Annotated in this window: 107 protein-coding genes, 1 pseudogene and 1 riboswitch; of the genes and pseudogenes, 54 read left to right on the top strand and 54 right to left on the bottom strand. The window is 74.1% G+C overall.

The window, feature by feature from the left end:
• Window positions 1-37: 37 nt before the first annotated feature.
• The 5 genes from ACIOGZ_RS22905 to ACIOGZ_RS22885 form a co-directional block, all read right to left on the bottom strand.
• Complete coding sequence (locus tag ACIOGZ_RS22905) at window positions 38-631, bottom strand: acyl-CoA thioesterase (protein WP_400803125.1); 594 nt, start codon at window positions 629-631, stop codon at window positions 38-40.
• On the bottom strand, window positions 628-927 hold the full coding sequence (locus ACIOGZ_RS22900; protein ID WP_350880739.1) for a hypothetical protein: 300 nt from the start codon (window positions 925-927) through the stop codon (window positions 628-630). Before ACIOGZ_RS22900 ends, ACIOGZ_RS22905 begins: the two co-directional genes overlap by 4 nt.
• Window positions 928-1,215: 288 nt before the next feature.
• Complete coding sequence (locus ACIOGZ_RS22895) at window positions 1,216-2,184, bottom strand: DUF6528 family protein (protein WP_400803129.1); 969 nt, start codon at window positions 2,182-2,184, stop codon at window positions 1,216-1,218.
• 193 nt (window positions 2,185-2,377) lie between these two features.
• Window positions 2,378-3,766 carry an NAD(P)/FAD-dependent oxidoreductase gene (locus tag ACIOGZ_RS22890; protein ID WP_400987068.1) on the bottom strand — a complete coding sequence of 463 codons (1,389 nt, stop codon included), beginning with the start codon at window positions 3,764-3,766 and terminating at the stop codon, window positions 2,378-2,380.
• Window positions 3,767-3,869: 103 nt separating this feature from the next.
• Entirely contained in the window at window positions 3,870-4,346 is a 477-nt protein-coding gene (locus ACIOGZ_RS22885; protein ID WP_400986989.1) for a flavoprotein, read from the bottom strand.
• A gap of 355 nt (window positions 4,347-4,701) precedes the next feature.
• On the opposite strand from ACIOGZ_RS22885, the gene ACIOGZ_RS22880 reads away from it, so the two are divergent.
• From ACIOGZ_RS22880 to ACIOGZ_RS22870, 3 genes and pseudogenes are all read left to right on the top strand, one after another.
• Window positions 4,702-5,058 (top strand): hypothetical protein, encoded by a 357-nt coding sequence (locus ACIOGZ_RS22880; RefSeq protein WP_363581790.1) that lies wholly within the window; start codon window positions 4,702-4,704, stop codon window positions 5,056-5,058.
• A gap of 156 nt (window positions 5,059-5,214) precedes the next feature.
• Window positions 5,215-5,931, top strand: a pseudogene (locus ACIOGZ_RS22875) (serine hydrolase domain-containing protein); the annotation flags it as partial.
• A complete protein-coding gene (locus ACIOGZ_RS22870; RefSeq protein ID WP_400987066.1) occupies window positions 5,847-6,422 on the top strand; it encodes a serine hydrolase in 576 nt (191 codons plus the stop codon). The pseudogene ACIOGZ_RS22875 and the gene ACIOGZ_RS22870, both read left to right, overlap by 85 nt.
• Window positions 6,423-6,523: 101 nt before the next feature.
• Here the strand turns inward: ACIOGZ_RS22870 and ACIOGZ_RS22865 are convergent, their stop codons facing one another.
• Complete coding sequence (locus ACIOGZ_RS22865) at window positions 6,524-7,009, bottom strand: cysteine/serine endopeptidase inhibitor (RefSeq protein ID WP_363581786.1); 486 nt, start codon at window positions 7,007-7,009, stop codon at window positions 6,524-6,526.
• Window positions 7,010-7,270: 261 nt separating this feature from the next.
• On the opposite strand from ACIOGZ_RS22865, the gene ACIOGZ_RS22860 reads away from it, so the two are divergent.
• Window positions 7,271-7,480 carry a hypothetical protein gene (locus ACIOGZ_RS22860; RefSeq protein ID WP_363581784.1) on the top strand — a complete coding sequence of 70 codons (210 nt, stop codon included), beginning with the start codon at window positions 7,271-7,273 and terminating at the stop codon, window positions 7,478-7,480.
• Between the two features lie 57 nt (window positions 7,481-7,537).
• Here ACIOGZ_RS22860 and ACIOGZ_RS22855 read toward each other — a convergent pair whose 3' ends face one another.
• Window positions 7,538-8,347 carry an SMP-30/gluconolactonase/LRE family protein gene (locus ACIOGZ_RS22855; protein WP_363581782.1) on the bottom strand — a complete coding sequence of 270 codons (810 nt, stop codon included), beginning with the start codon at window positions 8,345-8,347 and terminating at the stop codon, window positions 7,538-7,540.
• A gap of 25 nt (window positions 8,348-8,372) precedes the next feature.
• Window positions 8,373-8,687 carry an SDR family oxidoreductase gene (locus ACIOGZ_RS22850; RefSeq protein ID WP_363628359.1) on the bottom strand — a complete coding sequence of 105 codons (315 nt, stop codon included), beginning with the start codon at window positions 8,685-8,687 and terminating at the stop codon, window positions 8,373-8,375.
• 585 nt (window positions 8,688-9,272) lie between these two features.
• On the opposite strand from ACIOGZ_RS22850, the gene ACIOGZ_RS22845 reads away from it, so the two are divergent.
• The 4 genes from ACIOGZ_RS22845 to ACIOGZ_RS22830 all read left to right on the top strand — a co-directional run bounded on the left by ACIOGZ_RS22845 (window position 9,273) and on the right by ACIOGZ_RS22830 (window position 13,327).
• Window positions 9,273-10,223, top strand: a complete 951-nt coding sequence (locus tag ACIOGZ_RS22845; RefSeq protein WP_400986987.1) for a TauD/TfdA dioxygenase family protein — start codon at window positions 9,273-9,275, stop codon at window positions 10,221-10,223.
• Between the two features lie 115 nt (window positions 10,224-10,338).
• A complete protein-coding gene (locus ACIOGZ_RS22840) occupies window positions 10,339-11,634 on the top strand; it encodes an ROK family protein (protein WP_400986985.1) in 1,296 nt (431 codons plus the stop codon).
• A 614-nt stretch (window positions 11,635-12,248) separates the two neighbouring features.
• On the top strand, window positions 12,249-12,902 hold the full coding sequence (locus ACIOGZ_RS22835; protein WP_363581774.1) for a 4'-phosphopantetheinyl transferase superfamily protein: 654 nt from the start codon (window positions 12,249-12,251) through the stop codon (window positions 12,900-12,902).
• A gap of 41 nt (window positions 12,903-12,943) precedes the next feature.
• Window positions 12,944-13,327: a barstar family protein gene (locus ACIOGZ_RS22830; RefSeq protein ID WP_063346419.1), complete on the top strand. Its 384-nt coding sequence runs from the start codon at window positions 12,944-12,946 to the stop codon at window positions 13,325-13,327.
• 49 nt (window positions 13,328-13,376) lie between these two features.
• Here the strand turns inward: ACIOGZ_RS22830 and ACIOGZ_RS22825 are convergent, their stop codons facing one another.
• Window positions 13,377-14,318 (bottom strand): polysaccharide deacetylase family protein, encoded by a 942-nt coding sequence (locus tag ACIOGZ_RS22825; RefSeq protein WP_400986983.1) that lies wholly within the window; start codon window positions 14,316-14,318, stop codon window positions 13,377-13,379.
• A 200-nt stretch (window positions 14,319-14,518) separates the two neighbouring features.
• Here ACIOGZ_RS22825 and ACIOGZ_RS22820 point away from each other — a divergent pair, with 200 nt between their 5' ends.
• Window positions 14,519-16,105 (top strand): CehA/McbA family metallohydrolase, encoded by a 1,587-nt coding sequence (locus ACIOGZ_RS22820; RefSeq protein ID WP_400986981.1) that lies wholly within the window; start codon window positions 14,519-14,521, stop codon window positions 16,103-16,105.
• Between the two features lie 183 nt (window positions 16,106-16,288).
• On the top strand, window positions 16,289-16,783 hold the full coding sequence (locus ACIOGZ_RS22815) for a hypothetical protein (protein ID WP_400986979.1): 495 nt from the start codon (window positions 16,289-16,291) through the stop codon (window positions 16,781-16,783).
• Between the two features lie 44 nt (window positions 16,784-16,827).
• Here ACIOGZ_RS22815 and ACIOGZ_RS22810 read toward each other — a convergent pair whose 3' ends face one another.
• On the bottom strand, window positions 16,828-18,879 hold the full coding sequence (locus ACIOGZ_RS22810; RefSeq protein ID WP_363628263.1) for a hypothetical protein: 2,052 nt from the start codon (window positions 18,877-18,879) through the stop codon (window positions 16,828-16,830).
• Between the two features lie 378 nt (window positions 18,880-19,257).
• Here ACIOGZ_RS22810 and ACIOGZ_RS22805 point away from each other — a divergent pair, with 378 nt between their 5' ends.
• Window positions 19,258-20,100: a methyltransferase domain-containing protein gene (locus ACIOGZ_RS22805; RefSeq protein ID WP_363581766.1), complete on the top strand. Its 843-nt coding sequence runs from the start codon at window positions 19,258-19,260 to the stop codon at window positions 20,098-20,100.
• A 132-nt stretch (window positions 20,101-20,232) separates the two neighbouring features.
• Here ACIOGZ_RS22805 and ACIOGZ_RS22800 read toward each other — a convergent pair whose 3' ends face one another.
• Window positions 20,233-21,507 (bottom strand): MFS transporter, encoded by a 1,275-nt coding sequence (locus ACIOGZ_RS22800; protein ID WP_363581764.1) that lies wholly within the window; start codon window positions 21,505-21,507, stop codon window positions 20,233-20,235.
• Between the two features lie 238 nt (window positions 21,508-21,745).
• Between ACIOGZ_RS22800 and ACIOGZ_RS22795 the strand changes: the two genes are divergently transcribed.
• The 3 genes from ACIOGZ_RS22795 to ACIOGZ_RS22785 all read left to right on the top strand — a co-directional run bounded on the left by ACIOGZ_RS22795 (window position 21,746) and on the right by ACIOGZ_RS22785 (window position 25,169).
• Entirely contained in the window at window positions 21,746-23,098 is a 1,353-nt protein-coding gene (locus ACIOGZ_RS22795; RefSeq protein ID WP_400986977.1) for a condensation domain-containing protein, read from the top strand.
• 93 nt (window positions 23,099-23,191) lie between these two features.
• Complete coding sequence (locus ACIOGZ_RS22790; RefSeq protein ID WP_363581760.1) at window positions 23,192-24,166, top strand: NAD-dependent epimerase/dehydratase family protein; 975 nt, start codon at window positions 23,192-23,194, stop codon at window positions 24,164-24,166.
• Between the two features lie 142 nt (window positions 24,167-24,308).
• Entirely contained in the window at window positions 24,309-25,169 is an 861-nt protein-coding gene (locus tag ACIOGZ_RS22785) for an aminoglycoside N(3)-acetyltransferase (RefSeq protein WP_400986975.1), read from the top strand.
• Window positions 25,170-25,270: 101 nt separating this feature from the next.
• Here ACIOGZ_RS22785 and ACIOGZ_RS22780 read toward each other — a convergent pair whose 3' ends face one another.
• The 4 genes from ACIOGZ_RS22780 to ACIOGZ_RS22765 form a co-directional block, all read right to left on the bottom strand.
• Window positions 25,271-26,797 (bottom strand): M1 family metallopeptidase, encoded by a 1,527-nt coding sequence (locus ACIOGZ_RS22780; RefSeq protein ID WP_400986973.1) that lies wholly within the window; start codon window positions 26,795-26,797, stop codon window positions 25,271-25,273.
• A gap of 241 nt (window positions 26,798-27,038) precedes the next feature.
• Entirely contained in the window at window positions 27,039-27,911 is an 873-nt protein-coding gene (locus tag ACIOGZ_RS22775) for a sulfurtransferase (RefSeq protein ID WP_363581754.1), read from the bottom strand.
• A 139-nt stretch (window positions 27,912-28,050) separates the two neighbouring features.
• On the bottom strand, window positions 28,051-28,377 hold the full coding sequence (locus tag ACIOGZ_RS22770) for a hypothetical protein (RefSeq protein ID WP_363581752.1): 327 nt from the start codon (window positions 28,375-28,377) through the stop codon (window positions 28,051-28,053).
• 178 nt (window positions 28,378-28,555) lie between these two features.
• Window positions 28,556-29,416: a polysaccharide deacetylase family protein gene (locus ACIOGZ_RS22765; protein ID WP_363581750.1), complete on the bottom strand. Its 861-nt coding sequence runs from the start codon at window positions 29,414-29,416 to the stop codon at window positions 28,556-28,558.
• Between the two features lie 228 nt (window positions 29,417-29,644).
• Between ACIOGZ_RS22765 and ACIOGZ_RS22760 the strand changes: the two genes are divergently transcribed.
• Window positions 29,645-30,505 (top strand): SAM-dependent methyltransferase, encoded by an 861-nt coding sequence (locus tag ACIOGZ_RS22760; RefSeq protein WP_079135406.1) that lies wholly within the window; start codon window positions 29,645-29,647, stop codon window positions 30,503-30,505.
• Between the two features lie 87 nt (window positions 30,506-30,592).
• Here ACIOGZ_RS22760 and ACIOGZ_RS22755 read toward each other — a convergent pair whose 3' ends face one another.
• The gene (locus ACIOGZ_RS22755) at window positions 30,593-31,462 is read right to left on the bottom strand and encodes a DNA-formamidopyrimidine glycosylase family protein (protein WP_363628257.1); all 870 of its coding nucleotides are present in this window, start codon (window positions 31,460-31,462) and stop codon (window positions 30,593-30,595) included.
• A gap of 135 nt (window positions 31,463-31,597) precedes the next feature.
• Here ACIOGZ_RS22755 and ACIOGZ_RS22750 point away from each other — a divergent pair, with 135 nt between their 5' ends.
• From ACIOGZ_RS22750 to ACIOGZ_RS22735, 4 genes are all read left to right on the top strand, one after another.
• Window positions 31,598-32,050: an SRPBCC family protein gene (locus tag ACIOGZ_RS22750; protein WP_363581746.1), complete on the top strand. Its 453-nt coding sequence runs from the start codon at window positions 31,598-31,600 to the stop codon at window positions 32,048-32,050.
• A 166-nt stretch (window positions 32,051-32,216) separates the two neighbouring features.
• The gene (locus ACIOGZ_RS22745) at window positions 32,217-32,876 is read left to right on the top strand and encodes a hypothetical protein (protein ID WP_363628255.1); all 660 of its coding nucleotides are present in this window, start codon (window positions 32,217-32,219) and stop codon (window positions 32,874-32,876) included.
• 98 nt (window positions 32,877-32,974) lie between these two features.
• Window positions 32,975-33,772 carry a DsbA family protein gene (locus ACIOGZ_RS22740; protein WP_400986970.1) on the top strand — a complete coding sequence of 266 codons (798 nt, stop codon included), beginning with the start codon at window positions 32,975-32,977 and terminating at the stop codon, window positions 33,770-33,772.
• A complete protein-coding gene (locus ACIOGZ_RS22735; RefSeq protein WP_363581740.1) occupies window positions 33,769-34,386 on the top strand; it encodes a vitamin K epoxide reductase family protein in 618 nt (205 codons plus the stop codon). Before ACIOGZ_RS22740 ends, ACIOGZ_RS22735 begins: the two co-directional genes overlap by 4 nt.
• Window positions 34,387-34,461: 75 nt before the next feature.
• Here ACIOGZ_RS22735 and ACIOGZ_RS22730 read toward each other — a convergent pair whose 3' ends face one another.
• A complete protein-coding gene (locus ACIOGZ_RS22730) occupies window positions 34,462-35,445 on the bottom strand; it encodes an adenosine deaminase (protein WP_363369635.1) in 984 nt (327 codons plus the stop codon).
• A 173-nt stretch (window positions 35,446-35,618) separates the two neighbouring features.
• On the opposite strand from ACIOGZ_RS22730, the gene ACIOGZ_RS22725 reads away from it, so the two are divergent.
• Window positions 35,619-35,900, top strand: a complete 282-nt coding sequence (locus ACIOGZ_RS22725; protein ID WP_350883625.1) for a DUF6158 family protein — start codon at window positions 35,619-35,621, stop codon at window positions 35,898-35,900.
• Window positions 35,901-36,023: 123 nt separating this feature from the next.
• Window positions 36,024-37,412, top strand: a complete 1,389-nt coding sequence (locus ACIOGZ_RS22720; protein WP_363581736.1) for an NADP-dependent succinic semialdehyde dehydrogenase — start codon at window positions 36,024-36,026, stop codon at window positions 37,410-37,412.
• A 57-nt stretch (window positions 37,413-37,469) separates the two neighbouring features.
• Here ACIOGZ_RS22720 and ACIOGZ_RS22715 read toward each other — a convergent pair whose 3' ends face one another.
• The gene (locus ACIOGZ_RS22715) at window positions 37,470-37,760 is read right to left on the bottom strand and encodes a hypothetical protein (protein WP_363581734.1); all 291 of its coding nucleotides are present in this window, start codon (window positions 37,758-37,760) and stop codon (window positions 37,470-37,472) included.
• Between the two features lie 44 nt (window positions 37,761-37,804).
• The gene (locus ACIOGZ_RS22710) at window positions 37,805-38,812 is read right to left on the bottom strand and encodes a Ku protein (RefSeq protein WP_400986969.1); all 1,008 of its coding nucleotides are present in this window, start codon (window positions 38,810-38,812) and stop codon (window positions 37,805-37,807) included.
• A gap of 162 nt (window positions 38,813-38,974) precedes the next feature.
• On the opposite strand from ACIOGZ_RS22710, the gene ACIOGZ_RS22705 reads away from it, so the two are divergent.
• The 3 genes from ACIOGZ_RS22705 to ACIOGZ_RS22695 all read left to right on the top strand — a co-directional run bounded on the left by ACIOGZ_RS22705 (window position 38,975) and on the right by ACIOGZ_RS22695 (window position 42,243).
• On the top strand, window positions 38,975-39,202 hold the full coding sequence (locus tag ACIOGZ_RS22705) for a hypothetical protein (RefSeq protein WP_363581730.1): 228 nt from the start codon (window positions 38,975-38,977) through the stop codon (window positions 39,200-39,202).
• 245 nt (window positions 39,203-39,447) lie between these two features.
• Window positions 39,448-40,887 carry an amino acid permease gene (locus tag ACIOGZ_RS22700; protein WP_350883615.1) on the top strand — a complete coding sequence of 480 codons (1,440 nt, stop codon included), beginning with the start codon at window positions 39,448-39,450 and terminating at the stop codon, window positions 40,885-40,887.
• A 165-nt stretch (window positions 40,888-41,052) separates the two neighbouring features.
• Window positions 41,053-42,243, top strand: coding sequence for a helix-turn-helix transcriptional regulator (locus ACIOGZ_RS22695; protein WP_363628246.1), 1,191 nt, complete (start codon window positions 41,053-41,055; stop codon window positions 42,241-42,243).
• 124 nt (window positions 42,244-42,367) lie between these two features.
• On the opposite strand, the gene ACIOGZ_RS22690 is transcribed toward ACIOGZ_RS22695, so the two are convergent.
• Window positions 42,368-43,165 carry a serine protease gene (locus ACIOGZ_RS22690; protein ID WP_400803174.1) on the bottom strand — a complete coding sequence of 266 codons (798 nt, stop codon included), beginning with the start codon at window positions 43,163-43,165 and terminating at the stop codon, window positions 42,368-42,370.
• A 143-nt stretch (window positions 43,166-43,308) separates the two neighbouring features.
• Here ACIOGZ_RS22690 and ACIOGZ_RS22685 point away from each other — a divergent pair, with 143 nt between their 5' ends.
• From ACIOGZ_RS22685 to ACIOGZ_RS22670, 4 genes are all read left to right on the top strand, one after another.
• Complete coding sequence (locus ACIOGZ_RS22685) at window positions 43,309-44,142, top strand: EI24 domain-containing protein (protein WP_400986967.1); 834 nt, start codon at window positions 43,309-43,311, stop codon at window positions 44,140-44,142.
• 539 nt (window positions 44,143-44,681) lie between these two features.
• The gene (locus tag ACIOGZ_RS22680; protein WP_363628242.1) at window positions 44,682-45,344 is read left to right on the top strand and encodes a lytic transglycosylase domain-containing protein; all 663 of its coding nucleotides are present in this window, start codon (window positions 44,682-44,684) and stop codon (window positions 45,342-45,344) included.
• A 200-nt stretch (window positions 45,345-45,544) separates the two neighbouring features.
• Window positions 45,545-46,549: a glycosyltransferase family 2 protein gene (locus ACIOGZ_RS22675; protein ID WP_363623655.1), complete on the top strand. Its 1,005-nt coding sequence runs from the start codon at window positions 45,545-45,547 to the stop codon at window positions 46,547-46,549.
• Between the two features lie 174 nt (window positions 46,550-46,723).
• A complete protein-coding gene (locus ACIOGZ_RS22670; RefSeq protein WP_400986965.1) occupies window positions 46,724-49,645 on the top strand; it encodes an FAD-binding and (Fe-S)-binding domain-containing protein in 2,922 nt (973 codons plus the stop codon).
• Here the strand turns inward: ACIOGZ_RS22670 and ACIOGZ_RS22665 are convergent.
• Window positions 49,642-50,148: a hypothetical protein gene (locus ACIOGZ_RS22665; RefSeq protein ID WP_400986964.1), complete on the bottom strand. Its 507-nt coding sequence runs from the start codon at window positions 50,146-50,148 to the stop codon at window positions 49,642-49,644. The genes ACIOGZ_RS22670 and ACIOGZ_RS22665 overlap by 4 nt on opposite strands.
• Before the next feature lie 233 nt (window positions 50,149-50,381).
• Between ACIOGZ_RS22665 and ACIOGZ_RS22660 the strand changes: the two genes are divergently transcribed.
• Window positions 50,382-50,825 carry a TetR family transcriptional regulator C-terminal domain-containing protein gene (locus tag ACIOGZ_RS22660; RefSeq protein ID WP_400986963.1) on the top strand — a complete coding sequence of 148 codons (444 nt, stop codon included), beginning with the start codon at window positions 50,382-50,384 and terminating at the stop codon, window positions 50,823-50,825.
• A 92-nt stretch (window positions 50,826-50,917) separates the two neighbouring features.
• Here ACIOGZ_RS22660 and ACIOGZ_RS22655 read toward each other — a convergent pair whose 3' ends face one another.
• Together ACIOGZ_RS22655 and ACIOGZ_RS22650 are read right to left on the bottom strand one after the other, a co-directional pair.
• Complete coding sequence (locus ACIOGZ_RS22655; RefSeq protein ID WP_363369659.1) at window positions 50,918-51,376, bottom strand: CBS domain-containing protein; 459 nt, start codon at window positions 51,374-51,376, stop codon at window positions 50,918-50,920.
• 77 nt (window positions 51,377-51,453) lie between these two features.
• Window positions 51,454-52,425, bottom strand: coding sequence for an SPFH domain-containing protein (locus tag ACIOGZ_RS22650; protein WP_400986961.1), 972 nt, complete (start codon window positions 52,423-52,425; stop codon window positions 51,454-51,456).
• A 171-nt stretch (window positions 52,426-52,596) separates the two neighbouring features.
• Here ACIOGZ_RS22650 and ACIOGZ_RS22645 point away from each other — a divergent pair, with 171 nt between their 5' ends.
• Window positions 52,597-53,376: a uracil-DNA glycosylase gene (locus tag ACIOGZ_RS22645; protein ID WP_363581712.1), complete on the top strand. Its 780-nt coding sequence runs from the start codon at window positions 52,597-52,599 to the stop codon at window positions 53,374-53,376.
• 82 nt (window positions 53,377-53,458) lie between these two features.
• On the opposite strand, the gene ACIOGZ_RS22640 is transcribed toward ACIOGZ_RS22645, so the two are convergent.
• Entirely contained in the window at window positions 53,459-54,232 is a 774-nt protein-coding gene (locus tag ACIOGZ_RS22640) for an SDR family NAD(P)-dependent oxidoreductase (RefSeq protein ID WP_400986959.1), read from the bottom strand.
• 147 nt (window positions 54,233-54,379) lie between these two features.
• Here ACIOGZ_RS22640 and ACIOGZ_RS22635 point away from each other — a divergent pair, with 147 nt between their 5' ends.
• Entirely contained in the window at window positions 54,380-55,231 is an 852-nt protein-coding gene (locus tag ACIOGZ_RS22635; RefSeq protein ID WP_363581708.1) for a helix-turn-helix transcriptional regulator, read from the top strand.
• Between the two features lie 7 nt (window positions 55,232-55,238).
• Here ACIOGZ_RS22635 and ACIOGZ_RS22630 read toward each other — a convergent pair whose 3' ends face one another.
• Window positions 55,239-56,126, bottom strand: coding sequence for a CHAD domain-containing protein (locus ACIOGZ_RS22630; RefSeq protein ID WP_363581706.1), 888 nt, complete (start codon window positions 56,124-56,126; stop codon window positions 55,239-55,241).
• Between the two features lie 284 nt (window positions 56,127-56,410).
• On the opposite strand from ACIOGZ_RS22630, the gene ACIOGZ_RS22625 reads away from it, so the two are divergent.
• From ACIOGZ_RS22625 to ACIOGZ_RS22615, 3 genes are all read left to right on the top strand, one after another.
• The gene (locus ACIOGZ_RS22625) at window positions 56,411-57,085 is read left to right on the top strand and encodes a hypothetical protein (RefSeq protein ID WP_400986957.1); all 675 of its coding nucleotides are present in this window, start codon (window positions 56,411-56,413) and stop codon (window positions 57,083-57,085) included.
• A 149-nt stretch (window positions 57,086-57,234) separates the two neighbouring features.
• Window positions 57,235-58,056: a thioredoxin domain-containing protein gene (locus tag ACIOGZ_RS22620; protein ID WP_363581704.1), complete on the top strand. Its 822-nt coding sequence runs from the start codon at window positions 57,235-57,237 to the stop codon at window positions 58,054-58,056.
• A 68-nt stretch (window positions 58,057-58,124) separates the two neighbouring features.
• Window positions 58,125-58,775, top strand: a complete 651-nt coding sequence (locus tag ACIOGZ_RS22615; RefSeq protein WP_400986955.1) for a vitamin K epoxide reductase family protein — start codon at window positions 58,125-58,127, stop codon at window positions 58,773-58,775.
• Between the two features lie 33 nt (window positions 58,776-58,808).
• Here the strand turns inward: ACIOGZ_RS22615 and ACIOGZ_RS22610 are convergent, their stop codons facing one another.
• The 4 genes from ACIOGZ_RS22610 to ACIOGZ_RS22595 all read right to left on the bottom strand — a co-directional run bounded on the left by ACIOGZ_RS22610 (window position 58,809) and on the right by ACIOGZ_RS22595 (window position 61,558).
• Window positions 58,809-59,306 (bottom strand): NUDIX domain-containing protein, encoded by a 498-nt coding sequence (locus ACIOGZ_RS22610; protein WP_400986954.1) that lies wholly within the window; start codon window positions 59,304-59,306, stop codon window positions 58,809-58,811.
• Window positions 59,307-59,476: 170 nt separating this feature from the next.
• Window positions 59,477-60,550, bottom strand: a complete 1,074-nt coding sequence (locus ACIOGZ_RS22605; protein ID WP_400986952.1) for a serine hydrolase domain-containing protein — start codon at window positions 60,548-60,550, stop codon at window positions 59,477-59,479.
• 46 nt (window positions 60,551-60,596) lie between these two features.
• On the bottom strand, window positions 60,597-61,109 hold the full coding sequence (locus ACIOGZ_RS22600; RefSeq protein ID WP_363581696.1) for a GNAT family N-acetyltransferase: 513 nt from the start codon (window positions 61,107-61,109) through the stop codon (window positions 60,597-60,599).
• Between the two features lie 23 nt (window positions 61,110-61,132).
• On the bottom strand, window positions 61,133-61,558 hold the full coding sequence (locus ACIOGZ_RS22595; RefSeq protein ID WP_363581694.1) for an ankyrin repeat domain-containing protein: 426 nt from the start codon (window positions 61,556-61,558) through the stop codon (window positions 61,133-61,135).
• A gap of 448 nt (window positions 61,559-62,006) precedes the next feature.
• Between ACIOGZ_RS22595 and ACIOGZ_RS22590 the strand changes: the two genes are divergently transcribed.
• From ACIOGZ_RS22590 to ACIOGZ_RS22580, 3 genes are all read left to right on the top strand, one after another.
• A complete protein-coding gene (locus ACIOGZ_RS22590) occupies window positions 62,007-62,201 on the top strand; it encodes a hypothetical protein (protein ID WP_063346460.1) in 195 nt (64 codons plus the stop codon).
• A gap of 127 nt (window positions 62,202-62,328) precedes the next feature.
• Window positions 62,329-63,945, top strand: coding sequence for a hypothetical protein (locus ACIOGZ_RS22585; protein ID WP_400986950.1), 1,617 nt, complete (start codon window positions 62,329-62,331; stop codon window positions 63,943-63,945).
• A gap of 275 nt (window positions 63,946-64,220) precedes the next feature.
• Window positions 64,221-64,595, top strand: coding sequence for an RNA polymerase-binding protein RbpA (locus ACIOGZ_RS22580; RefSeq protein WP_030306127.1), 375 nt, complete (start codon window positions 64,221-64,223; stop codon window positions 64,593-64,595).
• 136 nt (window positions 64,596-64,731) lie between these two features.
• Here ACIOGZ_RS22580 and fxsA read toward each other — a convergent pair whose 3' ends face one another.
• The 4 genes from fxsA to ACIOGZ_RS22560 form a co-directional block, all read right to left on the bottom strand.
• Window positions 64,732-65,307 carry an FxsA family membrane protein gene (gene fxsA / locus ACIOGZ_RS22575; RefSeq protein ID WP_363581690.1) on the bottom strand — a complete coding sequence of 192 codons (576 nt, stop codon included), beginning with the start codon at window positions 65,305-65,307 and terminating at the stop codon, window positions 64,732-64,734.
• Window positions 65,308-65,362: 55 nt separating this feature from the next.
• Window positions 65,363-67,003, bottom strand: coding sequence for an apolipoprotein N-acyltransferase (gene lnt / locus ACIOGZ_RS22570; RefSeq protein ID WP_400986948.1), 1,641 nt, complete (start codon window positions 67,001-67,003; stop codon window positions 65,363-65,365).
• Window positions 67,004-67,326: 323 nt separating this feature from the next.
• On the bottom strand, window positions 67,327-68,940 hold the full coding sequence (locus ACIOGZ_RS22565) for an amidohydrolase (RefSeq protein ID WP_363581686.1): 1,614 nt from the start codon (window positions 68,938-68,940) through the stop codon (window positions 67,327-67,329).
• A 31-nt stretch (window positions 68,941-68,971) separates the two neighbouring features.
• The gene (locus tag ACIOGZ_RS22560) at window positions 68,972-69,412 is read right to left on the bottom strand and encodes an Lrp/AsnC family transcriptional regulator (protein WP_350883567.1); all 441 of its coding nucleotides are present in this window, start codon (window positions 69,410-69,412) and stop codon (window positions 68,972-68,974) included.
• Window positions 69,413-69,641: 229 nt separating this feature from the next.
• On the opposite strand from ACIOGZ_RS22560, the gene ACIOGZ_RS22555 reads away from it, so the two are divergent.
• Window positions 69,642-70,112 (top strand): hypothetical protein, encoded by a 471-nt coding sequence (locus ACIOGZ_RS22555; protein WP_363581684.1) that lies wholly within the window; start codon window positions 69,642-69,644, stop codon window positions 70,110-70,112.
• A gap of 127 nt (window positions 70,113-70,239) precedes the next feature.
• On the opposite strand, the gene ACIOGZ_RS22550 is transcribed toward ACIOGZ_RS22555, so the two are convergent.
• Complete coding sequence (locus ACIOGZ_RS22550; RefSeq protein WP_363628226.1) at window positions 70,240-71,403, bottom strand: acyl-CoA dehydrogenase family protein; 1,164 nt, start codon at window positions 71,401-71,403, stop codon at window positions 70,240-70,242.
• Window positions 71,404-71,612: 209 nt separating this feature from the next.
• On the opposite strand from ACIOGZ_RS22550, the gene ACIOGZ_RS22545 reads away from it, so the two are divergent.
• Both ACIOGZ_RS22545 and ACIOGZ_RS22540 read left to right on the top strand, forming a co-directional pair.
• Entirely contained in the window at window positions 71,613-72,245 is a 633-nt protein-coding gene (locus tag ACIOGZ_RS22545; protein ID WP_400803215.1) for a uridine kinase, read from the top strand.
• A 407-nt stretch (window positions 72,246-72,652) separates the two neighbouring features.
• Complete coding sequence (locus tag ACIOGZ_RS22540; protein WP_400987064.1) at window positions 72,653-74,602, top strand: AAA family ATPase; 1,950 nt, start codon at window positions 72,653-72,655, stop codon at window positions 74,600-74,602.
• A gap of 27 nt (window positions 74,603-74,629) precedes the next feature.
• On the opposite strand, the gene ACIOGZ_RS22535 is transcribed toward ACIOGZ_RS22540, so the two are convergent.
• The 11 genes from ACIOGZ_RS22535 to ACIOGZ_RS22485 form a co-directional block, all read right to left on the bottom strand.
• Window positions 74,630-75,616: an NAD-dependent epimerase/dehydratase family protein gene (locus tag ACIOGZ_RS22535; protein ID WP_400986946.1), complete on the bottom strand. Its 987-nt coding sequence runs from the start codon at window positions 75,614-75,616 to the stop codon at window positions 74,630-74,632.
• A 98-nt stretch (window positions 75,617-75,714) separates the two neighbouring features.
• Window positions 75,715-76,761, bottom strand: a complete 1,047-nt coding sequence (locus ACIOGZ_RS22530; RefSeq protein WP_363581678.1) for a hemolysin family protein — start codon at window positions 76,759-76,761, stop codon at window positions 75,715-75,717.
• Window positions 76,758-78,101: a hemolysin family protein gene (locus ACIOGZ_RS22525; RefSeq protein WP_363581676.1), complete on the bottom strand. Its 1,344-nt coding sequence runs from the start codon at window positions 78,099-78,101 to the stop codon at window positions 76,758-76,760. Before ACIOGZ_RS22525 ends, ACIOGZ_RS22530 begins: the two co-directional genes overlap by 4 nt.
• Before the next feature lie 281 nt (window positions 78,102-78,382).
• The gene (locus ACIOGZ_RS22520; protein WP_350883553.1) at window positions 78,383-78,823 is read right to left on the bottom strand and encodes a PH domain-containing protein; all 441 of its coding nucleotides are present in this window, start codon (window positions 78,821-78,823) and stop codon (window positions 78,383-78,385) included.
• A gap of 164 nt (window positions 78,824-78,987) precedes the next feature.
• Entirely contained in the window at window positions 78,988-79,836 is an 849-nt protein-coding gene (hisG, locus tag ACIOGZ_RS22515) for an ATP phosphoribosyltransferase (protein WP_350883551.1), read from the bottom strand.
• Between the two features lie 45 nt (window positions 79,837-79,881).
• Entirely contained in the window at window positions 79,882-80,154 is a 273-nt protein-coding gene (locus tag ACIOGZ_RS22510) for a phosphoribosyl-ATP diphosphatase (RefSeq protein ID WP_363581674.1), read from the bottom strand.
• Window positions 80,155-80,254: 100 nt separating this feature from the next.
• On the bottom strand, window positions 80,255-80,728 hold the full coding sequence (gene ribH / locus ACIOGZ_RS22505; protein WP_363581672.1) for a 6,7-dimethyl-8-ribityllumazine synthase: 474 nt from the start codon (window positions 80,726-80,728) through the stop codon (window positions 80,255-80,257).
• 60 nt (window positions 80,729-80,788) lie between these two features.
• Window positions 80,789-82,066, bottom strand: a complete 1,278-nt coding sequence (locus tag ACIOGZ_RS22500; RefSeq protein ID WP_363623617.1) for a bifunctional 3,4-dihydroxy-2-butanone-4-phosphate synthase/GTP cyclohydrolase II — start codon at window positions 82,064-82,066, stop codon at window positions 80,789-80,791.
• A complete protein-coding gene (locus ACIOGZ_RS22495; protein WP_363628420.1) occupies window positions 82,063-82,650 on the bottom strand; it encodes a nicotinamide mononucleotide transporter family protein in 588 nt (195 codons plus the stop codon). The genes ACIOGZ_RS22500 and ACIOGZ_RS22495 overlap by 4 nt, the downstream gene beginning before the upstream one ends.
• A gap of 56 nt (window positions 82,651-82,706) precedes the next feature.
• Window positions 82,707-83,369 (bottom strand): riboflavin synthase, encoded by a 663-nt coding sequence (locus tag ACIOGZ_RS22490; protein WP_063346476.1) that lies wholly within the window; start codon window positions 83,367-83,369, stop codon window positions 82,707-82,709.
• Window positions 83,370-83,577: 208 nt separating this feature from the next.
• A riboswitch (FMN riboswitch) is annotated at window positions 83,578-83,705 on the bottom strand.
• A gap of 177 nt (window positions 83,706-83,882) precedes the next feature.
• Window positions 83,883-84,197, bottom strand: a complete 315-nt coding sequence (locus tag ACIOGZ_RS22485) for an antibiotic biosynthesis monooxygenase (RefSeq protein ID WP_159398348.1) — start codon at window positions 84,195-84,197, stop codon at window positions 83,883-83,885.
• Between the two features lie 165 nt (window positions 84,198-84,362).
• Here ACIOGZ_RS22485 and ACIOGZ_RS22480 point away from each other — a divergent pair, with 165 nt between their 5' ends.
• Entirely contained in the window at window positions 84,363-85,034 is a 672-nt protein-coding gene (locus tag ACIOGZ_RS22480) for an MSMEG_1061 family FMN-dependent PPOX-type flavoprotein (protein ID WP_363628220.1), read from the top strand.
• A gap of 138 nt (window positions 85,035-85,172) precedes the next feature.
• On the opposite strand, the gene ACIOGZ_RS22475 is transcribed toward ACIOGZ_RS22480, so the two are convergent.
• On the bottom strand, window positions 85,173-85,361 hold the full coding sequence (locus ACIOGZ_RS22475) for a DUF1508 domain-containing protein (RefSeq protein ID WP_063346479.1): 189 nt from the start codon (window positions 85,359-85,361) through the stop codon (window positions 85,173-85,175).
• A gap of 166 nt (window positions 85,362-85,527) precedes the next feature.
• Between ACIOGZ_RS22475 and ACIOGZ_RS22470 the strand changes: the two genes are divergently transcribed.
• From ACIOGZ_RS22470 to ACIOGZ_RS22450, 5 genes are all read left to right on the top strand, one after another.
• Window positions 85,528-85,941, top strand: coding sequence for an HIT family protein (locus tag ACIOGZ_RS22470; RefSeq protein ID WP_363581666.1), 414 nt, complete (start codon window positions 85,528-85,530; stop codon window positions 85,939-85,941).
• 277 nt (window positions 85,942-86,218) lie between these two features.
• Window positions 86,219-87,286: a glycoside hydrolase family 19 protein gene (locus ACIOGZ_RS22465; protein ID WP_363628419.1), complete on the top strand. Its 1,068-nt coding sequence runs from the start codon at window positions 86,219-86,221 to the stop codon at window positions 87,284-87,286.
• 194 nt (window positions 87,287-87,480) lie between these two features.
• On the top strand, window positions 87,481-88,569 hold the full coding sequence (locus tag ACIOGZ_RS22460) for a serine hydrolase domain-containing protein (RefSeq protein WP_400986944.1): 1,089 nt from the start codon (window positions 87,481-87,483) through the stop codon (window positions 88,567-88,569).
• Between the two features lie 225 nt (window positions 88,570-88,794).
• On the top strand, window positions 88,795-89,541 hold the full coding sequence (locus ACIOGZ_RS22455) for a hypothetical protein (protein WP_400843305.1): 747 nt from the start codon (window positions 88,795-88,797) through the stop codon (window positions 89,539-89,541).
• A 250-nt stretch (window positions 89,542-89,791) separates the two neighbouring features.
• Window positions 89,792-90,973 carry an alpha/beta hydrolase family protein gene (locus ACIOGZ_RS22450; RefSeq protein WP_400986942.1) on the top strand — a complete coding sequence of 394 codons (1,182 nt, stop codon included), beginning with the start codon at window positions 89,792-89,794 and terminating at the stop codon, window positions 90,971-90,973.
• A gap of 70 nt (window positions 90,974-91,043) precedes the next feature.
• Here the strand turns inward: ACIOGZ_RS22450 and ACIOGZ_RS22445 are convergent, their stop codons facing one another.
• Window positions 91,044-91,586, bottom strand: coding sequence for a helix-turn-helix domain-containing protein (locus tag ACIOGZ_RS22445; protein WP_363628215.1), 543 nt, complete (start codon window positions 91,584-91,586; stop codon window positions 91,044-91,046).
• Between the two features lie 120 nt (window positions 91,587-91,706).
• On the opposite strand from ACIOGZ_RS22445, the gene ACIOGZ_RS22440 reads away from it, so the two are divergent.
• Together ACIOGZ_RS22440 and ACIOGZ_RS22435 are read left to right on the top strand one after the other, a co-directional pair.
• On the top strand, window positions 91,707-93,173 hold the full coding sequence (locus tag ACIOGZ_RS22440; protein WP_400803237.1) for an MFS transporter: 1,467 nt from the start codon (window positions 91,707-91,709) through the stop codon (window positions 93,171-93,173).
• 194 nt (window positions 93,174-93,367) lie between these two features.
• Window positions 93,368-97,048, top strand: coding sequence for a SpoIIE family protein phosphatase (locus ACIOGZ_RS22435; RefSeq protein ID WP_363581654.1), 3,681 nt, complete (start codon window positions 93,368-93,370; stop codon window positions 97,046-97,048).
• 54 nt (window positions 97,049-97,102) lie between these two features.
• Here ACIOGZ_RS22435 and ACIOGZ_RS22430 read toward each other — a convergent pair whose 3' ends face one another.
• The 3 genes from ACIOGZ_RS22430 to ACIOGZ_RS22420 form a co-directional block, all read right to left on the bottom strand.
• A complete protein-coding gene (locus ACIOGZ_RS22430) occupies window positions 97,103-98,170 on the bottom strand; it encodes an S-adenosylmethionine:tRNA ribosyltransferase-isomerase (protein ID WP_400986940.1) in 1,068 nt (355 codons plus the stop codon).
• A complete protein-coding gene (locus tag ACIOGZ_RS22425) occupies window positions 98,167-98,916 on the bottom strand; it encodes an SDR family NAD(P)-dependent oxidoreductase (protein WP_363581650.1) in 750 nt (249 codons plus the stop codon). Before ACIOGZ_RS22425 ends, ACIOGZ_RS22430 begins: the two co-directional genes overlap by 4 nt.
• Window positions 98,917-98,988: 72 nt before the next feature.
• Entirely contained in the window at window positions 98,989-99,957 is a 969-nt protein-coding gene (locus ACIOGZ_RS22420) for a pseudouridine synthase (protein WP_363581648.1), read from the bottom strand.
• 145 nt (window positions 99,958-100,102) lie between these two features.
• Here ACIOGZ_RS22420 and ACIOGZ_RS22415 point away from each other — a divergent pair, with 145 nt between their 5' ends.
• The 3 genes from ACIOGZ_RS22415 (at window position 100,103) to ACIOGZ_RS22405 (ending at window position 102,899) form a co-directional block, all read left to right on the top strand.
• Window positions 100,103-101,191: a PP2C family protein-serine/threonine phosphatase gene (locus tag ACIOGZ_RS22415; protein ID WP_363628211.1), complete on the top strand. Its 1,089-nt coding sequence runs from the start codon at window positions 100,103-100,105 to the stop codon at window positions 101,189-101,191.
• 165 nt (window positions 101,192-101,356) lie between these two features.
• Window positions 101,357-101,746, top strand: a complete 390-nt coding sequence (locus ACIOGZ_RS22410) for a DUF3224 domain-containing protein (protein ID WP_363581644.1) — start codon at window positions 101,357-101,359, stop codon at window positions 101,744-101,746.
• A gap of 103 nt (window positions 101,747-101,849) precedes the next feature.
• Window positions 101,850-102,899, top strand: coding sequence for a DUF5995 family protein (locus ACIOGZ_RS22405; protein ID WP_400986938.1), 1,050 nt, complete (start codon window positions 101,850-101,852; stop codon window positions 102,897-102,899).
• On the opposite strand, the gene ACIOGZ_RS22400 is transcribed toward ACIOGZ_RS22405, so the two are convergent.
• Window positions 102,860-104,299, bottom strand: a complete 1,440-nt coding sequence (locus ACIOGZ_RS22400; protein ID WP_363628208.1) for a GuaB1 family IMP dehydrogenase-related protein — start codon at window positions 104,297-104,299, stop codon at window positions 102,860-102,862. The genes ACIOGZ_RS22405 and ACIOGZ_RS22400 overlap by 40 nt on opposite strands.
• Window positions 104,300-104,578: 279 nt before the next feature.
• Here ACIOGZ_RS22400 and ACIOGZ_RS22395 point away from each other — a divergent pair, with 279 nt between their 5' ends.
• Both ACIOGZ_RS22395 and ACIOGZ_RS22390 read left to right on the top strand, forming a co-directional pair.
• Window positions 104,579-106,087 (top strand): SDR family NAD(P)-dependent oxidoreductase, encoded by a 1,509-nt coding sequence (locus ACIOGZ_RS22395; RefSeq protein WP_400986936.1) that lies wholly within the window; start codon window positions 104,579-104,581, stop codon window positions 106,085-106,087.
• A 41-nt stretch (window positions 106,088-106,128) separates the two neighbouring features.
• A complete protein-coding gene (locus tag ACIOGZ_RS22390) occupies window positions 106,129-106,581 on the top strand; it encodes an NUDIX hydrolase (RefSeq protein ID WP_400986934.1) in 453 nt (150 codons plus the stop codon).
• Window positions 106,582-106,723: 142 nt separating this feature from the next.
• Here ACIOGZ_RS22390 and ACIOGZ_RS22385 read toward each other — a convergent pair whose 3' ends face one another.
• On the bottom strand, window positions 106,724-107,167 hold the full coding sequence (locus ACIOGZ_RS22385) for a hypothetical protein (protein ID WP_400986932.1): 444 nt from the start codon (window positions 107,165-107,167) through the stop codon (window positions 106,724-106,726).
• A 450-nt stretch (window positions 107,168-107,617) separates the two neighbouring features.
• Here ACIOGZ_RS22385 and ACIOGZ_RS22380 point away from each other — a divergent pair, with 450 nt between their 5' ends.
• Window positions 107,618-108,286 carry a hypothetical protein gene (locus tag ACIOGZ_RS22380; RefSeq protein ID WP_363581636.1) on the top strand — a complete coding sequence of 223 codons (669 nt, stop codon included), beginning with the start codon at window positions 107,618-107,620 and terminating at the stop codon, window positions 108,284-108,286.
• A 42-nt stretch (window positions 108,287-108,328) separates the two neighbouring features.
• Here ACIOGZ_RS22380 and ACIOGZ_RS22375 read toward each other — a convergent pair whose 3' ends face one another.
• Together ACIOGZ_RS22375 and ACIOGZ_RS22370 are read right to left on the bottom strand one after the other, a co-directional pair.
• Window positions 108,329-109,006: a YoaK family protein gene (locus ACIOGZ_RS22375; protein WP_400986930.1), complete on the bottom strand. Its 678-nt coding sequence runs from the start codon at window positions 109,004-109,006 to the stop codon at window positions 108,329-108,331.
• 59 nt (window positions 109,007-109,065) lie between these two features.
• Window positions 109,066-109,800, bottom strand: coding sequence for an MgtC/SapB family protein (locus ACIOGZ_RS22370; protein WP_063346501.1), 735 nt, complete (start codon window positions 109,798-109,800; stop codon window positions 109,066-109,068).
• Between the last annotated feature and the right edge of the window lie 219 nt (window positions 109,801-110,019).

Here is a 110,019-nt window from a genome sequence, read left to right as displayed (position 1 = left end):
CGCCCTGCCCGGCGCGGGGCCACCAGGGGACCGGGTGTCAGGCCACCGACGCCCGACACCGTCTGCGGGTGCGGTGCGGCAGAGCGGCGCCCGAGCGGGCCGCCACGCGCTGCGGCGGAGGCGCCGTGACCGGCACGGCCGGTGCGGCGGGCACAGCGGGCACGGTGGACACAGCCGGCGCGGCCGGCGGGACCGCGACGGCCTGCACGGCATCCGGCATAAACGCCTCGAGAAAACGCCGCTCGTTCGAACTGAGTTTGCGCGAGCGGCCGGATTCACGGTCCCGCGCGACCACCACGGTCCTGGCCCGCATAAAGGTGAGCGGGTCACGGCAGACATTCACCACGACATGCGTGGAACTCCGCCCGATCCGTTCAACCGTCAACTGCACCGACAAGGGCTCGGGCCGGTGGTACAACTGCTCCAGGAAATCGATCTCGTGCCGCGCGATAATGAATCCGGACGGGAACAGGGCGTCCCGGACGGCGGTCTCGTGGTGGCAGAACATGTCGTAAATCCCCTCCTGGACGTAGCCGACCAGCCGGGCGTTGTTGATGTGCCCGTTCTCGTCGACGTCGCTCCACCGGGTGGGGCAGGACAGCACGTGCACGCCCGGGTGCAGCGCGCTCACTGCTGCGTCAGCCCGGCGCCGGTCGCGGCGGGGAGCAGTGCCCGGCGCAACCTCGCGTAGTAACCGGACTGTTCCGCCGCCATCCGGGCCGCCGTCCAACCCTCCTCGGCCGCTTCCGCGGCGACCTGGACGACCAGGCTGTCGAGCACCGCGTCGACCGACCGGCAGAGTTCGGCGACCGCCGCGAGGCGCTCGGTGACATCGGCGCCGACGGCCGCGCCCCGGGCCGGGAAAGCGGCCAGCGATTCCGCCGCGAGTTGCAGGTCGTCGACGGTGTCCGGCATTTTCTCCGGCATGTTTTCCGGCATCAAATTCGACACGTTTTTCTCCATGACTCATTCCGGCCATTACGGCCCGGTAACTAGTGTTCGAATACACCGAATCGGTGTCGGCCCCCCGACGCCTTCGACGCTATCCCAGCCGACACGGTCGACGGATGGTTTACGGACGGCGACGGGAAACTCACTCCTATTGGAGTAGTTTGGCGGGGTACACAATATGCCCCATCATCCGAATGCCGTCGGCAGAACGGGTGGCATCGCCGACCCGAACCCCGAAACCGACACCTGCACGTCGCGGATCTGCTACCAGCCTCCCCACCACCTCGCCTTGTAGAGATGCGTCCCGCGCAGCATCCGCGTCCCGTCCGGCCGGTGCAGGGTGATCACCGAGGTGCACCAGGAACACGGCCCGCTGTGGTCGGGGGCCACGGTCAGCAGCCGTCCGGTGCCGGGCTCGTCCCCGACGCTCTTCACGTCCCGGACGGCTGCGGGGTCGCCCAGCCGCACGGCGGTGAAGCGGTCGGCCGCCGGGTCGTACCGCCACAGGCCGGTCAGCGTGCTCACCCAGAACCGTCCGGGCTCGGCCAGCACCGGCGCGAGGTCGTGCCCGCCGTGGTCGGGCAGCGGCGTCGAGCGGACGGCGGTCAGGGTGGGCGCCGCCGGGGTGCCGCCCACCCGCAGCGCGGTCAGCACGTCGTCGCCGAGCACCCAGAGCAGGCCCGTCCGGCCGTCCCAGTGCACGCCGTGCGCGCCCGGGAGCGGGTAGCCTGCGTGGGCGGTGGCGCGCGGCCCCTGCGAGGCCGCGTACAGCCGCACCCACCCGCCGCCGCTCGCCGCGACCGCGACGTTGCCGTCCGGCAGCAGCTCGATGCTGTGCGGATTGGCCGCCCCGCCCAGGTCCGCCGCCCAGCGGGTCGCGCCGGTGGTGGTGTCCACGACGGCGGCCAGGCCGCCGGAGGCGGTGGTCAGCAGGTAGCGCCGGCCCTGCCGCACCCGGCTCTTCGCCTCGTCCGGATTCGTCCAGCTCCGCGCGGGCGTCAGGTCCGCGAGCCCGGCCGCCCGGTCGGCGCTCCAGCCCCACACGACCGGCAGCCGCCCCGGGCCCCGGTAGGCCATCAGCTCCTCGGCGCTCTGCAGCACCAGGACGCTACGGGACTCCTGGTCCACCACCACGACCGCCCACCCGGGCGACCTGGCCTGCGCGCCGGTCGCCGGCACGCAGAACAGCAGGACGCACAGAGCGCACAGGGCCACCAGCGTTCTCCTCAGCACGCCCCCACCGTGCTTGCTCCCGGGCCGCTTTGCACGGCGGAGCGTCCGAACGGCCGTGGCGAGCGCGGTGGCGGATCCGGGGTGGCGAATCCGCCACCGTGTTCGCCACCGTCCGGATCCGCCACCGTGCTCGCCACCGTCCGGATCCGCGCGGGCGCCCTCCCTCACGCCCGGACCCGCGCAGCCGCGTTCGCTACCTCCCGGAGACGACGTCCGCGACGCGGGCGATCGGCGAGGTGGTGGCCCGTCCGCCCGCCTCCTGGCGGTCCGCCGCGTGGTAGGCCGCGTACATCGCGTGCACCCCGATCCAGCGCAGCGGCTCGGGCTCCCAGCGGCGCACGGTGTGGCCCACCCAGGGCAGCCCGGTCAGCCCGGTGTCCCGCCCGAGGACCAGGTCGCGCAGGGTCCGGCCCGCCAGGTTCGTCGTGGTCACCCCGCTGCCGACGTACCCGCCCGCCCAGCCGAGGCCACTCGCACGGTCCAGCTCCACGGTGGCGCACCAGTCCCGGGGGACGCCGAGCACGCCCGCCCAGGCGTGGTCGATCCGGGCGCTCGCGGCCGCCGGGAAGAAGCGGTTCAGGATCTGCCGGAGCTGGCGCACGGTCTCCACCTGGGTGCCGCCGTCCGCATCCGTCCGCGAGCCGAACCGGTACGGCACGCCCCGGCCGCCCAGCGCGATCCGGTCGTCCACGGTGCGCTGCGCGTACATGTAGGCGTGCGCGAAGTCGCCCAGCACCTCGCGGCCCTGCCAGCCCGCGTCCGCCCAGAAGGCGGGCGGCAGCGGCTCGGTGGCGATCATCGCCGAGTTCATCGGCAGCCAGGTCCGCCGCTCGCCGCGCAGGCCGGCCGTGAACCCCTCGGTGGCGCGCAGCACGTACTCGGCGGTCACCGTGCCCTGCGGCGTCACCGCGCGCGGCCGGGCGAACGCGGTGCCCGGCAGGATCGCCGTCACCGCCGTCCCCTCGTGCACCGCCACCCCGAGGTCCCGCACCACCCGCGCCAACCCGCGTACCAGCTCGGCCGGTTGGATCCGCGCACCGTACGGCGTCCAGGTGCCGCCGAGGGCGCCCGCGACGGCGATCCGGTCGGCGGCCTCCTTGGCGCCCAGCAGCTCGACGCGGCCCTCGCCGTACGCCCGCTCGGCGGCGGCGAAAGCCTTGAGCCTCTCCAACTGGGCTCTGTTCCTGGCCACTTCGAGCACCCCGCCACGCACGATGTGCGCGTCGATCCGCTCGGCGGCGGCGACGTCCACGACCTCCCCGACCGCCTCGTCCATCGCCCGCTGCATCGCCGCCGCCGCACCCGGGCTGTACCGCTTCGCGAACGCGCCCCGGCCCGCGAAACCGTTGTACAGCCACCCGCCGTTGCGGCCCGAGGCGCCGTAGCCGCAGAACCGGCGTTCCAGCACCGCGATCCGCAGCGACGGCTCCGCCTTCTTCAGGTAGTACGCCGTCCACAGCCCGGTGTACCCGCCGCCGACGATGCACACGTCCACATCCGCGCTCCCGGGCAACGCCGGCCCCGGCTCCGGCAACCCGCTCGCCGCGTACCAGAACGACACCTCGCCGTTGACCGCCACCAGAACCTCCCACACCCGTCGCCGACCTGCCCGGACGCTACGCCGCACCGGTCACGCCGGAACACCCCCACACTGCCAAGATCCCCCCGCCCGGCCAGCCACCCTGTCAGACCGCCAGCAGCTCCAGCACCCGCGTCCAGCTGTACGCCCCCGGTGTGAACTCCGCGATCCGCACACCCATGCTCCGCAGCCTGGCCAGGCTCTCCCCGTACGCCGGATGCGCCGCCTGCGCCGCGCTCAGACAGGGCTGCACCGCCACCGGGACGCCCCACCCGTACGACTCGCAGAGGATGCCGAGCGCCAGGGTGTCCGAGATCCCCGCCGCCCACTTGTTGATCGTGTTGAACGTCGCCGGGGCGACCACGACCGCATCCGGATCCGGCAACGGCCGCGGATCCCCCGGCTTCCGCCAGGCCGAACGGATCGGATACCCCGTCCGCGCCACCAGCTCCTCCTCGTCGATGAACCCCATCGCCTGCGGAGTCGCCACCACGCCCACCTCCCACCCCCGCCCCTGCGCGGCGGATACCAACTCCCCCACCCCACCCGCGACTCCGGCCGCACACACCACGACGTAGAGCATCAATTTCGTCTCCCCGCTGTTCCTGTCACTGGCACATCACCGTCCCCCAGAGCGCGATCAGCATCATCACCCCGGCCACGGAGACCCCACACGCTAGCCACACCCGCACCGGGTCGGCGATCCCACTCTCACCCCTCACGGCCGCCCCACTACCAGGTCCGCATGCACGACCTTCCCGCACGGCTCGACCACGGCTCCCCGACGCCCCTTCGTCAGCTTGTGCACCAACGCCAGCCGCCGGTGGCACTCCTCGTCCTCCCCCGCAGCCATCAGTACCGGCAACGACAACCGGATCGCGGAGTTGCACGACCACATTACGGCGCTCCAGCGCGCCGCATGAGGAAAGGAACAGCTCATGACCGAGGACGGCAGGATCTTCCGGGAGGCGTGGATCGCCGGAGTGAAGCGGCACTTCCCCGGAGAGCCGAAGCCCGGCTGCATCGCCTCCTGGGAGGAGACCCCCGACTGGGAACGACCCTGCGCCGCAGCCGTGTTCGGGCAGGTTCGGGACTTCGTGGCCGTGAGCGGCGGGACGACCGTCAAGCTCTCCCGCGAGCAGAAGGGGCGCTTCGTCTCGCTCTGCTGGATCGCCCAGATCCACAAGCACATCGAGAGCCCCAAGCCCGGCTACGTCGCGGATTGGAACGACCTGCCCAAGTGGCAGCAGGAGACCGACGCCGACATCTTCGAGGCGATCGAGCGACTGGTTTAGGTAAGCCCCGGGTGTCCGCCCCTGCGGCGCGCAGGGGCGGACGCCATCACACAGCGCCGGCCGGATCGCCGTTCATACCCCGCAGGTCGTAGACCGTCAGGACCACGGCTCCGACCTGCCCTCCTCCTGCGCGCGGACGACCGCCGCCGGTGCCGCGTGGTGCCCTGGTGGTCCCGGGCGCGCCGGCCCGACGAGAGGAGACGCTCCGTGAACCCGTCCACCCCGTACAGGAATCGACCACTCCGGCTCAGCGCGGCGGCCGTCGCCGCGGGCGCCCTGCTGTTCGGCGTGACCGCCGCGCCGGCAGCCCAGGCGGCAGGCCCCCGAGCCGACCTCGTCCAACAGCGGCTCGACGCGCTGGTCCGGCAAGACGGTGTGCCCGGCGCGCTGGCCACCGTGCGGGACCGGAACGGGCGCACCCGCACCTACACGGCCGGGGTGGGCGATCTCGCCACTGGCGCGGCGGTGCCCGTGGACGGGCAGGTCCGGGCGGGCAGCAACACCAAGTCCTTCACGGCCGTCGTCGTCCTGCAACTCGTCGCCGAGGGCAAGGTCGATCTGGAGGCCTCCCTCGACACCTACCTGCCGGGCCTCGTCCGCGGCACCGGCGCCGACGGCAGCCGCATCGACGGGCGGAAGATCACCGTCCGCCAGATCCTCCAGCACACCAGCGGCCTGCCCGACTACACCCACTTCCTGCCCGACCAGAGCCTCTCCCAGTACCACGAGCCCCGCGACCTGCTCGACCTCGCGCTCGCCCAGAAGCCCGACTTCGAGCCCGGCAAGGGCTGGAAGTACTGCAACACGGGCTACCTGATCGCCGGTCTGATCATCCAGAAGGTCACCGGGCGGCCCGCCGGCGAGGAGATCACCCGGCGGGTCATCGACCGCATCGGCCTGCGCCACACGTACTTCCCCGCCCAGGGCGACATGACGGTGCACGAGCGCCACCCGCACGGCTACTTCACCGAGGAGCCCGGCGACCAACCGCTGGACGTCACCGAGCAGGACATGTCCTGGGCCTGGACGGCCGCGCCCTGGTGTCCACGAACAGCGACCTCAACCGCTTCTTCCGCGCCCTGCTCGGCGGCGAGCTGCTGGCCCCGGCCCAGCTCGCCCAGATGCAGGTCACCGTCCCCGCCGAGTACATGGGCCCCGGCGGCCGCTACGGGCTGGGCCTCGCCAGCCGCCCGCTGTCCTGCGGCGGTGTGTACTGGGGCCACGGCGGCACGCTCCCGGGCTACGTGACGCGCGGTGGTGTCACCGAGGACGGTCGCGCCGCCGACATCGCCGTCACCACCCTGCCCTCCGCCGACGTCAAGCAGCGCGTCGCCGACGCCGTGGACGCCGCGCTCTGCCGCTGAGGCGCTGAAACGCTGAAACACCCAGGCCCGGAAGCGGACCCCGGGCGACGGCCGTGCCCGCCCACGTGTCACGGGGCGGGCACGGCCGCTCATCCGCAGTCTCAGCCGATGGTGGAGCCGGTGACGGGCTCGGAGAGTTCGACGGTCCTGCCGTTCAGGCCGGCCTTGACGAACTGCCAGGTGAGGCCGTTGATGACGCCCTGGCCGAGCGGGGCCAGCTGGGCGAACGCGGGCTGGCTGAGGTCGAGGTGGCCGGCGTCACAGGAGGGGCACTTGTCCCGGACGGGGACGGTGACGGTCTTGCCCTGGTAGCTGACCTTGACCGAAATTCCTTGACACAGGGGGTCGTTGTTGGGGTTGGCGCTGGTCCACCAGGTGTGGGAGACCGCGACGAGCATCTGGTTGGAGGCGTTGATCTGGGTGCCGCAGGCGCCGTAGCCGGCGTCGTTGTAGTAGGTGGCCTTGCCGGCCATGGGCGTGTTGATCGGTATCGCCGCGCTGGCGGTGCCGGCGGTGAGGGCGATGAGGGCGGCGGCCGCGAGCGGGGCGCCCGCGAGGATCCTGAGGTTCTTGCTGATGGCGCGCATGGTTCCCTCCGGTTCTCTAGCCATGGGCATGACAGGTAGAAGTCGCCGAAGCCGCAAGGGGGTTCAGCGAGATCGCCCGATGCCCGTCCGAGTGAAGAGAACGTATGCGCCCGACGGCGGTATGGTCCAGACCGCCGCCATGTTGACATGAACACAAGGCAGGAATCTTTACCAATACGGCCGAAGGGGCGAAGATACGTGACCGCACCGCGCCGCAGGGTGTTGACAGGTCACCACGCCCACCCCCGGAGGCCCCGCCCCATGCGCACCGCACTCGCAGCCCTGCTCCTCGGCGCCGCCCTGATCCCGGCCGCCGCCGCACCCGCCAACGCCGTGTCCGCCAACGGCGCGCCCGCGCCCCGCGCGGTGAACCAGGGCTACAGCATCCCCGTCGGCGCCGTCACCGACCTCGGCGCGCTGCCGGTGCTCGGCAGCCTCGGGCTGGACTTCGCCCGCCTGCTCGGGCAGTAGGGTCGCGCCCCCTCGAACCCGGCGCCGCCAGACCCGGACCCCTCGCACCCGGACCCCTCACACCCGGACGCTGAACAGGCCGCCGGACAGCGCGTGTTGGTCGGACCGGGCGGACGTGATGTAGAGCGTCCGCCCGTCCGGCCCGCCGAAGGCGCAACTGGTGACGCGCGGCACCGGCAGCTCGACCGACGCCAGCACCTCGCCCTCGGGCGAGAGGCAGTGCACCGCCCAGCCGTCCCAGAACGCCACCCACAGGTTGCCGTCGGCGTCGAGCGTCATGCCGTCCGGGTGACCCGGCAGGTGGGAGACGTCGAGCGTGCGGATCCGCTCACCGAGGGGGCCGTGCTCGGGGTAGGGGTAGAGGGCGATGCGGCGCGTGGTGGTGTCGATGTGCCAGAGCCGGTCGGGCTCCGGCCAGGCGAGGCCGTTGGGGATGTCGAGCCCGCCGAGGATCGCCCGGACACCGCCGTCGCGCTCCAGCCGGTACAGCGATCCGGGCTCGCGCGGCTCCCCCCGCCCCATCGAGCCGGCGACCGGTCGGCCGTACGGGTCGGTCTTGCCGTCGTTCATCCGGCGGTCCGGGCGGTCGGCCTCGACGGCGGCGACCAGCGTGGTGCGGCCAGTGGCCGGATCGAACCGTTCGAAGCCGCGCTCGGTGGCGAGCATCAGCCCGCCGTCGCCGTACGGCATCAAGGTGCCGGGGGTGGCGTCGAGTTCGACCGAGCCGATCGCGCCCGAGGCCGGGTCCAGGGTGAGCACCCGCCGGTCGGGGATGCCGATCCAGCGCAGCAGCTGCGCGGACTGGTCCCACAGCGGGCCCTCGCCCAGCTCCAGGTACGGTGTGTCGGCGACCGGTTCGGCACGCACAGCGGGGCCCTCCTCGAACAAGGTGTCAGCGCAGCGGGGCTTCGGGCAGCATCGCGGTCGTTCCTCCGTCCACGGCGAGGCGGACACCACTGACGACCGAGGATTCCTCGGCCGCCAGGAAGCCGACCACCCGCGCGACCTCGGCCGCACTGCCGAACCGCCCCAGTGGGGACGACCGTAGCATCGCGGCGCTCGGCTGCGGATCCGCCCACACGCGCCGGTTGCGCTCCACCGGGACGAAGCCGGGAGCGACCGCCGCCCTGGCCCGCCCGGCGCCCGGGCCGGCCTCGGAGCACTCGCCCAGTCCGTACGCTCCGTCACCACCGGACAGTCGCGCCACCCGTCACGTGGTCCGCGCCGACGCGCGGGCGTGCAGCAGTTCCAGCACGGGCGCCGACCTCCCCTTCGCCAGGGCCCGAGGGCGCGCCCTCGGCCCGCTCCGAACTTACTTCCGCTCCGCAAGTTAGTAACCGCCGCGAGCCCGTCACAAGGTCGAACTCCCGCCCGCAGCACACCCGCCACCCCCGCGACATCCGCCGCAACACACCGCAACGCGGCGGCAACACCCGTTCCCAGAAGCCAAGTTGACGATTGACAGCGAGCCCCGCCCTTCAGCACGATGAGCGCCGAGCCCACTCGCGGCGAGCCGGAAGGAGGGCCGATGCACACCGCTGTCCGTTGCGCCCCGCGCCCGGCCACCGCCTGCTGCCCGCGCCGCTGTTGTCGCGGCGCGCTCGCCCTCTGACCGTCCGTCCCGCCGGACCGGCCTCCCTCCCGCACGCCCTGCCCCGCCGCTCGGCCTTGCCCCGCCTCGCCGCTCAGCCCCGCCTCGCCGCTCAGCCCTGCCCGGCCACCGGCACGCGGAGCGGCCCGGTGCCGCCATGCGTCACCCACCGTCACCATCTTCCCGTGAAGGGGAACCGTCATGACCACCGCCCTGACCGAACTCCGCCTCACCCCCGCCGCCGGCCGGATCGGCGCGATCGTGCACGACGTCCGCCTCGGCGGCGACCTGCCGGCTGAGACCGTGGCCGCCGTCGAGGCCGCCCTCCACCAGCACAAGGTGCTGTTCTTCCGCGGCCAGCAGCACCTGGACGACGCCGGACACGAGGCGTTCGCCCGCCTGTTGGGACAGCCGGTCGGCCACCCGACCGTCCCCAGCGCGGACGGCCGCTACATCTTCGAGCTGGACGCGACCAAGGGCGTGCGGGCCAACAACTGGCACACCGACGTCACCTTCGTGCCGTCCTACCCCAAGGCCTCGATCCTGCGCTCGCTGGAGCTGCCCCCGGCCGGTGGCAGCACGGTCTGGGCCAACACCGCGGCCGCCTACCAGGACCTGCCCGCACCGCTGAAAGCCCTGGCCGAGAGCCTGCGGGCCGTCCACACCAACGACTACGACTACGCCGCCCGGCTGGCCCTGCGCCCGGAGCTGGCGGACAACGCCGAGATCGCCCGGCTGTTCCGCGACGTCTTCGTCTCTACCGCCTTCAAGACCGAACACCCCGTCGTCCGGGTGCACCCGGTCACCGGGGAGAAGTCGCTGCTCCTGGGCGCGTTCGCGCAGCGCATCCAGGGCGTGTCGGGCGCCGACAGCCGGGCGCTGATCGACCTGTTCCAGCGCTACGTCGAACGGCTGGAGAACACCGTCCGCTGGGACTGGCAGATCGGCGACGTCGCGATCTGGGACAACCGGGCCACCCAGCACTACGCGGTCAACGACTACGGCGACGAGCCGCGCCTGGTCCGCCGGATCACCCTGGACGGCGACCTGCCGCTCGGCGTGGACGGCGCTCCGAGCCGTCTGCTGGAGCCGGCCGACCCGCCGCGGGTGGCCGGCCTGGTGCCCGCCGAGGAGCTCGAAACGGCCAACTGACTCGGCCGGGGCACGCGTTACCGCCGATCGTCCCGACCGGAGGAACGCGATACGACCGACCCGGCCGGGGAGGACCCGGCCGTCAACCGACCCAGAGGACCCGGGTACCGCCACCATGACCACCACCCTCGCCCGGCCGCCCGTCCGCACCGGGGACGACCGCCGGGACGCCAACGCCTCCGCCGTGCTGCGCACGGTGCTCGACCACGGGCCGATCGCCCGCAGCAGGGTCGCCGCTCTGACCGGGCTGAGCGCGTCGGCGGTCTCCCGGCAGGTGGTGGACCTGGTGCGGCTCGGACTGCTGCGCGAGCGCCGGGAGTTGGTGGGCGGGCGCGGCACCGGGGCGCTGGGCCGCCCGCAGCTGCCGGTGGACGTGGACACCGACCGGCTTGCCGTGGCCGGACTGCACATCGGCGTCCCGTACACCACCTTCGCACTGCTCGACCTGCGCGGGCAGGTGCTGTACCGGCAGGAGATCTCCAACCGGGGCCGGACCGGATTCGCCGTGCTGAAGCCGCTGCTGGAACGGCTGCCCCGGCTGATCGCCGCCCTGCGCGGCGGCCGGACGGTGGTCGGCCTGGGCGCCGTCACCGGCGGCGCCGTCGACCCGGAGCGTGGGCTGATGCTCCGTCACGGACCGTTGGGCTGGCTGGACATGCCGCTGCGGGAGCTGCTGGAGGACGCCACCGGCATGCCCGTCCAGGTGGACAACCACGCCCGGGCGCTCACCCAGGCGGAGATCCTGTTCGGCCACCCGGCCGCCCGGCGGAGCATGGTGCAGCTGTTCGTCGGTCATGTGGTGGACGCGGCGCTGGCGGTCGCGGGCACGGTCCATCAGGGCCCACCCTCGGCCACCGGCGACCTCGGCCACCTGCCGATCGCGGACCGGCTCGCGGACGGACAAGCGGACCAGCAAGTGGACCAACAAGCGGACGAGAGAGCGGACGAAGACGCGGACGACGCCGCACTCTGTCACTGCGGCCGCCGGGGCTGCCTCTCGGTCGCAGCCTCCGACACCACCCTGTTCGAAGCGGCTGCCGCCGAGGGGATCACCGCCAAGCCGGACCGCGCCCAGCTGATCGCCGCCGTCCAGCAGGGCGACCCCCGGGCGGACCGGCTGGTCCGCGAGCGGGCCCGGACCATCGGCCGCGCCCTCGCCCTGCTCGCGGACGTGGTCAACCCCGATCTGCTGGTGCTCACCGAGACCTTCGCCGTCCTCGACCCCGCCTATCTCGACGTCGTACGGGCCGAGTTCACCCTCCGCTCACACCTGCACCGGGACGCCGACCTGCTGATCGCCCAGCAGCGGGGCCCCGACGCGCTAGCCGTCGCCGCCGGCGCCCCGGTGCTCGGCGAGCTGTACGCCCGGCCCGTCCGGGCCCTCGCCGCGACGCCTGCCCGGCACCGCTAGCCCCCTCCCCAAAAGCCCTCGAAAGCCCCCCGCAGACCACCCCGCACACCGACCGGCCCGTCGACCCGCCCACCGACCCGCCGGCCGACCCCCGCCGCCGCGCCCCCTGCGCCGCCGACGACCGCGCCAACTGACCGCTGCAGCAGGCCTTCGACCAGTACTACGGCGTCCTGGAAGGCCTGACCGGCCTCTTCCCCCTGCCCGTCACCGGGGCCGCCACGACGGCGGCTGGGACGAACTGCGCCGCAGCCGCTTCGCCCGCCAACTCGCCGCCGGCCACTTCCCCGAGGGCACCCGCAGCTACTTCAGCCGCTTCCTCCACCACCCGAACCTGCCCGACGACTGGAACCCGGACGTCGAGCGCGAGATCGCGCTCATCGGCGGCCCGCAGAGCCTGGTGCGCTACCCGCGCAGCTGGGGCCTGGCCTCGGCCGGCCGCTGCGGTCGCTGGACGGCGCCGAGCAGTACCGCGAGTTGGCCTCAGTGGTCCCGGTGCTCCCGATGCTCCGGGTGGTCCCGGTGGATCTTCCCCGGAAGGCCCGCCGGGACCACCCCCACCCGGGTTAGGCTCGATCCGCGCGGCGGCCGTCCGCGCACCGACCGAGGGGGAGCGTGTGATCGGGGACCTGCTGCCGGACGCCGTCGTGACCGAGGTGTCCTACGACGACCCGCCGGAGGCCCGGCTGGAACCGGCCGAGGAGGCCGCCGTCGTCCAGGCGGTGGCCAAGCGCCGCCGAGAGTTCACCACCGTCCGCCACTGCGCCCGCACCGCCCTCACCCGCCTCGGCATCCCCTACCGCCCGCTGGTCCCCGGCCTGCGCGGCGCCCCGAGCTGGCCCGACGGCGTCGTCGGCAGCCTCACCCACTGCGAGGGCTTCCGAGCGGCGGCCGTCGCCCACTCCGGCGACCTCGCCTCGGTCGGCATCGACGCCGAGCCCGCCCTGCCGCTTCCGGACGACGTCCTGGACGTCATCGCGCTGCCCGAGGAGGGGAAGCGGATCGTCGAACTGCTCGCCGAACACCCCGGCACCCCGTGGGACCGCATCCTGTTCAGCGCCAAGGAATCCGTGTACAAGGCGTGGTTCCCGCTCACCGAGCAGTTCCTGGACTTCAGCGAGGCCGACCTGGTCCTCTCCCCCGACGGCTCCTTCACCGCCCGGCTGCTGGTCCCCGGCCCGAACGTCAACGGCCGCCGCATCGAGGGCTTCGAGGGCCGCTGGGCCGTCGGTGACGGCCTGCTCGCCACCGCCATCGCGGTCGCCCGGTAGTCCGGCGCACCGACGACCGCACTCGGCATATCCTCGACCCCGTGACCGTGACCTATGTGATAGCTGGCACCCGGATCCACACGCTGGACGACTTCTGGGACGTGGTCGGTGAGACCATCGGCAGCGACGGCTACTTCGGCCGGAACCTCGACGCCTTCGCCGACTGCCTGCGCGGCGGCTACGGCACCCCCGAGGACGGCGACTACCTGATCGAGTGGCGCGACCACGCGGTCTCCCGGCGCAACCTCGGCTACCCCGAGACGGTCCGCCAGCTGGAACTGCGGCTGGCCCACTGCCACCCCGCCAACCGCGAGCACGTCCGCGCCGACCTCGCCGCCGCCAGGGCCGGCAAGGGGCCGACGGTGTTCGACTGGCTGGTCCGGATCATCGAGGAGGAGCACCCGGGAGGCCTCCGACTGGCCTAACGCCGCAACGCGGTCCGCGCACGTCGCCGCAGCGCGGCACGCCCGCGCCTCACCGCATCACGTCCGACAGCCGGACGAAGCGCCGCCCCGCCGCCAGCAGCCCCGGCACCGCCGCCACCACCCCGGGGGCGGTACCGCCGCCCGGGTGGTTCATGTGGCAGATCACGATCGCCCCGGGCGGGGCCGCCGCGATCTCCTGCCGCACCTCGACGGCGCTGAGCGTCGCCCCGCCGTCGCCGTTCACGGTGAAGCCCGCGGCGCGTTCCCCCAGGTCGGCGACCACCCGGGCGGCGACGTCGTCGTAGTGCGCGGTGCCGGAGCGGAAGAAGCGCACCGGGCGGCCGAGCAGCCCGGCGAGCTTGTGCGCGTTGCCCGCGACCTCGTCGTACACCTCGCCGACGCCACCGGTGCCGGCGATGCCGTAGGCGGAGCGGCCGGTGACCGAGAGCGGGCGGTGGACGGTGCCGTGGTTGCCGATCTCGAAGAGCGGGTCGGCGGCGAGCTGCTCGAACACGTCCGGGTTGGCGTCGATCCAGCGGGCGTTCAGGAAGAGCGTGGCGGGGACGGAACGTTTCCGCAGGAAGTCGATCAGGTCGGCGTCGTACCCGTTCCCGCCGGGGCCGCCACAGGCGTCGAAGGTGAGCGCCATCGCGATCTCGCCGGCGGGCAGCTCGGTGATCACCCCGGTGACCTCCATCCCCCACTGCTTCGGCTCGGCGCCGCCGTACCGGGCGACCAGCTCGGCCCGGGTCGGCTCCGGGCGCCCGGGCGCAGCGGTCGGGGTGGTCGGGGTGGTCGGGGCGGGCGTCGGGGGCTCCGACGGCGTCGCCGCCGATATCGCCGAGGCCTCGGAGGCCTCGGCGGCCTCGGAAACCGAAGCGGAAGCCACCGAGGCCGCCGGGGCCGCCGCCCCGCCGCCCGCCGAGGGCCCGCACCCCGCCAGCGTGCTCCCGGCCACCGCCGCCAGCAGCGCCCGCCGACTCAGTGCCACACCCGTCTCCTCCGCGATGATCCGATCCGCTCGCTATGAATATGAACGGACTATTCGTCACCGCCCGCAACTCGCCGACCCGGCCGACGGCGACCCCCTTCACCGAGCCGCCCCCCGCCCGTGGGCCCCGGCTCACCCCTGATTCACCGCCACGGGTAAGGAGCCGAACGGACCCCGCCCGCCCTGCCCCGGAGGACCCGATGCCCGCCGACCACGACACCCCACGTCCCGCCCGTCGCGACCTCCTCCGCACCGGCCTCACCACCGGAGCCGCCGCCGCCCTCGGCCTGGCCGCGACCACCCCCGCCGCCGCCTCCGCACCCGACACACCCGGCGCACCCGGCACCCCCGGCACCGAGCGGACCCTCACCCTCACCGGCCACCTCCCCACCGGCTCCCCCGACTTCGTCCACCTCCCCGTCGAAGTCCCCGCCGGTGTCCGCGAGATCGCCGTCAGCTACGGCTACGACAAGCCCCCGGTCCCGGCCGGCACCCCCGGCAACTCCTGCGACATCGGCATCTTCGACGAACGCGGCACCGACCTCGGCGGCCCCGGGTTCCGCGGCTGGTCCGGCGGTTTCCGTACCGAGTTCAGCCTCGCCCGCGACACAGCGACCCCCGGCTACCTCCCCGGCCCGATCAACCCGGGCACCTGGCACCTCGCCCTCGGCCCCTACCAGATCGCGCCGCAGGGGCTGGACTACCACGTCCAGGTCACCCTCCGGTTCGGCGCCCCCGGGCCGGCGTTCACCCCGCACTACCCGTCCGAGCGGGCCCGCGGCCGCGGCCGCGCCTGGTACCGGGGCGACTGCCACCTGCACACCGTGCACTCCGACGGACGGCGCCTCCCGGAGGAGGTGGCCGCCGGAGCCCGCGCGGCCGGCCTCGACTTCATCGTCTCCACCGACCACAACACCAGTTCCTCGCACGCGGTCTGGGGCCCGCTGGCCGGCCCCGACCTGCTGATCATCCCGGGCGAGGAGATCACCACCCGCAACGGCCACTGGCTGGCCCTCGGCCTCGAAGCGGGCCAGTTCGTCGACTGGCGCTACCGCTCCCGCGACGAGGAGTACCCGCGCTTCGTCCGTCAGGTCCACCGCTCCGGCGGCCTGGTGGTGCCCGCGCACCCGTACTGCCCGTACGTCGCCTGCCAGTGGAAGTTCGGCTACGAGCAGGCCGACGGCGTCGAGGTGTGGAACGGGCCCTGGACGTACGACGACGAGTCCGCGGTCGACACCTGGGACGGCCGGCTCGCCGTCGCCCTGCGCGAGGGCCGTTCCTGGCTGCCCGCCCTGGGCAACAGCGACGCGCACAGCGCCCCGCAGGTCATCGGCTCCCCGCACAACGTCGTCCTGGCCGAGGACCTCACCCGGGACGCGATCCTCGACGGGCTGCGCGACGGGCGCAGCTGGCTCGCCGAATCCGCCTCCGTCCAGCTGGAGTTCACCGTCACCGGGCACGGCCGCCGGGCCGGCATCGGCGAGGAGCTGGCCGTCCCGGCGGACGCCCCGCTGGACGTCCGGCTCGCCGTCTCCGGCGTGCCCGGCGGGACGGTCCGCCTCCTCACCGACGAGGGCCAGCTGCACCAGGAGTCACTGCCCGCCGACGGCTCCGGCACGGTGGTCTGGCGCACGACGGCCTCGCTCGCCGCCTACGTCCGGGCCGAGGTCCGCCACCCGAAGCCGGACGGGTCGCCCGGCAAGGGCAACGCGATGGGCCCGGACCTCCCCTGGGGCCCGATGGCGGCCCTCACCAACCCGATCGTGCTGCGCGTCGAGGACCGCTGAGCGCCCCGGTGCAGGAGTGGGGACGACTCGGGGCACCGGCGTGGACTAGGTTGATCCCCGAAAGCACCAGTCGTAGGGACGAGGCGGTCGGCTGTCCGTATCCGGGCCGGCCGGCCCGTCCGCACTCCGACCGCCTCGCCCCGGCTACCCGTCCGTCCCCGGCCCGCGAAGGGATCAGCAGCTGTGAACCGTACGACCGTAGGTGGGCCGGAGCTCGGGGGCGGCCGGGGCGCCGGCGGCGTCCTCGTCCTCGTCGACCCGGCCGGGGCCGGCCAGAGCCCGGTCGCGAGCCGGCTCGCGGAGGAGCTGCACCCGAGCGTCCACCTGCGTGCGCACGACTTCCTGCGGGTCATCCGGCGCGGCCAGCTCCCGCCGCACCTCCCCGAGGCCGAGCGGCAGAACACCACCGCCCTCGCCGCAGCCGCGCAGGCCGCCTTCGCCTACGCGACCGGCGGCTACCAGGTCATCGTCGAGTGCCCGGCCGCCCCGCCCACCCTCGACACCTTCCGCCGCGAGAGCCGCACCACCGGCGCCGCCCTCCACCTCGTCGTCCTCCAGCCCACCCCGGGCGCCGTCCCCGGCCCGCACACCCTGGACACCAGCTCCCTCACCCCCGCCGGCGCCGCCGAGTCCATCCTCGCCGCCCTCACCCACCGCACCCACCTGCTCGGCTGGTGACCCCGCCGGGTGCCCGAGGCCCCGGCCCCGGGCACCCGGCCCCGCTACAGGACCGGCGCGGCGCCCCGCGTCAGGTCCTCGAAGACGTCCAACAGGTACCCGCTCACCAGGGAGCCGTCCAGGGCCAGCTTCGGGTTGACGACCAGGTTCGTGCCCCGCGTCATCGCCAGCCGGACGAAGCGGTCGAACTGCTCGTCGCTCAGGATCCCGGCCACCGTGAACTCGGGCAGCTCGACGCCGCTGCGCGCCCAGTTCCGCACGTAGGAGTCCAGCTCCAGCGGATCGGTGAGCAGTGTGATCACCCCGTCCACGACCACGGGGTCCCCGGTCTCCGCGTCCACCAGGTACGCCAGTGGCGCGTAGTACCGCCGGCAGTCCGAGTAGGCCTCCCCGATGGCCCGGGTGTACCGCACCGCCTTGGCCCGGACGCACGGGATCGGCTCCTCCCCTTGGCGGAGCAGCCTCGAGTAGGGGGCGAATCCGGAGCCGTCGGGCGTGTAGCACCAAGGATCCCCCGACCTCCGCGCGGCGGCGAAGTCCGCGTTCATCCGCTCGGCGCCCTCCGCCGCCCTCCGCTCCGAGCGCCGGGCCACCCGACCGCGGTCGGTGACGTAGTTCGCGCCGCCGTCCTCCAACGAGATCCGGACACACCAGCCGCCCCGGGAGAAGTCGTCGTACTCCGACTTCCAGGCGATGCGGGCGACCGGCAGCTGCGCCCTCGCGATCCCGCCGAACATCCACTGGCCGCCCTGGAGGGCGGCGATCCAGCCCGCGTAGTCGAAGTTGCGCAACCGCGGATTCTCCCGGAGGAGTTCGCCGTCCACCCCGCCGAGCACCCGGTCCGTCGGCCGCAGGCACTCCTCGTGCACCAGGCCGATGTCCTCGGGGCGGCCCTCCTCGTCGACCTCGATCAGCGGTGCGCCCGCCTCGGACACGGCGTCGCCGCAGTGCCGGCAGCCGAAGGCGTCCTCGACGCGTTCGGCGAGGTTCGCGCAGTGCTCCGCGTGCGCGCGGGCCGCCGGTGCGTCACTCGGGTCGTCCGTGAACGTGGCGGGGATCATGAGCACCCGCCGGTCCCGGTACTCCTCCGCACGGTTTTCGAGGTGCCTTTCCAGTCCCGCCCAGGTGGCCCACCGTCCGACGACCCTCCACCGCTCCCCCGGCGCCCACTCGACGTGCCCGTCCGCGAAGGTGACGCGCTTCGCCCCGGCCTCGTCGAACCTGCGGAAGTCCGCGATGACGAGTTCGTACCCCTCGAAGGAGGCCTCCGCGAGCACCACCTCCCGGCCGAACGCCAGCCCGGCCACCGTCTCCCGGTTCAGCAGCCCGCTCGCGCCGGGCCCCGGCGGCTCCGGGTGGTCCCGGACGTACTTGCCCATCCGCGCCCGCAGACCCTCGGCATCGATCGCGAGCCTGTCCCGTGCCAGCGACACCGCCAACGCGATCAGGCCGCCCCAGAGCAGCCGCGGTCCGATCGCCGACCGGACGCTGAGCATCAGCAGCGCGGCCGACTCCAGCGAACCGCCCTCCCGCACGTCCAGCGAGCTGACCCTGATCCGGGCCAGGATCTCCCGCAGCTCCACCGCCGTGATCGCGCGCCCGGTCGCCGTCTGGTAGTGCGCCCGGACAAGCCCCTCGGTCTTCTCCAGGACGTCCCGCTCGGCCCCGTTGAGCGGGAGCTCCGCGCTGCTCGACCGGCTCAGCCGCGCGGCCTCCGTCAACTTGCGCAGTTCCCTGCGCACCCGGGCGGACGCCTCGGTCGAGGTCGCCAGCAGATAGACGTCCCCGGGCCGGCTGTCCGTCACGTACTGCCGCACGAACTGGCCCAGCACCGACCCGAAGTCCGAGGTCGGCGCGGCCGACACGCTGATCGTGTTCTTGGCCTGGACGAAGTACCGCACCCCGGGCCCGACCAGCACGAGGTCGTCGATCTCGTCCTCCGTCTCGAACCGCAACTCCTCGACCCGGCCCGTGCCGTCGAGCCCCAGCAGGCTCAGATCGGCGAGGTCGCACAGCATGTGGCACATGGCGAGCGCCGCCACGCGCTGCTGGAAGTCGATGCCGGAATGCGCCGCGGCACCTCCGCTGTTCCCCAAGGAATCCCCTCTCCTGTTCAGACGTCCCGGTAACGGGCCGGTCGGCCCGCACGACACGCCCTGCGCCCCGGCGCCCCGTCGGCCGCCTCCCGCAGGAAGTCCGCGCGCCCGGTAGCCGCCCAGGGTAGTGCGGCGGTGTTCTGAGCCCCCCGGGCCACCTCCGCGCCCCTTTCCCGCCCCGGACCGGGGTCCATCACGTACCGTGTTCGGATCACCACCGGTTTGGGTACGTACCTCGGCGCGCCCGACGGGCGCCGAACACCGCGGAGCCGGTCACAGCGCCGCCACACCGTCACACTGCGCGTTCAGCGCCCCCGGTCCGGGGTCGTCACTCCACCGCCGAGACCGGGTACATCACACACCGGGAGACCGACCATCATGAGCCACGACCACATCCCCGCCCCCGTACGCCGGACCTACGGTGCCGGCGATCTGTCCCGGGCCGCGAGCTTCGCCGGTGGATTCATCAACTTCGGCTACTGGCAGGACATGGACCTCACCGCCCCGACGACCGAGGACCGGGTCCACAGCCAGGAGCAGCTCTACCGCCGGGTCCTGCGGGAGTTCGCGGAGCCACGTGAGCGGCTGCGGCTGGCCGAGGTCGGCTGCGGGCGCGGGCTCGGCGCGGCGCTCGCCCTGCGCGAGTTCCGGTTCGGGGGCGTGACCGGGGTCGACATCCACCCGGACCAGATCGAGCGCGCCCGCGCCGTCAACGCCAAAGCCCTGGCCACCTACCCCGATCGGCTGGCCTACACCTTCGGATCGGCCAACCAACTCCCCTTCGCCGACGCCTCCCTGGACGGCGTCTACTCCGTCGAGGCCGCCCAGCACTTCCGCGAACTCACCGGCTTCGCCCGCGAGACCGCCCGCGTCCTACGCCCGGGCGGCCGACTCGTCGTGACCACCTTCTTCGCCGCCGCCGGACCGGACATCACCGAGCGCCTGAGCATCCTCCTCGCCAGCTTCGCCGACGGCCTCGACGTCCCCCATCCCCTCGCCGCCTTCACCAGCGACCTCACCGCGGCCGGCTTCACCACCATCACCACCGAGTCCATCGGCGACGCCGTCTGGCCCGGCCTCGACCGCTATCTCACCGACGCCGTCCCTCCCGGTCACTGGAGCCGCAACTTCCTCCCCGCCTGGCGCAGCGGCCTCCTCGACTACCACGTCGTCACCGCCACCCGGCCCGGACCGGCGGAAATGGCCCGCCAGCCGATCTGACGAGCCGCCCCGCGGTAGTGCGGCCGACCGTCCCCCCGCAGGTCACGAGGCCCTGACGCCCCCTCCGCCGTCCGTCCCGGCCCGCCGGCGGCACCGGGCCCGGCGGGCGCCCGGCGGCCGCGACGCGCCGGATCAGCCGACCGCCGCGCCCACCCGCGGCGACGGCTCGGCCGCCGGGCCGGCCAGCGCCGCCAGCCGGCGCAGGCTGGCCCGGCGCTGGAGCGCGCCGAGGCCGACGGTCGCCGCGCCGAGGGCCAGCCAGCCGGCCGGACCGGCCGTCATCACCACGCCGGTGAGCAGCAGCGGGCCCACCGACTTCTGCACCGACTGGGCCATCCCGGCCACCCCCAGGTAGGAGGCCTGGGCCCCCGGGGGCGCCAGGACGACCGCCAGCTCCCAGGAGCTCACCGAGCGCATCAGCTCCGCCAGTGTGACCAGCATCGCCGCGGCGAGCAGCGCGAGCGAGGCCGTCCACGGCCCGCCGCCGGTGGCGAGCGCGGTCAGCAGGCAGCAGCCGAGCAGCGTCAGGCCGTACCAGCCCACCGCCGCGGCCGCCCCGCGCGGGCCCTCCGCCCGCGCCGAGACGCGCAGTTGCAGGAGCACCACGAGCACCGTGTTGAGGATCAGGAAGGCCGGGACGACGGCGTGCGGCGCGCCGGTGTGGTGGACGAGCCAGAGCGGCAGGCCGACGTTGAGGATCGAGTCGTCGAGGTTCAGCGGCATGTCCAGCGCGACGAACAGCAGGTAGCCCCGGTCGCGCCAGGGGCTCGGCACGGCCGCCGGGGCGGCGGCGGGTTCCTCCCCGGAGGCCGCCGCGACCAGGCCGCGCCCGGCCGGCTCCCGGGTGCGCCAGACCAGGACGGCAGCGAGGACGAAGGAGAGCGCGTTGGCCACGATCAGCGCGCGGTAGGCGGTCGTGGTGCCCATCGCCAGGCCGATCGCCGCGATGCCCGCGCCGAGCGCGTACCCGGCGTTGGCCACGCTGCGGAACAGCGCCTGGTACGTGCCGCGCCGCTCGCCCGCGATCCGGGTGGCGAACAGCATCTCCAGGGTCTTGGCCGCCCGTTCGGCCAGGCAGGTCAGGGCGACGGCGGGGAGCAGCGTGGCGAAGTCGTCGACGACCAGCAGCAGGCCCATCGTCCCGATCCGCAGCAGGTGGCACCCGATCAGCAGCCACCGCACCGGCAGCCGTTCGGCCGCCCGCCCGGCGAGCGGGGACCCGGCGATCCCCGCCGCCGCGCCCACGCCCAGCAGCACGCCGAGCTGTCGGGCGTCCATTGCGCACACGTAGGTGAAGTACAGCACCGAGGCCGCCGCCCACACCCCGCTCCCGGTCCGGTCGACGCACTGCGCCAGCAGCATGATCCGCGCGTCCCGCCCGCCCGGCGGCTTCCGCAGCTGCGCCATCAGTCCGTTCCCCCGCATGGCAGGCCCCCGTTGCATGATCGGCATCAATCTCGACATCAAGATACTTCACGTCGAGATAGATGCGGAAGCCCCGGCCGCGCGCCCGCCCGAGCCCCGGCCCCCGGGCTCCGGGCCTCGACGGCGGGCAGGCGGTGCGCCACACTCTCCCCAGCAGCATCCGCGCTCCCAACGCACCGGCACGACGTCACGATCCACCGCCACATCGGAGAGCCACACGGTGACCACTCGTCAACTGCTGCACATCGCCTTCTCGTCCGGCCGGGCCGGGTCCGGTCCCGCCACCTGGGGCCAACAGGCCATCCGGGACGCCGTGAGCCGGCTCGCCCCGGCCGACGCGCCGCGCTACAACATCGCCGCGGCTGCGCCGCTCGACCCCGGGCTGCCGCTGCCCGTCCTGCTCGCCGGCCTGGAGCGACTGCTCCATCTGCACGACTCGCTGCACACCCGCCTGGTGCCGGGCGAGGCCGGCCGCTTGCGCCAAGTAGTCGACCCCGAGGGCCGGTTGGAGGTGGAGGTACGGCACTGCGCGGAGCCGGCCGATCCGGTCGAGGCGGGCGCGCGGCTGCACGAGGAGCTGGCGGCGCTGCCGTTCGACACCGCCGCCCAGTGGCCGATCCGGGTCGGCGTCGTGGAGACGGGCGGGTCGGCCCGGTACGTGAGCCTGGTGCTCTCGCACACCGCGGTCGACGGCACGGGGATGAGCCGCCTGGTGGCCGACCTGACCGCGCTCTGCCAGGGCACCTCGCCGGACGAGCTGGCCAAGATCCGCGAGCCCGCCCAGCAACCGCTGGAGGAGGCGGAGTTCCAGGCCTCGGAGCGCGGTCGGCGGCGGGACGAGGGCGCCCGCAAGCAGTTCCTGCGCAAGCTGCGGCTGGCCCCGGCCCGGCTGTTCCCCCCGCCCGGTGAGCCGGCCACGCCGGCCACCGGGTTCCCGAACGCCGTCCTGCGCTCGCCCGCGCTGCCCCGCGCGGTGGACCGGGTGGCGGCCGCCCACCGGGTGACCTCCTCCTCGGTGCTGCTGGCGGCGACGGCGGCGATGACGGCCCGGCTGTCGGGTTCGACGGACGCGGTGCTGAACGTCGTGGTGAGCAACCGCTTCCTGCCCGAGCTGACCAACGCGGTGAGCGTGGTCGCGGGCGACGGGCTGTTCCACCTCCCGGACGCCACCGCCGAGTTCGGGGACGTCGTCCGACGCACCAACGCCGCCGCGATCGGCGCCTACCGCCACGCCTACTACGACAAGCTCCGGTTGGAGGCCGAGATCGGGCGGCTCGCCGCCGAGGGCGTCCCGCTCGCGGACCGGTCCTGCATCTTCAACGACACCCGCGAGCTGGTCACCGCATCCCCCGACACCGGGACAGGCGAGGACGTGACCACCCTGACCTGGCCGGTGGAGTTCGAGCCCCGCCCCGGCCTGACCTACGCCCTGGACGCGCTGCAGTCCCCGGGCGCACTGAGCCTGACCATGACGGCCGACCCGGCGGTGCTCCCGCGCCCGGCGATGGAGCGCTTCCTTTACGGGATCGAGGAGTTGATCCTCACCGAGGCCCGCGCTCTCGAAGCAGCCTAGGCCCTTGTCCGGAGGGCACCGCGTGATGCGCGGTGCCCTCCGGCGCCCCCTCACCATCCGTTGTTCCCCCGGCCCCGCCGCTACGCTGGGCCCATGCGGATCCTCCTCCTCGGCGGCACCTCCTTCGTCGGCCGCGCGATCGCCGACGACGCCCTGCGCAGTGGCGCCGAGGTCGCCCTGTTCACCCGCGGCCGGACCAACCCCGGCCTCTTCCCCGCCGCCGCCCACCTGATCGGCGACCGCGACACCGGCGACTACACCGCCCTGCGCGGCGGCCGCTGGGACGCGGTGGTGGACGTCAGCGGCTACCGCCCCCGCCAGGTCGGCCAGGCCATGGACGCGCTCGGCGACCGGGTCGGCCGCTACCTGTTCATCTCCAGCCACGCGGTGTACGAGCGCGCCGGTCTCACCCCCGGCTCGGACGAGTCCGTCCCGCGCCGCGCACCGCTGCGCGACGCCGAGCAGCTCACCGAGGAGACGTACGGCCGGCTCAAGGTCGCCTGCGAGGACGACGTCACCGCCCGCTACGGGGACGGGGCGACGATCGTGCGCCCCGGAAAGGTGGCCGGCCCCCACGACGAGCAGCGCGGGCTCACCTACTGGGCGCGCCGGGCCGCCCGGGGCGGGCGGATCGCGCTGCCGGGGCGGCCGGAGCAGCCCGTCCAGGTGGTCGACGTGCGCGACCTGGCCCGGCTGGTGGTCCGGCTGCTCCAGGACGGCCGGGCGGGTGCCTTCCACGCCGTCGGCCCGGCCGAACCGACCACACTGGGCGGGCTGATCGCCACCTGCGCCGAGGTCGCGGGCACCGAGGTGGAGGTCGTCCCGGTGCCGCCGGAGAGCGCGCCGCCGCCGTTCTTCCCGCTGGTCCGGGCCGCGCCGCTCTGGCCCGGACAGCAGCGCAGCGCCGCCCGGGCCAGGGCGGCCGGGATGCCGGCGACCCCGCTCGCGGTCACCGCCGCCGACGTGCTCGCCTGGGACCGCGAGCGCGGCGAACCGCCCCTCGGCCACGGCTTCACGCCCGAGCAGGAGGCCCGGGTGCTGGCCGAAGCGACGGGGTCGAGGCCCTGAACGGCCTCCGACCTTGCACCGCACGACCGGTCAGGACGGACTGCCGGACCGCCACCCCGTCCTGACCGGTTGTCAGTGTCACGCGCTATGGTCGGCCCCGAACGATCCCACCAGCACCTGCACAGCACCGCCAGGGGGCACCATGACCGCGCACCGCACCACCGCGCACAGCGCCGGCCCGCGCACCACCCCGCTCGACGCACCGCTCGAAGCGCCGCTCAGCACCGCCGATCTCGTCGAGGGCTGGCGGCGGGTGGGCGTCCGCGAGGGCATGGCGATGATCGTGCACTCCTCGCTCTCCAGCCTCGGCCGGGTCGACGGCGGTGCCGCGTCCGTGGTGGCCAGCCTGCGCGAGGCGGTCGGGCCCGGCGGCACGGTCGCGGTGCCCACCTTCACCACCGCCGTCGTCCGGGACCCGGCACCGGAGCACACCGGCCTGCCGAGCCCCGAGGTCGCCGAACGGCGCGCCGCCGTCCCGCTGTTCCACCCCGGGCTCCCCTCACTGATGGGCGCCGTACCGGAGGCGCTGCGCGCGCTGCCGGAGAGCCTGCGCAGCACGCATCCGCAGGCCTCGGTCGCCGCGGTCGGGGCGCACGCCCGCGAGGTCACCGCCCGCCGCTCGCTGGGCTTCGCGGTCGGCCGCGAGTCGCCCTTCGGCGCGCTGCACGACCTCGGCGGGTACGTGCTGCTGATCGGTGTCGGGCACAACCGCAACACCTTCCTGCACTACGCAGAGACCTTCGCGCCCAACCGCCGCCTCAAGCTCCGGCGCTTCCCGATGGCGATCCAGGGCGAGCGGGTCTGGATCGAGGCACCCGACGTGGGCGACGACAACGACACCCACTTCCCGGCCGTGGGAAAGGAGTTCGAGGAGCGGGCGGGCATCCGCGAGGTGCTGGTCGGCAACGCGCCCTGTCGGCTGATCCCGGTCCGGGAGCTCATACCCTTCACCGTCCGCCGCCTCACCGAGCTGCTGGCGGCGGACGGCCCCGGAGCGGCGTAGCCCGATCGACCGCCCGCTTCCTCAAGCGGCCGACCGGACCACGCCCGTCACCAGGTCACCAGGTCACCAGGTCACATCCGGGGGCTCAACGGACCCAGGAATCAACGCTCCTCGTCGTGCAGCGAGTTGGTCTCCTGGATCTTCTTCCAGGACTTCGGCTCCGCCGGCAGCCGCCCGGCGTCCTGTCCCGCGCCGGCACCCGGCGCGAGCGAGGCCGCCGCTGCGGCCGGCGCCGGCCCGGCGGCCGGCTTCGAGGCGGTGAACAGCCAGGTGGCGAAGAGGTCCCCGAGCTTCTTCCCGGAGACCTTCTCCGCGTACGCCTGGAACTCCGGGACGGAGGCGTTGCCGTAGCGGCGCTCGGTGGGCCAGCCCTTCAGGATCCGGAAGAACTTGTCGTCCCCGACGGCGTTGCGCAGCGCCTGGATGGCCACCGCGCCCCGGTCGTAGACGGCGTTCGCGAACTGGTTGGCGGCGCCCGGGTCGCCCGGCTTGACGGTCCAGAAGGGGTCGTCGGCCGGGTGCGAGGCGTAGACGTAGTCGGCGAGTTCCTGCGCCGTGCCCTCGTCCTCGTGCTCGGACCAGAGGAACTGCGAGTACCGGGCGAAGCCCTCGTTCAGCCAGATGTCACTCCAGTGCGAGACCGAGACGCTGTCGCCGTACCACTGGTGGGCCAGCTCGTGGACAACGACGGAGGTGTTGGAGCCGCGCGCGAACTGCCGGGGGCTGTAGAAGACCCGGGTCTGGGTCTCCAGGGCGAAGCCGGTCTTGACGTTGGGCACGTAGCCGCCGACCGAGCTGAACGGGTAGTCGCCGAAGTAGCCGCTCAGCCAGTCGACGATCTCGCCGGTGCGCTCGACGCTGGCCTTGGCCGCGTCGGTGTCCTCGCCGAGGTCCTTGCTGTACGCGTTGTAGACGGGCAGCCCGCTCGGCGTGGTGTCGGTCGTGACGTCGAACTTGCCGACCGCGAGGGTGGCCAGGTAGGTCGCCTGCGGCTTGTTCTCGCGCCAGCTGTAGCGGGTCCAGCCGGCCTGGGAGACGGCACTGGTCAGGATGCCGTTGCTGATCACCTGGTTGCCGTCCGGCACCTGGACCGAGACGTCGAAGGTGGCCTTGTCGCTCGGGTGGTCGTTGCTCGGGAACCACCACCACGCCGACTCGGGCTCGCCGGCGGCCACCGCGCCGTCCGGCGTGCGCAGCCAGGCGGTGAAGCCGTACTTCTTCACGGTGGACGGGACGCCCTTGTAGCGGACCACCACGGTCGCCTGGATGCCCTTGGCGAGCGGCCGGGCGGGCGTGACCTCCAGCTCCTGCTCGCCGCTGGTGGCGAAGGTCGCCGGACGTCCGTTGACCCGGACCTCCTGGACGTTCAGCGCGAAGTCGAGGTTGAAGCGGGAGAGGTTCTCGGTCGCCGTGGCGAGGATGGTGGTGGTGCCCTCCAGCTCGTCGGTGGCGGGCTGGTATTTCAGCCGGATGTCGTAGTGCGAGACGCGGTACCCGCCGTTCCCGTAGGTCGGGTAGTACGGGTCTCCGATGCCGGCCGCGCCGGATTGGAAGTCGGCCGCCGAGGCGGGGACGGCCAGGAACAGGCTCAGGGCGCTGGCAGCAGAGACGATCAGCCTCTTGCGCACGTGGTCCTCCAGGGTCACTGGGACGATGGGTCGGATCGATCCATGTCCCGGTGGCTCCCGCTCCACTCCCCAATTGTGAGATGTTCATGAAAAGAAACAGGCCGACACGGCACCGCCGCGGCACCGTCACACACCCCGCCGGCCCCCCGCGCCCCACCCGTCCCTCACGCCCCGACCCCTCACCCCCCGGCCCACTCACTCCTGACCCCCTTCACCCGCCGCCCCTTCACCCGCCGCCCCCTCACCCGCCGAGCGTCACCGGCGCCCGCACCAGCGAGCCGTACTCCGTCCACGAGCCGTCGTAGTTCTTCACGTGCGGGTACCCCAGCAGCTCGGTGAGCGCGAACCAGGTGTGCGCCGACCGTTCGCCGATCCGGCAGTACGCGATCACCTCGCGCTCCGGTTCCACGCCCTTCCCCGCGTACAGCGCCCGCAGTTCCTCCGCCGAGCGGAACGACCCGTCGTCGTTGGCCGCCTGCGACCAGGGGACGTTCACCGCGCCGGGAATGTGCCCGGGCACCTGCGCCTGCTCCTGCGGCAGGTGCGGCGGGGCGATCAGCTCGCCCCGGTACTCGGCGGGCGAGCGGACGTCGACCAGCACCGCGTCCGAACCGGGCTTGGCGAACAGCTCGGCCTTGCCGAGCACTTCGTCCCGCAGCGCCCGCAGCTCCGGGCGCTCGGGCCCGGTCAGCCGGTAGGCGGTGTGCTGGTAGTCCATCACCTCTTCGGTGAGCCCGCGCCCCTCCAGCTCCCACTTCTTGCGCCCGCCGTCCAGCAGCCGCACGGGCCCGAAGCCGCGCAACCGCAGCAGCCAGTAGGCGTACGCGGCGAACCAGTTGTTGTTGCCGCCGTAGAGCACCACGGTGGTGTCGTCCTCCACGCCGGCCGCCCGCAGCAGGTGCTGGACGCCCTCCCGGTCGGCGTAGTCGCGGCCGACCCGGCTGTGCAGGTCGGTGGTCCAGTTCCAGCCGATCGCGCCGGGGATGTGGTCCCGGTCGTAGGCGGTGGTGTCCTCGTCCACCTCGACGACCCGGATCGTCCCGTCGTCCAGGTGGCGGGCCAGCCACTCGGTGCGGACCAGCGCCTCGGGGTGTGCATAGCCGTTGCCGGTCATCCCAGGCCCTCCTTCGCTCTGCCCAGGCTTGGGGCGCCCGACCACGGGCACAGCGAGCCGCGCACGGGCACGGCGGGGCGCCGGCGACCGGGCCGGACAGTTCGACGCTACGCCGACCGTCCGGCCCGGGCCACCCCACTCAGGAGAAGACCACGGAGCGCAGCTTCAGCCGGTCGCCGAGCTTCTTGCCGGGGTTCATGACGTAGAAGACGTCGCCCTTGCAGTCGAAGTCCAGGAAGACCGTGGCCGTCGAGGTGGTGAAGTTCTCCGGCGCGAAGGCCGGGTCCTTCTCGGTGGCCCCGAACAGGTTGATGCACTGGCCGCTCTCCGGGTCGGCGAGCCCGGCCGGCACACCGGGGCCGACCTTGTAGAGGAAGTCGCCGGTGGCGGCGCCGGCGGAGGTCGGAACCGCGAGGACGAGGGCGACGGCGCTGGCGACGGCGAGTGCGGTGTTGCGGAGACGCATGATTGATGGCCTTTCAGGAGGTACCTGGTGGTACCTGATGCATTGATGCGAGATCACCCTAGAGGCCCAAAATCAGCAGAAACGGTTCTCCCAAGCCACTCTTTCGGGTGGTTTAAGCGGTAAAGCCGCGACCTTCATCGGGAAACCGCCACCCGCACCCGCCGCCCCGCGCCCCCGCTCAGTTCGACGGGGCCGAGAAGGAGTACCCCTGGTCGACCAGCACCGGCAGGTACGCCTTCAGCGCCGCCACCGTCTGTGAGCGGTCACCGCCACCGTCGTGGTTGAGCACGATCGACCCCGGCCGGACGTTCTTGAGGATCCGCTCGGTGATCACCGAGGTCCCGGGCGTGGCCCAGTCCTCCGGGTCCACCGTCCAGCCCATCGGCCGCATCCCGAGCTCGGTGGTCACCCTGAGCGCGACCGGCGACCAGTCCCCGCCGGGCGCGCGGAACCAGGACGGCTGGCGCCCGGTGGTCCGGTACAGCAGGTCGGAGGTGCGCTCCAGTTCGTCCCGCACCGCCTCGTCGGACATGTGCCGCAGGTCGGGGTGGGTCCAGGTGTGGTTGCCGATGTGGTGGCCGCGGTCCGCGATCTCCCGGACCAGCCCGGTGTTCTCGACGGCGCACTCGCCGACCAGGAAGAACGTCGCCCGGATCCCGTACTGCTGGAGCAGCGCCAGGACGGTCGGCGTGTACCGGGGATCCGGCCCGTCGTCGATGGTGAGCCCCACCACCCGCTGGCCCGGGTCGAGTTGGTTGACCGGCTTGGCCTCCTCCTCCGTGAGCCGCCGGCGGGCGGGCATCGGCGGGGCGGCGGCGGGCGGCGGCGCAGCCGTGGGGGCGGGCGGGGGCGCCGCGGAGGGGGCGGCCTGGGCCGCCTCCGGCCCGGAGCCCGGTCCGGAGGCCTCCGGCGCGGCACCCGGCGGCCGCGCCGTGGCGCCCGCCCCGGCGTCGTCCGCGTCGCTCCAGGGGCTGCCGCAGCCGGCCGCCCCGAGCAGGGACATCCCGGCCGCGACCAGTAGCAGTCGCCGCGAGGGCATTCGTGAGTAAATCTGATGATCTGACAGCATTCTGAATGCTTCCCCCGTGTAGCGCCGCCGCTCCCCGATGGCGCCTCAGACGGGCCCGATCACCACTCCGACGGCGCAAGCGCACCCCGCCCGCCCCCGGCTTCCCCGCGACTTCCCCGACCGGACGCTCGGCCTCCCCTCCCGACCGCTACGCTGTGCCTTCCCCAGTGTGATGATCTGCCATCAGAGGACGTGGCCATGACGACAAGTCAGGACATCCCGGACCAGGGCCGGCCCGACGACGACCCCGCCGAGCTGAGCCAGTGGGAACGGTTCGGCGTCGACACCACCGCCCCGCACTCGGCGCGCGTGTACGACTACTGGCTGGGCGGCAAGACCAACTTCCCGCCGGACCGTGCCATGGGGCAGGCCATCGAGGAGGCCGTGCCGAGCGTCAAGCAGATGGCCAAGGCGAACCGCGCCTTCCAGGGCCGGGCCGTCCGCCACCTCGCCCGGGAACACGGCATCCGCCAGTTCCTCGACCTCGGCACCGGCATCCCCACCTCGCCCAACACCCACGAGATCGCCGAGGCGGTCAGCCCCGGCACCCGGGTGGTCTACGTCGACAACGACCCGATCGTGCTCGCCCACGCCCGCGCCCTGATGGTGTCCAGCCCCGCCAGCCGGACCACCTACATCCACGCCGACCTGCGCAAGCCCGAGGAACTGTTCACCGACCCGGCGCTCACCGCCACGCTGGACCTCACCCAGCCGGTCGGCCTGCTGATGATCGCCGTGCTGATGCTCATCGCCGACGAGGACGACCCGTGGGGACGGGTCGCCGCCCTGCGCGACGCCCTGCCCGCCGGCAGCTGCATCGCCCTCACCACCCCCACCCAGGACTTCGACCCGGAGGCGGTCGGCAAGGTCACCGAGGCCGCCCGGGCCGGCGGCATGACCCTCGTCCCGCGCACCCACGACGACGTCCTGCGCTTCTTCGACGGCTGGGACCTGGTCGAGCCGGGCCTCTCCCCCGTCCTCGCCTGGCGCCCGGACGGCGAGCCGCCGGCCGACCCGAAGGCCGCGTACTACTGGGGCGGCGTCGCCGTCAAGCGCTGAACCCGCGCCGGGCCCGCCCCCACCGGAGCCCCACGGAAACCCACCCCGGGTGGGGCGGGCCGCACCGGGCCCGCCCCGCCCGTGCCCTCACTTCAGCAGCCGCGACAGCCGCCGGTCCGCCAGCGGCTTCCCCCCGGTCTGGCAGGTCGGGCAGTACTGCAGCGAGGAGTCCGCGAAGGACACCTCGCGCACGGTGTCCCCGCAGACCGGGCAGGGCAGGCCGGTCCGGCCGTGCACCCGCAGCCCCAGCTTCTTCTCCGCCTTGAGCTCCCCCGCCGCCAGCCCCCGCGAGCGCTCCACCGCGTCCCGCAGCGTGGCGCCGAGCGCCTCGTAGAGCCGCGCCGCCTCCTCCTCGGTCAGGCTGGACGCCAGCTTGTACGGGGACATCCGGGCCGCGTGCAGCACCTCGTCCGAGTAGGCGTTGCCCACCCCGGCCAGCACGCCCTGGTCGCGCAGCACGCCCTTGAGCCGGCGCCGGTCGCCGCTCAGCAGGGCGGCGAAGTCCGCCAGGGTGAACGCCGGGTCCAGCGGGTCGGGGCCGAGTCGGGCCACCCCGGGCACCTCGGCCGGATCCTTCACCACGTAGACCGCGAGGCCCTTCTTCGTCCCCGCCTCGGTCAGGTCGAAGCCGTCGCCGGCCTCCCCGGCCAGGCGCAGCCGCAGCGCCAGCGGGTTCCTCGGGCTCGGGCGCGGCGGTTCGGCGGGCAGGCCGTCCTTCCAGCGCAGCCAGCCGGCCCGGGCCAGGTGGACCACCAGGTGCAGCCCGCCGGCCTCGATGTCCAGGAACTTGCCGCGCCGGGTCACCGGGCCGACCGTCCGCCCCTCCAGCGCGGTGACCGGCGGGTCGTACGTCTTCAGCGCGCTGATCGCGACCGGCTGCACCCGGGCGATGACGCGCCCGGTCAGCCGCTCGGACAGGAAGTCGCTCAGCGCCTCGACCTCGGGCAGCTCCGGCATGCGCCCAGTCTCCCGCAGCCCCGCGCCGGCCGCCCGCCCGGGGGCGTGCCTTTGCCCGACCCCCGCGCGGGGCGCAGGCTGGAACTACGCGCCGTACCCCGCGACCCCCATGCGCCCCCGCCACGGAGCACCGTGATGAGCATCCTTGAGGAACAGATCGACCTCGCCGTCCCCGTCCTCGCCGCCTGGGAGCAGCTGCACCGGGTGCACGAGTACCCGCAGTTCGTCGACGGCGTCCGCAGCGCCCACCCGCACGGGCGGAACCTGGCGCACCTCGGGGTGGAGGTCGACGGCGCCGAGCGGGCGGTGGACACCGAGATCACCGACCGCGGCCGGGGCCGGGTGATGTCCTGGCGGACGCTCGACGAACCGCGGCTGCACGGCGCGTTCGCGCTGCTGCCGCTGGACGCCCGGCACACCCGGTTGCAGATCCGGGTGGAGTACGACCCGGAGGCGATGCACGAGGCGTTCGGCGGGCCGCGCGGCTTCGCCCTGGCCGGGGCGATCGAGCGGACCGTGCGGGGCGACCTGGAGCACTTCCGGGAACTGGTCGAGGAGCGGGTCGGCGCGGCGGGCAGACGCGGCTGAGCGCAGCCGGCAGGCCCGGGCGAGCGCGGCGGGCAGCCCCGGTGAGCACGGCGGCCCAACCCGCGTAAGGGCCGCATAAGCCCAGCTCAGCGCCGGTGGTGAGGCTCTTCACAGCGGACCTCCGGCCCGACTGTTTCGCTTTCAACCTGTGGCAGACTCGGATGCCATGGACATCGGCCCGGTCACCAGGACGCTCCGCGCGGCGGTCTTCGCCGCGCTGGTCGTGCTGCTCGCCGGGCTCGGCCAGGTGCTGGTCACCGGCCGCGCGCTGCCGGCCGGCCCGATGGCCCTGGCCTGCGTCGCCGTGTTCGCGGTGGCGTACGCGCCGGCCGGCCGCGAGCGCGGCTACCCGGCGGTCGCGGCGGTGTTCCTGCCGCTGGAGCTGGGCGTCAGCGCGCTGTTCGACTTCGCCCAGACCACCTGCCCGTCCTTGCCGCCCGGCTCCGCGCGCGGCTTCCAGCCGCTGCTGTGCGGCGGCGGTTCGCTGGGCGGGTTCCTGCTCGGCCACGGCGTCTCCCAGCAGACCGGCGTCCTGCTGCTCCTGCTGCTGCACGCCGCGATCGCGCTGGCCGGCGCGTTCTGGCTGCGCCGCGCGGACGCCGCGCTGGCCGGCCTCGCCCGCACCGCCCGGATGCTGGGCGACTTCCTGCACCGGCACCTGCCGGCCGCCGCCCGCTGGCTGCGGCTGCTCGCCGCGCCCGTCCCGGCCCGCCCGGTGGCGCGGGTGCCGTTCCCCCGGGCCAGCCGGACCCTGGTCCCGGCCGAGGACGTCGTCGTCCGCCCGACCGTCCGGCGCGGTCCGCCGGCGCTCGCCCTGGCCTGCTGACAGGCGCGCGCCGCTCGGCGCCGCTCCCGGCCGGTCCTCTCGCCGCGCGCCCCGCGCGCCCGCACCCCCGCACGCCCGAGAGCACAGGACGACACCTCATGAGCAACACCCGCAAGGCCGCCGCCAAGACCAGCGCCACCGACCGCATGCACGCCGCCCGCGCCCAGGCCGAGCGCTCCGACCGGATCCGCCGCCGGGTCGTGGTCGGCGGCGCCTCCGCCGCCGTGCTCGCCCTCGTGGCGGGTGTGGCCTTCGCCGTCGGCGGCTCCTCCGGCTCCGGTTCCGCCGACGCGGCCGCGAGCGGCCCGCTGGTCGTCCCCGCCAACACGGGCGGCCAGGACGGCACCGTGATCACCTACGGCAGGGCCGACGCCCCGCACACCCTGGAGATCTACGAGGACTTCCGCTGCCCGTACTGCGAGCAGTTGGAGACCACCACCGGCAAGGCCGTCCAGCAGCTCGCCGACGACGGCACGTACAAGATCGAGTACCACCTGGCGACGTTCCTGGACAAGAACCTCGGCGGCAAGGGCTCGCGCACCGCGCTGGCCGCCGCCGGCGCCGCGCTCAACGAGGGCGTGGACAAGTTCAAGCAGTTCCACGACGTGCTCTACGCCAACCAGCCCGACGAGCGCACCGACGGCTTCGGCGACGTCAACCACCTCCTCGACCTGGCCGGCCAGGTGCCCGGGCTGAAGACCGACGGCTTCGTCAAGGCCGTCCAGGACGGTACCTACGCGCCGTGGGCGGCCAAGGTCAACGAGGAGTTCGACAAGAGCGACGTCACCGGCACCCCGACCGTCAAGCTGGACGGCAAGAAGCTGGACGTCCTCACCGGCGGCAAGGCCGCCACGCCCGAGCAGTTCACCGCGATGGTCAAGCAGGTGACCGGATGACGGCCGCCGCCCCCGCCGCGCGGACGTACGGCGCGAGCCGCCCGTTCGCCTGGCTGCTGCTGATCGGCGGCGCGGTCGGCCTGTTCGCCTCCTCGGTCCTCACCCTGGACAAGATCCGGCTGCTGAAGGACCCGTCGTACGTCCCCTCCTGCAACATCAACCCGATCATCAGCTGCGGCTCGATCATGCGCAGCGACCAGGCCGAGGCCTTCGGCTTCCCCAACTCGCTGCTCGGCCTGGTCGGCTTCGGGGTCGTCATCGCGATCGGCGCCGGGCTGCTCTCCGGGGCGACGTACCGGCGCTGGTTCTGGCTCGGCCTCCAGGCCGGGACGGTCTTCGGCGTCGGCTTCGTGACCTGGCTGATGTACCAGGCGCTCTACCGGATCAGCGCGCTCTGCCCGTACTGCATGGTGGTCTGGGCCTCGATGATCCCGCTGTTCTGGTACACCACCCTGCACAACCTGCGCTCCGGGATCATCCCCACCGGCCGCGCCCTGCGCCCGGTCGTCCGCGAGGCGGCGCGCTACCACTGGGTCGTCCCGGCGCTCTGGTACGCGGTGATCGCCCTGCTGGTCCTCAACCGGTTCTGGTACTACTGGAGCACCCTGCTCTGACCTCGTCCGCCCGGCCCCGGGCCCTACGCTCCGGGGCCGGGCGGCCGGTCCGTCAGCCGCCGTTCAGGACAGTTCCTAGAAGCGGAACTCCTCGACCTCGGCCAGCAGTTCGGCCCGGCGCTCGTCGTCGATGAAGGAGGCCCGGAAGGAGTTGGCGGCGAGCCGACGCAGGGTCTCCTCGTCGAGCGCGAGGGCCTGCTGCACGGCCCGGAAGTTGTCGTCGACGTAGCCGCCGAAGTACGCCGGATCGTCCGAGTTGACGGTGACCAGCAGACCGGCCTCCAGCATCTCGCGCAGCGGGTGGTCGGCGAGGGTGTCGATGCACCGCAGGCGGACGTTGGAGAGCGGGCAGAGCGTCAGCGGGACCTGCTCGCGGACCAGCCGCGCGACCAGCTCGCCGTCCTCCAGGCAGCGCAGGCCGTGGTCGATCCGCTCGACGCCGAGCACGTCCAGCGCCTCGGTGATGTAGGACGCCGGGCCCTCCTCGCCCGCGTGCGCGACGCGGCGCAGCCCGGCCTCGGCGGCACGCCGGTAGACCTCGCGGAACTTGGCCGGCGGGTGGCCGACCTCGGCCGAGTCGAGGCCGATGCCCGCGATCCGGTCGAAGTACGGGCGGGCGGCCTCGAAGGTCTCCAGCGCGGATTCGGCGGACTCGTCCCGCAGGAAGCACATGATCAGCCGGGTGCTGATCCCGTGCCGCTCCTCGCTGCGCGCCAGCGCCCGGGTCAGGCCGTCGACCACCACGCCGAGCGGCACGCCGCGCGCGGTGTGCGCCTGCGGATCGAAGAAGATCTCCGCGTGCCGCACCCCCGCCTCGGCCGCCCGGGTGAGGTAGGCGTCGGCGAGGTCGGCGAAGTCCTCCTCGGTGCGCAGCACGGCCATCAGGGCGTAGTACAGGTCCAGGAAGGACTGCAGGTCGCTGAAGGAGTACGCCTTCCGCAGCGCCTCGGTGTCGGCGTAGGGCAGCGTGACCGCGTTGCGGGCGGCGAGGGCGAAGGCGAGTTCGGGCTCCAGGGTGCCTTCGATGTGCAGGTGGAGTTCGGCCTTGGGGAGCGGCATGGGGGATCTGTCCGAGCTGTAGGGGGCGGGAGCGAAGAGTCCAGAAGCATTCATCCTACGATCCGTTCGATCACGATCGGCCTGACGGGCGCGCCCCCGGCCACCCGAACTGGTGCACCGGCCGGGGGCAGCGGGCACCCTGGAGGAGGGGGCTTCCGCCGAGGAGGTACCAGATGCGGCACGTCGAGGATCCGCACATCCGGCCTGCGGGCGTCTCCCCGCACGCCCTGGGCAACGACACGCTCCTGCACGAGCTGGAACAGCTGCACCGCACGCGCCACGAGACCTTCCTGTACGGCTCGGAGGAGGCCCTCAAGCGGCACACCCTGCGCACCGGGCAGCTGGAGGCCGAGTACCTGCACCGCTTTCCCAGCCGGCTGGTGACGGCCGGGCGGACCAGGGCCGGCGCCCGGGCCCGCGAGGCGGCGGCCCGGGTGGAGTCGCTGCCCGAGTAGACGTGCCCGCGCCACCACCGCCCGGCGGGACACGCCGGGCGGTGGTGGCGTGCCCCCGGGCGGGCCGTCGGAGAGGGTGAGAGGCGCAGACGCACCGGACCCCGACCCCCCTGGGAGCCCCGCATGCCCATCGCCAGCGTCAACCCCGCGACCGGCGAGATCCTGGAGACCTTCGAACCGCTCGACGCGGCCGGCATCGAACAGCGGCTGGCCCGCGCCGAGGCCGCGTTCCACGGCTACCGCACCACCCCCTTCGCCGCCCGCGCCGACCTGCTGCGCCGGGCCGCCGACCTGCTGGACCAGGACCGGGAGGCGATCGCCCGCACGATGACCGAGGAGATGGGCAAGCCGCTCGCCGCCTCCCGGGCCGAGGCCGCCAAGTGCGCCACGGCGATGCGCTGGTACGCCGACCGCGCCGAGGAACTGCTCGCCGACGAGCACCCGGCCCCGGCCGACGTCGCCGACTCCGGCGCCGCCCGCGCCTACGTCCGCTACCGCCCGCTCGGGGCGGTGCTGGCCGTGATGCCGTGGAACTTCCCGTTCTGGCAGGTGGTCCGGTTCGCCGCGCCGGCCCTGATGGCGGGCAACGTCGGCCTGCTCAAGCACGCCTCCAACGTGCCCCGGACGGCGCTGGCGCTGGAGGAGCTGTTCCGGCGGGCCGGCTTCCCGGAGGGCTGCTTCCAGACCCTGCTGATCGGCTCGGGCGCGGTCGAGGGCGTGATCCGGGACCGCCGGGTGGCCGCGGTGACGCTCACCGGCAGCGAGCCCGCCGGGCGGGCGGTCGCCGCCACCGCCGCCGACGAGGTGAAGAAGGCCGTCCTGGAACTGGGCGGCAGCGACCCCTTCGTGGTGCTGCCCAGCGCCGACCTGGACGCGGCGGTGCGCACCGCCGTCCGGGCCCGGGCGCAGAACAACGGGCAGTCCTGCATCGCCGCCAAGCGCTTCATCGTGCACACCGACGTGTACGACCGCTTCACCGCCGCCTTCACCGAGGCGATGCGGGCGCTGCGCGTCGGCGACCCGATGGACGAGGCGACCGACGTCGGCCCGCTGGCCAGCCGCCAGGGCCGGGACGACCTGGAGGAACTGGTCGAGGACGCCCGCACCCACGGCGCCCGGGTCGAGTGCGGCGGCGGGCGCCCGGAGGGCTGGGACACCGGCTACTTCTACGAGCCGACGGTGCTGACCGGCATCACCCCGGCCATGCGGATCCACCAGGAGGAGACCTTCGGCCCGGTCGCCACGGTCTACCGGGTCGCCGACCTGGACGAGGCGGTGGCGCACGCCAACGACACGCCGTTCGGGCTCAGTTCCAACGTCTGGACCCGGGACGAGGGCGAGCAGGAGCGCTTCGTCCGCGACATCCAGGCCGGCGGGGTGTTCTTCAACGGGATGACCGCCTCCCACCCGGCGCTGCCGTTCGGCGGCGTCAAGCGCTCCGGGTTCGGCCGGGAGCTGTCCGGGCACGGGATCCGGGAGTTCTGCAACATCACCACGGTGTGGATCGGCTGAGCACCCCCGGACCGCCGGGCACGAGCCGGGCACGAGCCGGACGCGGACGCGGCCGGGTCAGGGCGCCACGCGGTGCCTGCCCCGGCCGGGCGTCATCCAGCGGGCGACCACGCCGACCAGGGCGAGGACGGTCGCTCCCCAGACGATGGCCATCAGCACCAGCATCGGCAGCCAGCTCACCTGGGCGCCGACCATGCCCAGGCCGAGCGAGAGCGCGACCATGAACACCACGGCGGTCGGGTTGAGGCCGAGCAGCCAGTGCCAGGCCCGCTGCGCCGGGCTCCGGTGCGGCGGCGGGGCCTCGGGGTCGGTTTCGGTGTCGAGTTCCTTGTACGTCAGCAGGTCCATCGGGATCGCCTCCGGTTCTCGGGGGGCTGCCGGATCCGCGGGGCTCAGGAGGCCTTGCGCGGAGCCGTGGACTTTCCGGTCGCGGTCTTTCCCGCCGCGACCTTCGCGGTCGTGGACTTCGCGGTCGCGGACTTCGCGGTCGCGGTCTTCTTCGCCGGGGCGGCCTTCCCGGCGGCGGCCGCCGATCCGGCGGGCTTCTTCACCGGGGCGCGCCTGCGGGACGCGGGCTGCTCCTCCTCCGGCTGGTCCTCGTCGGGCCCGGCGGCGTGCCCCCGCCCGCCCTTGGCCCGCTTGAGGCTGCTGCGCAGCGCCTCCATCAGGTCGATCACGTTGTCGGGCGCCTCGCCCGGCTCCTCCTCGTGCGGGAGCTCGACGCCCTCCAACCGGGCCGTGATCACCTGCTGGAGCGCCCGCTGGTAGTCGTCGTGCAACTGGGCGAGGTCGAAGTCCTCGGAGAGCGTGTCCATCAGCGACCGCGCCATCTTGAGCTCCTGCGGCCGGACGGTGACGTCCTCTTCGGGCGCGATGCCGGCCGCGGGGCGGACCTCGTCGGGCCAGATGCAGGTCTGCAGCACCAGTGTGCCGTCGTGCACCCGCAGCACCGCCGGGGATTCCCGGGTGCGCAGCGCGATCTTGGTGACGGCGATCTGCCCGGACGCGGTGAGCGCGTCGCGCAGCAGGGCGTACGGCTTGGCGGCGGCCTGGTCGGCGACGCCCACGTAGTAGGCCTTGGAGAACATCAGCGGGTCGATCTCGTCGGCGTCCACGAAGGCCAGCACATCGATGATCTTCTTGCTGGGCAGCGGCAGGTCGGCGAGGTCCTCGTCGGTGAGCGTGACGGTCCGGCCGTCGGGGGACTCGTAGCCCTTGGCGATCTCCGCGTACGGGACTTCCTTCTCCTCCCGCTCGCAGTACCGCTTCATCCGCACCCGCCCGCCGTCCTTGGCGTGCACCTGGTGCAGCGGGACGTCGTGTTCCTGGGTGGCCGAGTAGAGGTGGACGGGGATGCTGACCAGCCCGAAGCTGATCGTCCCCTTCCAGGTGGTCTGCATGGGGGTCGCTCCTTCCCGGAGTTTCCCGTTGCCGGAGGTTCCCGCCCGGCCCGGCGTCCTCGCGCCGAGGACGTGCCGAGGACGTGCCGAGAATCCCACTGTGCCCGGGTTTGCCCCGATCGGCCACACCGGGCCGACAATGGGCCGAGGAGGTCGATGCCGATGACCGTCCGGAGCCGTGCGCAGGGCGCACCGCCGCCGCCACCGGAGCGGACCGTGTACCGGGTGGTGTACGCGGTGCGGGGCGAGGCCGGCGTGCGGCGGGCGGAGGTCGAGGTGGTGCCCGGATACTCGCAGGAGGGCGACATCCCCCGGATCCTGGCGGCGCGGCTGACCGGCCGGCCCGCGGACGCGGCACGGATCACCGTGCTGGACCTGCGCGGGTCGTGAGCCGCGACGGGGGTCCGAGCGCCTCCGACGCATTGGCGGTGCGTCAGATTTGAGCTTTTCGCACCGCATTTCCACCCGCTCTGACCTGGCTTTTTGCGTCCGGTTACCGAACATTTACGGATGCTCTGTTCCGATACGCGGCCGTAGAAGTTAGGTTGCACCGCAATGCGCGGGTCCGTCCCCCACCCTCCGGCGCAACGAGCCGAGGGTCGCGCCGCGCGCGGGAAAGGCACAGGGCTCATCTGATGAGTGCGGACACCACCAGGCCTGCGGCAGCCGCCCAGGTCCCCCAGCAGGCCGGGCCGCCCGGGCACGGCGGCGAGGGCCACCTGAAGGCGGGGCTCAAGAACCGCCACCTGTCGATGATCGCCATCGGCGGGGTGATCGGCGCCGGCCTGTTCGTCGGCTCCGGCGCGGGCATCGCCACCACCGGGCCGGGCATCCTGCTCTCCTACACGCTGGCCGGTGTGCTGGTCGTGCTGGTGATGCGGATGCTCGGCGAGATGGCGGCGGCCGACCCGCAGAGCGGCTCGTTCTCGGCGTACGCGGACCGCGCGCTCGGCCGCTGGGCCGGGTTCACCATCGGCTGGCTGTACTGGTTCTTCTGGGTCGTGGTGCTCGCGGTGGAGGCGACCGCCGGCGCGAAGATCCTCAACGCCTGGATGCCCGGCGTGCCGCAGTGGGCGTTCGCGCTGCTCGTGATGGCGGTGCTGACCGCCACCAACCTGTTCTCGGTGGCCTCCTACGGCGAGTTCGAGTTCTGGTTCGCCGGGATCAAGGTGGTGGCGATCGCCGCGTTCCTGGTGATCGCCACGCTCGCCGTCTTCGGCCTGCTGCCCGGCACCCACGCGGTCGGCACCAGCAATCTGACCGGCCACGGCGGCTTCCTGCCGCACGGCGTGGGCGCGGTGTTCACCGGCATGCTCACGGTGGTCTTCGCCTTCATGGGCAGCGAGATCGTCACCCTGGCCGCGGGCGAGTCGGAGGACCCGGAGCGCGCGGTCAGCAAGGCCACCAACAGCGTGATCTGGCGCATCGGGATCTTCTACCTGGGCTCGATCCTGCTCGTGGTCACCCTGCTGCCGTGGGACTCGGACGCCGTCAAGGGCAGCCCGTACGTGGCGGTGCTGGAGCACGTGGGCATCCCGGGCGCCGGCCAGGTGATGAACGTGATCGTGCTGACGGCCGTGCTGTCCTGCCTCAACTCCGGGATGTACACGGCCTCCCGGATGGCCTTCTCGCTCGGCCAGCGCGGGGACGCGCCGAAGGCCTTCGCGACCGTGACCAAGCGGGGCGTGCCGCGGGTGGCCATCCTGTCCTCGGTGGTCTTCGGCTTCGTCGCGGTGTTCTTCAACTACACCTCGCCGGACACGGTGTTCGCTTTCCTGCTCAACTCCTCCGGCGCGGTTGCGCTGTTCGTCTGGCTGGTGATCTGCTTCTCCCAGCTGCGGATGCGCCGGATCATCGAGCGGGAGACTCCCGAGCGGCTGACCGTCCGCATGTGGCTGTACCCCTATCTGACCTGGACGGCCATCGGCATGATCGGGTTCGTGGTGGCGTACATGTTCACCGACGCCGACGGGCGCAAGCAGATGTACCTGTCGCTGGTCGCCGCGGCGATCGTGCTCGCGGCCTCGGCCGTGGTGGGCCGACGGCGGCGGGCCGCGGTGGCGGCGGAGTCCTGACCCGTCCGCGCCGCGCGACGGTGCCGGGCCGGGGAGCCGTTGCGGAGGCTCCCGGGCCCGGTGCCGTTCGAGGGATGCGACCCACAGTTTGACAATGGCACGTCAAAGGGGATACCTGGGCATGGCGCTCCCCCACGAGCGCTCCCCCACCCCCCGGGAGACCCCTTGCCACCCCTCCCCGCCCCCGCGTCCGCGCGCCTGCGCTTCGGCCACCGGCTGCGCCACTGGCGCGAGGCCCGCGGACTCAGCCAGGCCGAACTCGGCCGCCTGCTCGGCTACCACAACTCACTGATCAGCCGAGTGGAGAACGCCCGCCGCTGGCCACCGCCGGGACTCCCCGCCCGGGCCGACGAACTCCTGCTCACCGGAGGCGAGTTGGCCGCCCTCTGGCAACCCGTCCGGCAGGAGCGGGAGCACCTCGGCGAACTCGCCGCCCCCGCCCTGCCACCCCTCGGCGAGAGCGGCACAGGGCCCCCGACGGGCCGACCGGACGCCGCCACCTTCGCCGTGCTCGGCCACCTGCTCGACGTCTACCGCGCGGCCGCCACCCACACCGGCGGCGAACAGCTGGCCACCGTCCTCGAACACCACGCCCGCACCCTGGCCGCCTGGCAGCACGCCGCCCCGCGCGAAACCGCCCCCGCCGTCCGCTCGCTCGCCGCCCGCTACGCCGAACTCGCAGGCTGGGCCCACTTCGAGGGGGACCGCCGCACCCGCGCGCTCGGCTGGTACGCGGCCGGGCTGGAGTGGGCCCGCGCCGCCGACGACCAGCCGACCGCGGCCGCCCTGCTCGCCCGGCAGAGCACCCTGCACTGGTGGAGCGGCGACCCGGCCACCGCCCTCGCCCTGGCCGAGGCCGCCCACGCCACCGCCCGCACCCTGCCCGGCCTTCGCGCCTGGGCCGCCCTCGCCCAGGCGCACGCCCACGCACTGGCCGGCGCGGCGCCCGAGACGTGGCGGGCCCTGGCGGACGCCGAACGGCTGACCGAGGCCGCCCTGCGGGCCGGCGAGCCGGCGCCCGGGGCCGCCCGGGCCGCCCTGGTGCTGGGCGTCGCCCACGGCACCTGCCACCGGGACCTCGCCGTCCGCACCGGCCACACCGCCCACGCGCACGCGGCGGTGGCCCACCTGGGCGCCGCCCTGGGGCGCCTGGACCAGGCCGCCCACCCGCACGACCACGCACTGGTCGCCGGCCGCCTCGCCGGGGCGTACGCCCGGGCCGGGCGCCACGAGGCCGCGGCCGCCGTCCTCTCCCGGTTACCGCCGGACGCCACCGGCCGGATCGCCTACGAGCGGCGCCGGGCCCGGGCCTGGCTGGGCGGTTCGACGGCGCACCGGCCCCCGGCGGACGGCTGACCACGGACGGCTGACCACGGACCGCTGACGGCGGACGCGCCGGAGCGCCCGGTGGGGATCCCCCGGGCGCTCCGGTTCTCCGGTTCTCCGGTTCTCCGGTTCTTCGGCTCTCCGGCGGTCGGCGTCAGAGCCCGGCCGCCGCCGTGGCGATGTCGGCCGCGTAGGTGCTGACCTTGGTGTAGACGCCCGGGTAGCCGGGCCGGGCGCAGCCGCTGCCCCAGCTGACGATGCCGACCTGGACCCAGCGGCCGGCCGCGTCCCGGTGGACCATCGGCCCGCCGGAGTCGCCCTGGCAGGTGTCGACGCCTCCCTGGTCGACGTAGCCCGCGCAGAGTGAGGCCGCGCTGTTCAGGCCCGGGTAGGCGTTGGCGCAGGCGGCGTCGTCGACGAACGGCACGGTGGCCTTGAGCAGGTAGCGTTGCTGCGCGCCGCCCTCGGTCGCGGCGCCCCAGCCCATGATGGTGAAGGTGCCGCTGTCGTAGGCGGTGGAGTCGGTGGTCGGCAGCGTGCTCACCTGGCTGCCGCCGACCGGCGAGGCCAGCTTGATCAGCGCCCAGTCGTCGCCGCTCTCCGCCCCGGAGAAGCCGGGCGCCTGGTACACGTACGACGAGCGGACCTTGACCGCGCTGCCGCTGCGCAGGTCGACCGCGCCGGCGGTCGCGGTGATGCTGGTGTCGGCGCCGGTGCCGTTGACGCAGTGGGCGGCGGTGAGCACGATCTGCGGGGTGTAGAGCGCGCCGCCGCAGCCCATCGAGAGCCGCACCACGAACGGGAACTCGCCCTGCGCCGCCCGCGTGCCGCCGACCACGCCCGGCGAGGGCGCCGAGGGTGCGGGCGAGGCGGCGGCGGGCAGCACGAGCGCGCCGGCGCCGAGCACCAGGGTGGCCAACAGCACGATGAATCTTCCGAATTGACGCTTCATCAGGCTCCTCCATCGACAGGTCGGGGAGCACCGAGGGTGGCCCCGCAGGCGTCACGACAGGAGGGGCCCGGCCCTGCCGGTCGAAACTGGCAGGAACACGGCAATGCGGGGTTCCGGAGGAGGAACCCCTAAGGTGATCGCCCATGCGAGATCTTGTGGCGGGGATGAAGTACCTGGTCGGGGGCCAGAAGTGGGTGGGCCGGCACGGCCGCTGGTGGGGCTTCGGCATGCTGCCCGCGCTGCTCACCCTGGCCGGCTACGCCGTCGCGCTCGTCTTCCTCGGCGGCTGGTCGAAGGACCTCGCCGACTGGGCCACCCCGTTCGCCGACCGCTGGAGCTCGCCCTGGCAGGGCCTGCTGCGCGACGCGCTCGCCGCGATCGCCTTCGGCGGCGGCCTGCTGCTCTCGCTGCTCACCTTCACCGCCGTCACCCTGCTGGTCGGCCAGCCCTTCTACGAGGCGCTGTCCGCGAAGGTCGACGAGACCGAGGGCGGTGCGCCCGCCCCGCCGGAGTCGTCACTGTGGCGCGAACTGGTGATCGCGGTACGGGACAGCGCCTATGTCCTGGTGCGGGTGGCCGCGTTCGGCGTGGTGCTGTTCGCCTGCGGCTTCATCCCGGTGATCGGGCAGACGGTGGTGCCGGCTCTGGGTTTCCTGGTGTCCGGCTTCTTCCTGACCGTCGAGCTCGCCGCCGTCGCCCTCCAGCGGCGCGGGGTGCCGCAGCGCGAGCGGATCCGGCTGCTGCGCGCCCGGCTCGGGCTGGCGCTGGGCTTCGGCACGCCGCTGATCCTGGCGTTCCTGGTTCCGCTGGTGACGGTGCTCGCCATGCCGGGGGCCGTCGCGGGCGCCACCCTGCTGGCCCGGGACCTGGCCCGCGACCTCGCCCTCGACCCGGTCCACGACGCGGCCCCGGCGGACGAGCAGGAGCCGGAGCCGGCCTCCCGGCCCGCCGCCGGAAGCCCGCACGCGACCTCCTGAGGCGGTGACCGGCCGGTCACCCTGCGCCGATCCCGGCCGTCCGGACATGTGAGGCCGCCCACACGGGGTTCGCCGTCTACGGCCCCCGATAGTGGATGGCTGCGGCCAGGGCGTTGGCCGACCATCCGGCACGGGCTCCCGTCCCGCGTCGGGCCGCCCGGAACACCTCGAAGAACGCAGGCCACCACACCTCGCACCCGCACATTCCGCCCGCGCCACCAGCCTCCGACCTACAAATACGCAAGTCGGACAAATTCCCCCAAAATCATCACCGCGTCTCGCCACGCCCACCCTGCGGCTACTACCCGCCGTAGTGGCAACTGCCTTTGCCACCCGTCCCCGGCCCTGCCAAGAATGGCCCGTCGCCAGGCAGCGCAGCCGGCCCCGTCCGCCGCGCAGCCGACCCGCCCCGCCACTTCCGCCGGGGCACCACGGCCGTCCCGGACGGCCGCGCGGGCCCCGCTCACCCGGACGCCCGTGCGATGCCCCGCACCCGGTGCCACCGGCACGGCCCCCGACGGAAAAGGATTGTCCGCTTCATGCAGCTCAGCCATGCCCGCCGCAACTCCCTGATCACCGGCATCGCCACCCTCGTCGTCGCGAGCGCCGCCACCGCCGCCCTCGCCCTCCCGCAGACCGGGAGCACCACCGAGGCCGCCGCCCCCGCGGCCGCCGTCACGGTGGACGACAAGGCGGCCGCCGACCAGGCCCAGGCTGACACCGCTGCCGCTGCCGCCGCCGACCAGGCCGCCCAGGAAGCCCAGGCGCAGGCCCAGGCCGAGGCGGAGTCCGCCGCCCAGGCCCAGGCCGAGGCCGACGCGAAGGCCCAGGCGGACGCCAAGGCCAAGGCCGACGCGGACGCCGCCGCCTCCCGCTCCCAGGCGCGCCAGAACCTCACCAGCGCCCCGGCCCTCACCGGCAGCCCGCAGCAGATCGCCGCACAGCTCGTCCCGGCCGGCCAGCTCCAGTGCTTCAGCAACATCGTGTCCCGCGAGAGCAGCTGGAACCACCTCGCCGTCAACGCCTCCTCCGGCGCGTACGGCCTGGTGCAGGCGCTGCCCGGCAGCAAGATGGCCTCGGCCGGCTCCGACTGGCGCACCAACCCGGCCACCCAGATCAAGTGGGGCCTGGACTACATGAACTCCCGCTACGGCAGCCCCTGCGCCGCCTGGTCGTTCTGGCAGAACCACCACTGGTACTGAATCGAGGCTGCCAAGCCTCGACCCCCGGGCCCGCGACGCACCACGCGTCGCGGGCCCCGGCGCGTTCCGGCTGTCGTGGACGCGTCCGGCAGGCCGCGTGAAGATATGGCGTACGGTCGTACGATTTGGCGGGGATTGATCGGTATTACGCACCGTCAGGGCTTTGCCACGGTCAGCGCGTCCTCTTACGCTCCGGCGTCATGCCCTCACCCCTCATCAGCGTCGTGCTCCCCGCCTACGACCAGCACGAACAGCTCGCGGACTGCCTGGACTCGCTGCTCGCGCAGTCCCTCCAGGACGTCGAGGTGATCGTGGTCGCCGACCGCTCCCCCGACGCCGCGGGCGAGCTCGTCGACGCGTACGCGGCCCGGCACCCGCGGCTGTCGGTCCTGCACCTCAACGCGGCGGTCGGGGTCGGGGTGAGCCGGAACGCGGGGGCGGCGCGGGCGGCCGGCGAGTACCTGCTGTTCCTGGACGCCGACCACCAACTGCCCCAGGACGCGCTGCGGACCCTCGCCGACCGGCTCGGGCAGACCGGCCCGGTGGACCTGCTGCTGTTCGGCCACTCCCGCCGGCACAACGACCGGGACTGGCCGGGCGGGGCGGAGTCGCTGCTCGCCGAAACCGGCCCCGAGGTGTTCGAGCCCTTCGACCAGCCCGCGCTGTTCGGCGCGCCGCCGCTGGTCTGGGACCGGCTGATCCGCCGCGGCCACTGGGAGGAGCTGCGGCTGGCCTTCCCCGACGGCCGGTACGAGGAGATCCCGGTGGTGCACGCGGCGCTGCTCGGCGCCCGCCGCGTCGCCGTGCTGGCGCGCGAGTGCGTGCAGCTGCGCCGCCGGGAGACCGTCCACCCCACCGGCTCCCCGGGCAGCGGCGTGTTCGACCTCTTCGACCAGTACGAGCGCAGCTTCGCGCTGCTGGAGGACCAGCCGCACCTGTACGCGGTGCGGGACGCGCTGTTCGTCCGGATGATCCGGCACTACCTGTTCGTCTTCGACCTGGCCGGGTGCGTCACCCGCGCCGAGCGGCCGCAGTTCTTCCACCGGGCCGCCGAGCACCACCGGCGCTTCCAGCCGCCCGGCCACCGGCGGCCGGGCGGCCGCGAGGGGATCAAGTTCTCGCTGCTGGCCGGCGGCGCCTACCCGGCGTTCGAGATGGCCAAGCTCTCCCACATCGCCCGCGGCACGCTCACCGGGCGGCGGTGACCGGACTCCGGACGTGTGCGGCCCCGCCTCCGCAGGCGGCGGGGCCTAGGCCCTAGCCGGGCGGCCGCCCGCCGACACCCCATCGGCGGTACCCCGGCCGTGGCCGGTACCCCTGCGGGCGCGCGGCTGCCATGATCGGCCGGAGCCGTCGCCGCACCCGCCCGGAGGTCCCTGGTGAGCCGTCCGTCCGCAGCCCCCAGGGCCGAGCTGGCCCGCGAACTGGCCGCCGTGCTGCGCGGGGAGGTCCGCTTCGGCACCGCCGAGCGGACCGTCTACAGCCACGACGCGTCCAACTACCGGCAGCTGCCGCTCGGCGTGGTCAAACCCGCGGACCTCGACGACGTCCGCACCGCCCTCGCGCTCTGCCGCCGGTACGGCGTGCCGGTGGTGCCGCGCGGGGCGGGCACCAGCATCGGCGGGCAGGCGATCGGCCCGGGCGCGGTGGTGCTGGACTTCCGCCGCCACCTCGGCGCCGTCCTGGACGTCGACCCGCAGGCCCGCACCGCCCGGGTCCAGCCGGGCACCGTGCTGGACGACCTCCAGCGCGCCGCCCGGCCGTACGGGCTGCGCTTCGGCCCCGACCCGTCCACGCACAGCCGCTGCACCCTCGGCGGCATGATCGGCAACGACTCCTGCGGCTCGCACTCGCTCGCCTGGGGGCGCACCTCGGACAACGTCGAGCGGCTGGACCTGCTGCTCGCGGACGGCACCGAGCTGACCGTGGGCGGCCGGCTCACCCCGCAGGAGCGCGCCGCGCTCCGCACCCTGCCCGGGCGGCCCGGTGAACTCCACCGGCAGCTCCAGGAGTTCACCGACCGCAACCTCGCCACCATCCGCCAGGGCCTGCCCGCGCTGCCCCGCCGCACCTCCGGCTACCCGCTGGACGCCCTGCTGCCCGAGCACGGCCACGACCTGGCCCGCGCGCTCACCGGCACCGAGGGCACCTGCGCGCTGCTGCTCGGCGCGACCGTCCGGCTGGTCGAGGAGCCGCCCGCGCGCGCCCTGGTGGTGGCCGGCTACCCCGACGAGGGCGCCGCCGCCGACGCCGTCCCCGCGCTGCTGCCGCTCGGGCCGCTCACCGCCGAGGGCATGTCCGCCGACCTGATCGCCGCACTGCTCGCCGCCGGCCCCCGCCCGCCCGCACTGGACCGGCTGCCCGCGGGCGAGTGCTGGCTCTTCCTGGAGACCGGCGGCGCCACCCCGGTCGAGGCCTACCAGGCCGCCCGCCGGCTCGCCGACGCGGTGCGCCGCGAGCGCTCCGCCTCCGTCGCCCTCGTCACCGACCCGGCCGAACAGCGCCAGCTCTGGGCCGTCCGGGAGGCGGGCGCCGGCATCGTCACCCGGCTGCCCGGCGGCGGCGAGGCCTGGCCCGGCTGGGAGGACTCCGCCGTCCCGCCCGAGCGCCTCGGCGACTACCTGCGGGACCTGCGCGCCCTGCTGCGCCGGCACAGCCTGCGCGGCGTGCCGTACGGGCACTTCGGCGACGGCTGCGTGCACCTGCGGATCGACTTCCCGCTGGACGAGCCCGCCGGGGTACTGGTCTTCCGGGAGTTCCTGGAGCAGGCCGCCGACCTGGTGGTCTCCTACGGCGGTTCGCTCTCCGGCGAGCACGGCGACGGGCAGGCCCGCGGCGAACTGCTGCCCCGGATGTACCCGCCCGACGTGATCGCCCTGTTCGGCGAGTTCAAACGGATCTGGGATCCCGAGCACCTGCTCAACCCGGGGACCATGGTCGACCCGCGCCCGCTCGACGCCGACCTGCGCTTCGTCACCGCCCCGCGCCGCCCGCTGCCGCTCGCCCTCCCGTACGAGCAGGACGGCGGCAGCCTGGCCAAGGCCGTGCACCGCTGCGTCGGCGTCGCCAAGTGCGTGGACCCGAACACCGGGGTGATGTGCCCCAGCTACATGGCCACCGGCGAGGAGCGGCACTCCACCCGGGGCCGGGCCCGGCTACTGGCCGAGATGCTGCGCGGCATGGCAGCACCTCCCGGCCGCCAGGGCGGCGCGGCGATCGCCGACGGCTGGCGCTCGACGGAGGTCCGGGAGGCCCTGGACCTCTGCCTGAGCTGCAAGGGCTGCGCGAGCGACTGCCCGGTCCATGTCGACATGGCGACCTACAAGGCCGAGTTCCTGCACCAGCACTACCGGCACCGCCCGCGCCCGCTCGCCCACTACTCGATGGGCTGGCTGCCGCTCTGGCTGCGGGCCGCCGCCCTCGCCCCCGGCGCCGCCAACACCCTCGCCCGCTCCCCGGCCGCCGGGCTGCTCAAGCGGCTCGGCGGGATCGACCGGCGCCGGGTGCTGCCGGTCCTCCCGCCGGAGACCTTCACCCGCTGGTACCGCCGCCACCGCGCCGCGCACCCGGCCCCGGCGGGGGCACGGCCGGTGCTGCTGTGGCCGGACACCTTCTCCGACCACCTCCAGCCGAACGTGCTGCGCTCCGCCGTCGAGGTGCTGGAGCACCTGGGCTTCGACGTACGGCTGCCCGCCGGCCCGGTCTGCTGCGGCCTGACCTGGTACTCCACCGGCCAACTCGGCACCGCCCGACGGGTGCTGCGGCGCAGCCTGCGGACGCTGGCCGGCGCCGGGCTGCCCGCCGACACCCCGGTGGTCGGGATGGACCCGAGCTGCACCGCCGCCCTGCGCGAGGACCTGCCCCGGCTGCTCGGCCCGGACGGCCGCCCGCTCGCCGAACGCACCCGCACCTTCGCCGAGTTCCTCGACCAGTACGCCCCCGACACCCCGCTCCCCCAGGTCCCGCTGGACACCGTCACCCAGACCCACTGCCACCAGCACGCCGTCCTCGGCAGCGCCGCCGACCGCCGGATCGAGGACCGACTCGGCCTGCACAACCGGGTGCTGGACTCCGGCTGCTGCGGCCTGGCCGGCAACTTCGGCTTCGAGCGGGGCCACTTCGAGGTGTCCGAGGCGATCGCCGAGCGCGTCCTGCTCCCCGAAGTCCGGGCCGCCGCCCCCGACACGGTGGTCCTGGCCGACGGCTTCAGCTGCCGCACCCAGATCGCCCAACTCGCCCAGGGCCGCCAGGCCCTGCACCTGGCGGAACTGATCGCCCGGGCGCTTCGGGAGCGCGATTAGGGCGCGGCGTGCTCGCCGAGGAAGGCCCCGGCGCGGGCCGCGGCCTCCTCCTTCGTCGGGTAGCCGCGGTCGGCCGCGCCGCGCACACCGTCGGCGCCGACGCCCACCCAGCGCCAGCCGCCGGATTCCGCATCCTGCTCCAACTCGGCGGTGCCGCCGAACAGTTCGAGCCCGCCCGGCGGCGCCGCCGGGCGGGCCTCCGGCCACTTCTTCCGGGCGCCCTGCCGGGTGATGCCCCAGGCCGCGCCCAGTTGCTCGTAGCTCGCGCCGTAGGAACCCGCGGTCGCCGCCGCGATCGCGGTCAGCCGCTTGACCTCCGCGTCCACCACCTTCCAGGCGGCGAGGACGGTGAGCGCGACCTCGGCCGGGTCCGCGTTCCACATCCGGTCCCCGGGCAGCCCGGTCTCGCGCGAGCGCACGGCCGTGGCGAGGGGGTTCAGGGCGTCACCGAGCGCCCTGGCCAGTTCGGACCGCTCCTCGGGGGTGATCTCGATCGATGTCATTCGACAACCATAGTTAACGAACCATCACACGACAACAAAAGTTACCGCCTGATTCGATCCACACCGAGCGAGGGGCGCGAACCCCGCCGCTCGGGCGCGAAGGGAAGACCCGCGACGAGCACCCGGCAGCCGACCGCCAGGGCCTCGCCGAGGAAGCCCACACCGATCGACAGCTGGACCGGCCGGGCGTCCGGCACTACTTCGCCGGCAGCTCCGAACTGATGATCTTCGCGATGCAGGAGCTGGCCCACCGCATCGACAGCCGGATCCGCACCCGCGCCCGCATCCTGCTCGACCCGGAGGGCGGCACCGACCGCCGCGCACAGGTCGAGGAACTCCTCGCCGAAACCCTCCCCCTGGACGCCGAGCGCCGGGAGGAGTCCGCGCTCTGGCTGTCCTTCGTCACCGCCGCCCGAACCCGCCCCGAACTCCGCTCCCGCGCCGCCGAGTTGCAGGCCGGACTGGACGAGCTGATCCACCGCGTCCTGGCGGAGGCCGAGCGCGCCGGCGCCCTGGCGCCCGGCCTCGACCTCGCCGTCGAGACCCGCCGCCTCTCCGCCCTGCTCGACGGCCTCACCCTCCAGGCCGTCCAGCACCCCGACCTGGTCGGCCCGGGCGAACTGCGCTCCGTGCTGCGCCGCCACCTCGACACACTGGCCGGACGATGCCCTGACTGATCGCAACGGCCCTGATCCGCCATAGCCCTGATCCACCACGGCCGGTACCGCCCCCCGGCCCGATCCGCCGCCGCCGTCAGACCCCGGCGCCGTCAGGCCCCGGCCTTGGCCGCCTCCTCCGTGGGCGCCTCCTCTGCGCAGACCGCCGACACGAACTCCGCGACCCGGGCCTGCGGCAGCCCGCGCGCGATGTCCGCCTCGCTGATCATCCCGACCAGCTTGTGCTCCGGGTGGTTGATCACCGGCAGCCGGCGCACCCGGTACTGCTCCATCACCCGTAGGACCTGCTCCGCGTCCTCGTCCGCCTCCACCGTCATCGGCCGGCCCAGGGCCAGCTCGCCCGCCGTCACCCCGGCCGGGTCCCGGCCCTCGGCGACACAGCGCAGCACGATGTCGCGGTCGGTCACGATGCCCAGCAGTTTGTCGTCCTCCCCGCAGATGGGCAGCGCGCCGACGTGCCGTTCCCGCATGATCCGGGCGGCGGCGGCGAGCGTCTCGTGCTCGCGGATGCACTCCGCGCCCGGGTGCATGATGTCGCTGGCTCTGGTCATGGTCCCGCCTCCTGGCCTGGCTTCCGCCCCCCTGTCCATCCTGGTCCGGGCCCGCGGAGGCCGCCACCGGGCACCGTTCAGGCCGCCTGGTCCGGCTCCGCGCGCCCGCCCGGCGCGTCCGCGCCCGGAAGCGGCGACTGGTCCAACAATTCCTCCGGTGGCGGGAGTTCGTGCTGCGACCGGTCCTGCTCGACCTCCGCGTTCGCCGCCTCCTCCCGCTCCACGGCGGCCCGTTCGGCGGCCTTCGCCGCTGCCGCCGCGGCATTCACCGCGGCCCGCTGCTGGTTGTCCGTCGCGCTGTCCAGGAAGCGCAGCAGCTCCACCGGGAAGGGCAGCACCAGCGTCGAGTTCTTCTCCGCCGCCACCTCCACCACCGTCTGGAGCAGCCGCAGTTGGAGCGCCGCCGGGGTCGCGCTCATCACCGCCGCCGCCTCCGACAACCGGGCCGAGGCCTGGTACTCACCGTCCGCCGTGATGATCCGCGCCCGCCGCTCCCGCTCGGCCTCCGCCTGCCGCGCGATCGAGCGCTTCATCGACTCCGGCAGCGCGACGTCCTTGATCTCCACCCGGTCGATCTGGATGCCCCAGCCCAGCGCCGGGCTGTCGATCATCAACTCCAGCCCCTGGTTGATCGGTTCGCGGTTGGCCAGCAGGTCGTCCAGCTCGCTCTTGCCGATGATCGAGCGCAGCGAGGTCTGCGCCACCTGGGAGATCGCGAACTGGTAGTCCTGCACGTTGACGGTCGCCCTCACCGGGTCCTCGACCCGGAAGTACACCACCGCGTCCACCCGGACGGTCACGTTGTCCCGGGTGATGCCCTCCTGCGCCGGGATCGGCATCGTCACGATCTGCACGTTCACCTTGCGCAACTTGTCCGCGATCGGCAGCAGCGCCACCAGCCCGGGCTCGCGCACCTCCCTGCGCACCCGGCCGAAGCGGAACACCACTCCTTTCTGGAACTGCTGGACGACCCGGACGCTCAGGCCCGCCCAGATCGCCCCCAGCCCGACCAGCCCCCCGATGGCACCCAGCACCGCATCGACGATCATCGCGGCCTCCTTGCGGCCTCGGCGAGGCCTCCTCGCGCACCAGCCAGCCCCGGCCGTCGCCGACCCGGCCCAGCCGGGGGCCGCCGGAGCAGCTGATTCCACGCTACGCCTGCCCGGGCAGGCCGGCGCAGGGCCGATGCGGGGCCAGAGACGGACCGTAGGATCGTGGCCATGCCGCAGTCCGCCGCCGACGACCCCGGCCACCCCCGCCACCCCGCCGAGGCCGCCGCCCGCGCCACCTCGCTCACCGCACTGGACCGCGTCGTCACCGACTGCCGGGCCTGCCCTCGCCTGGTCCAGTGGCGCGAGGAGACCGCCCGCACCAAGCGCCGCGCCTACCTGGACTGGGACTACTGGGCCCGCCCGATCCCCGGCTTCGGCCCGCCCGACGCCCCGCTCGTCCTGGTCGGCCTCGCCCCCGCCGCCCACGGCGCCAACCGCACCGGCCGGATCTTCACCGGCGACCCCTCCGGCGACCTGCTCTACGCGGCGCTCCACGACCTCGGACTCGCCAACCGCCCCGAGTCCGTCCGGTACGGCGACGGCCTGCGCCTGCACGGCGTCCGCATCACCGACCCGGTCCGCTGCGCCCCGCCCGACAACAAGCCCAGCACCGCCGAACGCGACACCTGCCGCCCCTGGATCACCCGCGAACTCCAGTTGCTGCGCCCCACCGTACGAACCGTCGTCGCCCTCGGCGGCTTCGCCTGGCAGGCCCTCCTGCCCGCCCTCGCGCAGGCCGGCTGGCAGGTCCCCCGGCCCCGACCCGCCTTCGGTCACGGCGCCCTGGCCGTCCTTCCCGCCACCGACGGCGGCCCCGCCCTCCAGCTGTACGGCTGCTACCACGTGAGCCCGCGCAACACCAACACCGGCCGCCTCACCACCCCCATGCTCCGCGCCCTGCTCCGCACCGCCGCCCGGTCGGCCGGGCTGGAACCGGCGCCGGAGTAGGCCCGGCGGCACCGACCCCCGTACGGTGCCGCCGGGCCCGCCCCGACCGACCGGGTCTTCCCCGAACCGGCCGGGCCCGCACTCAGTCGAACCGCCGGGTCGCGGTGATCCCGCCGTCCACCGGCAGGGTCACCCCGGCCACGTACGACGCCCGGTCGCTCAGCAGCCAGGCCGCCGCCTCCGCGATCTCGGTGTCCGAGCCCGCCCGGCCCAGCGGGGTCGAGCGGACCACCAGGGCGTCGAACTCCGGGCCGGACGCGAAGAACTGCTCCGTCGAGGGCGTCCGCACCACGCCGGGCGCGACGGCGTTGACCCGGATGCCGTGTCGGGCGTAGTCGGCGGTGGCCGCCTTCACCAGGCCGGTCAGGCCGTGCTTGGCAGCCTGCTGGACGCCGTCCCCGAAGCCGCCGACCAGCGCGCCCACCCCGGAGTTGAGCACCACGGCGCCGCCCCGACCGCCCGCCGCCATCGCCCGCAGCTGGGCCCGCAGGCAGAGCCAGCTGCCGCGCAGGTTGAGCGCGTGGGTGTCGTCCCACTCGGCCTCGGTGCGCTCGGCGAGCGGGGCCGGCGACAGGCCGGAGCCCGCGTTGTCGAAGGCCGCGTCCAGCCGGCCGTACGTCGTGAGCGCCGCCTCGACCGTCCGCTCGGCGCCCTCCGCGGCGGTCAGGTCGGCGACGACGGCCACCGCCCGGGCCCCGCCGGCCCGCAGCTCGGCGGCCAGCGCCTCCACCTCGGCGCCGGAGCGGGCGGCCAGCACCAGCAGCGCGCCCTCCCGGGCGAACAGCCGGGCGGCGGCCGCGCCGATGCCGCGCCCGGCGCCGGTGACGATCGTGACCTTGTCGTCGAGAAGTCCCATGCGGCGAGCCTCCCGGAGCCCCGCCCGGACCACCAGCGGCCAGCCCTTCCCGGGGACGGGCCGACCAGGGACCGGCCGACCGGGGACGGGCCGACCAGGGACGGCCAGGTCCTGGCTAACCCCGCCCGGCTGTGGCAGCGTGACCGCATGCCCGAGACCCCGCTGGGCGCGTTCCTGCGCGCCCGCCGCGCCCGCCTCGCGCCCGCCGAGGCGGGCCTGCCCCCGGCCGGGCGCCGCCGGACGCCCGGGCTGCGCCGCGAGGAGGTGGCGGCCCGTGCGGGCATCTCCGCCGACTACTACGCCCGGCTGGAGCAGGGCCGCCAGCGGGTGCCCACCGGCCCGGTCCTCGACGGCATCGCCGAGGCCCTGCAACTGGCCGGGGCGGAGCGCGCCTACCTGCACCGGCTGGCCGCCCGGCACCGCGCACCGGCCGGGGCACCGCCCGAGCCGCCGGCCGTCTCCGCCACCACCCTGGCGCTGCTGGACACCCTGGACGCCGCGCCCGCCTTCGTCACCGGCCCGACCTTCGAACTCCTCGCCTGGAACCGCCCGGCCGGCCTGCTGATGGCCTGGCCGGAACGGCGCCCGCCCCACGAGCGCAACCTGCTCTGGCAGGTGTTCTGCTGCCCGTACGGGGACCGCTCACAGGGCAACTTCGCGGCCACCGGCTCGATCGGCGCGGACCTCGTCGCCTCGCTGCGCGCCCACCACGCGGACCGCCCGGGGGACCGCGGGCTCACCCGCCTGGTCCGCCGGATGTCCTCGGACAGCCCGGCCTTCGCCGCGCTGTGGGATCGCCACCGGGCCGGCCCGCCCGGCCCCGGCCGGCTCCACATCCGCCACCCGGCACTGGACACCGACGTCCTGGACTACACGGTGCTCGCCCTGCCCGAGGAGGGCCGGTACGTCTTCGTCTGCCTCGCCCCACCCGGCAGCCGCGCCCGCCACGCCTTCGTCGCCGCCCACGACGCGGCCCCGGCCCACGCGGCGCCGACCTAGGTTCGCCCTAGCCGAACCGCGGCAGCTTGCGCCCCGCCGCCCGGTCCCACACCTGGGGCAGCCTGGCCCGGGCCGTCTCGGCGGCGGTGAGCTGGCGGGCGTAGAGCGCCCCGAGGCCGAAGGGCTCGCCGCTGTCGGCGGCCTGCCCGGCGAGGGTGTCGGCGGCGATCACCGCGTCCTGGTGCTCGCCCAGCAGTTCCTGGACGGCCTTCATCCGGTCCGTGTACCGCTCGGCGGCCGCGCCGACCGCCGGGGCGGCGGTCTCGCCGGCGTAGCGGGCGCGTTTGGCGGCCTTGCGGGCCTCGTGCAGGGCGCGGTCGCGCTGCTCGGCGGGCCCGGCCCCGGCGTCGAGGGCCGCCCGGACGCGCTCGCCGGTGCGGTGCTGCTCGCGCTCGGCGATCCGGGCCAGCTCGGGGACGGCGTCACGGCCGGCCCGGCGGCGCAGCGGGGGGTCGGCGAGGAGGGTGGCGAGGGCGTCGGCGAGGGCGCGGCGGCGCGGGCTGTCGAGGGCCGCGAGCACCTCGGGCCAGGCCTGCCGGTACTCGGCCCGCCCCCACCGCTCCAGCTCCGCCGCGACCCGCTCCGGCCGGCAGACGGCGGGCAGTGCCCGGGCCTGGGCGGCCAGCCGCTCGGCGAGCACCTCGCCGTCCCGGGCGCGGCCGAGGGCGGCTGCGAGCCAGCGCAGTTCGGCGACCAGGTGGTCGGTGGCCCCGGGGGCGAACAGCCGCCGGAAGGTCCGCAGGGCGCTGCGCAGCCGCCGGCAGGCGACCCGCATCCGGTGCACCGCGTCCGGTTCGTCCGCCCGGACGGCGTCGTCGAGGCCGGCCAGCACCGCCGCCTGGGCGCCGAGGCGGTCCAGCAGCACCTGCCCCACCGTGGTGGCGGGTCGCGCCATGAGCGCTCACCCCCTCATCGGGGTCACCGGGAACGCATTCCAGGCTACGGGCCCCGGGGCCCCATGACGACCAGGACCGCGATGGGGACGAGCAGGCCCGGGCGGGGACGAGCAGGCCCGGGACGACCGCGCGGCGCACAGGACGCCGACCCGCACGAACAGCGAAGCGATCCCGGCTGAGCGCGCGTCAGGCGGGTGAACGAACGGCCTCCGGCGGACAACGCTTCCACTCCCCGGGTACGCGCCCTCGTGCCGGATGTAAGCGTCGTGGCATACTCCGGGACGTGACGACCTCCACCCATGCGATCAGGGCCCTGCGGGCCGCGGTGTTCACCGCGCTCGCCGTGCCGCTGTCCGCGCTGGGCCAGGTGGTCATCACGGGTCGCCCGCTGCCGCTCTCGCTGGTGGCGACCGCGACCGCCGTCGTCTTCCTGGTCGCGGCCGCGCTGGCCGGCGGGGAGCGGCGGCTGCTGCACATCTCCGGTGTGCTGGTGCCGGTCGAGCTGCTGCTCAACACGACGTTCAACCTGGGGCAGGCCGGCTGTGGGCCGATCCTGTCCGAGCACGTGCCCGCGCGCGGCGTGAACCTGCTGGTGTGTGGCGGCGGTTCGGTGGACGGGTCGCTGCTGGCCGGTCCGCTGGGCCACGTGGGGCCGCTGGCCCCGGCGGCGACCCAGGTGCTGCTCCTGCTGGTGCACCTGGTGATCGCACTGGCCGCCGCTGCCTGGCTGCGGCTGGGCGACGCGGCCCTGTCGGGCCTGGCCCGGTCGCTGCGCGCGCTGCGCCAGTCGCTGGCCCGCCCGTTGCGCGCCCTGGTCCTGCTGCTGCTCCCGGCTCCGGTTCGGCCGGTGCTGCGGGTGCCGCTGCCGGTGTCGGACCGCGTGCGGCCGCGCCGCGAGGACGTGGTGCTGAGCCCGGCTCCCCGGCGTGGTCCGCCGGTTCTCGCGCCTGCCTGCTGACCCGCCCGAGGCCTTCCCGAGGCCTTTTGGGGCCGCCGCGCACGTTCGTCCGCAGGCAGCGCGCACAACTCCCGCGTTCACTCGATCCCGCCGCACCCGGTGCGGTTTCCCGCGCGCATCCGCGCGCCGCGTACAGGAGTTGACCTTCCATGGCTCAGACCCCCAGCAAGCAGCAGGCCAAGCGCATCAGTGCCCGTGAGCGGATCCAGGAGGCGCAGCGCATCGAGCAGGCGGCCTCGAAGCGCCGTCAGCGGATCGTCGTGGTGGTGTCCGCCGTCGCGGTGCTCGCCCTCGCGGGCGGAGCGGCGGTCGCGATCAACTCGGCGTCCGGCAAGAAGGACTCGAAGGCGGCCGCCGATGCGGCCGCGCCGACGGAGCTGGTCGTCCCGGCGAACGCCTCCGGCCCGGACGGCACGGTGATCACCTACGGCAAGGCCGACGCCCCGCACACCATGGAGGTGTACGAGGACTTCCGCTGCCCGGTCTGCAAGCACTTCGAGGCGGCGAACGGCGAGGCGGTCAAGAAGCTGACCGAGGACGGCTCGGTCAAGGTGGAGTTCCACCTGGCGGCGTTCCTGGACAACGCCCTCGGCGGCAAGGGCTCGCGCACCGCGCTGGCCGCCGCGGGGGCCGCGCTGAACGAGGGCGTGGACAAGTTCAAGCAGTTCCACGACGTGCTGTACGCCAACCAGCCCGACGAGCGGAAGGACGACTTCGGCAACGTCAACCACATCCTCGACCTGGCCGGCCAGGTGCCCGGGCTGAAGACGGACGCCTTCGTGAAGGCCGTCACCGACAAGACGTACGCGCCGTGGGCGGCGAAGGTCGCGGACGCGTTCAACGGCAGCGGGGTGACGGGCACCCCGACGGTCAAGGTGGACGGCAAGCCGATCACGCTGTTCAGCGGCCAGTCCACGGTGACGCCGGAGCAGTTCACCGCCCAGGTGAAGCAGGCCGCCGGCCTGAAGTAAGCACGGCACCACCGGCCCGGCCGAACCCCGGCCGGGCCGGCTCCTCCCAGCCACCGGAGTGTGCTGCCATGTCCGCCGCTACCTCTGTGCACCCCTCCCCTCCCGCCCCCGGCGCCCCCGGCCGTGCGCCGGTCGGCGCGGGCCGGACGTTCTCACTGCTGCTGTTCCTCGGCGGGCTGATCGGGCTGGCCGCCTCGGCCGTCCTGACCTTCGACAAGCTCCGCATCCTGGAGAACCCGTCCTACGTCCCCAGTTGCAACCTCAATCCGGTGATCAGCTGCGGTTCGGTGATGCGCACCGAGCAGGCGGAGGTCTTCGGTTTCCCGAACCCGCTGCTCGGGCTGGCCGCCTTCGGCGCGCTGGCGGCGGTTGGGGCGGGGCTGCTGGCCGGTGCCGCGTACCGGCGCTGGTTCTGGCTGGGCCTGCACGCGGGCACCCTGCTGGGGGTGGTGTTCGTGCACTGGCTGATCGACGAGGCGCTGTACCGGATCGGCGCGCTGTGCCCGTACTGCATGGTGGTGTGGGCGACGGTGGTGGTGCTGTTCTGGTACACGACGCTGCACAACCTCCGGACGGGGGTGATCCCGGTGGGCCCGCGGCTGCGGCCGGTCGTGCGGGAGGCGGCGCGCTACCACTGGGCGGTGCCGGTGCTGTGGGCGGCGGTGATCGCGCTGCTGATCCTCAATCGGTTCTGGTACTACTGGAGCACGCTGGCCTGACGGGTCTGACGGACTGGCATATTTGACGGATCGTCAGCCTACGTATCCCGTGGAGTGCAGCAGCGCGGTGGCGCCGGTGCGCCGGGCCGCCAGGGCCCGGGTGAGCCGGCGCGCCGCGCAGGGGTGCAGCAGTGCGGCCGCCCGGGCGGGGGTGAAGTACCCGCACTCGGCGATCTCCTCGGCCTGCACCCGGATGGTCGCGCCGGCCGGGACCGTTCCGCCGTCGAACATGAACTGCACGGCGGGGTGGGCGTGTTCGCCCTGGCCGGGGATCGGATCGCGCCACTCGACGACGAGCAGCCGCAGCTCGCCGACCACCAGCCCGGTCTCCTCGCGCAGTTCGCGGGCGGCGCATTCGGCGGGGCCCTCGCCCGGGTCCATCCCACCGCCGGGGAACTGCCACTGGGCGCGGTAACTGGCCTTCAGCAGCAGGACGTCGCCGCCTTCGCCGGTGAGCAGCACGCTGCAGCCGACGTAGGCGCGCAGCAGTCCGGCCAGCCAGTCCTGTTCCGAGAGCCAGGTGTCCGTCATCGCGCCTCCTCCGCCGGTGCCCCGTCCCGGTGGCCACTCTGCCGCAACCCCCGTGCCGGATCCGGCGGTTCGTGCCCTAATCCACCCGATCGGGTACTCGACGCAGGAACGGACCCAGGGGCTCTCTTTCGGATCACGCCGCGCGCCCGGCGCGATCCGGAAGAGAGCCCCTAACCGAAGACCGCCCGCCGGTAGGCGTTGCGCAGGTCGGTGAGCGGCTGGATGCCGCGGTCGTAGTGGACCTTGTTGGTGAGCAGCAGCGCCCAGCGGCCGAGCCGCCGGGAGATCCAGATGCCGGTGCCGGTGAAGCCGTAGTGGACGAAGACGCCCTCGGCGGGGTCGGTGCCGGGGGCGTACAGCCAGGACAGGCCGCGGGCGGGGGCGAGGCCGCCGGTCTGTTCGCGCAGCGACTCGGCGATCCAGGCCTCGCCCCAAGGCAGTTGGGGCGGCGGGGCGAGCAGCGCGGTGAGGAAGCGGGCGAGGTCGCGGGCGGTGGAGAAGGCCCCGGCGTTGCCGGAGACGCCGCCGAGCAGCCGGGCCGAGGGGTCGTGGACGACGCCGCACAGGTGGATCCCGGCCCGCGGGTCGTACTCGGTGGGCGCGGTGCGGGCGGTGTCGGCGGGGCCGAGCGGCCCGTACCGGGTGTCGGCCATGGCGAGCGGCCGCCAGATCCAGCGGGTGGCGAGCTCGTCCAGCGGCGCGCCGCCGAGGTCCTCGACGAGGTAGCCGAGCAGGACGGCGGCGCGGTCGGTGTACTCGACGGCCGCACCGGGGGCGCGGTGCAGCGGGGCGGCGATCACCCCGGCCCGGATCGCCGCGAGGTCGGGCCCGTAGAGCTGCTCGAATCCGGTGCGAGGGAGCATTCCGGCGGTGTGTGCGAGGAGTTGACGGACCGTCACCGCACCGGCGGGGTGCCCGGAGGCGGGCGGCCACCAGTGGCCGAGCGGTGCGTCGAGCGGGAGCCGCCCGGCCTGCCGGAGCACTCCGGCGCAGGGCCAGAGGGCGATGATCTTGGTGAGGCTGGCGAGGTCGTACCGGGTGTCCGGCCCGGGGGCGAGCCGGGCGTACGGGCCCTGCCCGAGCACGCCGTGCGCGCCGCCGCCGAGCGTCCCCCAGGCCTCGCCGACGGCCCAGACGGCGCCGGCCCCGACGGTGCGCACGCCGCCCCGGACCAGCCGGTCCAGCTCCCCACCGGGCGCGGCCAGGGCGGGGAGCCGGTCGGCTCCTGGCGGTTGCTGGCTCATCGTCCCCCCTCAGAGGTGTCGTGAGCCTACCCGGCGGGCGGGCCGGTCAGGCCGCCGCGGGAAGTTCCTTGCCGAGGCAGATGCTCTGCGGGTGGTCGCGGTAGATGCCGAACTTCCGGATCGCCGCGTACCCCTCGGACCCGTACAGCGCCACGGCCTCGGGCTGCTCGGTGCCGGTCTCCAGGATGACGCGGGTGCGTCCGGCCTCGGCGGCGGTCTGCTCCAGGCGGCGCAGCACCGCCCGGGCCAGGCCACGGCCGCGGGCGGCGGGGACCACGAACATCCGCTTCAGCTCGACGTCGCCGTCACGCAGCCCGTCCGGCCCGGCCTGCTTGGCCCGCCAGCCCCCGCAGGCGACCGGTCGGCCGTCGAGGTAGGCGACCAGGAACAGACCGGCCGGCGAGTCGAAGTCATCGAGGTGCAGCACGGTCTCGTCGGGGTCGCCGTAGCGGCGGACGTACTCCTGCTGCACCTCCGCCGACAGGGCCTGGGCGTCGGGGTGGGCGTAGCCGGTGACGCGGAACTCGACGGTTCCGGCCTCCATGGTGGTGCTCTTCATGAGGGAAGAGCCTACGACCTGGATCAGCGGGCCTCGAAACGGGCGACCAGCTCGTTCTTGCCGAACATCCGTGCGGTGTCGACGGCGTTCGGGGTGCCGGCGGCGGGGTCGGCGCCGCCGTCCAGCAGGACGGTCAGCACGTCCTCGGCGCCCTTGAAGACGGCGCCGGCGAGCGGGGTCTGGCCGCGGTCGTTGGCGCGGTTCGGGTCGGCGCCTCGCGCCAGCAGGGCTTCGACGGTGGCGGCGTGGCCGTGGTAGGCGGCGAGCATGAGCAGGGTGTCGCCGCGGTCGTTGGTGAGGTCGGCGGGCGCGCCGGCGTCCACGTAGGCGGCCAGGGTGTCGGTCTCGCCGGCCCGGGCGGCGTCGAAGAGCTTTCCGGCCAGGGCGATCACCTCGGCGTCGGGGGCGCCGGGGGCGTCGGCGGGCTGCTGGCTGGCGGCGTCGGTCATGGCGGGCGGCCTTTCCGGTCTGCGGGCTCTGCGGGTCCTACGGGTTCTGCGGGTTCTACGGGTTCCGCAGGCGGCAGAGCCACGGTGGAGGAGTGTCGCTGGCGGAGTGCGGCTGGAGGAGCCGCGCGTACCGCACCGTAGCGGCCGGGTGCCGGGCCGGGCCAGCGCGCGTCCGGATGGCGGATGGCAGCCCTTGAACGGCGGCCATCCGGGCGAACTTCCCCGACCCCCCGGAAACCTCCCGCCCACCCGGCGGGAATGCCTCGCCGCACTGGAACTGCGCGGGACACGGCCCCACCCCGGCCGGTCCGCCCGCCTTCGCCCGAACTCCAGGGCGACGTTGAACGGGAAACCACCCATTTGCACCGTTCCATCATCTATTACTTTTTGTCACGATTAGCGCACTTTCCGTAACACGGTCCCCGTCCCCCTCCCCGAGGAGCAGAACGTGATCCTCTCGATTTCCGGCATCGTCCTGTTCGGCACCATCGCCTTTCTGTTCTTCCGCAGGGACGGGCTGAAGGTCTCCCACGCCGTCGTCTGCGCCCTCTTCGGCTTCTACGTCGCCGGTTCCTCGATCGCCCCGAGCATCACCGCCGGCGGCGCCAGCCTGGCGAGCCTGCTCGGCGGCCTCAAGTTCTAGCGGTCCACGTTCCAGGCGCTGCCACTCCCCCGCACGGGCCCGGGCGCGGATCCCACCGCCCCGGGTCCCGTCGTACCGGCTCCGCCCCCGCCACCCGACCCGTCCCACTCGCCCGGGGAGTCAAGGAATGCCGCTCCAACGCCATCTCAGCAAGGGCCGCGAGATCGCCCGAACCGCCGGGGACCACGCCTCCGACATGTTCGCCCCGCTCTCCGTGATCGGCCGCGGACTGCGCCACCACGCGGGCTGGGCCAAGGACCGCTGGAACGCCACCCCGAAGGAGCGCCGCGGCCCGACGCTGTTCCTCTCCGCCGCGATGCTGGTCGGCGTCTACCTGCTGCCGCACGGCCTGCTGTTCGCCCTGATCGCCCTGATGGCCAGCTCCGCCTGGGCCGGCCGGGCCCCCAAGCCCGCACCCGCCCCGCCCGCCCCGGACGTCGCCGACATCAAGCTCGGCGCGCTCTACGCGGCGCTCACGCCGTACCTGTGCGGCCCCGAGGACGCCAACCCGCTGTACCACTACGAGGGCCACTACAAGAACGCCTTCGACTCCTGGGAGTTCGACGACGAGGGCCGGCTCTCCCGGCTGGAACTCGGCTACCCGGCGTACTTCACCGACACCGAGCCGACCGCGCGGGCCCGGATCGAGCAGGTCGTCCAGGGCAAGGCCGGCCGGGCCCGGGAGTACCGCTTCGACTGGGACGAGGAGTCCAACCGGCTGCGGATCGCCGCGCTCACCCCGCTGCCCGCCGACATCGTCGCCCAGCGCTTCGTGGCCGCCCCCGGCGAGATCGTGCTCGGCTTCACCGACGAGGACGGCACCGCCCGGACCATCCCGGTCACCCAGGGCGGCGCGATCGCCCAGCAGCCGCCGGTCGTCTGGCGCACCGGCCCCCGCTCGGCCGAGCCGCACCTGCTGGCGCTCGGCGTCACCGGCTACGGCACCTCCAGCCTGATCCGCTCGATCGCGCTCCAGGCGCTCCCGTACGGGGACCTGGTGGTGGTCGACGGCGCGGGCACCGGGGAGCACGCCTGCCTGGTCAACCGGCCCGGCGTGCACACCGTGGAGACCAGCCTGCACGGCGCGCTGGCCGCGCTGGAGTGGGCCGCGCAGGAGACCGAGCGCCGGCTCGCCGCGCTGAACGCCGCCCGGCACGCCGGCACCGCGCCCCCCGAGGACGCCACCCGCCCGCTCTGGCTGCTCCTGGACCACCCGACCGAGCTGAGCGAGCTCGCCCACGCCGAGGGCCGCCCGGACCCGCAGGACCTGCTGGAGCTGCCACTGCGGCACGGCCGCGCCGCCCGCGTCACCGTGGTGATCGCCGACGACGTCGAGGCCAGGGGCCGGATCACCTCGACCGTGCGCTCCACCACCCGGGCCCGGGTCGTACTCGGCCCCGCCGGCCCCGAGGAGGGCCACGCCGTGCTCGGCGCGCCGCTGGACATCGTGCCCGCCGCGCACGCCCCCGCCGGCCGCGGCTACGCCCGGATCGGCAACGGCACCCCCGTCCGGCTCCAGGTGCCCGCCACCGTCGACCCGCTGGACGAGGAGGCCCCGGCCCAGCTGCGGGACGCGGTGATCGCCCTGCTGCCGCACCGCGACACCCGCACCGAGGCCGCCGCCGACCTGCCGCCCCGGCCGGAGCGCCCGCCGGTGGTCCTGCCCGCCGATCCGGCCCCCCGGGCCCACCCGGTCGACCTCGCCAAGGGCGAGCCGATGATCCGTTCCCGCCCGATCTCCTGACCACGTCGGGCGGGGGCGGCGGCGGTCGTCGAATCCCGCCCCGGTAGGCTCGTCCCGGAAAGGCCGACCGATCACCAGATGTGAAATAGGTGACACCTAGGGTGATATCCACGGCCAGATGTGACAAATCGGGCGCCGATGGGTACAAACAGGGGCGGCACGACAGACGACGCATGTCCCCGGACGGGAATCTTCGTCGGAAGCCGAGCGTTGACCGAACGACGAAGAACAGCGACCACTAGTCCTGTGGGCCATAAGCCCGGGAGGCACGATTCATGAGCGAGCGAGCTCTCCGCGGCACGCGACTCGGGGCCACTAGCTACGAGACCGACCGCGGTATCGATCTGGCTCCCCGCCAGACCGTCGAGTATGCATGTCAGAACGGACACCGATTCGAGGTTCCTTTCTCGGTCGAGGCGGAGATCCCCCAGGCCTGGGAATGCCGCTTCTGTGGCCAGGAGGCGGTACTTCTCGACGGCGACGAGCCGGAAGAGAAGAAGGTCAAGCCGACGCGTACCCATTGGGACATGCTGATGGAGCGCCGGACCCGTGAGGAACTGGAGGAGGTACTGGCCGAGCGACTGGCCGTGCTCCGCTCCGGCGGAATGAACCTCGCGGTACACCCGCGGGACACCCGCAAGAGCGCCTGACCTCGCTCCCGCCACGGCGGGAGGACGCGAAAAGGGACCCTGGTCACCAGGGTCCCTTTCGCGTTCCCGCCTCGCGTTCCCGCGCGCTCCCGGGAAGGCGAGGCGAGGCCGGCTCTCGCGTTCCCGGGAGGGGCGGTCAGCCCGAGATCGGCGGGCGGTAGGTGGTGTCCGGGCCCTGCGGACCGCGCGGGCCATCACCGGGCTCCACCACCTCGCCCTGGATCACCTTGCCGTCCGGGCGGTGGATGCGCAGCTGTTCCTGCAGCCGCATCGCGTCCGCGAACGGATCAGCCCCGGCGACGGTGCTGCGCAGCGCCTTGTCGGCCACCCGGCGGCCACCGGCCCGCCAGAGCGCCCGGGTGGGCGGGAACAGCAGGGTGAGCGCCACCAGGTCCGACAGGAAGCCCGGGACGATCAGCAGCAGGCCCGCCAGCACCGTCAGGCTGGTGCCGGTCTCGGGCTGCTCGGACTTCGGGTCCTTGCTCTGCTCGATCGCCGCGGACAGCGCCTTCAGCCCGGCCCGCTTGATCAGCGAACCGCCGATCAGCGCGCCCGCGATGAGCAGCAGCACGACGACGAATCCACCCAGCCACGAGCCCACTTGGACCAGCAGCCAGATCTCCAGCACCAGCCAGGCGGTGATCAGCAGCGGCAGCACCCGGCGGAGCTTGCCGCGCGGGGCCGGACGGGCGGGGGTAGCTTGCTGGGTCACGGTACGAATCCACTCCAAGCAGTGCTCTGCGCGCCGCACGGGAGGTCCGGGCCGGCTACGGCACCACCTGGTCCAACGATTCCCCCGCGGCCGGTGTTCCGGCGCCGGTCTTCCGTCGGCGGCCGACCAGCACGCCCGCGCCGCAGGCCAGCAGGCCCGCGAGGGCCAGCGTCCACTCCGGCGCGGCGCCGACCCGGTCGGCGACCGTGGTGCCGTCGCGCAGCGGGACGACCGCCGACAGCTCGGCCGCGGTCAGCTCCTCGGTACGCTGCTGGACCGTGCCGTCCGGGGCGATCACCGCGCTGATGCCGCTGGTGGCGGCGATCAGCACGGCCCGGCCGTGCTCGACCGCGCGCAGCCGGCTCATCGCGAGCTGCTGCTCGGGCTGGCCGGTCTTGGCATAGGTCGCGTTGTTGGTCTGGACCACCAGGACGCGGGCGCCGCTGTCCACGGTGTCGCGGACGATCTCGTCGTAGGCGACCTCGAAGCAGATCACGTCGCCGATCCGGGCCGGGCCGAGCTGCATGACGCCGTTGTGGTCGCCGGGGTAGAAGTCCCGGGCGACCCGCTGGAGCCGGGTGATCACCTTCATCAGCTGGGCGCGGAACGGCACGTACTCCCCGAACGGGACGGGGTGCTGCTTGGTGTAGGAGGCGCCGGGGCCGGTCTTCGGGTCCCAGACGATGCCCTCGTTCTGGACGTGCTGCGCGTCCGGGCCGTCCACCAGGGTGCCGACCAGGGTGGGCACGCCCACCGTCTTCACGGCCTGGTCGATGCGCTGGTAGGCGAGCGGGTCGCTGAACGGGTCCAGGTCGGAGGAGTTCTCCGGCCAGATCACGATGTCGGGGCGCTCGACCTTGCCAGCGGCGATGTCCGCGGCCAGCCGCTCGGTCGCCACCGCGTGGTTGTTGAGGACCATCATCGGGCGGCCCAGGAAGTCCATGCCCGGGTTGGGCACGTTGCCCTGGACGATGGCGACCTTCACGGTCTCGGCCGGCGCGGTCGGCACCGGCACCAGGTACCCGGCCAGCAGCGCGGCCACCGCGCCCAGCCCCGCCAGCGCGGCGGCCCGGGGCGTCTTGCGCGGCCCGCGCAGGCGCAGCGCGGCGCCGGCGAGCAGGGCTCCCGAGAGGGCGACCGCGAAGGTCACCAGCGGTGCGCCGCCGAGCGCGGCCAGCGGCGTGAACGGGGTCGCGGTATTGGCGAAGGACAGCCGCCCCCACGGGAAGCCGCCGAACGGCAGCCGGTCGCGCGCCCACTCCTGGGTGATCCACAGGCAGGCCGCCCAGAGCGGCCAGGCCGGCAGCCGGGAGGTGAGGGCCAGACCGCCGCCGAGGACGGCCAGGAACAGTGCCTCCACGACCGACAGGCCGACCGTCGCGTCCCAGCCGACCACCCGCAGCCAGCTGAGCAGCAGCAGGAAGAACGGCAGACCGAAGGCGAAGCCCGTCCAGGCCGCCTGCCGGACGGTGCGGCCCCGGGTGAGCAGGGACAGCGCGGCGACGCCGAGCAGCGACAGCGGCCACAGGTCGAAGGGCGGGAAGGCGAGTGCGAGCAGCAGACCCGCCAGGGCCGCGAGGCCGGTGCGGGGAAGGCCCGCCCGGACCTTGGCGACGGCGCGGGCGGCCCGGCCGGGCCTGGGCGCCGACTCCGCCGGCTCGGGTGCGGCCCCGGGCCGCTCCTGGGTGACGGGCATGGCCACCGGCGCACCATCTTCCTGGATCTTGCTGTTCGGACGCTGTCCGAAGAAGGTACCCCGGAAGGTCAGGGAAGCGTGAGGTCAGGGTGGTAACAGGGTCAGCGGCTCACGGCCCGGCGGGCCTTGCCGCACACGCCCCCGACCGGGCGGCGGGGTCGGCGGCGTGGTGCTGCCCGCCCAGGGGCTCCGGGCGGAAGTCCGGGCGGGCAGCTCGCGGGGGACGGTGAAGCCGGCGGGGACCAGCGGGGCGGTCGTCCCGGGGGTCGACCCACGGCCGCCGGGCCGCCGCTTCCGCCGGGTTCACGCGGGTCTGCTCGGCTCTACTCGGCGGCCCGGTGGACGGTGCGGCCGCGGACGACGGTGCGCAGGCAGGCCGGCAGCGGGTGGCCGGGGGTGAGGTCGGGCAGGCCCGGGGTGCCGGAGCGCGGGTCGGTGGACCAGCCCGCCACCCGGGAGTCCGGGGCCTGGACGACCAGTTCGTCGGCGGCCCAGATCGCGTAGCTGGCGACGGCGCCGGGCACGAGCACGCCGTCCTGGTCGCGGCCGATCGCGCGCCAGCCGCCGCGGGTGTGCGCGGTGAAGGCCGCGCGGACGGAGATCCGGTGGTCCAGGGTCTGGTGGAAGGCGGCCGCGCGGACGGTGCCCCAGGGGTCGAGCGGGGTGACCGGGGCGTCCGAGCCGAAGGCCAGCGGCACACCGGCCCGCAGCAGGGCGGCGAAGGGGTTGAGCGCGGCGGCCCGCTCGGCGCCGAGGCGCTGGACGTACATGCCGTCCGGGCCGCCCCAGGCGGCGTCGAAGGCGGGCTGGACGGAGGCGGTGAGGCCGAGCTCGGCGAAGACGGCGACGGACTCGTCGTCCAGCGCCTCGGCGTGCTCGACGCGGTGGCGCAGCGCCTTGACCCGCCCGGCGCCGACCCGCTCCCCGGCCGCCCGGACGCCGTCCAGGACGGCGGCCACGGCCGCGTCGCCGATGGCGTGGAAGCCGGCCTGGAGCCCGGCCTCGGTGCAGGCGGCGACGTGGTCGGCGACCTGCTCGGCGGTCAGGTAGGCGGTGCCGGTGTGCTCGGCGTCGGCGTAGGGGGTGTGCAGGCAGGCGGTGTGCGAGCCCAGCGCGCCATCCGCGAAGAGGTCGCCGCCGGCGCCCACCGCGCCGAGTCGGCGGGCCGTCTCGACGCCGCCCAACTCACCCCAGTAGCCGAAGACCTCGGGGCCTTCACCCTCGGCCGCGAGGGCCAGCAGGGCGGCCAGGTCGGCCTCGGAGGAGATCTCCGGGCCGGCGCACTCGTGCAGCGCGCCGATGCCGAGTTCGGCGGCGCGGGCGAGGGTGGCGCGCTGGGCGCGGCCGCGCTGCTCGGGGGTGAGGTGGGCGAGCGCGGTCCGCCGGACGGCGTGGTGGGCGTCCTTGGTGAGCGGGCCGTCCGCGGTGTGGCCGGGGCTCTCGGCCAGGCCGGGGGCGAGGGTGCGCAGCGCGGTGGTGGCGAGCGCGGAGTGCACGTCGGTGCGGGAGAGGTAGAGCGCGGCGCCGCGGGCGGCGGCGTCGAGTTCGGCGAGCGTGGGCGGGCGGCCCTCGGGCCAGCCGGTCTCGTCCCAGCCGTGGCCGATGAGCACCCCGCCGGGCTCGGGCCGGGCGTCGACGAAGGCGGTGACGGCGGCGAGGGCGTCGGCCAGCGAGGGGCTGCCGGTGAGGTCGAGGCCGGTGAGCGCCAGGCCGGTGGCGGTGGCGTGCACGTGGGCGTCGACGAAGGCGGGGGTGACCAGGGCGCCGTCCAGGTCGACGATCTCGTCGGCGGTGGCGGCGTACGCCTCGGCGGCGCCGTCGCTGCCGACCCAGGCGATGTGCTCGCCCTCGACGAGCATCGCGGTGGCGAAGGGGTCGGCGGGGCTGTAGACGGCGCCGCCGCGCAGCAGGACGGTCCGGGAAGTGCGTTCGGTCATGCCGCTAAGTCTGCACCTGCGGGGTTCGTCCTCAGAGCCTCGGGGGTCGCGCCTCGTAGGGGGTGGAGAGGACGACGGTGGTGCGGGTGGAGACGCCGGCGGCGCTGCGGATGCGGGCGAGCAAGTCCTCCAGGTCGCCGGGGGCGCCGACGCGCACCTTGAGGATGTAGTTCTCGTCGCCGGCGACGCTGTGGCAGGCCTCGATCTCGGGCAGGCCGGCCAGCCGTTCGGGGGTGTCGTCCGGGGCGCTGGGGTCGAAGGGCTTGACCGAGATGAACGCGGTGAGTGCCAGGTCGACGGCGTCGGGGTCGATGATCGCGGTGTAGCCGCGGATCACCCCGCGCTGTTCGAGGCGGCGCACCCGCTGGTGCACCGCCGAGGTGGACAGGCCGGTGGCCTTGCCCAGGTCCGTGTAGCTCATCCGGCCGTCCTCTAGGAGCAGCTGGACGATGCGTTGGTCGAGATCCTCCACAGTGCGCAAACCTACCCGGTCGGGGGCACGGGGGGCGCACGCGGTGTCACATCGGGTGCCCGCAGGTGTCACGCGGGCAAATGCCAGGCGAATGTGGCAGTGGATGTGGCCAAGGACACACCCGGTGCATCACGGTGCACCGGACCGCAGGGTTATGAGCCCGAATCGAAGGGAAGTGCTGGTTGTGGCCCCGGGCGACCACGCCGGGCCCGATCCGAGGGGGATCCTCATGCCGACTGACCAGCGTGCCCTGGGCGCCGACGAGACCGACGATACGACCGGCCGCGACGACCTCGCGGTCGATCACGGCCACGTCCCGGGCATCGACCCGGGCGAGGCCGAGACCTGGGACATCTTCCGGGTGCACTGCCCCGAGTGCCGCCGCCCGATCGCCCTGGTGGCCGACGAGGAGCGGCTGCCGCAGCACGCGCTGCTGCCGACCGCCTGGAACCCCTTCACCCCCGCGCTGTGCCCGGGTTCGGGCACGCCGACCGACGACCTCGCCGAGGTGGAGACCCCGGAGGACGCCCAACCCGCCGGACTCGACGCGCTGTTCAGGCTCCCCACCGAACTCGACTGGCGCACCCAGCCGTTCTCGCACGCGGTGGCGCACCGGCCGACGCGGACCGCCGTCGTCGCCCCGGCCGTCCCGGTCATCTCGGCCATCCCCGAGCAGCGCCGCCGCCTCGTCCGGCGCTGATCCGTCGGCCCGCGCGGGCGGGTTGCTGATCCGCCCGCCCGCGCAGGCGGGTTGACGCAGGATCGAAGACGCCTCCGGCCGTCACTCCGCACCCTGGAGTGACGGCCGGAGGCCGTTTGTGGGGGGCTCAGCCCTTGGTGAGGTGACGGCCGATCACCAGGCGCTGGATCTGGTTGGTGCCCTCGACGATCTGCAGCACCTTCGCCTCGCGCATGTAGCGCTCGGCCGGGAAGTCCTGCGTGTAGCCGTAGCCGCCGAGCACCTGGACCGCGTCGGTGGTCACCCGCATCACGGCGTCGGTGCAGAACAGCTTGGCCATCGCCGCCTCCTTGGAGAACGGCAGGCCCGCGTCCCGCAGCCGGGCGGCGGACAGGTAGAGCGCCCGCCCGGCCTCGATCTGGGTGGCCATGTCGGCGAGCATGAAGGACAGGCCCTGGAACTCGGCGATCGGGCGGCCGAACTGACGGCGGGTGCGCGCGTAGTCGACCGCGAGGTCGAGCGCGGCCTGGGCGACGCCGACCGCGCAGGCGGCGATGCCGAGGCGGCCGGAGTCCAGTGCGGCGAGCGCGATCTGGAAGCCCTGGCCCTCCTCGCCGATCAGCCGGTCGCGGGAGACCCGGGCGCCGTCGAAGTGCAGTTGCGCGGTCGGCGAGGAGCGCATGCCCATCTTGTGCTCCGGCGGGGCGGCCGACAGGCCCTGTGCGTCGCCCGGGACGAGCAGGCAGCTGATGCCCTTGGAGCCCTCGCCGCCGGTGCGCACCAGGGCGCTGTAGAAGTCCGCCCGGCCGCCGTGGGTGATCCACGCCTTGGTGCCGTTCACCACGTACGCGTCGCCGTCGAGGTCGGCGCGGGTGCGCAGCGCGGCCGCGTCCGAACCGGACTGCGGTTCGGAGAGGCAGTAGGCGCCGAGCTGCTCGCCGGAGAGCATTCCGGGCAGCCACCGGCCGCGCTGCTCCTCGGTGCCGAAGCCGGCCAGCGCGTGGCAGGAGAGGGTGTGCACGCTCACCCCGAGGCCGACGGCCAGCCAGCCGGACGCCAGCTCCTCCAGCACCTGCAGGTACACCTCGTAGGGCTGCCCGCCGCCGCCGTACTTCTCGTCGTAGGGGAGGGAGAGCAGGCCGGCCTCGCCGAGGGTGCGGAAGACCTCCCGCGGGAAGCGGCCGGCGGCCTCGTCCTCGGCCGCGCGGGGCTGCAGCTCGCGCTGGACCAGGTCCCGGGTGAGGCTCAGCAGCTCGTGGGCCTCCTCGCTGGGCAGCTGGCGCTCCACGGCTTTCACTGGGGACGGGGTCATGGCGGCGGTCGCCTCCTCGATCGGGCACCGGAGCGTGGTGTGGCTGGTCCGGCGCGGGTGTGGCAGGTCGGCCCGACCGGCACCGGATTACGGTGAACGGCCGTTCACAGGCATGGCGATGCGAGTATGCCGGAAACCCGCGCCGCCGTCACGATCACCCAGGAGTAACTGGACGGACTGGTGGGCTACGGCACCGTAGGGTTGCCGTTGTGGCTGCTTCCCGACCCCTCTTCCCCGCCCTTCCACCCGTTCCCGGCGACGCGGTGGCCTCGCTCGCGGCGGAGCTGCGCGCACTGCCGCCCTCCTGCGGGCCGGTGCGGCTGGTCGCGGTGGACGGGCACGCGGGCTCGGGCAAGACGACCTTCGCCGGGCGGCTGGCGGCGGCGCTCGGCGGGGCGCCGGTGGTCCACCTCGACGACCTGGCCACCCACGCCGAGCCCTTCGGCTGGACCGGGCGGCTGCGCGAACAGGTGCTGGAGCCGCTGGCGGCCGGCCGGGACGGCGCGTACCGGGTGTACGACTGGACGCTGCGCCGCTTCGCGGGCACGGCCGCGGTGCCGGTCGCCCCGGTGGTGCTGGTGGAGGGCGTCGGCGCCGGACGGCGGGCGGTGCGGCCGTGGCTGGCCCGGGTGATCTGGCTGGAGTTGGACGCCGCCTCGGCCCGGCGGCGCGGCGAGCAGCGGGACGGGCCGGATCTGGCCGAGTTCTGGGCCGGCTGGGCCCGGGCCGAATCGGCGCATTTCGCCGCGGATCCGAGCCGTCCGTTCGCCGGGACGCGGGTCGACGGGGTGACCGGACGAATCACGCCGGGCACCGTGGGTGAACCTTCAACAAGCCCTTGACCTGCGCTGTCGCCAGGATTTAGGTTCTCCTCAGCCGCCGGAACGGGATGTTCCGGCCGCCTCGGACCCGGCGTCCCCGGCTTGTTCCCCCGTGAGCCGGGGGCGCCGTCCGGTCCTTTCCGAATCGCGCTCCCCCACCCCCGGTCCAGGCCCCCACCCGCTCAACGACCGCTCACACGATCGCATTTGACTCCGTGGGCGCCCTTCCGGATCAGCGCCACGCCGGTACGATTCCTCGCAGGCGCAGATGCGCCCGGGGGCTTTCGACCACCGGCCCGGCTGCACGCAGGCGACCTGCCACCGAGCCCCGGGCCAAGCCGCGGGGGGCGTGAGTGACGACGGTGGACAGTTCGGACAGCAACGCGGGCGGCCCGGACCGGCTCGCCGAACGCGCGTGGCTGCGTGCCATGGACGCGTACACGGCGGGCGCGTACGCCCGTGCCGAGGAGGAGTTCCGCGCGGCCGTCCGGCTGGACCCGGGCATGGCCGACGCCTGGCTCGGCCTGCACGCGCTGCGCAGCGACACCTCGGCGGCGCTGCTGGCCATGTACCGCAACCAGAAGCGGTTCGGCGAGCAGCGGCGGCGCCACCGCCGCCCGCTCAGTTCCTGGTACTGGCTGGGCTGGTGGGTGCAGCCCGTCCTGGAGGACGCCCGCGACCTGGCTCTGGCGCACGCCTCGCACTGGCTGGACGGCCGCCACCTGGCCGAGCTGGACCGGGCGCTGGAACAGTGCCCGGCGCCCAGCGAGGACCCGTCCGCCCAGTTCCTGTACGCCTGCCGGTCCTATCTGCTCAAGGACTGGGAGCAGTTGATCCGGGACACCGACCGGCTGCTGGACGACCCACTGCTCGGCATCGAGGCCGGGCTGTTCGCCGGCATGGCACGGGTCCGGCTGGACATGTGCGCCCAGGCGCAGGCGCCGCTGGCCGCCTCGCTGGCCCGCTGCCGCTCCGAGCAGCCCCAGCGCAAGGAGCTGCGGTACTGGCTGGCCCGGGCGTACGAGGGGGCCGGGCGCAGTGCGGCCGCGCTGCCGCTCTACCGGGCGGTGCACCGGGCCGATCCGGTGTTCATGGACACCGCCGCGCGGCTGGCCGCGATCGCGGCGGAGGACGGGTTGGCGGACGACCTGCCGGACGCCCTGCTGGACGGCGGCCTGCCGGCGGGCGGGCGGTCGGCCGGGTACGAGGACACCGCGCCGGACGAGACGGACGAGACGGACTCCCAGGACGGGGCCGGGTACGCCACGGCGGGGGGCTTCGGCGACGCGGCCCCCGGGTTCACCGAGGGCGCCGGGTACACCGGCGGGGTCGGATTCGTCGAGGGCGTCGGGTTCCTCACGGGGCCCGGCCCGGGCGACGCCTCCACGGCGGACCCCGCGCCGCAGGCGGCCGGCGAGCGGTCGGGTTCGCCGGGCGGCTCCGCCACCCCGCTGCCGATGCCGGTCCGCACCGAGGGCCAGCCCCGCACCGCTCCACTGCCCGCCACCCAACCAGTCGACGACGAGCGCGAGTTGGACGCGGCGCTGGCGGAGCTCTCGCTGATGGTGGGCCTGGAGCCGGTCAAGCGCCAGGTGCGGGCGCTGTCGGCGCAGCTGCGGATGTCCAGACTCCGGGCCGCGCAGGGCCTGCCGGTCCAGCCGCCCAAGCGCCACTTCGTCTTCTCCGGCCCCTCCGGCACCGGCAAGACCACCGTGGCCCGGATCCTCGGCCGGGTCTTCCACGCCCTCGGGCTGCTCTCCGGCGACCACCTGGTGGAGGCCCAACGGGCCGACCTGGTCGGCGAGTTCCTCGGCCAGACCGCGGTCAAGGCGAACGAGCTGATCGATTCGGCGCTGGACGGCGTGCTGTTCATCGACGAGGCGTACAGCCTCTCCAACTCCGGCTACACCAAGGGCGACGCCTACGGCGACGAGGCCCTACAGGTGCTGCTGAAACGCGCCGAGGACAACCGCGACCGCCTGGTGGTGATCCTGGCCGGCTACCCCGAGGGCATGAACCGGCTGCTCGCCACCAACCCCGGCCTCAACTCCCGCTTCACCACCCGGGTCGACTTCCCCAGCTACCGCCCGAACGAGCTGACCGCGATCGGCGCCGCGCTGGCCGGCCGGGACGGCGACGGCTGGGACGAGGACGCGGCCGAGGAACTGGCCAGCATCTGCGCCCACGTGGTCCGCGAGGGCTGGATCGACGAACTCGGGAACGGCCGGTTCATCCGCACCCTGTACGAGAAGTCCTGCGCCTACCGGGACCTGCGGCTCTCACTGCTGCGCGAGCCGCCGGGCCGGGAGGACCTGGCGACCCTGCGCCTGCCCGACCTCGTCCAGGCCTACGGGGAGCTGATCGACGGCCGCGGCTGAGACCAGCTCCCCGGGATCGCGCCGGGATCAGCCCCGGAGCAGCTCGGCCTCGCGCTCGGGGTCGAGTCCGACCTTCGGCCGGTCGGCGCGCTGCGGGGCGACGCCGCCGATCGACCGCAGCCAGGCCCAGGTGTCCTCGACCGTCTCGCCCACCGGCCGGCAGCGCAGCCCGGCGGCGACCGCCCGGTCCACGGACGCGCCGTGCAGGAAGTCGTTCAGCTCGCCGGGCGCCAGCCAGATCGGCAGCTCCGTCCAGGGCTCGACGCCGGCCGCCAGGATGCGCTCGGGGTCGGTCCAGCGCAGGTCCGCGTCCGAGCCGGTGACCCGCACGCAGGCCTCCAGCAGCTCGCCCGTCGTGGTGTGGCCCGCCGGGCTGACCACGTTGCACGCGCCGCCGAGCCGGGCCACCGATGCCTCCAGGAGCCAGCCCGCGAGGTCGCGGACGTCGATGTACTGCAGCGGCAGGTCGTACGGGCCGGGGGCGAGCACCGGGCCGCCCCGGGCGATCCGGTTCAGCCACCAGGGCAGCCGGCCGATGTTCTCGTGCGGGCCGAGAATCAGCCCGGCCCGGGCGAGCAGGGCGCGCCCGCCGAACTCCGCCTCCAGGGCCAGTTCGGCCCCGCGCTTGGCCTCGGCGTAGGGCACCTCGCCCTCCGCGTCCGGGGACGACTCGACCACCTTCGCCGACTCGTCCGCCCCGCGCGCCAGCGGGTAGTCGTACACCGACCGGCTGGAGACGTACGCGTAGTGGCCGACCCGGCCGGCCAGCAGCCGGGCGCTGTCGCGCACCGCCGTCGGGGCTCCGGACCAGGTGTCCACCACCGCGTCCCACTCCCCCGTGGCCAGCGCCGCGAGCCCGCCCTCGGCGGTGCGGTCGCCCAGCAGTGCGGTCACGCCCGCGGGCGCGGGCTGCGTACCCCGGTTGAGGGCCGTCACCTCCCATCCCCTGACCAGCGCATCCTCGGCGACGACCCGTCCGACGAAATTCGTTCCACCCAGCAGGAGAAGCCTCATGCCGACCACCCTGCGCCCAGGGTGGTCGGCATGGGAACGGCTGAACGCTGAGAGCAGAATCGCCCGCGGCGGACACGCCGTCAGCGAAAGGGGGAACCTCAGGCGGCGGAGCGGTGGTCCGGGTCGTGCATCTCGCCGACCAGCTCCTCCAGCACGTCCTCCAGCATGACCACACCGAGCGTGCGGCCGTCCTGGTCCAGCACGGCGGCCAGGTGGCAGGTCGCCCGGCGCATCGCGCCGAGCGCGTCGTCCAGCGGGAGGCTGCCGCGCAGCACCGTGATCGGACGCCACAGCCGGGCCGGGACGGGCGCGGACGGGTCCTCCACGTCGAGGATGTCCTTGAGGTGCAGGTAGCCCAGGTAGCCGTGGCCGGCCGGGTCGCCGTCGGTGACCGGGAAGCGCGAGAAGCCGGTGCGCAGGGCGAGTTCCTCGACCTCCGCGGCGGTCACCTTGGTGTCCACGGTGACGAGTTGCTCGGGCTTGAGCAGCACCTCGGTGACCGGGCGGTGGCCCAGCTCCAGGGCGTCCTCCAGACGCTCCTGACGGCCCTCGTCGAGCAGGCCGGCGTCCCGGGAGTCGACCAGCAGGTACATCAGCTGCTCGGTGGTGAACACCGACTCGACCTCGTCCTTGGGCTCGACCCGGAACAGCCGCAGCACACCGTTGGCGATGGCGTTCAGCAGGCTGATCACCGGGGCCAGCCAGCGGGCCAGCCGGTCCAGCGGCGGGCCGAGCCAGAGCGCGGCCTTCTCCGGGCCCGCCATGGCCATGTTCTTGGGGACCATCTCGCCCATCACCATGTGCAGGAAGACCACGACGGCCAACGAGATGCCGTACGAGAGCGGGTGCATCAGACCGGACGGGACGCCGATCACGTGGAACGGGCCCTCCAGCAGACTGGCGATGGTCGGCTCGGCCAGGGCGCCGAGGCCCAGCGAGCAGACGGTGATGCCGAGCTGGGCGGCGGCCAGCATCGCGGACACGTTGGACAGCGCGTGCAGCACGGTGCGGGCTCGCTTGTGGCCGGCCTCGGCGAGCGGTTCGATCTGGCTGCGGCGCACCGAGACGACGGCGAACTCGGCGCCGACGAAGAAGGCGTTCCCGAGCAGGAGCAGGACGGCGACGGCCAGTTGGAGCGCGGTCATCGGGCGTTCTCCTGGTCGTCTCCGAACGAGGCCGGCGCGCTGGTGCGCTCGACCCGGACCTGGCTGGTGCGGTGCCGGTCGACACCCGTCACGGTGAAGCGCCAGCCCGGCAGCTCCGCCTGCTCGCCGACCTCGGGCAGCTTGCCGAGCAGGTCGGCGACCAGGCCGGCCAGCGTCTCGTACGGGCCGTCCGGGGCGATCAGGCCGATCGCCTCCAGTTGGTCGATCCGGGCGCGGCCCTCGGCCTCCCAGGCCGGCAGGCCGTCCACCGGGGGCAGCGGGAGCAGCTCGGGGCGGTCGGCGGGGTCGTGCTCGTCCTGCACCTCGCCGACGATCTCCTCGACGATGTCCTCGACGGTGACGACACCGGCGGTGCCGCCGTACTCGTCGACCACGATGGCCATCGGCTGGAGGCGGCGCAGCTGGTCGAGCAGCCGCTCGGCGGGCAGGGTCTCGGGCACCAGCAGCGGCGGCGAGGTGAGCTCGCTCACCCGGACCAGGCCGCGCCGGGCGGCCGGGACGGCGAGGGCGTCCTTGAGGGTCACGATGCCGGTGACCTCGTCCAGGCTGTGGGTGTACACCGGGAAGCGGGACAGGCCGGTGGCCCGGGTCAGGTTGATCACGTCGGAGGCGGTGGCGTCGCCCTGGAGGGAGGCGACGTCGATCCGCGGGGTCATCACGGACTCGGCGGTCAGCTCGCCCAGGCCCAGGGTGCGGACGAACAGGGTCGCCGACTCCTCGTCTATCGCGCCGGCCTTGGCCGAGTGGCGGGCCAGCGAGACCAGTTCGGCCGGGGTCCGGGCGTGGTCCAGCTCCTCCTGCGGCTCGACGCCGAAGGCGCGGACCGTCCGGTCGGCCGCCCCGTTGAGGAAGCTGATCAGCGGGCGGCAGGCGAAGGAGAAGGCCATGTGCGGGGCGGCGACCGCGCGGGCCACCTGGAGCGGGCGGGAGATCGCCCAGTTCTTCGGGACCAGCTCGCCAATCACCATCTGCACCACGGTGGCGAGCACCATGCCGACGACCACGGCGACGCCGCGGGCGGCCGACTCGGGCACGCCGATCCCGGTCATGACGGGGCTGAGCAGGGTGGACAACGCCGGCTCGGCGAGCATGCCGACCACCAGCGAGGTGACGGTGATGCCGAGCTGGGCGCCGGAGAGTTCGAACGAGAGGTGCCGCAGGGCCCGGGAGACGCGGACGGACTTGGCGTCTCCGGCCTCGGCGGAGCGTTCGACAGCCCCGCGCTCGACGGTCACGAAGGCGAACTCGGCGGCCACGAACAGGCCGTTGGCGAGGATCAGCAGGAGGGCTGCGAGCAACAGCAGCCAGGCGGTGATCACAGTGCCGCCTGCCTTCCGCTGACAGGAAGGTGGGCGGCGCAGGTACTACCGGACGGATCGTCCATCGAGGGGGGAAGTCACTCCTCAAGTCGTCTTTCGGGCAGGACGGAAGTTTTGCCCTGCTTTTACCAGCGTAGACCATACCCGGACGATGGTAGGAAGAGTGTTCGGACCCGCCGGGCCGAGGATTCGCAGGCCCGGCGGGGACCGGAGGGGTGTCGGCGGGCCGGCGGTGCCGGTGTGGAACGGGCGGGCTCCGACCGGCGGCGGCGCTGCGGGGCTCAGGCCCCGGCGTGGTGCTCGACCAGGTCGCGCAGGGCGCGGGCGTGCGCGATCGCCTGGTCCTTGCCGACGCCGGACTGGATGCCGACCGCGGCGAGCGAGGTGCCGTCGGCCAGGTCGAGGGTGGCCCACGGGTCGCCCTGGCGGAAGTTGACCCGGACGATCTCGGCCCAGGTGAGCCGGCGGCTGCGGACGAAGTTGACCACCGTCACGCCCTGCGCGTCGGCGCTCACCCGGGGGCGGGCCAGCATCAGGCCCACGCACGCGAACAGCACGCCGCTGCCCGCCATCATGATCCGGTCGTTGAGCTGCCAGTTCTCCGGGAGCGCCACGGCCATCACGGCGAACAGCACCACCAGCAGCGCGCAGACCGGCAGCAGCACGGCGCGGGTGCGGCGCGGCGCCCAGGTGACGGGGAACTCGACGGGCGGCGTGGACACGTGGGGTCTCCGGTGGGGTGGTTCGGGGGAACGGTCGTTCCCGGGAACGACGGTTCCGGGCAGCGGGCGGATCCGGACGAAGGGCGGGGACGCCGGTCAGCGTCCCCGCCCCATTCAACCGTTCCTTACCCGCACCACGGCGGGCGAGGTCGCCGCCGCACCGGTCAGAGGCGGCAGGCGTGGATGTTGGTGACCAGGATGGCCCGGGCGCCGATGCCCCACAGGTCGTCCATGATCTGCTGGGCCTCCTTGCGGAGCACCATCGAGCGCACCGCCACCCAGCCCTCGGTGTGCAGCGGGGAGACGGTCGGCGACTCCAGGCCGGGGGTGAGCGCCACGGCGGCACCGACCTTCTCGGCGCGGATGTCGTAGTCCATCAGCACGTAGCGGCGGGCCACCAGCACGCCCTGGAGGCGGCGCAGGAACTGGTCCACCCGGGTGTCCTCGCCCGCGCCCTTGGGGCGGATCACCACGGCGTCCGAGATCAGGATCGGCTCGCCGAACACCTCCAGGCCGGCGTTGCGCAGGCTGGTGCCGGTCTCCACCACGTCGGCGATCACGTCGGCGACGCCCAGCTGCACCGCGGTCTCCACCGCGCCGTCCAGCTTGGTGACGGTCGCCTTCACGCCGTGGTCGGCGAGGTGCTGCTCGACCAGGCCGGTGTAGGAGGTTGCGATCCGCAGGCCCTCCAGGCCCTTGACGTCCTCGACGGCCACGCCTTCGGGGCGGGCGAAGCGGAAGGTCGACGCGGCGAAGCCGAGCGCGAGCACCTCTTCGGCGTTGGAGTGCGAGTCCAGCAGCAGATCGCGGCCGGTGATGCCGATGTCCAGGCGGCCGGAGCCGACGTAGACGGCGATGTCGCGCGGGCGCAGGAAGAAGAACTCGACCTCGTTGTTCGGGTCGACAAGGACGAGCTCCTTGGGGTCCTTCCGCTGGCGGTAGCCGGCCTCATGGAGCATCTCCGCCGCGGGACCCGAGAGAGAACCCTTGTTGGGGACGGCGATGCGCAGCATGGGAGGTTGGTTCCTTACCTGTGGGGAGGGGCGTGCGGTTCGGGTTTAGAGGTACTTGTAGACGTCGTCGAGCGTCAGCCCGCGGGCGATCATCATCACCTGAACGTGGTACAGGAGCTGTGAGATCTCCTCGGCGGTCTGCTCGTCCGACTGGAACTCGGCGGCCATCCAGACTTCGGCGGCCTCCTCGACGACCTTCTTGCCGATCGCATGGACGCCCTGCTGGGCGAGCTGCGCGGTACGGGAGGACGAGGGGTCGCCGGTGGCGGCCTTCTGCTGGAGCTCGGCGAAGAGCTCCTCGAATGTCTTCGAAGCCATGATGGGACTCACCTTACGGCGTGCGGGCTGACCGGCGGTAAACGGTCCCGGACCGTGGACAGTCCGTTGGACGTCCACGGTCCGGGTCTGGGCGGTGCGCTCAGAGCGCGGCGCGCAGCACCGCGGCGGTCGCGACGGCCGCGGTGACGGCCTCGTGGCCCTTGTCCTCCGCGGAGCCGGGCAGGCCGGCGCGGTCGAGTGCCTGCTCCTCGTTGTCGCAGGTCAGCACGCCGAAGCCGACCGGGACGCCGGTGTCGACGGTCACCTGGGTGAGGCCGGCGGTGGCCGCCTGGCAGACGTAGTCGAAGTGCGGGGTGCCGCCGCGGATCACCACGCCGAGGGCGACGACCGCGTCGTAGCCGTGGTCGGCGAGGCGCTTCGCGGCGACCGGCAGCTCGAAGGTGCCGGGGACGCGCAGCACGGTCGGCTCGGTGACGCCCAGTTCCTTGAGCGCCCGGTGGGCGCCGTCCAGCAGGCCGTTCATCACGACGTCGTGCCACTGGGCGGCGACGACGGCGACCTTGAGGTCGGCGGCGCCGTCGATGGTCAGCTCGGGGGCTCCGTGGCCGCTCATGTTCGTTCTTCCTGTCCGTCGTGGTGGTGCGTGGGGTGATGCGTGGGGCGTGGGGAGGGTTCAGGAGTCGAGGCCGGGCAGGTCGTGGCCCATCCGGTCGCGCTTGGTGCGCAGGTAGCGCAGGTTGTGCTCACCCGGCGCGATCTCGACCGCTTCGCGCCCCTTGACCTTGAGACCGTGCTCGGTGAGCGCGGTGAGCTTCTCCGGGTTGTTGGTGAGCAGGGTGAGCGAGCGGACGCCGAGGTCCACCAGCATCTGCGCCGCGATGCTGTAGTCGCGGGCGTCGGCCGGCAGGCCGAGGTCGAGGTTGGCGTCGACGGTGTCGCGCCCCTGCTCCTGGAGTTCGTAGGCGCGCAGCTTGTGGGCCAGGCCGATCCCCCGGCCCTCGTGGCCGCGCAGGTAGAGCACCACGCCGCGGCCGGACTCGGCGACCTTGTGCAGCGAGGCCTCCAGCTGGGGGCCGCAGTCGCAGCGCAGCGAGCCGAACACGTCGCCGGTCAGGCACTCGGAGTGGACCCGGACCACGACGTCCTCGCCCTCGGGCAGCCGGCCGTCCGCGCCGAGGCCGCCGGCCACCAGCGCGAGGTGCTCGACGCCGTCGATGGTTCCCTGGTAGCCGACGGCCGTGAACTCGCCGTGGACGGTGGGCAGGGCGGTCACGGCGGCCCGGTCGACGTGCAGTTCGGTGCGGCGACGGTAGGCGATCAGGTCCTCGATGGAGATGATCGCGAGGCCGTGCTCGCGGGCGAAGGCGACCAGCTCGGGCAGCCGGGCCATGGTGCCGTCGTCGTTGACCACCTCGGCGATCGCACCGGCCGGCGGCAGTCCGGCGAGCCGGGCCAGGTCGACGGCGGCCTCGGTGTGGCCGGGGCGCACCAGCACGCCGCCCTCGACCGCGCGCAGCGGGAACACGTGCCCGGGGCGGGTGAGGTCGCCGGGCTCGGTGCCGGGCGAGGACAGCAGCCGGACGGTGCGGGCGCGGTCGGCGGCGGAGATGCCGGTGTCGACCCCCTCCCGGGCGTCCACCGAGACGGTGTACGCGGTGCCCTTGCGGTCCTCGTTGACCTGGGTCATCGGCGGCAGCTTGAGCCGGTCCAGTTCCTCGCCGGTCAGCGGGGCGCAGATCACGCCGGAGCTGTAGCGGATGGTGAAGGCCATCAGCTCGGGGGTGGCGGCGGAGGCGGCGAAGACGATGTCGCCCTCGTTCTCGCGGTCCTCGTCGTCGACCACGATCACGGCGCGGCCGAGGGCGATGTCGGCGATCGCGCGCTCGACCGGGTCGAGGACGAGTTCGGGTGCCGCCTCGCGGTCGCGGTCGGCGGTGTGGTTCTCGGTCATACCGTGACTCCCTGCGGGACGGTGGCGGAGTTGACGCGCGGCTCACGACTGCTCAGCCACCAGGAGCGCAGGCCGAGCAGCACCAGGACGAAGTAGATCGAGTAGGTGAGGCCGGAGAAGGGGTAGCCGTTGTTGAAGGCGAGCGGGACGCCGACCACGTCGACGGCGATCCAGGCGAACCAGAACTCCAGCCAGCCACGGGCCTGGGCGACCATCGCGGCCAGCGTGCCGACGAAGATGTAGGCGTCCGACCAGGGGCTCCAGGACAGGCTGGGGTAGGCCGTGAACAGCCAGGCCAGCGCGACGGTGCCGGCCGCGGTGCCGACCACGAGCGCGGCCCGCTCGGGCCAGGTGGCGAAGCGGACGGCGATCGTGCCGGTGTCCCGGCGGCCCCGCCGCCACTGGGCCCAGCCCCAGCCGGCGGTGACGAGCACGATCAACTGCTTGCCGATCAGGCCGGGGACGTGGCCCCCGAGGTAGGCGGCGATCAGCACGGCGCCGGACAGGAGTTGGAGCGGCCAGCTCCAGACCGAGCGGCGCCAGCCGAAGGCCAGCCCGGCCAGGCCGAGCAGGTTGCCGAACATGTCGGCCCACTTCACGTGCTCGCCGAAGACGGTGAACGCTTCTCCGCTGAGCCAGTTCACTTGGACTCTCCGGCGATCGTCGGGGGAAGGGTGCGGGAGTCGAGCAGTCGCTCGACGTACTTGGCGAGCACGTCCACTTCGAGGTTGACGCTCTCGCCGACGGCCTTGGCGCCGAGCGAGGTCAGCGCGAGGGTCGTGGGGATGAGGCTGACGGTGAAGCTGTCCCGGGCGGCCTCCACCACGGTGAGGCTGACGCCGTCGACCGTGATCGAGCCCTTCTCCACCAGGTAGCGGGAGATGGTGCCGGGCAGCGAGAAGCGCAGCACCTCCCAGCGCAGGTCGCCGGCCGCGTCGCGCTCGCCGGGCTCGCGGCCCAACAGCGTGCCGGTGGCGTCGACATGGCCCTGGACGAGGTGGCCGCCGAGCCGGTCGCCGAGCGCCATGGCGCGCTCCAGGTTGACCCGGGAGCCGGGCTTCAACTCGCCGAGGCTGGAGCGGTGCAGCGTCTCGGCCATCACGTCGGCGCTGAACTCGCCCGTATCGGCCGCCAGTTGGTCCGGGCTGTCGACGACGGTCAGGCAGACGCCGTTGACCGCGATGGAGTCGCCGTGCCGCGCACCCGTACAGACCACCGGGCCGCGCAGGCGGATTCGCGAGGAGTCGCCGATCTCCTCGATCGACACGACCTCGCCGAGCTCTTCGATGATGCCGGTGAACACCCGGGTTCTCCTCGCGCTTGGGGGCGCGGACTCCGGGGCGGCATGGGAGATGACACGGACGGGCAACGGCGCGCGAGCCGACGGCACGACCCGTCGCCGGGATGCCGAGGCTGCCGGGAGATCGCTCGCCCGGCACGGGAGACACCTCTCCCGCCGTTCACCTGGCCGTGGTCCACCGGGGGACCACGGATACTGCTCTTCGTCCGCCCGCGCACGCCTCCCATCCGGACTTTAACCGTCGGTCCAGGAATTTCACCTGGTCAACCGGCCGCTGGCTGCGGACGGGTCGCGGACTGTAACCGCCGGTTCGGATTTTCACCGACCCCGGAGTGCGCTGAACGTCACTGCTGTTGGGGTCATTCTGCCATGGCGTGCGCAAGCCCAGGGAGAGCCTTCCGCTGTGGCCTGTTTCACGCGGATGCGGGGAATGTGCGGCCGGGTGGTAGGTGACGCCCACAACGTGGCGGGCGCGTACGGAAAGTGGCGGGCGCGTACGGAAAGTGGCGGGCGCGGTCAGAGCGTGGCGGGTGCGGCGATCGACGTGAAGTGGGTGACCACCGGCGGGTGCGCGAGGTAGCACAGCTCGCCCTCCGACCAGACCGGCCGGATCCGCCACATCGGCCCCGCGTACCCGCGCAGGGCCGCCTCGTCGCGCCAGCGGCTCACCACGAGCACCCGGTGTCCGTCCTCGGTCACCGAGCGCAGCAGTTCACCGCCCAGGCAACCGTCGGTCCGCCCGAGCTGCGGGATCACCTGGGTTGTCAGCAGCACACAGAATTCCTCGATGCGACCGGCCAGGACCTGCCCGGCCCAGATCCTCACGATCACGACCACCACCTCCGAGCGGAGCGCCTGGCCCCATTATCACGGTAAAACCGCTGGTGGGGAGGGGTGGCGGGGAAGCTTTACCGAGGACTGCACCGGCTGGCGGCCGGGGGCTCCGGGAAGGGGCTCGGCTAGATTTCCGGTATGACCAGCACACCGGAATCTGTCATGTCGTCAACCGCAGCTCCGAATGCGCCGGGCAGCCTGTTCGCCGCTCTCGGCGCAGGGGCGCTGACCGACCCGGCGCAGCTGCGCGAGATCTACGAGCAGCCCGGCGACCACGCGCGCCGCAAGCAGGTCGACCACCTGCACGAGGTCGCGCGGCGGCTGATCGCCTGCTCCTCGCTGGTGTTCGTGGCGAGCTCGGACGCCGCCGGGCGCTGCGACGTCTCCCCGCGCGGCGGGCCGGCCGGGGTGGTCTCCGTCCTCGACGAGCACACCCTGGCCATCCCGGACGCCACCGGCAACAAGCGGTTGGACACCCTGCACAACATCCTGGAGAACGGCCGGGTCGGGCTGCTCTTCGTCGTTCCGGGCCGGGACACCACGCTCCGGGTCAACGGGCGGGCCTGCGTCTCCACCGACCCGGAGCTGCTGCGGCAGCTGACCGCCGTCGGGAAGCCCCCGCGCAGCGCGATCGTGGTGGCCGTCGAGGAGGTGTACGCGCACTGCCCGAAGTCCTTCCTGCGCGGCTCGGCGTGGAAGCCGGAGAACTGGCTGGCCAAGGACGCGCAGCCGACCTCGGCCGAGATCACCCTCTCGCACCTGCGGGACGACTCGCTGACCATCGAGATGATCGAGCAGACCGAGCGGGAGGCGCTGCTCCACCGCTACGAGTGACGACCGCGGCGCGGGCGGCGCCATCCGCCACACGGCGTGCTGCCGCGTGGCGGGCGGCGCTCGATGCTCGGTGCTCGACGCTCGGTGCTCGGCACTCGGTGTCGGCACTCGGCGCTCGGTGCTCGGTGCTCGGCGTGCTCAGGCGGCCTTGGGCACGTCCACCACCGGCGCGTCGCTGGCCGCCCGCTGGACGGCCTCGACGCCCTTGTGGGCGGCCTCCTTGCTGGAGTAGCCCTGGCCGGTGGCGACGATCTCGCCGTTGCCCGCCTTGAGCCGGAACCGGTACTTGCCGCCGGCGTCCTCGTAGACCTCGAACTTGCCCGCCATCGGGCCACCTCCTCGTGCGGCGCACGGCGCGCCTCTGGTCGACCCCCTCCAGCACCGTGCGCCACCCGCCCCGGCGGCCGCACCCGCTCGAGGCCGGACGGGTGACGCCCCGCAACCGCGCGATCGCGGAGGTGCCGGGGCGGGCGCCGGTGGTTTGAATGGGCGGATGGACTGCGTCTTCTGTGCGGTGGTGGCGGGCGAGGAGCCCGCGCACCGGGTGCTGGACGACGAGGCGGCGGTGGCCTTCCTGGACCGGCGGCCGCTGTTCCCCGGCCACGTACTGGTCGTCCCGCGCACCCACCACCGCACCCTGGCGGACCTGCCGGCCGCCGACGTGGGGCCGTTCTTCCTCCAGGTGCAGCGGGTGGCCGCCGCGGTGGAGCGCGGATTGGGCGCGGCGGGCAGCTTCGTGGCGGCGAACAACCGGATCAGCCAGTCGGTGCCGCATCTGCACGTCCACGTGGTGCCGCGCAATCCGAAGGACGGGCTGCGCGGCTTCTTCTGGCCGCGGGGGAAGTACCCGGACGAGGCGGGGGCGGCGGAGGTCGCGGCCCGACTGCGCGCGGCGCTCGGCGACTGAGGGGGCTCGCGGGGGCTGAGGGCGACGCTCGGAGGCCGGGAGGGCCCGCGGGGGCGCCGGGGGGCGTGCGCACCGCATTTGCGAGCCGGTTTCACCCACTCTCTTGACAGGTATAGAACACTCCGCTTGAGTCGCCTTCACGGCCCCGCACCGGCCCACACCCCGGTCGGCCGCCTTCCCCTGGCGCACCCCCGCACGGGACCCGGATCCCCTGCCCGCTCAAGTCCCTGTCACGACGACGTGCGGCCCCCACCGCACAAGGGGTGATGACGTGTCAATGAAACGCCTGCTCGCGCTGCTCTCCGCCGTGGTCACGGCACTGGCGGTCGCGGTCCTCCTCCCCGCCTCCGCCAGCGCCGCCGCCTGCGGCACGCCGTGGAGCGCGGCCACCGCCTACACCGGCGGCGCGGCCGTCTCGTACAACGGGCACAACTGGGCCGCCAAGTGGTGGACCCAGAACGAGCCCCCGAGCACCAGCGGCACCGGGGTCTGGGCCGACCAGGGCTCCTGCGGCGGGTCCACCGACCCGACGCCGACCCCGACGTCCGGCACCTGCGACTACCCCGCCTGGGTCGCCGGCCGCGCCTACGTCGCCGGCGACATCGTCCGGTACACCAACGGCGGCTACTACCGCGCCACCCACGACAACCCGGGCTACGACCCGGTCATCAGCACCTGGTACTGGGAGCCGTACGGCTGCGGCTCGACCCAGCCGCCCAACCCGGGCGGATTCCCGGTCAGCCAGGCCCAGTTCGACCAGATGTTCCCGGGCCGGAACTCCTTCTACACCTACCAGGGCCTGCTCGACGCGCTCGGCGCCTACCCCGGCTTCGCGGCCACCGGCAGCGACACCGTGCGCCGGCAGGAGGCCGCCGCGTTCCTCGCCAACGTCAGCCACGAGACCGGCGGACTGGTGTACGTGGTCGAGCAGAACACCGCCAACTACCCGCACTACTGCGACGCCTCGCAACCGTACGGGTGCCCGGCCGGGCAGGCCGCGTACTACGGGCGCGGGCCGATCCAGCTGAGCTGGAACTTCAACTACAAGGCCGCCGGCGACGCGCTCGGCATCGACCTGCTGCACAATCCGAACCTGGTGCAGACCGACCCGGCGGTGGCCTGGAAGACCGGCCTCTGGTACTGGAACACCCAGAACGGGCCGGGCACCATGACCGCGCACAACGCCATGGTCAACGGGTACGGCTTCGGTGAGACGATCCGCAGCATCAACGGCTCGCTGGAGTGCAACGGCAACAACACCGCCCAGATGCAGCACCGGATCAGCCTGTACCAGAGCTTCGTCCAGATCCTCGGCACCGTCCCCGGGGGCAACCTGAGCTGCTGACGGCTCGCCCCCGCCCCACCACGCGCCCCGCTACGCCCGGACCGGTCATCACACCGTGGTGTCCGTACGCTGCCGAGCGTAGCGGGGCGTACTCATGTGGGGGGGGGGCGTACTCCCGCGGGAGCAGCGGAGGGCGGTTGAAATCGTCGTTCCGACGGACGACTTCGCAGGTCGCGGCCCCCTACGCTCAAGGCATGAACGAACTCGCCCGCCTCGTGCAACAGACCGCCGACCGGCTCGCGGGCCAGCACGTCGGCGCGGTGGTCGCCGGGCTGGCCGGCGGCGCCGTGGAGATCCGCGGCGCCGGGCGGACCGGTCCGGGCGGCGCCGTGCCCGGGCCGCACACCCTGTTCGAAGTCGGTTCCGTCACCAAGGTGTTCACCTCGCTCGCCCTCGCGCGGCTGGCGCTCGCCGACTCCGGCGGGACCGCCACCGGGCTCGACGACCCGCTCGCCGAACCGCTCGCCGACGTGCTCGCCGACATACGGCCCGACGGTGCCGCCGTCCCGGCCAGGGGCGGGCAGCCGATCACCCTGCGGCACCTCGCCACCCACACCTCCGGGCTCCCCCGGCTGCCCCGGGGCATGCTGGCGACGGCGCTGCTCAATCCCAACAAGCCCGATCCGTACGCGCATTGCAGCACCGAGTACGTCCTCGCCGGGCTGGCCCGGACGAGACTGCGGGCCACCCCCGGGCGCGGCTTCCGCTACTCCAACCTCGGCGCCGGGCTGCTCGGCCTGGCCCTCGCCCACCGGGCCGGCACCGGCTACGAGGAGCTGGTGGCGCGCGAGATATGCGAGCCGCTGGGGCTGGTGGACACCCACGTGCGCTCGGGCCGGGAGCAGTCCGAGCGGCTGGCGCACGGGCACACCTCCGGCGGGCGACCCGTGCCGTACTGGGACTTCGCGGACATTTCCGGCATGGGCGGGCTCCGGTCGACCGCCTCCGACCTGGCGATACTCCTGCGGGCCCAGCTGGCCGCCGACCGCGAACCGGACGCACCGCTGGCGCCCGCGATCACGCTCACCCGGGAGACCCGGCACCGGGTCAACCCGTTCGCCTGGACGCACCTGGGGTGGCTCGGCCACCGCCTGCACAGCCAGCAGGGCGGCCACCTGCAGATCTGGCACAACGGCGGCACGGGCGGGTTCCGTTCCTTCGTGGCCTTCGATCCGGAGAAGCAGGTGGGGGTGGTGGTCCTGGTGAACACCCGCCGCTCCGCCGATCCGGCCGGGACGGCCCTGCTGCGCACGCTGCAGAACGAGTACGCGACGACGAGCTGACGAGCCGGGGCCGGGGCGTGGCGGTGAGCGGGCCCGGCGGAGGACCGGGTGCGACCGTCGGCGGAGTGAGGTGGAGGATGGGGTGAGGTCGTTTCAGGGCCAAGAGGTACGAATTGGCCCTGTTCGAGGGCGCGGCGGTCGGTCGATGCTGAGGATCTGACAGTCGCGGTTCCGGTTGTGTTGTTCGCTCAGCGGGAGGTGGCCGAGGTGGCGGTGGTGTGGCCCTTGTCGCGGGCTCGGTCGGTCGCGGACGGCGACGGGCGGCTCGGCCGCGCGGTGCGGGTGTACCGGCGGTTCCGGCCGCTGCCATGGCCGACGCGGGCCTGGCTGGACGCGGCGGCGGCCGCTGTCGCCGGGGCAGCCTGGCTGGCGAGCGGGGAGTGGTGGCCCGCGCCCGTGGTGGCCGCGGCGGCGATCACGGCCGCGAGCGGGTACGGGCGGCTGCGGCCGGCGCCGGGCCTGCGGGCCGTCCGGGTGCACGAGCGCGGGCTGGTGCTGGTCGGGGCGGACGGCGCGGAGCAGCCCCTGCCGTGGAGTGCGGTGGAGGCCACCGAGTACGCCCCCGGCGGGCGGCACGGAGTGGGCGAGCAGGGCCGGATCTGGCTGGTCGGCGCGGACGAGCCACTGGCACTGGCGCACCTGCGACGGCTGGACGAGCTGTTCCGGGAGCTCGACGAGCGACTCCGCCCGACCCTCCGGGCCGCACTGCACGAGGCGCTGCGCACGGAGGGCGGCGTCCGGTTCGCCCGGGGGCGGCTGACGCTGACGGCCGGCGGGCTGGTGCACCGGCCGCCGCACCCGCTCGCCGCGACGGAGTCGTTCCGGTGGACGGAGGTGCAGTCCGCGCGGGCCTCGGAGCTCGGGGAACTGGAGATCCGGACGCACTCGGCCGGCCTGCCGCTCACCCTCCCGGTGCCGAACGCCGGTGCGGCGGCGGCCTTCGTCGAGGAGGTCCGGGCCCGGAGCCTCTGACCGGCGGACGATCCGAGGGGTGGACTCCCGAACTCGCTGCTCCGCGGTGAGTTCGAGTTCGATTCCTCAACGACTCCGGCCCGGTTCGGTCCGGTTCAGTCCAATCCGGTTCAGTTCGGCCCGGTTCGGTTCGGTCCGGCCGGCGTCCATTCGGCCGACCCCTAAGGGTCCCCTCCCGCACGTCCCGGAAGGGATCTCTACGCCGCTGAGTGGACGTCAACTTCCGCTCCCCCGGCCTACCGTCCCTCACATGAACCGACTTCGCACCACCACGGCCGCGGCAGCCCTGCTGCTCACCCTGCCGCTGTCCGTCGCCGCCGCCGCGCCGGCGCTGGCCGCTCCCGCCGCCCTGACGAACGCCTCCGCTCCCGCTCCCACCGCCGTCCACGTCGACATGCCGCGCCCGACCGGCCCGTACGCGGTCGGGCAGGAGATCCTGCACCTGGTGGACCGGGACCGCCCGGATCCGTGGGTCCCCTCCGCCGGTCCGCGCCAGCTGATGGTGTCGATGTACTACCCCGCGAAGGCCGGGACGGGCAGCTCGGCCCCGTACATGACCCCTGCGGCCGCCCGGATGCTGCTGGACGGGAAGCTCCCGGGCAACACCATCCCGACCGAGACGGTCACCGGCACCCGGACCTGGGCGAAGTCCGACGCGCGCCCGCAGGGCGGCCACTTCCCGCTGGTGGTGCTGTCGCCGGGCTTCACCATGCCGCGGGCCTCGCTGAGCGGCCTCGCCGAGGACCTGACCAGCCGCGGGTACGTCGTCGCGCTGGTCGACCACACCTACGAGAACACCGGGACGACGTTCCCCGACGGGCAGACCCTCCCGTGCCTGCTGTGCGACAAGCTGACGACCCCGGAGTCCTGGGCGGCCGTGGACAACAGCCGGGCGAAGGACGTCTCCTTCGTCCTCGACCAGCTGACCGCCCGCCCCCACCCGGCGTGGCGCTACGCCCGCATGATCGACCGCGACCGGATCGGGATGGCCGGGCACTCGGCCGGCGGCGCCTCGACCGTCCCGTCCCTGCTCGCCGACGACCGGATCCGGGCCGGGGTGGACCTGGACGGCACCATGGACGTCACGGTCCCCGCCTCCGGGATCGGCGGCAAGCCCTTCCTGATGATCGGCCACCCGCTGCCCGACGGCGCCGAGGACAGCAGCTGGACGGAGAGCTGGCCACACCTCGACGGCTGGAAGCGCTGGTTGACCTTCGCCGGCTCCAACCACGGCACCTTCACCGACTTCCCGCTGTTCTTCGAGAAGCTCAACCTGCCCCAGCCTCCCGGCACCACGATGTCGGGCGAGCGGGGCGCGGAGCTCACCCGCTCGTACGTGGCGGCCTTCTTCGACCTCCAGCTGAAGGGCGTGCGGCAGCCGCTCCTCGACGGGCCGACCGCCGCCAATCCGGAGGTGACGTTCCACCCGTGACCGGGGCGTGGTGGGCGCGGCCGTCGGCAGCCTGCCGACGACCGCGCCGCCGTCCGTCGCCCGCCGTTCGCTACGCGGCCGGCGCCGCCGAGGCGATCGGTTCGAGCAGCCGGTGCGGGCGGACCAGGGAGCGGGAGACCGGGTCGTCCCGGTGCGCGCCGCCGCGGGCGGGGTTGGGGCGCATCGCGATCTCGGCCGGCGGGACGGGTGCGCCGCCGCACCGCGGGCAGGCGCCGACGACGTCCAGGTCGGTGCCGCAGACGGCGTGCGCGAACAGGTGGTGCGGACCGCCCGCGGTCGCGTGGCGACCGCCCCAGCGACTCAACTGGTAGAGCGGTCCCCACAGTTCGAGGCCGGTCTCGGTGAGCAGGTAGCCGTGGCGCAGCGGCGCCTGCTGGTACGGCTCCTTGCGCAGCACCCCCGCCGCGACCAGGGCGTTGAGGCGGGCGGTGAGGACGGCGCGGGGGATGCCGAGGTGGGCGAGGAAGTCGTTGAAACGCTGCACTCCGTAGAAGGCGTCGCGGAGGATCAGCAGGCTCCAGCGTTCGCCGACCACCTCCAGGGCGCGGGCCAGTGCGCAGTCCTGCTGCTCGTAGTCGGTTCCCAGCGCCATGCGGGTCAGCGTAGTCCACCCGGACAGCGGGTTCAATGAACAGACCAATGGTGGTAGCGTGCCGATCGAGACGAAGGTTCATTCACCAGACCTAAGGTTCGCGCTCCGGAGGAACACCCCATGTCCCCCGCACCACCCGGCCCCTCCCCCGTCACCGCGCCCGTCCGGCCCCGCGCCACCCTGGCCGCCACCGCAGCCGCGACCGCGCTGGTCACCGTCGCCTACACCGCCCCCACCGCCTCGCTCGCCGCCACCGCCCAGGCCGCGCACCTCGGGGCCACCGGCCGGACCTGGATCCTCACCGGCACCCTGGTCGGCATCTCCGCCCTGCTGCTCACCGCCGGAAGCGCCGCCGACGACCACGGCCGCAAGCGGGTCTTCACCTTCGGCGTGCTGCTGTTCGCAGCCGCCGAGGCGCTGGCCGCGCTGGCCCCCGGCGGCGCCGTCTACCTGGCCGCCCGGGTGCTGCTCGGCGTCGCCTCGGCCGCCGTCCTGGCACCCGCGCTCGGCCTGATCAGCCACGCCCACCCGCCCGGCCCGGGCCGGATCCGGGCACTCGGGGTCTGGGGCGCCGCCGTCGGCCTCGGCATCGCCGTCGGCCCGGTGTACGGCGCGCTGGTCGGGCAGTGGGCCGGCTGGCGCGCGGTCAGCGGCGGGATCGCGGTCGTCTCGGCCGCCGTGGCGGCGTACGCGGCCGCCGTCCTCACCGAGTCGCGGGCCGAACGGCCACGCGCCCTCGATCCGTACGGGGTGCTGACGCTGGCCGCCGGGACGTCCTGCCTGATCGCCGGGCTGGCCGAGGGGCGCGGCGGCTGGGGGCGGCCGGTGGTCGTCGTGCTGCTGGCGCTCGGGGTGCTGCTGCTGGCGCTGTTCGGGCTGGTCGAGGCGAAGGTCCGGGAGCCGATGCTGGACCTCGCGCTGTTCCGCAGCCCCGGCTTCGTCGCCGCCACCGGCGGGGCCCTGTTCACCGGGCTCTCGCTGGTCGGCTTCATGAGCTACCTGCCGACCCTGCTCCAGGGCGTCCTGGGCCTGTCCGGCCTGGCCGCGGGCGGGGTGCTGGCGCTCTGGTCGGGCCTGTCGGTGCTGTCCGCGCTCCAGGCGCGGCGGCTGGCGGCGCACCTGTCGGCCACCGCGCAGGTCGCCGTCGGGCTCGCGGTCTGCGGCCTCGGCGAGGCGGGCCTGTACGGGCTGGCGCCCGGCTCCGGCTGGCTGCGGCTGGCGCCGGGTCTGGCGGTGGCGGGCGTCGGCAGCGGGGTGCTCAATGCGGCGCTGGCCCGGCTGGCCGTCAGCAGCGTCCCGGCGCACCGGGCGGCCATGGGCTCGGGTGCCAACAACACCTCCCGGTACCTGGGCTCGGCGCTCGGCGTCGCGGTCACCGTGGCCGTCGCGGGCTCGGCCCGACCGGGCGGCCCCGGCCGGGAGGCCGCCGCCCGCGCCCTGGCGGCGGGCACCGACCGGGCCGTTCTGGTCGCCGCCGCCCTGTGTCTCGTCGGCGCGCTGCTCGCCCTGGCCGCCCGCACCGCCGAAGCCCGGGGCGGCGAAGCCCCGGAGGCCGCCCCGGCCCGCGAGCGGGCCGCGACCCGGTGAGGAGCGCGGGAAGTCGGCCCGGCCGACTTCGCACGCTCGACCGCCGCCAGCGCCGCGGTGCCACCGGGAGCTCGACGACTTCTTCCCGGAGCGCCCGCTGCCGCTCCGGTGAGCCGCTACGGTGAGCGGCCCGCCGGGGCCGCGTGCGAAGATGGCAGGGCTGGTGGGGACGATCTCCGGACGGTTCTCTGGCCATGGTGAACGACAACGAACACCACCTGGGCGAGCCGCAACAGGACGCCCTGCTGATGGTGCCGATCGCGACGGCGCTGATCGAGGCCGACGGCCGGATCCTGCACTGGAGCGGCGACGCGGAGGCACTGCTCGGCTACTCCCCGGGGCAGGCGATCGGGGCCAGGGCCGCCAAGTTGCTGACCTCCGAGGAGCAGCGGCCCGAGGTGCTGGAACTGTTCCAGCAGATCCTGCACGGCCGGGCCTGGTCCGGTGTGTTCCCGGTCCGGCACCGGGACGGGCATCTGGTGAACCTGGAGTTCCGCACCCATCCGATCACCGGGCCGGACGGCCGCACGCTGGTGCTGGCCGTCGCCTCCGACGTGACCACGCTGCGCCGGATCCAGGCGGACCTGGCGGTGCTCGACGGCTTCTTCACCCAGTCCCCCGTCGGCATGGGCGTCTTCGACCCCGAGCTGCGCTTCGTCCGGCTGAACGAGGCGCTGGCCCGGGCCAACGGCCTGCCCGTCGAGGAGCAGCTCGGCCACCGGCTCACCGAGGTGCTGCCCGGGATCAACGGCGCCGAGGCGGAGGCGGTGATGCGACGGGTCCTGGAGAGCGGCGAGCCGGTGGTGGACACCCGCTCGCACGGCCGCACCCCGGGCGACCCGCAGCACGACCACGCGTGGTCCGCCTCGTACTTCCGGCTGGAGGAACCCGGCGGCCGGGTGCTCGGCGTCAGTTCCACCGTCATCGACGTCACCGAGCGGTTCCGCGCCGAGGCCCGGGCTGCGCGGGCCCAGGAGCGGCTGGCCCTGCTGGTCGACGCGACCGCCTCCATCGGCACCACGCTCGACCTCCGGCAGACCGCCCGGGAGCTGGCCGACACGATGGTGCCCAGGGTCGCCGACATCAGCGGGGTGTTCGCGCTGGAGGTGCTGGTGACCGGGCGGAACGTCGAACCGCCCGACCCGGACGCGCCGCAGCTGGTCCGCCGGCTGGCCCTGGCCACCACCGACCCGCTGTACCCGGCCGAGTCACTGCCGGTGGAATCGCTGTACGAGCTGACGCCGGACTCGCCGTACGCCCGGGCGCTGGCCACCGGGCGGACGGTGGTGGTGCCGTCCTGGGAGCTGCCGCTGCTGAGCGAGGCCATCACCGAGAGCCACCGCCGGGCCTACCTCGGCGACCGGCCGCGCTCGGTGCGGATCACCCCGCTGGTGGCGCGCGGCACCACGCTCGGCATGGTGGTGTACTCGCGGCGCGGCGACCGGGAGTCGTTCGCCGAGGCCGACATCACCCTCGGCGACGAGCTGGCCTCGCGGGCCGCCGTCGCGATCGACAACGCCCGGCTGTACCTGCGCCAGCACCAGACCGTCCTGGCCCGGCAGCAGGCGCTGCGCGAGGCGAAGGCCGCCCAGGAGCGGCTGGCGCTGGTCAACGTGGCCTCCACCCGGATCGGCACCACGCTCGATCTCGCCCAGACCGCGCAGGAGTTGGCCGAGGTGGCGACGCCCAGGCTGGCCGACTCCGTGGTGGTGGAGGTGCTGGAGGACCTGGTCCGCGGCGAGCGCGAGGCCCGCGCCCCGGCGGACGGTTCGGCGCTGCTGCGGCGGATGGCCTTCCACTCGGTACCCGGCTCGACGCTGCGGCCGGTCGCCCGACTCGGCGGGGTGCACCGCTTCGCGCCCGGCACGCCGTACGCGTGGAGCCTGGCACACCGCAAGCCGGTCCTGGTGCCGCGGATGGACGCGGAGGGGATGGCCTGGTTCGCCGACGACCCGGTGCGCGCCGCGGCGGTGCGGGAGCAGAACGTCCACTCCTTCATGGTCGTCCCGCTGATCGCGCGCGGCACCGCGGTCGGCGTCGCGGGCTTCTACCGCACCCTGGTGGAGCGCCCCTACGAGGAGGACGACCTGGCGCTGGCCGGCGAGTTGGCGGTGCGGGCCGCCGTGTCCATCGACAACGCGCTGCTGTTCACCCGCGAACGCGACGCGGCCGCCGCCCGGCAGCGGGCTTTGGACGAGGCCCGGGCCGCGCAGCAGCGGCTGTCGCTGCTCAACGAGGCCAGCACCCGGATCGGCACCACCCTCGATCTGCACCGCACCGCCCAGGAGTTGGTGGAGGTGGTGATCCCGCGCTTCGCCGACTTCGTCACCGTGGACCTGCGCGACGCGGTGCTCGGCGGCGAGGAGCCCGGCCCCGTCCCGGAGAACGATTCGATACTGATGCGGGCGGTGGCGGTCGGCGAAGCGACCCGGGGCGGCGGCATGACGGCGGCCTCCGACCAGGTCGGCGAGACCTCGCAGTCCGCCCAGCTGTACGCCCAGAGCCTGCGCACCCGGCGCTCGATCCTGGTCTCCGAGGTGACCGAGGAGGAGATGCGCCGGATCGCCGCCTCACCCGACCGGGTCCAGCCGGGGCTGGCCGCCGGGGTGCACTCGTACCTGATGGTGCCGCTGGTGGCGCGCGGACTCGTGCTGGGCGGCGCGGAGTTCGTCCGCACCCGCAACCCGGAGCCGTTCGGCCCGGAGGACCGCTCGCTGGCCGAGGAACTCGCCGCGCGCACCGCCCTCGCGATCGACAACGCCCGGCTCTACCGGCGCGAGCGGGACACCGCGCTCACCCTCCAGCGCAGCCTGCTGCCGCAGGAGATCCACCGCACGCTCGGCCTGGACCTCGCCTACCGCTACCTGCCCAGCAGCGTGGTCAGCGAGGTCGGCGGCGACTGGTTCGACGTCGTGCCGCTCTCCTCGGGGCGGGTCGCGCTGATCGTCGGCGACGTGATGGGCCACGGCATCCGGGCCGCCGCCACCATGGGCCAACTGCGCACTGTCGCCCGGACGTTGATCACCCTGGACTTGGCCCCTGAGCGCGTCCTGCACCGGCTGGACGAGGCCTCCAGCGCACTCGGCGAGGGCCAGTTCGCCACCTGCGTCTGCGTGGTGTACGACCCGGTGGACCGCCACTGCACCGCCGCCTGCGCCGGCCACCTGCCGCCCGTCGTCGCCGATCCGCAGGGGAGGGCGCACCTGGTCGAACTGCCGCCCGGCGCACCGCTCGGCGTTGGCGGGGTCCCGTTCGAGAGCGTGGAGTTCACCCTCCCCGAGGAGGCCATCCTGACGCTCTACACCGACGGGCTGGTCGAGCGCCGGGGCCACGACATCGACGAGGGACTGCAGTTGCTCTGCCGGACGGTCGCCGACCGGCGCCGCTCGCTGGAGCAGACCTGCGACGCCGTCCTGGCCGAACTCACCGGCCCCACCAGCGAGGACGACATCGCCGTCATCATGGCGCAGGTCCGGCCGGTCGGCGCGGACCGGATCGCCAGCCTGCCGCTCACCGGCGACCGCGCGATGGTCGCCCACTCACGCCGCTTCACCCGCGAGACGCTGGCCGCCTGGGGCCTCGAACCGCTCGCCGACTGGGCCGAACTGCTCACCAGCGAACTGATCACCAACGCCCTGGTGCACGCCGGATCCCCCACCCAGCTGCGGCTGTTCTGCAACCGGGCGCTCACCGTCGAGGTCGCCGACCAGGAGAGCGAGACGCCCCGGATCCGGCGCGCCCGCGCCGAGGACGAGGGCGGGCGCGGCATCCACCTGGTCAACGAGCTCGCGCACCGCTGGGGCAGCCGCCGCACCGGGGACGGCAAGGTGGTCTGGTTCGAGCTGGAACTGCCCCCGGGCAGCCCGTCCGAGTAATTCGGCCCGCGACCGAGTGATCCGGCCCACGACCGGGCGGCGCGGCGCGCGGGCTCAGTCCGGCAGGAGCAGGTTCACGTCGCCGAACTCGTGCCAGAGGTAGCGGTGCTGGACGGCGGCCCGGTAGCACTCGGCGAGCAGGGGCCGCCCGGCGACGGCGGCCAGCATCAGCAGGTGCGAGGCGCGGGGCTCGTGCCAGCCGGTGAGCAGGCCGTCGACCGCGCGCACCCCGCGCTCCGGAGTGATCACCAACTCCGTCCAGCCGTCCGCCTCCTGGACGGTGCCGTCCGACGCGGCGGCCGACTCCAGGGCGCGCACCACCGTGGTGCCGACGGCGATCACCCGCCCACCGCCGGCCCGCACATGGCCGACCAGACGGGCGGTGGCCGCCGGGACGTGGAACCGCTCGGCGTACGGCGCCTCGTGCGCCTCCGGCGAGGCCACCCCGGTGTGCAGCGTGACCGGCGCGACCAGCACCCCGCGACCCGCCAGGCGGGCCACCACCTCCGCGCTGAACGGCCTTGCGGCGCTCGGCATCTCACTGCTGCCGGGGACGGCCGCGAAGACCGTCTGGTAGGCCCCGATCGGCCAGTCGCGGTCCACGTAGCCGTAACGGATCGCCTTGCCGTGCACCTCCAGGTACGGCAACAGTCTTGCCGGCAGCGCCAGTTCGGCGTACCAGAGCCGGGCGGTGAACGGTGCGACCAGCTCGGCCGCGCCGCCGGCGGGCAGCGCCACCCGCAGACCGGAGCGGGCCGGGGAGTCGGCCGGCGGGTAGTAGGCGGCCGCCGACCCCGGCACCACCCGCCGCAACTCCACCAGGTGGGAGCCGCGTTGGTCGGGCTGGGCGGAGGACAGGTGCAGCGCGACCGCCGTACCGTCGGGCAGCCGGCCGGGCAGCGCGGCCGGCAGGGTGGCCGAGTTGTTGACCACCAGCAGGTCACCCGCGCGCAGCACCTCGGGCAGCTCGGTGAAGCGGTGGTGCTCGACGCTCCTCCGGTCGCGCCGGCCGACCAGCATCCGCACGCCGTCCCGCGCCCCGCCGCGTGCCTCCGCCGGTGCCCGGGCGGAGAGTTCGGGCGGCACGGCGACGTCGAGGCCGAGGTCCACGAGTCCGGTCATCGCCCACCCCGGGCCGCGGCCCTCAGGTCCTCGGCGCGGTAGCGGCCGGAGGCGGCCCGGTCGTGCAGCAGTCCGAGCAGGACCGGCACCACCTCCTCGGGCAGCGGCTCGCCGGAGATGTCCTCACCGGGGCTGGCCTCCTGCAACATCCCGGTGCGCATGCTTCCCGGGTCCACCGCCCACACCCGCAACTCCGGTTCCTCGCGGGCGAGTACGGCGGTGGCATGGTCGAGCGCCGCCTTGCTGGCGCCGTAGCCGCCCCAGCCGAGGTAGGGCACGACGGCGGCGTCCGAACTGATGTTGAGCACGCTCCCGGCGCGGGCACGCAGCTGAGGCAGGAGGAGCTGGGTGAGGGCGATCGGGGCGAGCGCGTTGACCTCGAAGGTCTCCAGCAGGTCCGGCAGCGGGAAGTCGGCCAGCCGGGGCAGCGGCTCGGCGCCGGGCGCGGTGGCACCGTTGAGCGTACCGGCGTTGTTGACCAGCAGGCTCGCGCCGCCGAGCCCGTCGGCGGCCGCGGTCAGGTGGGCACGGTGGTCGTCGTCGACGATGGAACCGGAGAGGGCGACGACCTTGGTGACGGCGGCCAGGGCCGCCTCGGCGGCGGCGAGTCCGGCCGCGCCACGGGCGCTGATCACCAGCTGCCAGCCGTCGGCGGCGAGGGCCCGGGCGAGCGCCAGGCCGAGCCCCCGGGAGGCGCCGGTGACCACGGCGACGGGGGCGGGGGCGGTGTGCTGTGCTGCGTTCATGCCCCCACCCTCGCCCCGCAGGGGGCGGCGGCGGATCGGGCGCCGGAACCGGGACCCGGTCGTCCGTTGGGCCTAGGGTGTCCGGGTCGCCGGACCTGGGCCGCCGGCCCAGGCTTGCGGGTCCGTCCAGGCGGCGAGGGTGCGGCGGGTGTCGAAGCGGCGCTCCCGGCCGGTCAGCGGGTCGGTGAACTCGACCACCGAGGCGAGGAGTTGGAGCGGGCGACGGAAGTCGTCCGGGGCCGGTTCGGGCAGCACCACCGGATACACCGGGTCACCGAGGATCGGCACGCCGAGGCCGCACATGTGCAGCCGCAGCTGGTGGGTGCGCCCGCTCAGCGGCCGCAGCCGGTAGCGGGCCAGGCCGTCGCGGCGTTCCAGGAGGTCGATCCGGCTCTCGCTGTTCGGCGGCGCGTCGAGCTCCCGGGCCGCGATCACCCCGCGCTCCTTGAGGATGTGGCTGCGCACGGTGCGCGGCAGGTCCAGCGCCGGGTCGTACCGGGCGATCGCCTGGTACTCCTTGCGCACCAGCCGGTCGCTGAACAGGGTCTGGTAGGCACCGCGCTCCTCGGGCCGCACCACGAACATGGCCAGGCCCGCGGTGAGCCGGTCGAGCCGGTGCGCGGGGCTGAGGGCGGGCAGGTCGAGACTGTGCCGCAACCGGGACAGCGCCGTCTCGACGACGTGCCGGCCGCGCGGGGTGGTCGCCAGGAAGTGCGGCTTGTCGACGACGACCAGGTGCTCGTCGCGGTGCAGCACCTCCAGTTCGAACGGGACGCGGACCTCCTCGGGGAGGTCCCGGTAGAACCACAGGTGCGCGCCGGGCCGGAACGGCTCGTCCGGGGCGACCGGGCCGTGCTCGCCGACGATCTCGCGGCCGCTCAGCGCCGCGTCGATCCGCGCGGCGGCCACGGCCGGCAGCCGCTCGACCAGGTAGGCACGGACGGACGGCCAGGGGCCCTCGGGCGGCAACCGCAGGTGCACCGGGTCCACACCGTGGCGCTGCGGGAGGGGGGAGGCCGGGCGGCGGCTCTTGCGTCTCATCTCCCGGCCAGCGTAGTCCGCCCGCTCGGGGCGGCCTCGGCCGAGGTCCCCGAGCCGCCCCGGTCCCCCGAGGTGCCGCTCACGGGGAGTGCGGAGCACAGTGGACGGTAGGTCGCCAATCCGCCGGGAGCAGCCGGGAGGACGTGTGAGCGCAGACGGCCCGGACGGTGTGCCACCGCTGCACCTGCCGCGGCGCACCCGGATGCTGCTGGTCGGCGCCTTCGGGCTGCTGGTCGCCGCCGTGGTGGCCGACCTGGTGACGGGGCCGGGGACGACCCTCTCCCCCGTACTGGCCGTCGCGCCGGTCCTGGCCGGGGCGACCACCCGCAGCGCCCGGGTGCCGCTGGCCGCCGGGGGCATCGCCGTCGTGGCGGTCGGGCTGCTGGAGACCACCAACACCGAACTGCCGGCCGAGGTGCACATCACCGCGCTGATCACGGTGCTCGCGGCGACCCTGGCCAGCGCCGCCAACGTCGTCCTGGTGTCGGCCCGGGAGCGGGAGCTGTTCCACGTCCGGACGGTCGCCGAGGCGGCACAGCGGGCCCTGCTGCGCCCGCCGCCGGAGCGGATCGGGCGGCTGCGCACCGCGGTGCGCTACGTCGCGGCGGCGGCCGAGGCACGCATCGGCGGGGACCTGTACGCGGTGGTCGACACCCGCTACGGCACCCGGATCCTGCTCGGTGACGTGCAGGGGCACGGGCTGCCGGCGGTGGAGACGGCGGCGGACGTGCTGGGGGTGTTCCGCGAGGCGGCCCGGACGGAGCCCGATCTCGCGCGGCTGGCCGAACGGCTGGACGCGGCGCTCGCCGCCCGACCGGACGAGGGGCGCTTCGCCACCGCGCTGCTGCTGACCGTGCCCGCGGAGCGGGGGCCGGCCGGCGTGGTCAACTGCGGGCACCCGCCCCCGCTGCTGCGCCGCGCGGGCCGGGTGCGCGCGCTGACGCCGCCGTACGCCGCGCCGCCGCTCGGGCTGCGGGGGCTGACCGGTGACGGGTATCCGACGGTCCACTTCGAGCCGCTGCCGGGGGACCTGCTGCTCCTGTACACCGACGGCATCACCGAGGCCCGCAACGCCGAGGGGCGGTTCTACCCGCTGGAGGAGCGGCTGCCGGAGCTGCCCGCGGGGAACCCGGCGGACCTGCTGGAGGACCTGCTCGCGGACGTCGACGGCTGGGTCGGCGACGCCGGGCTGACGGACGACGCGGCGCTGCTGGCGCTCCGCTGGGAGCACTGACGGGCGGAGGGCGGACGGCGGACGGGCAGGCAGCCAGAGGGGCAGGCGGGATGGGCGGGCCGGCGGGAGCAGTGACGGCCCGGCCGATTGTCAGAGCCGTGTGCAAGGCTTCGCACACGGTCGGTGAGGAGCCGGCCGGGTAGCGATCGTCGAAGGGAGAGCGCCATGGGGGACAAGGCCAGCGGGTCGTTCGAGCTGACCGGCTTCGAACCGGTGGAGACGGAGGAGCGCGAGGGTGCGGCCTTCGGGCGGGTCCGGATCTCCAAAAACTTCACGGGTGGGCTGAGCGGCACCAGCGAGGTGCGGATGCTCTCCGTCGCGGGCCCCTCGGGCGGCCCGGCGTCCTACGTCGCGGTGGAGCACGTGACGGGCGAACTGGACGGGCGTAAGGGCTCGTTCGTGCTCCAGCACGCGGCGTGGGACACCGGCGGGACGACCATACGCGTGGTGCCGGGCACCGGGTCGGGCGAGCTGGCCGGGCTCACCGGCGAGTTCCGCCTGACCGTCGACGAGGCCGGCACCCACACCTACGTCCTGGAGTACGAGCTGGGCTGAATCACCTGGTCTCAGCCGCGCGCCGCGCGCCGCACGCACCGGGCTGCCGTCCGCGCTGCCACGATGATGCGATCAGTGCACGATCGACATCGGAGGGTGGCGCATGCCCGGTACGACGATGGCGGCGGACGGCACGCCGGTCGCGGTGCTGGCCGCGAACACGGTCACGGCGCCTGTCGCGACACCCGTCACGACTCGGGTCACGGCGCCAGTCACGGTCGAGGAGGTGGTCGGTCGGCTGCGGGAGATCGGGGCGGTCCTGCCCCCGGCGGACGGGGTGGCGGTCTTCAACCGGCTCTACCTCACCGTCACGGAGGCCGTCCGCGACCGGCTCGGCGGCTCGTACTTCGCCGATCCGGCGGCGATGGCCGAGCTCGACACGGTGTTCGCCGGGCGCTACCTGCTGGCCGTGGCCGCCGACGCGGCCGGGCAGGAGCCGCCCGCCTGCTGGCGTCCACTGTTCGCACTGCGCGCCCACCCGGGGGTGCACCCGCTGCAGTTCGCGTTGGCCGGGATGAACGCCCACATCCAGCACGACCTGCCGCTCGCCGTCGTGGACACCTGCCTGCGTCGGGGCTGCGAGCCGGCCGGGCTCGCGGCGGACTACCACCGGATCAACGGCCTGCTGGCGGAGGTGGAGACGGCCGTCCGGGAGCAGCTGATGCCCGGCCCGGACCTGCTGGAGCGCGCCGAACCGCTCACCCACCTGCTCGGCGTCTGGTCGGTGGAGGCCGCCCGCGAGGGGGCGTGGTCCGCCGTCCAGGCGCTCTGGGAGCTGCGCGCGGTGCCGACCGCCGCGCGGGCCTTCGCCGCCGCCCTGGACTGCTCGGCCGGCCTGCTCGGCCACGCCCTGCTGCTCCCGCTCGGCCCGCACCCCGCACCGGACGCGGCCGACGGCTCACCACGCACGGCGGACGCCCCGGGCACGACGGCGGGCACGCCGGACGCACCGGGCAAGGCACCGCATGCACCGGGCGAGGCACCGCATGCACCGGGCACGGCGCCGGACGCACCCCACAGGGCCCCGGACGCCCCCCGCACGGCGGCCGGCCGGCTCCCCGAGGCGAGGAACCGGCCGGCCGGTGAAGGAGCGGGCGCTCAGGCCCGACCCGATCAGGCCCAGCTGGAGTGCAGCGGCTTGCCCTCGGCGTAGCCGGCCGCGCTCTGGATGCCGACGATCGCCTTCTCCTGGAACTCCTCCAGGGTGTTGGCGCCCGCGTAGGTGCAGGAGCTGCGCACACCGGCCACGATCGAGTCGATCAGGTCCTCGACGCCCGGGCGGGCCGGGTCGACGAACATCCGGGAGTGCGAGATGCCCTCCTCGAACAGCGCCTTGCGGGCCCGGTCGTACGAGGAGTCCTGGGCGGTGCGGTTGCTGACCGCACGGGCCGAGGCCATGCCGAAGCTCTCCTTGTACTGGCGGCCGTCAGCGGCGGTCTGCAGGTCACCCGGGGACTCGTAGGTGCCGGCGAACCAGGAGCCGATCATCACGTTGGAGGCGCCGGCGGCCAGTGCCATCGCGACGTCGCGCGGGTGGCGGACGCCGCCGTCGGCCCACACGTGCTTGCCGAGCCGGCGCGCCTCGGCGGCGCACTCCAGCACGGCGGAGAACTGCGGGCGGCCGACGCCGGTCATCATCCGGGTGGTGCACATGGCGCCGGGGCCGACGCCGACCTTGAGGATGTCGGCGCCCGCCTCGACCAGGTCGCGGACACCGGCGGCGGAGACCACGTTGCCGGCCACGATCGGGATCCGCGGGTCGAGGCCGCGCACCGCGCGCAGCGCGCTGATCATCGATTCCTGGTGGCCGTGCGCGGTGTCCACGACCAGCACGTCGGCGCCGGCGTCGATCAGGGCCTTGGCCTTGCCGGCCACATCGCCGTTGATGCCGACGGTGGCGGCGATCCGCAGCTTGCCGGCGGCGTCCACGGCCGGGGTGTACAGGGTGGCGCGCAGCGCGCCCTTGCGGGTGAGGATGCCGACGAGCCGGCCCTCGGCGTCGACGACCGGGGCGAGCTTGCGGTGCGCCTCGGTGAGCTTGTCGAAGGCGGTGCGCGAGTCGATGTCCTCGTCCAGGAGCAGCAGGTCGCGGGACATCACGTCGGCGAGGCTGGTGAAGCGGTCCACGCCCTGGCAGTCGGAGTCGGTGACGACGCCGACCGGCTTGCCGTCCTCGACGACCACGAGGGCGCCGTGCGCGCGCTTGGGCAGCAGCGACAGCGCCTCGGCGACGGTGGCGCCCGGGGCGAGGGTGATCGGGGTGTCGTGCACCAGGTGGCGCTGCTTGACCCAGGAGACGACCTCGGCGATGACCTCGGTGGGGATGTCCTGCGGGATGGCGACCAGGCCGCCGCGGCGGGCGACGGTCTCGGCCATCCGGCGGCCCGCGATGGCGGTCATGTTGGCGACGACCAGCGGGATCGTGGTGCCGGTGCCGTCGTTCGAGGAGAGGTCGACCGCCTGCCGGGAGCCCACGGCGGAACGGCTGGGGACCATGAAGACGTCGTCGTACGTCAAGTCGTACGAGGGCTTGAGGTCGTTCAGGAAGCGCATGAAGGGGGCTCTCTGGCTGGGAGAAATTACACCTCGGGTGCGGTTGCGGCACTGCCGCCGGGCGCACTCGGGCGCCCGGCACCCAGCATTCGATTCTCCGGGACGGTGGGATCAAAAGCCAGTTCGAGCCCCATTGCTGGCACTGTGTACAAACCATGATCAATGCTCCGCGCGTAGACTTGGACGATCATCCAAGGCCGACGGTTTTCGCCCCGGCCAGGGCCGCTCCCGTAGCATTCACGCGGTAACGGCGAGGCGAGCGGGAAGCGGCGACAGGCAATGACGGCGGGCGTGGACATCAAGCAGGACCAGAGCGGCACGGACACCGGGGAGGAGATCGACTACGGTCCCGGCCTCGACCCCGAGCGGCTGCGGCTCTGCCTGGACGTGCTCGCCGAGCTCGACCAGCTGCACGTCGACCACCCGGACGCGATCACCGTCCGCCAGGCCGTCGGCGGCATATTCCGGACGCTCAAGCAGCGCCGCCGCCAGGAGACCCGGGCCCGCAAGACCGCCAACGACCGCGAGGTCACCGCGCGCACCGCCACCGGCGCACCCACCCGGATCGACGACGAGACCGCCGGCGCCTTCGGCCTGACCACCGTCACCAGCACCGAGATCGCCGGCATCCTGGAGCGGCCCCGCTCCTGCTACACGTGCAAGCAGCGGTACGTCGAGGTCGACGCGTTCTACCACAACCTCTGCCAGGACTGCGCCGTCAAGAACCGGGCCCACCGGGACGCCCGCGCCGACCTCACCGGCAAGCGCGCGCTGCTCACCGGCGGCCGGGCCAAGATCGGCATGTACATCGCACTGATGCTGCTGCGCGACGGCGCCCACACCACCATCACCACGCGCTTCCCCAACGACGCCATCCGCCGCTTCACCGCGATGCCGGACAGCGCCGAGTGGATCCACCGCCTCAAGGTCGTCGGCATCGACCTGCGCGACCCGGCCCAGGTCATGGCGCTCGCCGACGAGGTCGCCGCCGACGGCCCGCTGGACATCCTGATCAACAACGCCGCGCAGACCGTGCGCCGCCCGCCGGAGTCCTACCGCGAGCTGATCGCCGCCGAGTCCGCACCGCTGCCGGCCGGCGAGCTGCCGCAGGCCACCACCATCGGCCGCTTCGGCAGCGGCAGCGTCGACCTTCCCGCCCTCCCCCACCAGACGAGCGGCGACGCGCAGCGGATGGCCGCCGAGGACGTCACCTCGCTCGCGCTCGTCACCGGCTCCGCCACGCCCGCCCGGATCGAGGCCGGCACCGCGATCGACGCCGGCGGGCTGGTGCCCGACCTCGCGCCCACCAACAGCTGGGTGCAGACCGTCCAGGAGGTCGGCCCGGTCGAGCTGCTGGAGGTCCAACTCTGCAACTCCACCGCGCCGTTCATCCTGATCAGCCAGCTGCGCCCGGCGATGGCCGCCTCCGCCTCCCGCCGCAAGTACGTCGTCAACGTCTCCGCGATGGAGGGCGTGTTCCAGCGCGGCTACAAGGGCGCCGGCCACCCGCACACCAACATGGCCAAGGCCGCGCTCAACATGCTCACCCGCACCAGCGCGCACGAGATGTTCGAGACCGACGGCATCCTGATGACCGCCGTCGACACCGGCTGGATCACCGACGAGCGGCCGCACCCGGACAAGATGCGGCTGGCCGACGAGGGCTTCCACGCCCCGCTCGACCTGGTCGACGGCGCGGCCCGGGTGTACGACCCGATCGTCCGCGGTGAGCTCGGCGAGGACCTGTACGGCTGCTTCCTGAAGGACTACGAGCGCTCCAACTGGTAATCCCCGATCCTGACGAGGACCCCCGCGAAGGAGATGGCGAATTGACCACCGCACCGCTGCTCGGCGCAGGAATCATCGTGCCCACCGGGGACGGCCGGGTGCTGATCGGCCGGCGCACCACCGCCGGCGAGCCGCCGACCTGGAGCCTGCCCGGCGGAAAGGTCGATCTCGGCGAGTCCTTCGAGCAGACCGCGGCCCGCGAACTCGCCGAGGAGACCGGCATCGTGATGCCCGCCGAGCAGATGCGGGTGCTCGCGCTCCTGCTCGACCACGAGCTCGGCCGGCCCCGGCTGACCGCCGCCGTGCTGGCGCCGCCGAGCCTGGCCGAGGCGGTCGTCACCGAGCCGCACTCCTGCGGCGGCTGGGAGCGGGTCGCGCTGGACGCGCTGCCGGAGCCGATGTTCTACCCGTCCTCGCTGGTCCTCGGCAGCTGGCTGCCGCAACGGCCGTCGGTGGTCCGGGCCGGAACGACCGGGTACCCCGTCACCCGCTGAGGGCGCCGGGGTACCCGGCGGCACTCGGACGCCGAGAGCCCACCGCCCGGGCGGCCCATGCCGAACGGCGACGGGCCGTCAGCCGTTGCGGGCGTCCTCAGGACCGGTGATCCGCTTCAGCGAGTCGAGCGCGCCGGTCGGCTCATCGGCGAACAGCACCTGCGGCCGGGCCGCCAGACCCCGGGCCCCCGGGCCGGCGCCACGCGCCGCGCCTGACCACCCGACAGTTCGCCGGAGCGGCGCCGCTCCATGCCGCTCCATGCCGCCCAGGCCGAGCCAGGCCGAGCCGGGCCGGCGCGTCCAGGCGGGCGGCGGTGAGGTCGATCCAGCGCAGGGCGTCCAGGTGGAACAGGCCGTGGTCGGCGAGCAGGGCGTCCACCAGGGCGCCGGTGCGGCGCAGTTCGGTGCGTTCGCGCATCCGGCGCAAGTGGGCGGCGCGCTGGGTGTCCAGGTACTCCTCGGCGTCGCGGCCCAGCATCAGGGCCAGCACCACCTTGGTGAACAGCACGCTCCGCAGGTTGGGTTCGGGCGCGACCGGATCCCGGAGCCAGGTCTCGAACTCCGTCGCCCCCGCGCCGGTGATCACGTAGCGCTCGCATTCGGGTCCCTCGCCGGGAACCCGGTCAGAACGTGGTCAGAACGTGGTCAGAACCCGGGCGGAGACACCGTCACCCGGGTGCGGGCGGGCAGGAGGCAGCCCCACGCTCACCCCCTGCACCGCACCACGGCCCGGCACCCCCACGGTCAACCGGGCCAAGCCGTCCCCTGGCACGAAGGATGCGGCCGGACCCCAGCCTGCCCGCCCGCCCGGCCGCTGCCGAGGGTCGAACGTCCCGGGTGCGCGAAGGGGCGCCGGGCGGCCGCACGCCCGGGCGTGACCCGGAACGCGACCGGCGCGCGGCGGCGCCGTCCGCAGGTCCCGGTGGTACGAGCCCGCACGACTCTTGTGCGCGGGCGGCCACCGGGTGGAAATTGGGTGACGAAGCCCCACGCCCCCACCAGCGCGCCGCCCCAACCCCCCTGAGGAGCCGTCGACGTGTCCAGCACACCCCGCCCCGCCCGGCCCTCGTCGCGCCCGCCGCGAACCGGCCGCCGGCTGCGGCGGGCCTTCGGTGCCCGGCACGAACCGCTGGTCCGGCCCGTCGACCGGGCCCGCGCCCGCGCCTGGCTGCTGAGCACCCTCGGGGCCCTGCTCGCCCTCGCCTTCGCCACCGGCAGCGCCCTGCTCGCCTACCACGCCACCGCACCCCAGGCCGACAGCGACCGCCTGCGCCTCCACAAGGTCGACGCCGTGGTGCTCACCCTCCCCGACCACGGCTCCGGCACCGGCACCGGCACCGGCGGACGCTTCGGCGCCGGCTACAGCACCCGCGTCGACGCCGAGGCCGCCTGGACCTACCCCGACGGGCAGCCGCACACCGGCACCGTCCAGGCCCCCCGCACGGCCGTCACCGGCACCGTCGTCCCCGTCTGGGTCGACCCCGCCGGTGCGCTCTCCTCGCCCCCGACCAACCGCGCCTCCGTCGCCGTCTCCGCCGTCTGCACCGGCGCCGGCGCCCTTCTCGCCCTCCTGGCCCTGCTCACCCTCGCCCTGCGCCTTCGCCTGCACGTCCTCGACCGCCGCGCCGACGAAGCCTGGACCCAGGGCTGGGCCCGCCTCGAACCCCTCTGGAGCGGCCGCGCCGGCCACCGCCAGGACGACTGACCCACGAGAGAGGACCGGCGAGCGGAGGGGCGCGGCGCCGGGTCAGAGCGGGTGGGTCCAGGCCGGGGCGGGGTGGGCTCCGGCGGCCCGGTGGGTGAGGGCCGCGACGGCGACGAGGAGGGTCAGGGCGAGGGTCAGGGCGACGGGGACGTCGGCCTGGCGGATGAGGAGGGCGCCGACGAGGGCGCCGACGAACATCCAGACGGCGGAGGCCAGACGGCGGGGGCCGGTGCGGTCGGCGGCGAGGGCCGTGATGGTCATGGTGAGCACCGTGGTGGTCAGGTCGGGGACCTTGAGGGAGCGGACCACCGCGTTCTGGCCGCCCATCGCGAAGGCCAGCAACCCGATGAGGCCGTAGCGGGCCGGGTCGGAGGTGTAGCCGGCCACGGCGGCCAGGGCGATGCTCGCGGCGACGAGCACCACCTGGCCGACCATCGCCGTGGTCAGCAGCCGCCCGCGGTGGTCGGGCAGCCGCCGGGCGAGGTGGCCCCCGACCAGGGCGCCGAGCACGAACGCGGCGAGGGCGCTCAGTGAGGCGGTGGCGGAGAGTCCGGCGGCACCGGCCAGGGCGAAGCCGAGGAAGACCACGTTGCCGGTCATGTTGGCGACGAAGACGTGGCCGAGCCGGAGGTAGCTGACCGCGTCCACCAGTCCGGTGACGACGGTGAGCACCAGCAGCATCGGCACCAGCGGCCCGTGCCTGGGGTCGGGGGTGAACATCGGGACCTCCTGGTCGGCCTCGTGACGGTGCCTCCGTTCTACCTCCCCCGGGCCGCCTACTAGGCGAGCGCGGGGCGGCTCGGGTCGTCGGGTTCGTCGTCGAGGTGCCAGTGCAGGTCGCGGACGCCGGGTTCGAGGGAGAGCCGGCTGACGACCTGTTCGAGGGCCGGGGCGACCTGCCCGGTGATGGCCACGGTGGCGCGCAGGCTGGTGGCGTCGCCGCTGTCGGTGCGGCGGGCGCGCAGGCCGGTGGGGGCGAGGCCGGAGGCGGACAGGGCCTGGAGCAGCAGGGCCCGGATGTGGGTCTCGGCCTTGCGCTCGCATTCCAGGTGGACGGTGGCGCGGACGGTGGAGTCGGGGTCGCTGCCAGACTGCGGGGCGCGGTCGAGCATCCGGCCGGCCGGGCGCAGGATCAGGTGGACGGCGAGGACGCCGAGCGTGCCGAGGACGGCGAATTCGAGCTTCCCGGCGGCGGCGAGCACCCCGACGGCGGCCGAACACCACAGCGTGGCGGCGGTGTTGAGGCCGCGGACGCCGGCGCCGTCGCGCAGGATGACGCCACCGCCGAGGAAGCCGATGCCGGAGACGACGTAGGAGGCGACCCGGGTGGGGCTGGCGGCGTCGCCGACGGCCTCGCTGTACAACACGAACAGGGTGGCGCCGGCGGCGACCAGGGCGTTGGTGCGCAGGCCGGCCATCCTGGCCCGCCACTGGCGTTCGACGCCGATGAGCGCGCCGCAGGCGACCCCGGTGGCGAGCCGGACGAGGAAGTCGGCGGTGGTCAGGGTGTGCACGACGGCACCTCCTTCACTGGGAGAGCTGGCAGAGCTGGGAGAGCGGGAAGGGCTGCGAGACCTGGGAGACGGACGGACGGGTGGCGGGCCGCTGCCCACCACCCGTCCGTTCGGGCTGCGGTCTGCGGCTCAGTGGTTGAGCGCGGTCTGGACGATCTTGATGATGACCATCACCATCGCGACCAGGAGGTAGGCGCGCAGGGCGCCCATGCCGACCTT

This window comes from Kitasatospora sp. NPDC088160 (assembly GCF_044741445.1).
GTDB lineage: Bacteria > Actinomycetota > Actinomycetes > Streptomycetales > Streptomycetaceae > Kitasatospora.
This window is presented reverse-complemented; position numbering and strand designations above follow the sequence as displayed.

Excerpts from the sequence above, each read along its gene's own strand:
- ACIOGZ_RS22475 (WP_063346479.1), bottom strand. The coding sequence starts at position 85,361 with ATGGCGGGCAAGTTCGAGGTCTACGAGGACGCCGGCGGCAAGTACCGG.
- ACIOGZ_RS22740 (WP_400986970.1), top strand. The coding sequence starts at position 32,975 with ATGAGCAACACCCGCAAGGCCGCCGCCAAGACCAGCGCCACCGACCGC.
- ACIOGZ_RS22405 (WP_400986938.1), top strand. The coding sequence starts at position 101,850 with ATGCCCGGTACGACGATGGCGGCGGACGGCACGCCGGTCGCGGTGCTG.
- ACIOGZ_RS22675 (WP_363623655.1), top strand. The coding sequence starts at position 45,545 with ATGCCCTCACCCCTCATCAGCGTCGTGCTCCCCGCCTACGACCAGCAC.
- ACIOGZ_RS22730 (WP_363369635.1), bottom strand. The coding sequence starts at position 35,445 with ATGCCGCTCCCCAAGGCCGAACTCCACCTGCACATCGAAGGCACCCTG.
- ACIOGZ_RS22595 (WP_363581694.1), bottom strand. The coding sequence starts at position 61,558 with ATGACCGACGCCGCCAGCCAGCAGCCCGCCGACGCCCCCGGCGCCCCC.
- ACIOGZ_RS22535 (WP_400986946.1), bottom strand. The coding sequence starts at position 75,616 with ATGAGGCTTCTCCTGCTGGGTGGAACGAATTTCGTCGGACGGGTCGTC.
- ACIOGZ_RS22620 (WP_363581704.1), top strand. The coding sequence starts at position 57,235 with ATGGCTCAGACCCCCAGCAAGCAGCAGGCCAAGCGCATCAGTGCCCGT.
- ACIOGZ_RS22735 (WP_363581740.1), top strand. The coding sequence starts at position 33,769 with ATGACGGCCGCCGCCCCCGCCGCGCGGACGTACGGCGCGAGCCGCCCG.
- ACIOGZ_RS22775 (WP_363581754.1), bottom strand. The coding sequence starts at position 27,911 with ATGACCGGCAACGGCTATGCACACCCCGAGGCGCTGGTCCGCACCGAG.
- ACIOGZ_RS22540 (WP_400987064.1), top strand. The coding sequence starts at position 72,653 with ATGGACGCGTACACGGCGGGCGCGTACGCCCGTGCCGAGGAGGAGTTC.
- ACIOGZ_RS22820 (WP_400986981.1), top strand. The coding sequence starts at position 14,519 with ATGCCCGCCGACCACGACACCCCACGTCCCGCCCGTCGCGACCTCCTC.
- ACIOGZ_RS22700 (WP_350883615.1), top strand. The coding sequence starts at position 39,448 with ATGAGTGCGGACACCACCAGGCCTGCGGCAGCCGCCCAGGTCCCCCAG.
- ACIOGZ_RS22410 (WP_363581644.1), top strand. The coding sequence starts at position 101,357 with ATGGGGGACAAGGCCAGCGGGTCGTTCGAGCTGACCGGCTTCGAACCG.
- ACIOGZ_RS22805 (WP_363581766.1), top strand. The coding sequence starts at position 19,258 with ATGAGCCACGACCACATCCCCGCCCCCGTACGCCGGACCTACGGTGCC.
- ACIOGZ_RS22430 (WP_400986940.1), bottom strand. The coding sequence starts at position 98,170 with ATGACCGGACTCGTGGACCTCGGCCTCGACGTCGCCGTGCCGCCCGAA.
- ACIOGZ_RS22580 (WP_030306127.1), top strand. The coding sequence starts at position 64,221 with ATGAGCGAGCGAGCTCTCCGCGGCACGCGACTCGGGGCCACTAGCTAC.
- ACIOGZ_RS22395 (WP_400986936.1), top strand. The coding sequence starts at position 104,579 with ATGACGGCGGGCGTGGACATCAAGCAGGACCAGAGCGGCACGGACACC.
- ACIOGZ_RS22375 (WP_400986930.1), bottom strand. The coding sequence starts at position 109,006 with ATGTTCACCCCCGACCCCAGGCACGGGCCGCTGGTGCCGATGCTGCTG.
- hisG (WP_350883551.1), bottom strand. The coding sequence starts at position 79,836 with ATGCTGCGCATCGCCGTCCCCAACAAGGGTTCTCTCTCGGGTCCCGCG.
- ACIOGZ_RS22745 (WP_363628255.1), top strand. The coding sequence starts at position 32,217 with ATGGACATCGGCCCGGTCACCAGGACGCTCCGCGCGGCGGTCTTCGCC.
- ACIOGZ_RS22865 (WP_363581786.1), bottom strand. The coding sequence starts at position 7,009 with ATGCGCGCCATCAGCAAGAACCTCAGGATCCTCGCGGGCGCCCCGCTC.
- ACIOGZ_RS22445 (WP_363628215.1), bottom strand. The coding sequence starts at position 91,586 with ATGGCGCTGGGAACCGACTACGAGCAGCAGGACTGCGCACTGGCCCGC.
- ACIOGZ_RS22460 (WP_400986944.1), top strand. The coding sequence starts at position 87,481 with ATGAACGAACTCGCCCGCCTCGTGCAACAGACCGCCGACCGGCTCGCG.
- ribH (WP_363581672.1), bottom strand. The coding sequence starts at position 80,728 with ATGAGCGGCCACGGAGCCCCCGAGCTGACCATCGACGGCGCCGCCGAC.
- ACIOGZ_RS22710 (WP_400986969.1), bottom strand. The coding sequence starts at position 38,812 with ATGCAGACCACCTGGAAGGGGACGATCAGCTTCGGGCTGGTCAGCATC.
- ACIOGZ_RS22550 (WP_363628226.1), bottom strand. The coding sequence starts at position 71,403 with ATGACCCCGTCCCCAGTGAAAGCCGTGGAGCGCCAGCTGCCCAGCGAG.
- ACIOGZ_RS22705 (WP_363581730.1), top strand. The coding sequence starts at position 38,975 with ATGACCGTCCGGAGCCGTGCGCAGGGCGCACCGCCGCCGCCACCGGAG.
- ACIOGZ_RS22860 (WP_363581784.1), top strand. The coding sequence starts at position 7,271 with ATGCGCACCGCACTCGCAGCCCTGCTCCTCGGCGCCGCCCTGATCCCG.
- ACIOGZ_RS22785 (WP_400986975.1), top strand. The coding sequence starts at position 24,309 with ATGACCGCGCACCGCACCACCGCGCACAGCGCCGGCCCGCGCACCACC.
- ACIOGZ_RS22640 (WP_400986959.1), bottom strand. The coding sequence starts at position 54,232 with ATGGGACTTCTCGACGACAAGGTCACGATCGTCACCGGCGCCGGGCGC.
- ACIOGZ_RS22770 (WP_363581752.1), bottom strand. The coding sequence starts at position 28,377 with ATGCGTCTCCGCAACACCGCACTCGCCGTCGCCAGCGCCGTCGCCCTC.
- ACIOGZ_RS22495 (WP_363628420.1), bottom strand. The coding sequence starts at position 82,650 with ATGTTCGGCAACCTGCTCGGCCTGGCCGGGCTGGCCTTCGGCTGGCGC.
- ACIOGZ_RS22425 (WP_363581650.1), bottom strand. The coding sequence starts at position 98,916 with ATGAACGCAGCACAGCACACCGCCCCCGCCCCCGTCGCCGTGGTCACC.
- ACIOGZ_RS22600 (WP_363581696.1), bottom strand. The coding sequence starts at position 61,109 with ATGAAGAGCACCACCATGGAGGCCGGAACCGTCGAGTTCCGCGTCACC.
- ACIOGZ_RS22755 (WP_363628257.1), bottom strand. The coding sequence starts at position 31,462 with ATGCCGGAGCTGCCCGAGGTCGAGGCGCTGAGCGACTTCCTGTCCGAG.
- ACIOGZ_RS22845 (WP_400986987.1), top strand. The coding sequence starts at position 9,273 with ATGACCACCGCCCTGACCGAACTCCGCCTCACCCCCGCCGCCGGCCGG.
- ACIOGZ_RS22680 (WP_363628242.1), top strand. The coding sequence starts at position 44,682 with ATGCAGCTCAGCCATGCCCGCCGCAACTCCCTGATCACCGGCATCGCC.
- ACIOGZ_RS22725 (WP_350883625.1), top strand. The coding sequence starts at position 35,619 with ATGCGGCACGTCGAGGATCCGCACATCCGGCCTGCGGGCGTCTCCCCG.
- ACIOGZ_RS22630 (WP_363581706.1), bottom strand. The coding sequence starts at position 56,126 with ATGGCGCGACCCGCCACCACGGTGGGGCAGGTGCTGCTGGACCGCCTC.
- ACIOGZ_RS22450 (WP_400986942.1), top strand. The coding sequence starts at position 89,792 with ATGAACCGACTTCGCACCACCACGGCCGCGGCAGCCCTGCTGCTCACC.
- ACIOGZ_RS22555 (WP_363581684.1), top strand. The coding sequence starts at position 69,642 with ATGCCGACTGACCAGCGTGCCCTGGGCGCCGACGAGACCGACGATACG.
- ACIOGZ_RS22470 (WP_363581666.1), top strand. The coding sequence starts at position 85,528 with ATGGACTGCGTCTTCTGTGCGGTGGTGGCGGGCGAGGAGCCCGCGCAC.
- ACIOGZ_RS22715 (WP_363581734.1), bottom strand. The coding sequence starts at position 37,760 with ATGGACCTGCTGACGTACAAGGAACTCGACACCGAAACCGACCCCGAG.
- ACIOGZ_RS22435 (WP_363581654.1), top strand. The coding sequence starts at position 93,368 with ATGGTGAACGACAACGAACACCACCTGGGCGAGCCGCAACAGGACGCC.
- ACIOGZ_RS22500 (WP_363623617.1), bottom strand. The coding sequence starts at position 82,066 with ATGACCGAGAACCACACCGCCGACCGCGACCGCGAGGCGGCACCCGAA.
- ACIOGZ_RS22585 (WP_400986950.1), top strand. The coding sequence starts at position 62,329 with ATGCCGCTCCAACGCCATCTCAGCAAGGGCCGCGAGATCGCCCGAACC.
- ACIOGZ_RS22790 (WP_363581760.1), top strand. The coding sequence starts at position 23,192 with ATGCGGATCCTCCTCCTCGGCGGCACCTCCTTCGTCGGCCGCGCGATC.
- ACIOGZ_RS22840 (WP_400986985.1), top strand. The coding sequence starts at position 10,339 with ATGACCACCACCCTCGCCCGGCCGCCCGTCCGCACCGGGGACGACCGC.
- ACIOGZ_RS22760 (WP_079135406.1), top strand. The coding sequence starts at position 29,645 with ATGACGACAAGTCAGGACATCCCGGACCAGGGCCGGCCCGACGACGAC.
- ACIOGZ_RS22800 (WP_363581764.1), bottom strand. The coding sequence starts at position 21,507 with ATGGCGCAGCTGCGGAAGCCGCCGGGCGGGCGGGACGCGCGGATCATG.
- ACIOGZ_RS22685 (WP_400986967.1), top strand. The coding sequence starts at position 43,309 with ATGCGAGATCTTGTGGCGGGGATGAAGTACCTGGTCGGGGGCCAGAAG.
- ACIOGZ_RS22765 (WP_363581750.1), bottom strand. The coding sequence starts at position 29,416 with ATGCCCTCGCGGCGACTGCTACTGGTCGCGGCCGGGATGTCCCTGCTC.
- ACIOGZ_RS22565 (WP_363581686.1), bottom strand. The coding sequence starts at position 68,940 with ATGACCGAACGCACTTCCCGGACCGTCCTGCTGCGCGGCGGCGCCGTC.
- ACIOGZ_RS22530 (WP_363581678.1), bottom strand. The coding sequence starts at position 76,761 with ATGACCGCGCTCCAACTGGCCGTCGCCGTCCTGCTCCTGCTCGGGAAC.
- ACIOGZ_RS22720 (WP_363581736.1), top strand. The coding sequence starts at position 36,024 with ATGCCCATCGCCAGCGTCAACCCCGCGACCGGCGAGATCCTGGAGACC.
- ACIOGZ_RS22665 (WP_400986964.1), bottom strand. The coding sequence starts at position 50,148 with ATGACATCGATCGAGATCACCCCCGAGGAGCGGTCCGAACTGGCCAGG.
- ACIOGZ_RS22880 (WP_363581790.1), top strand. The coding sequence starts at position 4,702 with ATGACCGAGGACGGCAGGATCTTCCGGGAGGCGTGGATCGCCGGAGTG.
- ACIOGZ_RS22750 (WP_363581746.1), top strand. The coding sequence starts at position 31,598 with ATGAGCATCCTTGAGGAACAGATCGACCTCGCCGTCCCCGTCCTCGCC.
- ACIOGZ_RS22650 (WP_400986961.1), bottom strand. The coding sequence starts at position 52,425 with ATGATCGTCGATGCGGTGCTGGGTGCCATCGGGGGGCTGGTCGGGCTG.
- ACIOGZ_RS22440 (WP_400803237.1), top strand. The coding sequence starts at position 91,707 with ATGTCCCCCGCACCACCCGGCCCCTCCCCCGTCACCGCGCCCGTCCGG.
- ACIOGZ_RS22615 (WP_400986955.1), top strand. The coding sequence starts at position 58,125 with ATGTCCGCCGCTACCTCTGTGCACCCCTCCCCTCCCGCCCCCGGCGCC.
- ACIOGZ_RS22655 (WP_363369659.1), bottom strand. The coding sequence starts at position 51,376 with ATGACCAGAGCCAGCGACATCATGCACCCGGGCGCGGAGTGCATCCGC.
- ACIOGZ_RS22605 (WP_400986952.1), bottom strand. The coding sequence starts at position 60,550 with ATGAGCCAGCAACCGCCAGGAGCCGACCGGCTCCCCGCCCTGGCCGCG.
- ACIOGZ_RS22690 (WP_400803174.1), bottom strand. The coding sequence starts at position 43,165 with ATGAAGCGTCAATTCGGAAGATTCATCGTGCTGTTGGCCACCCTGGTG.
- ACIOGZ_RS22885 (WP_400986989.1), bottom strand. The coding sequence starts at position 4,346 with ATGCTCTACGTCGTGGTGTGTGCGGCCGGAGTCGCGGGTGGGGTGGGG.
- ACIOGZ_RS22420 (WP_363581648.1), bottom strand. The coding sequence starts at position 99,957 with ATGAGACGCAAGAGCCGCCGCCCGGCCTCCCCCCTCCCGCAGCGCCAC.
- ACIOGZ_RS22900 (WP_350880739.1), bottom strand. The coding sequence starts at position 927 with ATGCCGGAGAAAATGCCGGACACCGTCGACGACCTGCAACTCGCGGCG.
- ACIOGZ_RS22400 (WP_363628208.1), bottom strand. The coding sequence starts at position 104,299 with ATGCGCTTCCTGAACGACCTCAAGCCCTCGTACGACTTGACGTACGAC.
- ACIOGZ_RS22660 (WP_400986963.1), top strand. The coding sequence starts at position 50,382 with ATGCAGGAGCTGGCCCACCGCATCGACAGCCGGATCCGCACCCGCGCC.
- lnt (WP_400986948.1), bottom strand. The coding sequence starts at position 67,003 with ATGCCCGTCACCCAGGAGCGGCCCGGGGCCGCACCCGAGCCGGCGGAG.
- ACIOGZ_RS22635 (WP_363581708.1), top strand. The coding sequence starts at position 54,380 with ATGCCCGAGACCCCGCTGGGCGCGTTCCTGCGCGCCCGCCGCGCCCGC.
- ACIOGZ_RS22465 (WP_363628419.1), top strand. The coding sequence starts at position 86,219 with ATGAAACGCCTGCTCGCGCTGCTCTCCGCCGTGGTCACGGCACTGGCG.
- ACIOGZ_RS22510 (WP_363581674.1), bottom strand. The coding sequence starts at position 80,154 with ATGGCTTCGAAGACATTCGAGGAGCTCTTCGCCGAGCTCCAGCAGAAG.
- ACIOGZ_RS22610 (WP_400986954.1), bottom strand. The coding sequence starts at position 59,306 with ATGACGGACACCTGGCTCTCGGAACAGGACTGGCTGGCCGGACTGCTG.
- ACIOGZ_RS22645 (WP_363581712.1), top strand. The coding sequence starts at position 52,597 with ATGCCGCAGTCCGCCGCCGACGACCCCGGCCACCCCCGCCACCCCGCC.
- ACIOGZ_RS22480 (WP_363628220.1), top strand. The coding sequence starts at position 84,363 with ATGTCGTCAACCGCAGCTCCGAATGCGCCGGGCAGCCTGTTCGCCGCT.